Annotated in this window: 116 protein-coding genes (2 of these 116 cut by a window edge); 57 read left to right on the top strand and 59 right to left on the bottom strand. The window is 43.2% G+C overall.

All coding sequences use genetic code 11. The annotated features are described in order from the left end of the window. Positions 1-1,133, bottom strand: the beginning of a protein-coding gene (locus C9J48_RS16360; protein ID WP_006233875.1) for a cation-translocating P-type ATPase. 1,618 nt of this gene lie to the left of the window's left edge; only the first 1,133 of its 2,751 coding nucleotides appear in the window; the start codon lies at positions 1,131-1,133; the stop codon falls past the left edge of the window. A gap of 818 nt (positions 1,134-1,951) precedes the next feature. Between C9J48_RS16360 and C9J48_RS27945 the strand changes: the two genes are divergently transcribed. Beyond that, positions 1,952-2,098: a hypothetical protein gene (locus C9J48_RS27945; protein WP_006233877.1), complete on the top strand. Its 147-nt coding sequence runs from the start codon at positions 1,952-1,954 to the stop codon at positions 2,096-2,098. A gap of 108 nt (positions 2,099-2,206) precedes the next feature. Here C9J48_RS27945 and C9J48_RS16355 read toward each other — a convergent pair whose 3' ends face one another. Together C9J48_RS16355 and rpmE are read right to left on the bottom strand one after the other, a co-directional pair. After that, positions 2,207-3,454 carry a malic enzyme-like NAD(P)-binding protein gene (locus C9J48_RS16355; RefSeq protein WP_006233878.1) on the bottom strand — a complete coding sequence of 416 codons (1,248 nt, stop codon included), beginning with the start codon at positions 3,452-3,454 and terminating at the stop codon, positions 2,207-2,209. A gap of 333 nt (positions 3,455-3,787) precedes the next feature. Beyond that, a complete protein-coding gene (rpmE, locus tag C9J48_RS16350) occupies positions 3,788-4,000 on the bottom strand; it encodes a 50S ribosomal protein L31 (protein ID WP_006233879.1) in 213 nt (70 codons plus the stop codon). Positions 4,001-4,321: 321 nt separating this feature from the next. On the opposite strand from rpmE, the gene priA reads away from it, so the two are divergent. From priA to rraA, 7 genes are all read left to right on the top strand, one after another. Next, positions 4,322-6,523, top strand: a complete 2,202-nt coding sequence (gene priA / locus C9J48_RS16345) for a primosomal protein N' (RefSeq protein ID WP_036804512.1) — start codon at positions 4,322-4,324, stop codon at positions 6,521-6,523. A gap of 171 nt (positions 6,524-6,694) precedes the next feature. Then, positions 6,695-7,699: a DNA-binding transcriptional regulator CytR gene (cytR, locus tag C9J48_RS16340; protein WP_006233881.1), complete on the top strand. Its 1,005-nt coding sequence runs from the start codon at positions 6,695-6,697 to the stop codon at positions 7,697-7,699. 163 nt (positions 7,700-7,862) lie between these two features. Next, the gene (locus C9J48_RS16335; protein WP_006233882.1) at positions 7,863-8,486 is read left to right on the top strand and encodes an SPOR domain-containing protein; all 624 of its coding nucleotides are present in this window, start codon (positions 7,863-7,865) and stop codon (positions 8,484-8,486) included. A gap of 157 nt (positions 8,487-8,643) precedes the next feature. Beyond that, positions 8,644-9,171: an ATP-dependent protease subunit HslV gene (gene hslV, locus C9J48_RS16330; protein WP_006233883.1), complete on the top strand. Its 528-nt coding sequence runs from the start codon at positions 8,644-8,646 to the stop codon at positions 9,169-9,171. A 10-nt stretch (positions 9,172-9,181) separates the two neighbouring features. Next, positions 9,182-10,513 (top strand): ATP-dependent protease ATPase subunit HslU, encoded by a 1,332-nt coding sequence (gene hslU / locus C9J48_RS16325; protein ID WP_006233884.1) that lies wholly within the window; start codon positions 9,182-9,184, stop codon positions 10,511-10,513. 163 nt (positions 10,514-10,676) lie between these two features. Then, the gene (locus tag C9J48_RS16320; protein ID WP_006233885.1) at positions 10,677-11,582 is read left to right on the top strand and encodes a 1,4-dihydroxy-2-naphthoate polyprenyltransferase; all 906 of its coding nucleotides are present in this window, start codon (positions 10,677-10,679) and stop codon (positions 11,580-11,582) included. A 144-nt stretch (positions 11,583-11,726) separates the two neighbouring features. Continuing rightward, positions 11,727-12,212, top strand: a complete 486-nt coding sequence (rraA, locus tag C9J48_RS16315; protein ID WP_006233886.1) for a ribonuclease E activity regulator RraA — start codon at positions 11,727-11,729, stop codon at positions 12,210-12,212. A 61-nt stretch (positions 12,213-12,273) separates the two neighbouring features. On the opposite strand, the gene zapB is transcribed toward rraA, so the two are convergent. Further along, the gene (gene zapB, locus C9J48_RS16310) at positions 12,274-12,516 is read right to left on the bottom strand and encodes a cell division protein ZapB (RefSeq protein ID WP_006233887.1); all 243 of its coding nucleotides are present in this window, start codon (positions 12,514-12,516) and stop codon (positions 12,274-12,276) included. 911 nt (positions 12,517-13,427) lie between these two features. Here zapB and C9J48_RS16305 point away from each other — a divergent pair. The 6 genes from C9J48_RS16305 (at position 13,428) to C9J48_RS16280 (ending at position 19,232) form a co-directional block, all read left to right on the top strand. Next, positions 13,428-14,279 (top strand): MIP/aquaporin family protein, encoded by an 852-nt coding sequence (locus C9J48_RS16305; protein WP_006233888.1) that lies wholly within the window; start codon positions 13,428-13,430, stop codon positions 14,277-14,279. A 41-nt stretch (positions 14,280-14,320) separates the two neighbouring features. Next, entirely contained in the window at positions 14,321-15,841 is a 1,521-nt protein-coding gene (glpK, locus tag C9J48_RS16300) for a glycerol kinase GlpK (RefSeq protein WP_006233889.1), read from the top strand. A 255-nt stretch (positions 15,842-16,096) separates the two neighbouring features. Further along, positions 16,097-17,104, top strand: coding sequence for a class II fructose-bisphosphatase (gene glpX, locus C9J48_RS16295; protein ID WP_006233891.1), 1,008 nt, complete (start codon positions 16,097-16,099; stop codon positions 17,102-17,104). Positions 17,105-17,318: 214 nt separating this feature from the next. Further along, complete coding sequence (locus tag C9J48_RS16290) at positions 17,319-17,939, top strand: helix-turn-helix transcriptional regulator (protein ID WP_006233892.1); 621 nt, start codon at positions 17,319-17,321, stop codon at positions 17,937-17,939. A 17-nt stretch (positions 17,940-17,956) separates the two neighbouring features. Beyond that, positions 17,957-18,715: a ferredoxin--NADP reductase gene (locus C9J48_RS16285; RefSeq protein ID WP_006233893.1), complete on the top strand. Its 759-nt coding sequence runs from the start codon at positions 17,957-17,959 to the stop codon at positions 18,713-18,715. A 190-nt stretch (positions 18,716-18,905) separates the two neighbouring features. Further along, a complete protein-coding gene (locus tag C9J48_RS16280) occupies positions 18,906-19,232 on the top strand; it encodes a DUF3135 domain-containing protein (RefSeq protein ID WP_006233894.1) in 327 nt (108 codons plus the stop codon). Here C9J48_RS16280 and C9J48_RS16275 read toward each other — a convergent pair. After that, on the bottom strand, positions 19,229-19,576 hold the full coding sequence (locus C9J48_RS16275) for a 5-carboxymethyl-2-hydroxymuconate Delta-isomerase (RefSeq protein WP_006233895.1): 348 nt from the start codon (positions 19,574-19,576) through the stop codon (positions 19,229-19,231). The two genes, C9J48_RS16280 and C9J48_RS16275, sit on opposite strands and share 4 nt — an antisense overlap. 350 nt (positions 19,577-19,926) lie before the next feature. Here C9J48_RS16275 and tpiA point away from each other — a divergent pair, with 350 nt between their 5' ends. Beyond that, the gene (gene tpiA / locus C9J48_RS16270) at positions 19,927-20,697 is read left to right on the top strand and encodes a triose-phosphate isomerase (protein WP_006233896.1); all 771 of its coding nucleotides are present in this window, start codon (positions 19,927-19,929) and stop codon (positions 20,695-20,697) included. Positions 20,698-20,884: 187 nt separating this feature from the next. On the opposite strand, the gene pfkA is transcribed toward tpiA, so the two are convergent. Further along, the gene (gene pfkA, locus C9J48_RS16265) at positions 20,885-21,847 is read right to left on the bottom strand and encodes a 6-phosphofructokinase (RefSeq protein WP_006233897.1); all 963 of its coding nucleotides are present in this window, start codon (positions 21,845-21,847) and stop codon (positions 20,885-20,887) included. A 383-nt stretch (positions 21,848-22,230) separates the two neighbouring features. After that, a complete protein-coding gene (locus C9J48_RS16260) occupies positions 22,231-22,713 on the bottom strand; it encodes a CpxP family protein (RefSeq protein WP_107281186.1) in 483 nt (160 codons plus the stop codon). 216 nt (positions 22,714-22,929) lie between these two features. Between C9J48_RS16260 and C9J48_RS16255 the strand changes: the two genes are divergently transcribed. The 3 genes from C9J48_RS16255 (at position 22,930) to trmL (ending at position 25,567) form a co-directional block, all read left to right on the top strand. Further along, entirely contained in the window at positions 22,930-23,625 is a 696-nt protein-coding gene (locus C9J48_RS16255) for a response regulator (protein WP_006233182.1), read from the top strand. Continuing rightward, positions 23,625-24,992: an envelope stress sensor histidine kinase CpxA gene (gene cpxA, locus C9J48_RS16250; RefSeq protein ID WP_006233183.1), complete on the top strand. Its 1,368-nt coding sequence runs from the start codon at positions 23,625-23,627 to the stop codon at positions 24,990-24,992. The genes C9J48_RS16255 and cpxA overlap by 1 nt, the downstream gene beginning before the upstream one ends. 110 nt (positions 24,993-25,102) lie before the next feature. Continuing rightward, the gene (gene trmL / locus C9J48_RS16245) at positions 25,103-25,567 is read left to right on the top strand and encodes a tRNA (uridine(34)/cytosine(34)/5-carboxymethylaminomethyluridine(34)-2'-O)-methyltransferase TrmL (RefSeq protein WP_006233184.1); all 465 of its coding nucleotides are present in this window, start codon (positions 25,103-25,105) and stop codon (positions 25,565-25,567) included. Positions 25,568-25,663: 96 nt separating this feature from the next. Here trmL and cysE read toward each other — a convergent pair whose 3' ends face one another. From cysE to C9J48_RS16225, 4 genes are all read right to left on the bottom strand, one after another. Further along, positions 25,664-26,485 carry a serine O-acetyltransferase gene (cysE, locus tag C9J48_RS16240; RefSeq protein ID WP_006233185.1) on the bottom strand — a complete coding sequence of 274 codons (822 nt, stop codon included), beginning with the start codon at positions 26,483-26,485 and terminating at the stop codon, positions 25,664-25,666. 167 nt (positions 26,486-26,652) lie between these two features. Continuing rightward, positions 26,653-27,669, bottom strand: coding sequence for an NAD(P)H-dependent glycerol-3-phosphate dehydrogenase (gpsA, locus tag C9J48_RS16235; RefSeq protein ID WP_006233186.1), 1,017 nt, complete (start codon positions 27,667-27,669; stop codon positions 26,653-26,655). A gap of 16 nt (positions 27,670-27,685) precedes the next feature. After that, positions 27,686-28,159 (bottom strand): protein-export chaperone SecB, encoded by a 474-nt coding sequence (secB, locus tag C9J48_RS16230; protein WP_006233187.1) that lies wholly within the window; start codon positions 28,157-28,159, stop codon positions 27,686-27,688. A gap of 116 nt (positions 28,160-28,275) precedes the next feature. Continuing rightward, positions 28,276-28,716 (bottom strand): rhodanese-like domain-containing protein, encoded by a 441-nt coding sequence (locus tag C9J48_RS16225; protein ID WP_006233188.1) that lies wholly within the window; start codon positions 28,714-28,716, stop codon positions 28,276-28,278. A 425-nt stretch (positions 28,717-29,141) separates the two neighbouring features. Here C9J48_RS16225 and gpmM point away from each other — a divergent pair, with 425 nt between their 5' ends. From gpmM to C9J48_RS16210, 3 genes are all read left to right on the top strand, one after another. Next, on the top strand, positions 29,142-30,683 hold the full coding sequence (gpmM, locus tag C9J48_RS16220; protein ID WP_006233189.1) for a 2,3-bisphosphoglycerate-independent phosphoglycerate mutase: 1,542 nt from the start codon (positions 29,142-29,144) through the stop codon (positions 30,681-30,683). Between the two features lie 17 nt (positions 30,684-30,700). Beyond that, positions 30,701-31,864, top strand: a complete 1,164-nt coding sequence (locus C9J48_RS16215; RefSeq protein WP_006233190.1) for a peptidoglycan DD-metalloendopeptidase family protein — start codon at positions 30,701-30,703, stop codon at positions 31,862-31,864. Between the two features lie 95 nt (positions 31,865-31,959). After that, the gene (locus tag C9J48_RS16210) at positions 31,960-32,685 is read left to right on the top strand and encodes a divergent polysaccharide deacetylase family protein (protein WP_006233191.1); all 726 of its coding nucleotides are present in this window, start codon (positions 31,960-31,962) and stop codon (positions 32,683-32,685) included. Between the two features lie 76 nt (positions 32,686-32,761). Here C9J48_RS16210 and C9J48_RS16205 read toward each other — a convergent pair whose 3' ends face one another. Next, positions 32,762-33,409: a TetR/AcrR family transcriptional regulator gene (locus tag C9J48_RS16205; protein ID WP_006233192.1), complete on the bottom strand. Its 648-nt coding sequence runs from the start codon at positions 33,407-33,409 to the stop codon at positions 32,762-32,764. Between the two features lie 119 nt (positions 33,410-33,528). On the opposite strand from C9J48_RS16205, the gene rfaD reads away from it, so the two are divergent. The 6 genes from rfaD to C9J48_RS16175 are packed head-to-tail and all read left to right on the top strand — an operon-like array spanning position 33,529 to position 39,237. After that, positions 33,529-34,473, top strand: coding sequence for an ADP-glyceromanno-heptose 6-epimerase (gene rfaD / locus C9J48_RS16200; protein WP_006233193.1), 945 nt, complete (start codon positions 33,529-33,531; stop codon positions 34,471-34,473). A 16-nt stretch (positions 34,474-34,489) separates the two neighbouring features. Further along, a complete protein-coding gene (gene lpxM / locus C9J48_RS16195) occupies positions 34,490-35,443 on the top strand; it encodes a lauroyl-Kdo(2)-lipid IV(A) myristoyltransferase (protein ID WP_006233194.1) in 954 nt (317 codons plus the stop codon). 1 nt (position 35,444) lies between these two features. Beyond that, entirely contained in the window at positions 35,445-36,626 is a 1,182-nt protein-coding gene (locus C9J48_RS16190) for an O-antigen ligase family protein (RefSeq protein ID WP_006233195.1), read from the top strand. A 1-nt stretch (position 36,627) separates the two neighbouring features. Beyond that, the gene (locus C9J48_RS16185; RefSeq protein WP_006233196.1) at positions 36,628-37,377 is read left to right on the top strand and encodes a glycosyltransferase family 25 protein; all 750 of its coding nucleotides are present in this window, start codon (positions 36,628-36,630) and stop codon (positions 37,375-37,377) included. A 4-nt stretch (positions 37,378-37,381) separates the two neighbouring features. After that, complete coding sequence (locus C9J48_RS16180) at positions 37,382-38,464, top strand: glycosyltransferase family 4 protein (protein ID WP_006233197.1); 1,083 nt, start codon at positions 37,382-37,384, stop codon at positions 38,462-38,464. A 29-nt stretch (positions 38,465-38,493) separates the two neighbouring features. Beyond that, complete coding sequence (locus C9J48_RS16175; protein WP_006233198.1) at positions 38,494-39,237, top strand: glycosyltransferase family 25 protein; 744 nt, start codon at positions 38,494-38,496, stop codon at positions 39,235-39,237. Between the two features lie 27 nt (positions 39,238-39,264). On the opposite strand, the gene C9J48_RS16170 is transcribed toward C9J48_RS16175, so the two are convergent. Both C9J48_RS16170 and C9J48_RS16165 read right to left on the bottom strand, forming a co-directional pair. After that, positions 39,265-40,032, bottom strand: a complete 768-nt coding sequence (locus tag C9J48_RS16170; protein ID WP_006233199.1) for a glycosyltransferase family 2 protein — start codon at positions 40,030-40,032, stop codon at positions 39,265-39,267. A 5-nt stretch (positions 40,033-40,037) separates the two neighbouring features. Further along, positions 40,038-41,093 (bottom strand): CDP-glycerol glycerophosphotransferase family protein, encoded by a 1,056-nt coding sequence (locus tag C9J48_RS16165; RefSeq protein ID WP_006233200.1) that lies wholly within the window; start codon positions 41,091-41,093, stop codon positions 40,038-40,040. A 171-nt stretch (positions 41,094-41,264) separates the two neighbouring features. On the opposite strand from C9J48_RS16165, the gene waaA reads away from it, so the two are divergent. After that, positions 41,265-42,560 (top strand): lipid IV(A) 3-deoxy-D-manno-octulosonic acid transferase, encoded by a 1,296-nt coding sequence (waaA, locus tag C9J48_RS16160; RefSeq protein ID WP_006233201.1) that lies wholly within the window; start codon positions 41,265-41,267, stop codon positions 42,558-42,560. Here the strand turns inward: waaA and C9J48_RS16155 are convergent. Then, positions 42,533-43,249 (bottom strand): 3-deoxy-D-manno-octulosonic acid kinase, encoded by a 717-nt coding sequence (locus C9J48_RS16155; protein WP_006233202.1) that lies wholly within the window; start codon positions 43,247-43,249, stop codon positions 42,533-42,535. The two genes, waaA and C9J48_RS16155, sit on opposite strands and share 28 nt — an antisense overlap. A gap of 92 nt (positions 43,250-43,341) precedes the next feature. Between C9J48_RS16155 and C9J48_RS16150 the strand changes: the two genes are divergently transcribed. After that, positions 43,342-44,394 carry a glycosyltransferase family 9 protein gene (locus C9J48_RS16150; RefSeq protein ID WP_006233203.1) on the top strand — a complete coding sequence of 351 codons (1,053 nt, stop codon included), beginning with the start codon at positions 43,342-43,344 and terminating at the stop codon, positions 44,392-44,394. Between the two features lie 26 nt (positions 44,395-44,420). Next, entirely contained in the window at positions 44,421-44,906 is a 486-nt protein-coding gene (gene coaD / locus C9J48_RS16145; RefSeq protein ID WP_006233204.1) for a pantetheine-phosphate adenylyltransferase, read from the top strand. 68 nt (positions 44,907-44,974) lie between these two features. Here the strand turns inward: coaD and C9J48_RS16140 are convergent, their stop codons facing one another. From C9J48_RS16140 to radC, 6 genes are all read right to left on the bottom strand, one after another. After that, positions 44,975-45,979, bottom strand: coding sequence for an NAD-dependent epimerase (locus C9J48_RS16140; protein WP_006233205.1), 1,005 nt, complete (start codon positions 45,977-45,979; stop codon positions 44,975-44,977). A gap of 144 nt (positions 45,980-46,123) precedes the next feature. After that, positions 46,124-46,933, bottom strand: coding sequence for a bifunctional DNA-formamidopyrimidine glycosylase/DNA-(apurinic or apyrimidinic site) lyase (gene mutM, locus C9J48_RS16135; protein ID WP_006233206.1), 810 nt, complete (start codon positions 46,931-46,933; stop codon positions 46,124-46,126). Between the two features lie 61 nt (positions 46,934-46,994). Then, positions 46,995-47,486, bottom strand: a complete 492-nt coding sequence (locus tag C9J48_RS16130; RefSeq protein ID WP_006233207.1) for a hypothetical protein — start codon at positions 47,484-47,486, stop codon at positions 46,995-46,997. Positions 47,487-47,660: 174 nt separating this feature from the next. Next, positions 47,661-47,828, bottom strand: coding sequence for a 50S ribosomal protein L33 (rpmG, locus tag C9J48_RS16125; protein WP_002535344.1), 168 nt, complete (start codon positions 47,826-47,828; stop codon positions 47,661-47,663). A 14-nt stretch (positions 47,829-47,842) separates the two neighbouring features. After that, entirely contained in the window at positions 47,843-48,079 is a 237-nt protein-coding gene (gene rpmB / locus C9J48_RS16120; RefSeq protein WP_045031821.1) for a 50S ribosomal protein L28, read from the bottom strand. A gap of 172 nt (positions 48,080-48,251) precedes the next feature. Further along, complete coding sequence (gene radC, locus C9J48_RS16115) at positions 48,252-48,926, bottom strand: RadC family protein (protein ID WP_107281184.1); 675 nt, start codon at positions 48,924-48,926, stop codon at positions 48,252-48,254. A 267-nt stretch (positions 48,927-49,193) separates the two neighbouring features. On the opposite strand from radC, the gene coaBC reads away from it, so the two are divergent. The 3 genes from coaBC (at position 49,194) to slmA (ending at position 51,674) form a co-directional block, all read left to right on the top strand. Further along, the gene (coaBC, locus tag C9J48_RS16110; protein WP_107281189.1) at positions 49,194-50,417 is read left to right on the top strand and encodes a bifunctional phosphopantothenoylcysteine decarboxylase/phosphopantothenate--cysteine ligase CoaBC; all 1,224 of its coding nucleotides are present in this window, start codon (positions 49,194-49,196) and stop codon (positions 50,415-50,417) included. Next, positions 50,404-50,859 carry a dUTP diphosphatase gene (dut, locus tag C9J48_RS16105; protein ID WP_107281183.1) on the top strand — a complete coding sequence of 152 codons (456 nt, stop codon included), beginning with the start codon at positions 50,404-50,406 and terminating at the stop codon, positions 50,857-50,859. The genes coaBC and dut overlap by 14 nt, the downstream gene beginning before the upstream one ends. A gap of 224 nt (positions 50,860-51,083) precedes the next feature. Further along, complete coding sequence (slmA, locus tag C9J48_RS16100; protein ID WP_107254520.1) at positions 51,084-51,674, top strand: nucleoid occlusion factor SlmA; 591 nt, start codon at positions 51,084-51,086, stop codon at positions 51,672-51,674. Between the two features lie 81 nt (positions 51,675-51,755). Here slmA and pyrE read toward each other — a convergent pair whose 3' ends face one another. Both pyrE and rph read right to left on the bottom strand, forming a co-directional pair. Next, on the bottom strand, positions 51,756-52,397 hold the full coding sequence (pyrE, locus tag C9J48_RS16095) for an orotate phosphoribosyltransferase (RefSeq protein WP_006233314.1): 642 nt from the start codon (positions 52,395-52,397) through the stop codon (positions 51,756-51,758). 126 nt (positions 52,398-52,523) lie between these two features. Then, positions 52,524-53,240, bottom strand: a complete 717-nt coding sequence (gene rph / locus C9J48_RS16090) for a ribonuclease PH (RefSeq protein WP_006233313.1) — start codon at positions 53,238-53,240, stop codon at positions 52,524-52,526. 255 nt (positions 53,241-53,495) lie between these two features. On the opposite strand from rph, the gene C9J48_RS16085 reads away from it, so the two are divergent. The 7 genes from C9J48_RS16085 to C9J48_RS16055 all read left to right on the top strand — a co-directional run bounded on the left by C9J48_RS16085 (position 53,496) and on the right by C9J48_RS16055 (position 62,466). Then, positions 53,496-54,359: a YicC/YloC family endoribonuclease gene (locus C9J48_RS16085; RefSeq protein ID WP_006233312.1), complete on the top strand. Its 864-nt coding sequence runs from the start codon at positions 53,496-53,498 to the stop codon at positions 54,357-54,359. A 270-nt stretch (positions 54,360-54,629) separates the two neighbouring features. After that, positions 54,630-55,256 carry a guanylate kinase gene (gene gmk, locus C9J48_RS16080; RefSeq protein WP_006233311.1) on the top strand — a complete coding sequence of 209 codons (627 nt, stop codon included), beginning with the start codon at positions 54,630-54,632 and terminating at the stop codon, positions 55,254-55,256. Between the two features lie 49 nt (positions 55,257-55,305). Further along, positions 55,306-55,587, top strand: a complete 282-nt coding sequence (rpoZ, locus tag C9J48_RS16075; RefSeq protein WP_006233310.1) for a DNA-directed RNA polymerase subunit omega — start codon at positions 55,306-55,308, stop codon at positions 55,585-55,587. Positions 55,588-55,605: 18 nt separating this feature from the next. Next, on the top strand, positions 55,606-57,717 hold the full coding sequence (spoT, locus tag C9J48_RS16070) for a bifunctional GTP diphosphokinase/guanosine-3',5'-bis pyrophosphate 3'-pyrophosphohydrolase (RefSeq protein WP_006233309.1): 2,112 nt from the start codon (positions 55,606-55,608) through the stop codon (positions 57,715-57,717). Positions 57,718-57,828: 111 nt separating this feature from the next. Beyond that, positions 57,829-58,533, top strand: coding sequence for a tRNA (guanosine(18)-2'-O)-methyltransferase TrmH (trmH, locus tag C9J48_RS16065; protein WP_006233308.1), 705 nt, complete (start codon positions 57,829-57,831; stop codon positions 58,531-58,533). A gap of 24 nt (positions 58,534-58,557) precedes the next feature. Further along, positions 58,558-60,651: an ATP-dependent DNA helicase RecG gene (gene recG / locus C9J48_RS16060; RefSeq protein WP_006233307.1), complete on the top strand. Its 2,094-nt coding sequence runs from the start codon at positions 58,558-58,560 to the stop codon at positions 60,649-60,651. A 435-nt stretch (positions 60,652-61,086) separates the two neighbouring features. Continuing rightward, complete coding sequence (locus tag C9J48_RS16055; RefSeq protein WP_006233306.1) at positions 61,087-62,466, top strand: uracil-xanthine permease family protein; 1,380 nt, start codon at positions 61,087-61,089, stop codon at positions 62,464-62,466. Between the two features lie 75 nt (positions 62,467-62,541). On the opposite strand, the gene envZ is transcribed toward C9J48_RS16055, so the two are convergent. Beyond that, complete coding sequence (gene envZ, locus C9J48_RS16050; RefSeq protein WP_006233305.1) at positions 62,542-63,867, bottom strand: two-component system sensor histidine kinase EnvZ; 1,326 nt, start codon at positions 63,865-63,867, stop codon at positions 62,542-62,544. A gap of 3 nt (positions 63,868-63,870) precedes the next feature. After that, positions 63,871-64,590 carry an osmolarity response regulator transcription factor OmpR gene (gene ompR, locus C9J48_RS16045; RefSeq protein WP_006233304.1) on the bottom strand — a complete coding sequence of 240 codons (720 nt, stop codon included), beginning with the start codon at positions 64,588-64,590 and terminating at the stop codon, positions 63,871-63,873. Positions 64,591-64,886: 296 nt separating this feature from the next. On the opposite strand from ompR, the gene greB reads away from it, so the two are divergent. Then, the gene (greB, locus tag C9J48_RS16040; protein ID WP_006233303.1) at positions 64,887-65,357 is read left to right on the top strand and encodes a transcription elongation factor GreB; all 471 of its coding nucleotides are present in this window, start codon (positions 64,887-64,889) and stop codon (positions 65,355-65,357) included. 137 nt (positions 65,358-65,494) lie between these two features. Here the strand turns inward: greB and C9J48_RS16035 are convergent, their stop codons facing one another. Next, positions 65,495-66,391, bottom strand: a complete 897-nt coding sequence (locus tag C9J48_RS16035) for a LysR family transcriptional regulator (RefSeq protein WP_006233302.1) — start codon at positions 66,389-66,391, stop codon at positions 65,495-65,497. Between the two features lie 167 nt (positions 66,392-66,558). Here C9J48_RS16035 and C9J48_RS16030 point away from each other — a divergent pair, with 167 nt between their 5' ends. The 7 genes from C9J48_RS16030 to C9J48_RS16000 all read left to right on the top strand — a co-directional run bounded on the left by C9J48_RS16030 (position 66,559) and on the right by C9J48_RS16000 (position 76,229). Beyond that, complete coding sequence (locus C9J48_RS16030) at positions 66,559-66,951, top strand: RidA family protein (protein WP_006233301.1); 393 nt, start codon at positions 66,559-66,561, stop codon at positions 66,949-66,951. A gap of 94 nt (positions 66,952-67,045) precedes the next feature. Next, positions 67,046-68,494 carry an aldehyde dehydrogenase family protein gene (locus C9J48_RS16025; RefSeq protein ID WP_006233300.1) on the top strand — a complete coding sequence of 483 codons (1,449 nt, stop codon included), beginning with the start codon at positions 67,046-67,048 and terminating at the stop codon, positions 68,492-68,494. A gap of 9 nt (positions 68,495-68,503) precedes the next feature. Next, positions 68,504-69,493: a membrane dipeptidase gene (locus C9J48_RS16020; RefSeq protein ID WP_006233299.1), complete on the top strand. Its 990-nt coding sequence runs from the start codon at positions 68,504-68,506 to the stop codon at positions 69,491-69,493. 95 nt (positions 69,494-69,588) lie between these two features. Continuing rightward, the gene (locus tag C9J48_RS16015) at positions 69,589-71,151 is read left to right on the top strand and encodes a BCCT family transporter (RefSeq protein ID WP_006233298.1); all 1,563 of its coding nucleotides are present in this window, start codon (positions 69,589-69,591) and stop codon (positions 71,149-71,151) included. A 94-nt stretch (positions 71,152-71,245) separates the two neighbouring features. After that, positions 71,246-72,946, top strand: coding sequence for a hypothetical protein (locus tag C9J48_RS16010; protein ID WP_006233297.1), 1,701 nt, complete (start codon positions 71,246-71,248; stop codon positions 72,944-72,946). After that, positions 72,943-73,677 (top strand): DUF3726 domain-containing protein, encoded by a 735-nt coding sequence (locus C9J48_RS16005; protein WP_006233296.1) that lies wholly within the window; start codon positions 72,943-72,945, stop codon positions 73,675-73,677. The genes C9J48_RS16010 and C9J48_RS16005 overlap by 4 nt, the downstream gene beginning before the upstream one ends. 197 nt (positions 73,678-73,874) lie before the next feature. Beyond that, a complete protein-coding gene (locus C9J48_RS16000) occupies positions 73,875-76,229 on the top strand; it encodes a Tex family protein (RefSeq protein ID WP_006233295.1) in 2,355 nt (784 codons plus the stop codon). A 126-nt stretch (positions 76,230-76,355) separates the two neighbouring features. Here C9J48_RS16000 and C9J48_RS15995 read toward each other — a convergent pair whose 3' ends face one another. The 3 genes from C9J48_RS15995 to bioH form a co-directional block, all read right to left on the bottom strand. Continuing rightward, positions 76,356-76,820: a hypothetical protein gene (locus tag C9J48_RS15995; protein WP_006233294.1), complete on the bottom strand. Its 465-nt coding sequence runs from the start codon at positions 76,818-76,820 to the stop codon at positions 76,356-76,358. Positions 76,821-76,911: 91 nt separating this feature from the next. Beyond that, positions 76,912-77,292 carry a hypothetical protein gene (locus C9J48_RS15990; RefSeq protein WP_006233293.1) on the bottom strand — a complete coding sequence of 127 codons (381 nt, stop codon included), beginning with the start codon at positions 77,290-77,292 and terminating at the stop codon, positions 76,912-76,914. 106 nt (positions 77,293-77,398) lie between these two features. After that, positions 77,399-78,163: a pimeloyl-ACP methyl ester esterase BioH gene (bioH, locus tag C9J48_RS15985; protein ID WP_006233292.1), complete on the bottom strand. Its 765-nt coding sequence runs from the start codon at positions 78,161-78,163 to the stop codon at positions 77,399-77,401. A gap of 59 nt (positions 78,164-78,222) precedes the next feature. Here bioH and C9J48_RS15980 point away from each other — a divergent pair, with 59 nt between their 5' ends. Together C9J48_RS15980 and nfuA are read left to right on the top strand one after the other, a co-directional pair. Continuing rightward, positions 78,223-78,936, top strand: a complete 714-nt coding sequence (locus C9J48_RS15980) for a ComF family protein (RefSeq protein WP_006233291.1) — start codon at positions 78,223-78,225, stop codon at positions 78,934-78,936. A gap of 117 nt (positions 78,937-79,053) precedes the next feature. Further along, positions 79,054-79,638 carry a Fe-S biogenesis protein NfuA gene (gene nfuA, locus C9J48_RS15975; RefSeq protein WP_086004193.1) on the top strand — a complete coding sequence of 195 codons (585 nt, stop codon included), beginning with the start codon at positions 79,054-79,056 and terminating at the stop codon, positions 79,636-79,638. A 143-nt stretch (positions 79,639-79,781) separates the two neighbouring features. Here nfuA and C9J48_RS15970 read toward each other — a convergent pair whose 3' ends face one another. The 6 genes from C9J48_RS15970 to C9J48_RS15945 all read right to left on the bottom strand — a co-directional run bounded on the left by C9J48_RS15970 (position 79,782) and on the right by C9J48_RS15945 (position 85,115). Beyond that, positions 79,782-80,129, bottom strand: coding sequence for a 3D domain-containing protein (locus C9J48_RS15970; RefSeq protein WP_373456045.1), 348 nt, complete (start codon positions 80,127-80,129; stop codon positions 79,782-79,784). Positions 80,130-80,269: 140 nt separating this feature from the next. Continuing rightward, a complete protein-coding gene (dinF, locus tag C9J48_RS15965) occupies positions 80,270-81,619 on the bottom strand; it encodes an MATE family efflux transporter DinF (protein ID WP_006233288.1) in 1,350 nt (449 codons plus the stop codon). A gap of 144 nt (positions 81,620-81,763) precedes the next feature. Further along, positions 81,764-82,714, bottom strand: a complete 951-nt coding sequence (cyoE, locus tag C9J48_RS15960) for a heme o synthase (RefSeq protein ID WP_006233287.1) — start codon at positions 82,712-82,714, stop codon at positions 81,764-81,766. Further along, on the bottom strand, positions 82,707-83,768 hold the full coding sequence (locus tag C9J48_RS15955) for a COX15/CtaA family protein (RefSeq protein WP_006233286.1): 1,062 nt from the start codon (positions 83,766-83,768) through the stop codon (positions 82,707-82,709). Before C9J48_RS15955 ends, cyoE begins: the two co-directional genes overlap by 8 nt. Positions 83,769-83,825: 57 nt before the next feature. Then, positions 83,826-84,389 carry a redox-active disulfide-containing membrane protein gene (locus C9J48_RS15950; RefSeq protein ID WP_006233285.1) on the bottom strand — a complete coding sequence of 188 codons (564 nt, stop codon included), beginning with the start codon at positions 84,387-84,389 and terminating at the stop codon, positions 83,826-83,828. 33 nt (positions 84,390-84,422) lie between these two features. Beyond that, a complete protein-coding gene (locus tag C9J48_RS15945; protein ID WP_036804265.1) occupies positions 84,423-85,115 on the bottom strand; it encodes an SURF1 family protein in 693 nt (230 codons plus the stop codon). Between the two features lie 26 nt (positions 85,116-85,141). Here C9J48_RS15945 and C9J48_RS15940 point away from each other — a divergent pair, with 26 nt between their 5' ends. Continuing rightward, positions 85,142-85,363, top strand: coding sequence for a DUF2909 domain-containing protein (locus C9J48_RS15940; RefSeq protein WP_036804262.1), 222 nt, complete (start codon positions 85,142-85,144; stop codon positions 85,361-85,363). Between the two features lie 26 nt (positions 85,364-85,389). Here C9J48_RS15940 and C9J48_RS15935 read toward each other — a convergent pair whose 3' ends face one another. From C9J48_RS15935 to lexA, 6 genes are all read right to left on the bottom strand, one after another. Continuing rightward, positions 85,390-86,307 (bottom strand): cytochrome c oxidase subunit 3, encoded by a 918-nt coding sequence (locus C9J48_RS15935; protein WP_006233283.1) that lies wholly within the window; start codon positions 86,305-86,307, stop codon positions 85,390-85,392. Between the two features lie 18 nt (positions 86,308-86,325). Then, positions 86,326-86,916 (bottom strand): cytochrome c oxidase assembly protein, encoded by a 591-nt coding sequence (locus tag C9J48_RS15930; RefSeq protein WP_006233282.1) that lies wholly within the window; start codon positions 86,914-86,916, stop codon positions 86,326-86,328. A 55-nt stretch (positions 86,917-86,971) separates the two neighbouring features. Beyond that, positions 86,972-88,636, bottom strand: coding sequence for a cytochrome c oxidase subunit I (ctaD, locus tag C9J48_RS15925; RefSeq protein WP_006233281.1), 1,665 nt, complete (start codon positions 88,634-88,636; stop codon positions 86,972-86,974). A 14-nt stretch (positions 88,637-88,650) separates the two neighbouring features. After that, on the bottom strand, positions 88,651-89,799 hold the full coding sequence (coxB, locus tag C9J48_RS15920; protein ID WP_006233280.1) for a cytochrome c oxidase subunit II: 1,149 nt from the start codon (positions 89,797-89,799) through the stop codon (positions 88,651-88,653). 251 nt (positions 89,800-90,050) lie between these two features. Continuing rightward, positions 90,051-90,848 carry a class I SAM-dependent methyltransferase gene (locus C9J48_RS15915; protein ID WP_006233279.1) on the bottom strand — a complete coding sequence of 266 codons (798 nt, stop codon included), beginning with the start codon at positions 90,846-90,848 and terminating at the stop codon, positions 90,051-90,053. Positions 90,849-90,959: 111 nt separating this feature from the next. Then, positions 90,960-91,577 carry a transcriptional repressor LexA gene (gene lexA / locus C9J48_RS15910; protein ID WP_006233278.1) on the bottom strand — a complete coding sequence of 206 codons (618 nt, stop codon included), beginning with the start codon at positions 91,575-91,577 and terminating at the stop codon, positions 90,960-90,962. Between the two features lie 335 nt (positions 91,578-91,912). Between lexA and plsB the strand changes: the two genes are divergently transcribed. Continuing rightward, positions 91,913-94,342, top strand: a complete 2,430-nt coding sequence (gene plsB, locus C9J48_RS15905) for a glycerol-3-phosphate 1-O-acyltransferase PlsB (protein ID WP_006233277.1) — start codon at positions 91,913-91,915, stop codon at positions 94,340-94,342. A gap of 517 nt (positions 94,343-94,859) precedes the next feature. Here the strand turns inward: plsB and ubiA are convergent. Both ubiA and C9J48_RS15895 read right to left on the bottom strand, forming a co-directional pair. Next, positions 94,860-95,723 (bottom strand): 4-hydroxybenzoate octaprenyltransferase, encoded by an 864-nt coding sequence (gene ubiA, locus C9J48_RS15900; RefSeq protein WP_006233276.1) that lies wholly within the window; start codon positions 95,721-95,723, stop codon positions 94,860-94,862. Next, on the bottom strand, positions 95,717-96,259 hold the full coding sequence (locus C9J48_RS15895) for a chorismate--pyruvate lyase family protein (protein WP_006233275.1): 543 nt from the start codon (positions 96,257-96,259) through the stop codon (positions 95,717-95,719). Before C9J48_RS15895 ends, ubiA begins: the two co-directional genes overlap by 7 nt. 168 nt (positions 96,260-96,427) lie before the next feature. Here C9J48_RS15895 and C9J48_RS15890 point away from each other — a divergent pair, with 168 nt between their 5' ends. Continuing rightward, complete coding sequence (locus tag C9J48_RS15890) at positions 96,428-96,844, top strand: flagellar basal body-associated protein FliL (RefSeq protein WP_036804259.1); 417 nt, start codon at positions 96,428-96,430, stop codon at positions 96,842-96,844. Positions 96,845-96,976: 132 nt separating this feature from the next. On the opposite strand, the gene glpD is transcribed toward C9J48_RS15890, so the two are convergent. From glpD to ftsY, 9 genes are all read right to left on the bottom strand, one after another. Further along, positions 96,977-98,515, bottom strand: coding sequence for a glycerol-3-phosphate dehydrogenase (gene glpD / locus C9J48_RS15885; protein ID WP_006233273.1), 1,539 nt, complete (start codon positions 98,513-98,515; stop codon positions 96,977-96,979). Positions 98,516-98,782: 267 nt separating this feature from the next. Beyond that, entirely contained in the window at positions 98,783-99,562 is a 780-nt protein-coding gene (locus C9J48_RS15880; protein WP_006233272.1) for a DeoR/GlpR family transcriptional regulator, read from the bottom strand. Between the two features lie 97 nt (positions 99,563-99,659). Beyond that, complete coding sequence (glpT, locus tag C9J48_RS15875; protein WP_006233271.1) at positions 99,660-101,030, bottom strand: glycerol-3-phosphate transporter; 1,371 nt, start codon at positions 101,028-101,030, stop codon at positions 99,660-99,662. 342 nt (positions 101,031-101,372) lie between these two features. Beyond that, on the bottom strand, positions 101,373-102,215 hold the full coding sequence (gene glpG, locus C9J48_RS15870) for a rhomboid family intramembrane serine protease GlpG (protein ID WP_006233270.1): 843 nt from the start codon (positions 102,213-102,215) through the stop codon (positions 101,373-101,375). A gap of 41 nt (positions 102,216-102,256) precedes the next feature. Further along, positions 102,257-102,589: a thiosulfate sulfurtransferase GlpE gene (gene glpE / locus C9J48_RS15865; RefSeq protein ID WP_006233269.1), complete on the bottom strand. Its 333-nt coding sequence runs from the start codon at positions 102,587-102,589 to the stop codon at positions 102,257-102,259. 619 nt (positions 102,590-103,208) lie between these two features. After that, positions 103,209-104,069, bottom strand: coding sequence for an RNA polymerase sigma factor RpoH (gene rpoH / locus C9J48_RS15860; RefSeq protein ID WP_006233268.1), 861 nt, complete (start codon positions 104,067-104,069; stop codon positions 103,209-103,211). A gap of 143 nt (positions 104,070-104,212) precedes the next feature. Next, positions 104,213-105,139 (bottom strand): permease-like cell division protein FtsX, encoded by a 927-nt coding sequence (ftsX, locus tag C9J48_RS15855; RefSeq protein WP_006233267.1) that lies wholly within the window; start codon positions 105,137-105,139, stop codon positions 104,213-104,215. Further along, positions 105,129-105,797, bottom strand: coding sequence for a cell division ATP-binding protein FtsE (ftsE, locus tag C9J48_RS15850; RefSeq protein WP_006233266.1), 669 nt, complete (start codon positions 105,795-105,797; stop codon positions 105,129-105,131). Before ftsE ends, ftsX begins: the two co-directional genes overlap by 11 nt. A 3-nt stretch (positions 105,798-105,800) precedes the next feature. After that, the gene (gene ftsY / locus C9J48_RS15845) at positions 105,801-107,117 is read right to left on the bottom strand and encodes a signal recognition particle-docking protein FtsY (RefSeq protein ID WP_006233265.1); all 1,317 of its coding nucleotides are present in this window, start codon (positions 107,115-107,117) and stop codon (positions 105,801-105,803) included. A gap of 84 nt (positions 107,118-107,201) precedes the next feature. Here ftsY and rsmD point away from each other — a divergent pair, with 84 nt between their 5' ends. Together rsmD and C9J48_RS15835 are read left to right on the top strand one after the other, a co-directional pair. Continuing rightward, complete coding sequence (rsmD, locus tag C9J48_RS15840) at positions 107,202-107,807, top strand: 16S rRNA (guanine(966)-N(2))-methyltransferase RsmD (RefSeq protein ID WP_036804256.1); 606 nt, start codon at positions 107,202-107,204, stop codon at positions 107,805-107,807. Continuing rightward, positions 107,804-108,070 (top strand): DUF1145 domain-containing protein, encoded by a 267-nt coding sequence (locus C9J48_RS15835; RefSeq protein ID WP_006233263.1) that lies wholly within the window; start codon positions 107,804-107,806, stop codon positions 108,068-108,070. The genes rsmD and C9J48_RS15835 overlap by 4 nt, the downstream gene beginning before the upstream one ends. 104 nt (positions 108,071-108,174) lie before the next feature. On the opposite strand, the gene C9J48_RS15830 is transcribed toward C9J48_RS15835, so the two are convergent. The 5 genes from C9J48_RS15830 to C9J48_RS15805 form a co-directional block, all read right to left on the bottom strand. Further along, entirely contained in the window at positions 108,175-108,768 is a 594-nt protein-coding gene (locus tag C9J48_RS15830) for a YhgN family NAAT transporter (RefSeq protein ID WP_036804254.1), read from the bottom strand. A 166-nt stretch (positions 108,769-108,934) separates the two neighbouring features. Then, complete coding sequence (locus C9J48_RS15825; protein WP_006233261.1) at positions 108,935-109,177, bottom strand: YecH family metal-binding protein; 243 nt, start codon at positions 109,175-109,177, stop codon at positions 108,935-108,937. Positions 109,178-109,298: 121 nt separating this feature from the next. After that, positions 109,299-109,610, bottom strand: coding sequence for a putative signal transducing protein (locus C9J48_RS15820; RefSeq protein WP_006233260.1), 312 nt, complete (start codon positions 109,608-109,610; stop codon positions 109,299-109,301). A 117-nt stretch (positions 109,611-109,727) separates the two neighbouring features. Next, positions 109,728-110,351 carry a lysoplasmalogenase gene (locus C9J48_RS15815; RefSeq protein ID WP_036804252.1) on the bottom strand — a complete coding sequence of 208 codons (624 nt, stop codon included), beginning with the start codon at positions 110,349-110,351 and terminating at the stop codon, positions 109,728-109,730. Positions 110,352-111,651: 1,300 nt separating this feature from the next. Further along, on the bottom strand, positions 111,652-112,017 hold the full coding sequence (locus tag C9J48_RS15805; protein WP_006233257.1) for a hypothetical protein: 366 nt from the start codon (positions 112,015-112,017) through the stop codon (positions 111,652-111,654). Between the two features lie 355 nt (positions 112,018-112,372). Here C9J48_RS15805 and C9J48_RS15800 point away from each other — a divergent pair, with 355 nt between their 5' ends. Beyond that, complete coding sequence (locus tag C9J48_RS15800) at positions 112,373-112,705, top strand: DUF2500 domain-containing protein (RefSeq protein WP_006233256.1); 333 nt, start codon at positions 112,373-112,375, stop codon at positions 112,703-112,705. A 77-nt stretch (positions 112,706-112,782) separates the two neighbouring features. On the opposite strand, the gene C9J48_RS15795 is transcribed toward C9J48_RS15800, so the two are convergent. Both C9J48_RS15795 and C9J48_RS15790 read right to left on the bottom strand, forming a co-directional pair. Further along, positions 112,783-113,787 carry an acyltransferase gene (locus tag C9J48_RS15795; RefSeq protein WP_006233255.1) on the bottom strand — a complete coding sequence of 335 codons (1,005 nt, stop codon included), beginning with the start codon at positions 113,785-113,787 and terminating at the stop codon, positions 112,783-112,785. A gap of 156 nt (positions 113,788-113,943) precedes the next feature. Beyond that, a complete protein-coding gene (locus C9J48_RS15790; RefSeq protein ID WP_006233254.1) occupies positions 113,944-114,666 on the bottom strand; it encodes an SDR family oxidoreductase in 723 nt (240 codons plus the stop codon). Positions 114,667-115,193: 527 nt separating this feature from the next. On the opposite strand from C9J48_RS15790, the gene C9J48_RS15785 reads away from it, so the two are divergent. Further along, positions 115,194-115,343, top strand: partial view of an AbgT family transporter gene (locus C9J48_RS15785; protein WP_006233253.1) — the 5' portion only. The gene runs 1,449 nt beyond the window's last position; only the first 150 of its 1,599 coding nucleotides appear in the window; it begins with the start codon at positions 115,194-115,196; the stop codon falls past the right edge of the window.

Genomic DNA, 115,343 nt, shown 5'->3' with positions numbered 1-115,343 from the left:
ATTTCTGGGCTATCTGTTACCGCTGTATTATGTTCTTGAGGAATAAACTCTCCTTTTGGATCAAAGCCTTTACCAGTCACTTTCCACTGGCGACCCGATGCATCATACGCTTGCATTACCTGCATTTGGTTTTGTGTCAACGTGCCCGTTTTGTCTGAACAAATAACCGTTGTTGAGCCCAGGGTCTCGATCGCAGACAACTGCTTCGCCAACGCATTACTCTTTACCATTTTGGTCGAGCCCATTGTCAATACAATGGATACTACCGTTGGCAAGCCTTCAGGAATCGCAGCTACCGACAATGAAATACCTGTGCTCAGAATTTCTATCCATGGCATACCGTGGTACAAACCAATCGCACACACCACAGCAACAACTGCCAACGCAGCAATCATTAACGTATGAGCGATAGTATCCATACGCACTTGCATCGGTGTTTTTGTTTCTTCGGTATTCGTCATCAAGTCAGCAATATGGCCAACTTCGGTCTGCATCCCAGTACCGACCACAACACCGTAACCATTACCTGAGGTTACAATCGTTGTCATAAAGCCCATATTTACTTGGTCACCCAAGCCAATATTTTCACCATCTAAAGCTGCAATAGCTTTATCGACAGGCTCTGATTCACCGGTAAGTGCAGCTTCGTCAATAGAGAGCCGATTGGCTTCAATGATGCGAACATCAGCAGCTAAAATGTCGCCGGTATTAATCGTTAAAATGTCACCAGGCACCAATTCTCGTGCTGGAATCGATAACACTTCTCCGTCACGCACGACGTCTGCGTTGGGTGCTGCCATCTCTTTTAGGGCATCCATCCCTTTTTTTGCTTTCATCTCTTGCCAAAACGCAATCAACGCATTGATGACAATAATCACCGAAATAGCGATACCATCAACATAATGACCCGTAAATAAGGACACTAAAGCCCCGACAGCCAGAATAAAGATCAATGGGTTTTTAAATTGGTGTAATAACATTTCAAGAGCAGACTTACCTTCTTGCTCTTGTATTTCATTTGGCCCGTATTCAGCTTGACGCTCTGTCACTGTCTCAGATGAAAGACCACAACGCGTTGTATTCAACTCTGAGAGCGTGTCATCCGCTGTCTTTATAAACCACTTTTTTCGCATGCAATAACTCCCAACAAAATAAAGACGACAAAAAACCAACCAAGGCATGGTCAGCCCTGAACTTAATTAATTAATAATAGCCAAACAGAATGATTGGCCGCATTTAAATTATATTATTCACTTAACTGTTAAAATACTTTTCGGTATTCACAGTTCTTATTTGGAAACTTTATTGACCCCCATCAATATTCGGATTGATATCGACGAAAAATATTAAAAAGAATGTAAACAGGCATAAACAAGACTGAATAATAAGTGACTAAACACATCGATAAAGCCGAGCAATTCACATCAAAATGTAGATTTAACCGTATCGAAAGGCTTTTTTGTGATGTGAATCTTAATATAGGTACTGAATTATGCAAACAAACTGAACGTATAAAAAAGGTCAGCAGTAACTCAATAAATCAAATACAACATTCATTAACTATTAAAAGTAACACTAAAAATTTCACACTGTAACTAATCATTACAAAGTCGATATATATATTTCGTTTTATTTATCCTTGTAATTAAAAATACAAATTGTAATTAATATAGTCGTTAATAATATATTTGTAACTATTCCACCAATTAGATTTCAGCAGTTACACAGCATCACTAAAAAGTAATAAATTGCTATTTTTTGTAAAAACAGAACTTAGCTAGCGTATTTTATATTTATTAATAACCTTGAATGAATGCTGAATATAAAAATGATCATAATCAAATAGTACTCCCCCTAACCTAATACAATAAACGTACTACAGTAATTCAAAGCAATACGGATATTACTCGAGCGTTTATTTTTATTTATTCAGCAATCTATGGGGTGGTATATGTGGAATTCAGTAATTAATATGATAGGCATGTGTCTAATCGGTGGGAAATATATGTTAATGCTTATATTGGCTACCACGATGTTCTTTTCAGGTTCGTTCAGTACAGAAATGATCATGATGCAAGGGGGAGATCCTACTGAATAACATACCGTTCTAATACTCGTGGTACAGTCAAACCGTAAATAGCACAAAGCCAGCGACACAGTGTGCAGCTGGCTCTGAGTGTTCACAACAAAAGTTGAAGGCGTTACATTAACTTTCCATGTAACCCACTGGCATGTCAATTTGCGCCACACCCGAATCAATCGCTGCTTGTGCTACCGCTTTGGCAACACGTGGAAGCAAGCGTGGATCCATTGGCTTTGGAATAATATAGTTAACACCAAACTCAAGCTCATCGACGCCGGCCGCTTTCATGACTTCAGCTGGTACTGGCTCTTTCGTTAATTCACGAATCGCTTTTACCGCTGCTAGCTTCATTTCATCATTAATTTTGCTCGCACGTACATCTAATGCACCACGGAAAATGAATGGAAAACAAATAACGTTGTTTACCTGGTTAGGGTAATCAGAACGGCCAGTGCCCATAATCAGATCATCACGAACGGCATGTGCTAATTCTGGTTTAATTTCAGGATCAGGATTTGAACATGCAAACACAACAGGCTTATCTGCCATTAACTTTAATGCTTCTGGAGCCAATAAGTTTGGACCTGAAACGCCAACAAAAATATCAGCTCCTTCAATAACATCTTCCAGCGTACGCTTATCGGTGTTATTAGCAAATAGTTGCTTATATTCGTTAATGTCATCACGACGAGTGTGAATAACACCTTTACGATCAAGCATATAAATTTTCTCGCGCTGAGCGCCAGACTTAATCAACAGTTCCATACATGCGACAGCAGCCGCACCCGCACCTAAACATACAATGACAGATTCGCTGATTTCTTTGCCTTGAATTTCAAGGGCATTCAACATACCTGCAGCCGTTACGATCGCTGTACCGTGCTGATCATCGTGGAATACAGGAATAGAACAACGCTCAATCAGACGTTTTTCAATTTCAAAACAGTCTGGTGCTTTAATATCTTCAAGGTTAATACCACCAAAGGTATCCGCAATGTTTGCTACTGTATCAACAAACTCATCAATGGTTCGGTGCTTCACTTCGATGTCGATAGAGTCTAAACCAGCAAAGCGTTTAAACAATAAAGATTTACCTTCCATTACAGGCTTCGACGCCAATGGACCAAGATTCCCTAAACCTAGGATAGCAGTACCGTTGGTAATAACCGCAACCATGTTACCTTTGCCGGTATATTTATATACATTTTCAGCATTTTGCGCGATTTCTCGAACGGGTTCAGCAACACCAGGGCTATATGCCAAAGCAAGATCTTGAACAGTATCTGCTGGCTTTGTTAGCGCAATGGCCGTTTTTCCTGGTACAGGGTAAGCATGGTAATGAAGAGCTTGTTGGCGAAAATCTTCCGACATAATGTTCTGGTCCTAGGTAACAGGCGGTCTCGATCCTGAATGAAAATGATGTTCAGTTCGGTATTGGGAGATGGATCATATTATATAGCGCTACAAAATCCTAGCGCGGCACAACTGGTCAAGCCAATTGAATCCTTATATATGATAACTCAATCAGATAAGTGGATATAAAACGTGCTACATGAATAAAATGGGCAAATAAAGAGGTGTGAGCCATCACGCACAGTAATACCTGCATCGTTTTAGCTTAATAAAGAAATAGAGAGAATACCAAATAACAGGCAAAAAAAAGGGATGCATAAGCATCCCCTTTCATCGGAATTCAATGGGCAATTACTTGCTACCAAGAGCACCGAAACGTTTGTTGAACTTATCAACACGACCACCAGAGCTAACTTGACGTTGCTTACCAGTGTAGAATGGGTGACATTTGTCACACACATCAAGGTTTACATCTTTAGTCATAGTAGACTGAAAAATGAATGTGTTGCCGCAAGAACAACGAGCGTTCACTGCACTGTAATCTGGGTGGATACCTTGTTTCATGGGAAAACCTCAAGTATAAGGCCGCGTCGCTCTCCCGATCCAAAGCCGGGCACCACACGTCGTTAAAAATAGTATGCCGCATAAACGACAAATTAGGGCGCGTATGATAATCAATCATTACGCTCAGATCAACAGACACGCTACTATTTTCACCGTTTATCGACTAAGTATAACTAAGTGCACTATCAATGACGGCTAGATGACTAATCAATTTGGGATAAACTGCCGTGCGTTGTACACTTCAAACTCAATCAGTAAACCATCTGTGACGCTTAACAGCATAGTGCTTTAATATAATCACAGCTTCATCTTCGGTTAGTTATGACATCCAATATTGCCAGAGTGGCGCTTCCTGTCCCATTGGACAAAACATTTGATTACCTTATAAAAACAGGCTCTTCCCCTGTGATAGGAGGTCGAGTAAAGGTGCCATTCGGACGCCAACAACTGGTCGGTATTGTTATTGAAATCACTGATAAATCTGATTTCCCAATCGCACAGCTAAAACCCATCTATACCGTCATTGATCAAGCGCCATTATGGACTTCACCATTATTTAGTTTGTTATCTTGGGCTAGTAATTATTACCAATACCCACTAGGCGATACATTAGCTAACTCAATGCCGGGATTGCTGCGTAAAGGACGAGAAGCATCTGCCGCCACGCTCAAATACTGGGCGCTAACAGAAGCTGGTCGCGATCAGCCAATCACCGCACTTAAACGGGCGCCTCGCCAAGTACAAGTGTTGAATATATTAAGAAATGGTAATCGTAGCCATGAAGCCCTGATCGCTGAAGAAGTCAGCTCTGCCACGTTAAAAACACTGGTCGATAAAGGCTGGATAACCGAATTACAAGAAAAGCCCCGCCTAATCGATTGGCACAAGCATTTTGCGATTACTGAAGACAAACCCCGCTTGAATGAAGAACAAGCCTTAACCATTGCGACAATTAATGCCAACCCTGAATTTGGCTGTTACTTATTAGAAGGGGTTACGGGGTCAGGTAAAACAGAAGTGTACCTGAATGCTTTAGAGCCAATATTAGCGGCAGGTAAACAAGCATTAATACTCGTGCCTGAAATCGGTTTAACCCCACAAACCATTAACCGTTTTCGTCGTCGCTTCAATGTGCCACTTGAAACTGTGCATTCTGGTCTCAATGATACAGAACGACTATCTTCATGGTTAGCTGGTCGAGATAATCAAGCAGGGATTATTATTGGTACGCGCTCTGCCTTGTTTACGCCTTTCCATAACCTGGGCATCATCATTGTCGATGAAGAGCATGATGCGTCGTATAAGCAACAAGATAGTTTACGTTACCATGCTCGTGATCTCGCCGTTATGCGAGCGAACAAAGAAAACATTCCAATTGTTTTAGGGTCTGCAACCCCTGCGCTAGAAAGTTTACACAATGCTAAAACAGGTAAATATCATCACCTTCATCTTACTCGCCGAGCCGGTAACGCCCAATCTGCTCGTCATGGGGTATTAGATGTAAAAGGTTTATACCTTGATGCAGGGTTATCAGCCCCATTAATTGCCCAAATGCGTAAACATTTAACTGTTGGCAACCAAGTCATTCTATTCTTAAACCGTCGGGGATTTTCCCCTGCCATGATTTGTCATGAATGTGGCTGGCTAGCAGAATGTGACCGTTGTGATGCGTATTACACCCTGCACCAGCAATCTGGAGAGCTGCGTTGTCACCATTGCGGTACTCAACGACCTATCATGCACCAATGTAATAGTTGTGGCTCAACTCAACTGAATGCCGTCGGGGTAGGAACAGAGCAATTAGAGCAGCAATTAGCGACTTTATTTCCTGAATACAAAACAGTACGTATTGATCGCGATAGCACTCGCCGAAAAGGGTCGCTAGAAGATTACCTTGAAGCCATAAAAAACAATGAGTATCAAATTTTAATTGGTACTCAAATGCTAGCAAAAGGTCACCATTTTCCAAATGTCACCTTGGTATCGCTCATTGATGTCGACAGTGCATTATTCAGTAATGATTTTAGGGCATCAGAACGTCTTGCTCAGTTGTTTATTCAAGTGGCTGGTCGCGCAGGCCGTGCTAGTAAACCAGGGGAAGTATTGCTGCAAACTCATCACCCTGAACATGCTTTATTACAAGCATTGTTACACAAAGGTTATGATAGCTTCGCCGATAACGCACTAATAGAACGAAAAGAAGCTTTATTACCACCTTATACACATTTGGCATTATTCCGTTCAGAAGCCAACAATAGCGACCACGTTTGTCAACTCTTACAACAAATACGAGGCATATTTGAATCTAGCCCTCTATTTAATCAAGACACCTTTATTATGGGGCCCAACCCAGCCCCCTTGGCTCGCCGTGCAGGGCGATACCGATGGCAACTGCTCCTTCAGGCTCCGGATCGTAAAACCTTACAACGCATGCTAGCAATTGCTAAACCCGCAATTCAACTACTGCCCTTAGCGAAAAAAGTACGTTGGTCGATCGATGTTGAACCTCAAGATTTAACTTAAAATGAACAATGCGATGTAAGTCACATGTTGAATGTAATTTATGCTCATAAAGCCATGTTTAATCAACAACAGAGCGCATACAATAAGATGCTTGCTGGTCACGGTATCTGCTCATTTTGGCCAAGGTCCTCCAGCATATTAAGAGAGAAATAATAGAGAGGAACTGCAAATATGGCGACAATGAAGGACGTTGCCCAGCTAGCTGGTGTATCTACGGCCACGGTTTCCCGTGCGTTAATGAACCCAGAAAAGGTCTCGGCATCGACCCGTAAAAAAGTCGAACAAGCCGTTATGGAAGCTGGTTATTCCCCCAATTCACTGGCGAGAAACCTGCGCCGCAATGAATCAAAAACCATCGTTACTATCGTACCCGACATCTGTGACCCCTACTTCACCGAGATTATCCGTGGTATCGAAGAAGCTGCGATGGAACACGGCTACTTAGTCTTGCTCGGTGATAGCGGACAACAGAAAACCCGTGAAAACTCATTTGTTAATTTAGTCTTCACCAAGCAAGCTGATGGTATGCTGCTGCTGGGTACTGACTTACCGTTTGATGTCAGCAAACCCGAACAAAAAAACCTACCACCATTAGTAATGGCATGTGAATATGCGCCAGAACTTGAGCTGCCAACTGTTCATATCGATAACTTAACTGCCGCCTATGAAGCCGTAAACTATTTAACTCAGATGGGTCATAAACGTATTGCGCAAATTTCTGGTCCTGATCAAGCGGCACTGTGTCAATTTCGCGCACAAGGTTATCAGCAAGCACTTCGTCGTGGTGGTATAGAGTTAAACCCAGCTTACACAGTTAAAGGTGACTTTTCGTTTGCCGCTGGTGCACGGGCTGTAACCGCCCTACTTTCGCTACCAGAGCCACCAACGGCACTGTTCTGTCACAGTGATGTGATGGCCATTGGTGCAATGCAACAAGCCAAACGTCTTGGTTTACGCGTGCCTCAAGATCTGTCCATTGTAGGCTTTGATGATATTCAATTTGCAGAATATTGCGATCCACCGTTAACCACCGTTTCTCAGCCGCGTTATGAAATCGGTCGCCAAGCAATGTTGATGCTACTTGAACTATTGAAGGGCAAAGATGTTCGTGCTGGCTCGCGTTTACTTGATGCAAAGTTAGTCATTCGCGAAAGTGCCGCGCCACCATCAATGTAATCACACGCAGAAATAAGTGAGCTTATTACTTTTTTGGACATAAGCTCACACTTTCCCATCGTAAAAAAGCGATTATTCCTCAAGTGATTGATTCAAACACTAGTCAGGTACGGCGCAAGTTTGTACCATAGCCTAATTGTGATTCTTGTAATGTTTTATCATTGTGGCCACTAAAGATTATGTGAAACGCGGACGCTCGCCAAAAAAGCCAGCCCGCCAAAACCGAAAAGCCCCAGCTTCCACTGGATTCCCTATAAAATGGGGACTTATTGCACTGACGTTAGTCGGTGCGCTTGGCTATGGGTTGTATTTCTTATCCAGCTCTCCAGCGCCTGTTACTCAGCCAACACCAAAAGCTGAAGTGGTGAACCCCCAATCCAAGCCGGTTAAAAAAACGACTGAAAAAGTAACCCAACCCGTAGTGCCCCCCCCAAGTAAAGCCAAAGAAACCAGCACACTTCCACCAAAGCCTGAAGAAAAATGGCGTTACATCGAAGAATTGAAAAACAAAGAAATACAAATTGAAGCCAAAAAAGCCGATGACAAGCCAACCAAGCCTTATCTGATGCAATGTGGGGCATATCGCAGCCAAGATCAGGCTGAACAACGTAAAGCAATGATTGCTTTTCAAGGGTTAGATAGCCAAGTAAAAGCGTCGGCTGGTGAAAAAGGAACATGGTACCGAGTTATTATTGGGCCTTACCCCAAAAAGCGCCAAGCTGAAAACGACCGCAACATGCTAAAACGAGCAGGTATCGCACCTTGCGCGATTTGGTTCTGGGAATAACAATTCCTGTTACGCCCCCAAAACAAATTTAAAAAAGGATGCCTCGGCATCCTTTTTTGTTACCTCTGCATGCCTTGAAAAACAAATACCCCACCCCCAGATATACTAATAACATCGATCTCGGCATTAAGCCGAAGAGAATCAAAGGGGTTCAACCGTGACAACAATCGTATCTGTACGTCGAAACGGTAAAGTCGTAATTGCTGGTGATGGTCAAGTCTCTCTTGGCAACACAGTAATGAAAGGCAACGCTCGTAAAGTACGTCGTTTATACAACAACAAAGTACTCGCGGGTTTTGCAGGCGGCACCGCTGATGCCTTCACTCTATTCGAACGTTTTGAGCGGAAGCTTGAGATGCATCAAGGTCACTTGCTGAAATCAGCAGTCGAACTTGCTAAAGACTGGCGCACCGATCGTGCGCTACGTAAATTGGAAGCTATTTTAGCTGTAGCGGATGAAACTGGCTCATTAATTATCACTGGTAACGGTGATGTCGTTCAGCCTGAAAATGATTTAATTGCGATTGGTTCTGGCGGTAATTTCGCTCAAGCAGCAGCAACCGCGTTATTAGAAAATACCGATTTAGGCGCGCGTGAAATTGCTGAAAAATCACTGAATATCGCTGGCGATATCTGTGTATTCACCAATCATAATCACACCATTGAAGAGCTAGAAACTAAGTAAGGAAGTTGCAATGTCTGAGATGACCCCACGCGAAATCGTCCATGAGCTTGACCGTCATATTATCGGTCAAGATAAAGCTAAACGTGCTGTTGCGATTGCATTACGTAACCGCTGGCGTCGCATGCAACTTCCAGAAGAGCTGCGTGTTGAAGTTACACCTAAAAACATCCTGATGATTGGTCCAACAGGTGTTGGTAAAACCGAAATTGCTCGTCGTTTAGCTAAATTGGCGAATGCACCCTTTATCAAGGTTGAAGCCACGAAATTTACCGAAGTCGGCTATGTCGGTAAAGAAGTGGAAACAATCATTCGCGACTTAACTGATGTTGCTGTAAAGATGACGCATCAACAAGCGATGAGCAAAGTACAATTTCGCGCAGAAGAATTAGCTGAAGACCGCATTCTTGATGTACTACTGCCACCCGCTCGTGATCAGTGGGGGCAGAATGAAGAAAACGATACTGATTCTTCAACGCGTCAGTCATTCCGTAAGAAATTACGCGAAGGCAAGCTTGATGATAAAGATATCGAAATGGATATTGCTGCACCGCAAATGGGTGTAGAAATCATGGCTCCTCCAGGAATGGAAGACATGACAAACCAGCTTCAAGGAATGTTCCAAAACTTAGCTGGTAACACAAGCAAAAAACGTAAAATGAAAATCAAAGATGCCATTAAAGCTGCGACAGAAGAAGAAGCGGCTAAATTGGTTAATCAAGAAGAATTAAAAGAACAAGCAATTTTCTCGGTAGAGAACAATGGCATTGTTTTCCTTGATGAAATCGACAAGATTTGTAAACGTGGTGACTCGTCAGGCCCTGATGTATCACGCGAAGGTGTTCAGCGCGATCTACTGCCATTAGTCGAAGGTAGCACCGTATCAACAAAACACGGTATGGTGAAAACGGACCACATCTTATTTGTGGCTTCTGGCGCATTCCAAATGTCGAAACCATCAGATTTAATCCCTGAGCTGCAAGGTCGTCTACCTATTAGAGTTGAGCTTGAAGCACTAACGAGCCATGACTTTAAACGCATCCTGACCGAGCCTAACGCTTCTCTAACAGAACAGTACAAGGCATTGATGGCGACAGAGTCTGTCAATATCGACTTCTCTGAAGACGGAATCAATAAAATTGCTGATGCAGCATGGCAAGTTAACGAGCGTACCGAGAATATCGGGGCTCGTCGCTTACATACTGTTATGGAGCGTTTAATGGAAGAATTGTCTTTCGACGCCACGGATAGATCAGACGAATTGCTGGTCATTGATGAAGCTTATGTTAATGAGCGTCTCGGTGAACTGGTCGAAGATGAAGATCTAAGTCGCTTCATTCTGTAATAGAAAAATAGCAGCAGGTGAAAGATAACCTACTGTAAAAACATTAAACGGTGCCATATGGCGCCGTTTTTTTGTTTTTAAACAAACATTGATCGGATAAATTTGCCCCCCGCTATAATTGCGCCATAATACCCTTTCTACAGTTTTTTAAAGCACTCTGATTATGAAATCATCTTCACTCGCAATTTGGCTCGATGCAGCAAGACCTAAAACCTTGCCATTGGCCATCGCATCAATTGTATGCGGCAGTGCAGTGGCAGGATGGCAAGGAAGTTTCTCTGCTTCAATTGCAGGGCTCGCTCTGCTAACCGCACTTTTACTCCAAATTTTATCTAACCTCGCCAATGATTATGGCGATGCGGTAAAAGGTACCGATAATGATGACCGTATTGGCCCACAACGTGCAATCCAATCAGGATTAGTCACCACGGGAGCAATGCGAAAAGCCATGGCATTGAATATTGTACTCACCATTACTAGCGGTTTAACGCTCATTATTCTCGCCTGTAATAACCTAAAAGACATGTTTGGCTTCATGCTATTAGGTGTAATGGCGATTGCTGCTTCCATCGCTTACACCGTGGGTAATAAACCCTATGGTTACCGTGGCTTGGGAGATTTATCCGTACTCACATTCTTTGGTTGGCTTGGTGTCGCAGGAACCTATTACCTGCAAGCTGGGCAAATTGACTCCATCATTATGTTACCTGCAACGGCCTGTGGTTTACTTGCTGTTGGGGTGCTAAATATTAACAATTTACGTGACATAGATAATGATCGTGCCTGTGGCAAGCTTACACTTGCAGTACGAATGGGACCTGATTGGGGACGTAAATATCATCTTTTTTTACTAACTGGCAGTGTTGTTTGTCTTGCTCTCTTCGCAGGGTTAGAACTTCGCTCACCGTTTGGTTGGTTATTTATTTTAAGTGCGCCTTTGTTATTTCAACATGGGAAGCAGGTTTTTCAATCAACAGATGGAGCCGCGCTTCGTCCTATGATGGCAACCATGGTAAAGTGCGCACTTCTGACTAATTTGTTATTTGCCGCAGGCGTTATACTGGCGTAAATGTTTAGCCTCAGTTGCATCGGTTGACGAGCTGGTTATAATTTCAACAAGCGAATTACTTTCGAACATAGGGCTTATCGATAAGCACCTGAAAGTATTGAAATGACAGCACCCGTTTCTTTTACTACGAGAAGAAGTTAGCGTATGGAATATAACACGTCCGAACTATGTGACATTTATCTTGATCAGGTTGATGTTATTGAACCAATGTTCAATTCTTATGGTGGTCGCAGTTCCTTCGGTGGGCAAATTACTACGGTAAAATGTTTCGAAGATAATGCGTTACTTAGAACAGTATTACAGCAGCCAGGTGTTGGTCGCGTATTGCTTGTTGATGGTGGCGGCTCACTACGTCGAGCACTCATTGATGCTGACATTGCTCAGCTGGCAACGGAGAATGAGTGGGAAGGTTTAATCGTCTACGGTAGTGTGCGTAATGTCGATGACTTAGATGAACTAGAGATTGGCATTCAAGCAATAGCGTCAATCCCCGTCGGTGCGGATCAGCAAGGTGTCGGCGATATTGATATTGCCGTAAACTTTGGTGGTGTGACGTTTTTACCAGAAGATCATATTTACGCTGACAACACAGGGGTTATTCTGTCGCCAGAACCACTCGATATCGAATAATCGAACCGGTGTAATAACCCACAGTGCTAATAAAGAAACAGAGCCATCGGCTCTGTTTTTTTTATTCTACGTGATCCATCTTACCAAGCAGAGTACGAACACGTTCTTGCCATGCTTGATGATCATTTTGTAATTTATCGTTATCTTGCACCAGCGCTTCACGGTTTGAGCGTAAGTCACGAGCTTCAGCCGTTAAACCTTCGTTCGTTTCTTTTAATTCTTCAATTTCCATCTGAAGTAAAGAAATTGTATCAACAGCCATTTGTACTTTGGCTTCTAGCTTTTCTAGCATTTCTAATGACATATTGTTCACCTGATATAAGCTCGTATCTCTCTTAAACCATTAAGGGAGTAACACGAGCATGGTTAAATTCGTTTATAAATCTATTCTAACGAGGCTGCCGCCCTCTGGCATCCACTATTCCACCTGTTAGTGGTAAATGGATAAATTTCACACAATATTGTTGAAATTTTTGCAAATAAAAGGGATGAACCCTTATTTTAAAAGGTTTTGCGCCACTTTAGCCTTTGCAACCCGTACATCTTACAAGACAACTATTTTGCCTGCTACGCAATATAACTCGGTTATAAACCTAATGCTTATTTACGATTACCCAATAAATTGGATTTATGCCTAACAAGCACACTTAACCACGGTATTGTTTGGCAGTGTTAATCGGTAATCTAACTATTAAATCAACAAACTAGAACATAAGTGACGCACCTTCATAGCTTTGAACTCATCGGACCAAAACGAAAGTTGATTGCCATACAAATCAACTAACCTCTTGGTCTTAAAAGAAAACAACGTTAAATTAATGTAAATGCTTAAAAGTGCGATCTAACTCTATTTTCATGCAGCATTCACATGCTAATTTTCATCTTGATCGTATCTCTCTTGGAGTTATCCAAGAATTCGCCTCTCTGGCGCACCCGGCCTCACTTATGGCCGGGTTTTTCTTTTATATCAGCAACTTAATATGTAATTATCTTTTTTTGATCTGAAACTTTATTCATACATTCTTAAAATGTGCGTTCAATCAAAAAAAAGCAAACGCTTGCGTTAATGAGCAATTTTATACAAATTTCATGCTCGAACGCACATTTCCAACTCAAAGATATGTTAATAATATTCGAGTGATGTAACTTAACGCTCGAATAAAAAATATAAAAATACCTCTACGACATATCCATTATCAACAAAAGGACTGAATGATGACTAACTCGAAACAACACACGCTACTTGGCGAGTGTATCGCTGAGTTTATAGGAACAGGATTACTGATTTTTTTTGGTGTGGGCTGTGTAGCTGCACTCGTACTGACTGGTGCTGAATTTGGTCAGTGGGAAGTGAGTATCATGTGGGGCTTAGGTGTGGCGATTGCAATTTATTGTACTGCTGGTGTCTCTGGCGCACACATAAACCCAGCAGTAACAATTGCCTTAGCCTTATTCCACGGTTTTGATAAACGCAAAGTTGCCCCTTATATTGTCGCGCAAATGTTAGGTGCATTTTGTTCAGCGGCATTAATATACGCGCTATATGCCAACCTATTTACTGACTATGAAGCAGCTCAACAAATTGTACGAGGCTCTGAAGCTAGCCTTGCCACTGCAGGTATCTTCTCTACCTACCCTCACCCTGCACTTTCTTTTGGTGGTGCCTTTGCAGTTGAATTTGTCATTACAGCAGTATTAATGTTCGCAATCCTAGCGATTGGCGATGAAAAAAATGGCGCACCACGCGGTGCTATGGGCCCACTGCTAATCGGTATTTTAATTGCAGTTATTGGTGGTTCTTTAGGCCCACTAACAGGCTTCGCAATGAACCCAGCACGTGATTTTGGTCCTAAATTCTTCGCTTTCTTAGCTGGATGGGGCGACATGGCTCTGACTGGTGGTAAAGATATCCCTTACATGATAGTGCCACTTTTAGCACCTATCTGTGGTGCTGCATTTGGCGGATGGCTATACCCTAAAGCTATCGAACTTTACCTACCTGGCAACAAGTGTACGATTCCAAACCAGTGCGAAGGTACTGACGAGCAAGATACGGCAAAAGCTTAATTACTTCTCTACCCTATAATTAGAACTAAAGGACATTCATCATGACTACTGAGCAAAAATATATTGTTGCACTTGATCAAGGTACAACCAGTTCTCGTGCCGTCATACTGGATCACGATGCGAATATCATTTGTTCGTCACAACGCGAGTTTACTCAAATTTACCCGAAAGCGGGCTGGGTAGAGCATGATCCACTAGAAATTTATGCAACTCAAAGTTCAACGTTAGTAGAAGTATTGGCTAAAGCAGGAATTCGCTCCGACGAGATTGCTGGTATTGGTATTACCAACCAACGTGAAACAACCATCGTTTGGGACAAAAACACGGGTAAGCCCGTTTATAATGCGATTGTTTGGCAATGTCGTCGTACTGCTAGCATTTGTGAAACATTAAAAGAACAAGGCTTAGAAGAATACATCCGTGAGAACACCGGCCTTGTGGTTGACCCGTATTTCTCAGGTACCAAGGTTAAGTGGATTCTCGACAACGTTGAAGGTGCTCGTGAAGAAGCTGAAGCTGGCAACCTATTATTCGGTACTGTTGATACATGGCTAATCTGGAAAATGACTCAGGGACGTACATTCGTTACTGATTACACTAACGCATCACGTACCATGCTGTTTAATATTAATACACTGCAGTGGGACGAGAAGTTACTTAAAGCACTGGATATCCCACTATCTATGATGCCAGAAGTAAAAGCTTCATCAGAAGTTTATGGCAAAACCAACATCGGTGGTAAGGGCGGTACACGTATCCCTATTTGTGGCATCGCTGGTGATCAGCAAGCTGCACTCTTCGGCCAGATGTGTGTGGAAGCAGGTCAAGCTAAGAACACCTATGGTACCGGCTGTTTCTTACTGATGAACACAGGTAAAGAAAAAGTTACGTCTCAAAATGGCCTTTTAACAACACTTGCTTGTGGCCCTAAAGGCGAAGTTGCTTATGCACTGGAAGGTGCTGTATTTATGGGTGGTGCATCTATTCAGTGGCTTCGTGATGAAGTGAAATTACTGGGTGACGCAAAAGATTCAGAATACTTTGCAGAAAAAGTGGGCAGCTCAAATGGCGTTTACGTTGTGCCTGCATTTACTGGCCTTGGTGCCCCATATTGGGACCCGTATGCGCGTGGTGCAATCGTTGGTTTAACACGTGGTGTTAATTCTAACCACATCATTCGTGCGACACTTGAAAGTGTGGCTTACCAAACTCGTGATGTTCTTGATGCAATGCAAGCAGATTCAGGTATTAAGCTTGCGACATTGCGCGTTGATGGTGGTGCAGTAGCCAATAACTTCTTAATGCAATTCCAATCAGATGTATTGGATACGCAAGTATTCCGCCCTGTCGTAACAGAAGTAACAGCATTGGGTGCAGCTTACCTTGCCGGTTTAGCTATCGGATTCTGGGACAGCATTGATGAACTTCAAGATAAAGCGAAGCTTGATCGTCAATTCATCCCTTGCGCGAATGATAAGAAACGTGACCGTCGCTACCGCGGCTGGCAGCGCGCCGTAGAATGCGCGAAAGGTTGGGCTATCGATGAAGAAGACGACGAATAATCACGCTGATTAATATTTAAAATGTCTAGTCCTAAAATAAAGGTCTGCAAATTGCAGACCTTTTTATTACCTAATTTTTAACATCCCCCATTTTATTCTTTACATCAATATTCTTTAATCTTGCATTTTGAGCTAAAAATACGATGATTTTGCTGATTTTGAATAAACGCAAACGTTTCACTGCGAGCTATGATAAAATCCGCGCCAGTTAAACACCCATACATTAACTCACTGATTTCTATTTCTGGAGTAACCATGAAACGCGATTTAGCAATGGCATTTTCTCGTGTAACTGAAGGCGCAGCACTTGCTGGCTACAAATGGCTTGGCCGTGGTGACAAAATTGCTGCCGATAATGCAGCTGTAGAGGTAATGCGTACCCTTCTGAATCAAACTGAGATTGAAGGTGAAATTGTTATTGGTGAAGGCGAGATCGATGAAGCACCTATGCTTTTCATCGGTGAAAAAGTCGGTCTAGGTGGCGATGCGGTTGATATTGCCGTTGACCCAATCGAAGGAACACGCATGACAGCAATGGGACAAAACAATGCTCTTGCTGTTCTAGCTGCTGGTGAAAAAGGTTCGTTCCTGAAAGCCCCTGATATGTACATGGAAAAATTGGTTGTTGGCCCGGAAGCGAAAGGGTGCATCAACCTAGATCTACCACTCGCAACAAACCTTGAAAACATCGCAAAAGCACTTGGTAAAACACTGGATAGCCTAGTGGTTACTACCTTGGCAAAACCTCGCCATGATGGTGTTATTGCAGAAATGCAATCTATGGGTGTACGTGTATTTGCATTCCCTGACGGCGATGTAGCGGCATCTATCTTAACTTGTATGCCAGACAGTGAAGTAGACGTAATGTACTGCATCGGTGGCGCACCAGAAGGTGTTGTATCAGCTGCTGCAATTCGTGCTCTTGGCGGTGATATGCACGCTCGTCTTCTACCTCGCCATGAAGTAAAAGAAGATAACGAAGATAACCGTCGCCTAGGTCAAACCGAAATTGATCGCTGTAAAGAAATGGGGATCGAAACTAACGTGTTATTACGCATGGAAGACATGGCGAAAAGCGACAACGTTATTTTTGCTGGTACTGGGATCACGAAAGGTGACCTACTTGAAGGCATTACCCGTAAAGGTAATATCGCGACCACAGAAACACTATTGATTCGTGGTAAGTGCCGCACCATTCGTCGTATTAAGTCAACGCACTACCTTGATCGTAAAGACGATTCAATCAAAAATCATATCGTTTAAGTTCGAACTCGGTTTACTAGTTCCCAATAAAAAGACGTACTTCTGTACGTCTTTTTTTATCCCATCAAACACGTCTGCCCTTTAATGTTTTCATAAAATGTTTCTATCTATCAGCAATTAATGCCGAACTGCTCTATTCTTATTATGTAAAGTCGTTGCTTTATATACTTGGCTAGTTACATAATAGTCATGACTAAGGAAGAAGCAGGCAGTTATGAAAACCATCAATAAAATCCTTTACTACATGAAGCGTGAAGGACCTGTGACAGCAAAAGTATTGTCACAAGAATTTAGCCTCACCACCATGGGAGTACGTCAACACCTGCAGGGTCTTGAAGATGAAGGGTTGGTGAATTTTCATGATGTGAAAGTCAAGGTAGGTAGGCCAACTAGACATTGGAGTTTAACGCCTCAAGGGCATAGCCGCTTTTCCGATCGTCATGGCGATCTCATTATTCAAATGCTTGATTCTGTCGAAGACATTTTTGGCAGTGGTGGTTTAAATCAAATCATCGAGCGACGAGAGAATCAAACCTTTGAACAATACCAACACGCGATGGCAAATAGCTCAACTTTAAAAGAAAAATTGGAAATACTGACTACACTGAGGGAACAAGAAGGCTACATGGCTGAGTTGCAGCAAGATGGTGATGAATTCATATTATTAGAAAATCACTGTCCAATTTGTCACGCTGCAAAACGTTGCCCTTCATTATGTAAGTCTGAACTTTCTGTATTCAGACGTCTATTAGGGGACAATTGCTCCATAGAAAGACACGAACACATTATTGCCGGAGAGAGGCGTTGCGCTTATCGAATACATAATTCTGAATAAAGAATTGGGAGAAAATTATGGCTGACTGGATTCCTGCGGAAGTTGTTACTAATCGTCACTGGAACAATGACCTTTTTAGTTTAACTTTACGCGCTAATATTGAACCATTTAAAGCTGGGCAATTTACCAAACTCGGTTTGGAAATTGATGGCAAAATGATCCAGCGAGCCTACTCCTTCGTTAACCCTCCGAGTGAAACCCTTGTTGAAGTATATGCCACACGCGTGGCTGATGGCTTGCTTTCGCCTCGCCTTCACGCTCTACAAGCAGGCGATACGGTATTTGTATCTGCTCGCGCCAATGGCTATTTCACCCTAAATGAAGTGCCCGAGAGTGAGCATTTGTGGATGCTTGCCACAGGTACGGCGATTGGCCCTTATCTTTCTATCTTATTAAATTCAGATACCAGTGCGAACAGCGTTTGGAAACGCTATCGTAAAGTCGTGCTAATCCATGCCGTGCGCTTTGCGTCTGATCTTAGCTATCAAGCTGAAATAAACACACTAAAAGAAAGGCACCCCGATCAGTTCATCGTCCAACCTTTTGTAAGCCGAGAGCCCGCAATGCTCAGTTTGCCTGGGCGCATACCTCAAGCCATTGCAGATGGGATGTTAGAGCGCCATGTCGGCCTACCTCTTAACCCGGCTACAAGTCAAATCATGTTATGTGGCAACCCTGAAATGGTCAAAGATACGAAAGCGGCTCTTGAAGCCAAAGGATTTGAGAAAAACCTACGCCGTAAACCAGGACAAATTACCATGGAGCATTATTGGTAGTAGTAGTACCTGTCACTTAATGATGATAAATCGTTTTTTTATCTCGCGACTGTCTCACCGAATGTCTCAAAAACAAGTCAGTCTAGAGTCTACTAGGCTGACTACGCTTATCTAAATGACTTCACTCTTCTTATTCCCCTGCAAATTAAAGCAAGGTCATAAAAAGATGACACGGATAGAGGGCGTTGCAATGCAAACATTACCATCATTTGACGAGTTAAAAGCCATGGCAGAGAGCGCACCGCATGAACTTGAAGCCTTGCGACAAAGCATGAGTGAAGAGATTATCGAACAATCTAGCCAAGCAATGCAGCCTCGCTTACGCGCGCAAATGAATCATATTAATCACGTTATCGCACGAGGTAAAAACCCAAACCACATCAACATTCTTTTAATGGCCGAGTTACAACAACAACTAAAGCGCTTTGCCCTCGCGTTAAATGACCCACAAGCTTTAACTGAGCATACTGCAGAAGTAAAAACGTTTACACACCCAGATCATCAATCTGAACATTAAAAACTAACCTTTAGAAAGCTATCGACATCCATATCACGTATATCGACTGTTAGGCTATTAATGGTACTAGCATGTGACTCTAATACACTTAATAGGCTTCGCGATAATTCACGTTTTTTCTCAGGTGTTCTTCCTGACAGTAAACTCAGATTGAGATGAATAAACGTTTTACGATCACCATCTTCGCCAACGAACCAATTATGGCAAGGGTAAGAGCGGGATTTAACCGATTCTGGCTCAAACAAACCACTCTCTAATAAAGCTTGATGGAGATCTTCCAGTAAGTCTCTAATATTCACACGCTCTGCTACTGGGTCAGAATACTCCATTACCAAATTAGGCATAACGACTCCTCCATGATATGACCTTTAGTTTTCAGCTCATAATTTACCCGATCTCATTGCAAGAGGCTAAACTATTGGCTGAAAATTCAACCTAAGATCACTCTCTTTTTAAGTCGCAATCGATTAGGCACATACAAATGTTAATTTCACCAATTCACTAACAATTACGAACCGATCACAAATCGATTTGGATTTATTCGGAAATAATTCCGTTTTAGAGTTCACTTTTCTCCCTGAAAAAGGTACAACGAGCTCATTAATGATTTTAGACAGTAAAAATATCACCTTATACTGTTATATTTTTACTCAATTACTTTAGTTAATTTACATCAATGATTTGGAGAAAAACTATGCGTCATCCTGTAGTTATGGGTAACTGGAAACTAAACGGCAGCAAAGAAATGGTTGTTAATCTACTAAACGGTCTTAACGCTGAACTAGAAGGCGTAACAGGCGTTGACGTAGCAGTTGCTCCACCAGCACTTTTCATCGATCTTGCTGAGCATACGCTTACTGAAGCAGGCAGCGCGATTATCCTAGGTGCTCAAAACTCTGATCTAAACAACAGCGGTGCATTCACTGGCGATATGTCTCCAGCAATGCTTAAAGAGTTCGGCGCATCTCATATCATCATCGGTCACTCTGAGCGTCGTGAATACCACAACGAATCAGACGAATTTGTTGCTAAGAAATTCGCTTTCCTAAAAGAAAACGGCCTAACACCTGTTCTTTGCATCGGTGAGTCTGACGCTCAAAACGAAGCTGGCGAAACAATGGCTGTTTGTGCACGTCAACTTGACGCTGTTATCAACACTCAAGGCGTTGAAGCTCTTGAAGGCGCTATCATCGCTTACGAACCAATCTGGGCTATCGGTACTGGTAAAGCAGCTACTGCTGAAGATGCACAACGCATCCACGCTCAAATCCGTGCTCACATTGCAGAGAAATCTGAAGAAGTTGCTAAGAACGTTGTTATTCAATACGGCGGTTCTGTTAAGCCAGAAAACGCAGCAGCATACTTCGCACAACCAGACATCGATGGTGCTCTAGTTGGCGGTGCAGCACTTGACGCGAAAAGCTTTGCCGCTATCGCTAAAGCAGCAGCTGAAGCAAAAGCGTAATTTCTATTTTTAGAATAATGCGAGAAAAGGTCAACTTCGGTTGGCCTTTTTTATTTCTACATCAATATTGAGTCATTCCACTCAGTACCTTCGTTCTAAACTCTAAATAGCAAATATAAAAAAACCGACACGAAAGTCGGCTTTTATTACAACAACATAATTACTGTAGAAAACAGTACATGTCTGTTTAAAACAATTTGTCTGCTAGTTCGTAAAGATCTTTACGAACAGGGCGCTTCATGTTCTCGATTGCATCAATGATATCGTGGTGAACCATCTTCTCATTCTGAACACCAACACAACGACCGCCTTCACCTTGGATAAGCAGCTCAACCGCGTAAGCACCCATGCGTGATGCAAGAATACGGTCAAATGCCGTCGGCTGACCACCACGTTGAATGTGACCTAACACAGTCGCACGTGTTTCACGGCCAGTTTCATCTTCGATGTATTTGGCTAGTTCATTCGCATCTGTCATTAGCTCAGTAAGCGCGACAATCGCGTGCTTCTTGCCTTTGTAGATGCCTTCTTTAATTTTTGCGATCAGCTCTTCTTTATGAAGACCTGTTTCTGGCGTAATGATGTACTCACAACCACCTGCAATTGCTGACATTAAAGTAAGATCACCACAATGGCGGCCCATTACTTCAACGATAGAAATACGCTGGTGAGAAGAAGACGTATCACGAAGACGGTCAATCGCATCAATAACCGTATTTAAAGCAGTAAGGTAACCAATAGTGTAATCAGTACCAGCTACATCATTATCAATTGTGCCTGGAATACCGATACATGGGTAGCCCATCTCGGTTAGCTTCTTTGCACCCATGTACGAACCGTCACCACCGATAACAACAAGTGCATCGATGCCGTGCATCTTCAAGTTTTGAATCGCCTGAGCTCGAACTTTTTCGTCTTTGAACTCAGGGAAACGTGCAGAACCAAGGAACGTACCGCCCTTGTTAATCACGTCTGATACACTTGTGCGACTTAGCTTTTCGATACGGTTTTGGTGAAGGCCTTGGTAGCCGTCATATATACCGTAAACTTCTAGACCGTCTGATAACGCAGCACGTACAACACCGCGAACCGCTGCATTCATACCAGGTGCGTCACCACCACTGGTCAAAACACCAATCTTCTTAATCATGGTTACCCTCTGACTTTGGGAATTGAAAATTCAAATCCGGAACGAGTTACCGAGGTTCCCCTCTCGGTACCATAAACGGAACTGTCCGACTTATGCTCGTATAAACTGTAACTTTCCTACATATGTAGGAGTATTACAATTTTGATAAAATTTTTTGTTGATTCATATCACGATCGCTTCTGACTTATGCGAGCAGGAATCGTTAATTCGATATCTAATACCCCGCAGTATAGCTGTTTTGTGACGAAAATTAATCACAAAAAATACGAGGCGTGACAATTTACTCTAACAAAACTGCATAATTAGCCAGAATAAAACTCAAATTTCAGGTAACAAAAAGCCGCAACCTAGGTTGCGGCTTCCATGAATAGCAATAAGACCATTTATTTTTGGTGTTCTGCCATGCGAGTTTGGCATTTCTCTGCACGTTCAGCCTGAAGAGTTTGGTATTTCGTCTTCTGCTCTGGCGTTAAGATGTTTAGCATTTCATGACGCTTTTCAAGCATTGCCACACGTCCTTCAACTTGAGCCGCTGACATCTGCTGAGCTAAGTCACGTACTGCATTTTCATCAAAATCACTAGCAAGCACTAATGCTTGCATCTTATCGTGATTCGCTTTCATCTCTGTATGCTTTTCAAGGCGCTTACTTTTCATTTCGTCACGATTCACTTCACGCATTGATTTCATTTGTTCTTTTTGTGCTTCTGTCAGGTCTAACTGACTAAATACTTTACGACCATCTTGCATGCTGCAAGCACCTTTTCCACCATGGTGCTTGCCACCGCCGGATGCAAGTGCCGACGCAGAGCCAAGAGCCATAGGAAGTGCAATTGCGATTACTAATGCTTTCTTAAATGAGGTCATGTTGTTTCTCCAAGTATCCGTTGTTGGTGTATGGAGTAATCTTACCCTGCACAAGGTAAAGCGCTGTCTATTGAACGTAAAGCTGCGTAAAGCATACACATATAAACTTGGCTCTATGAAGTAGATTAGAGATACTTATCTATATCGAACTCACCTTATGCCGCTATGATGCGCATATCGCCGTCATTATAACGGTATCTATTTAAGGCTTTAATTATGGCAAAAATTCTTTTAGTGGATGACGATGTCGAGCTGACCTCTTTATTAACCGATATCTTAGAGATGGAAGGCTTTGATATTGTCGAGGCAAACAATGGTATTGAAGGCTTAGCAAAAATAGATACCAGTATCGACTTAATTTTACTTGATGTCATGATGCCAAAAATGAACGGCACTCAGATGTTACGAAAACTAAGAGAGAGCTTTGCCACGCCAGTATTGATGCTAACAGCCAAGGGTGAAGAAATTGACCGAGTACTCGGGTTAGAACTCGGTGCCGATGACTACTTACCCAAACCATTTAGTGATCGAGAATTACTCGCTCGCATACGCGCCATTTTACGTCGAACTCAGCTAACAGAAAATAACCTGCGCACTAACGAACCGGAATGCCTATCTTATCAAGACATCGATATTTACCCTGGCCGACAAGAAGTATTTTGCCTTGGCGAGTCTATCGAGATGACAGGCACTGAGCTCGCATTATTAAGCTACCTGATTCAACACCCAGGTAAAATCATTGCGAAAAATGAACTCAGTATGGAAGTGTTAGGTAAGCGGCTGGCTCAATTTGATCGTGCGATTGATATGCACGTGTCTAATCTACGAAAAAAATTACCTGAACGTGCAGACGGTAAACCTCGTATAAAAACCCTGCGAGGCAAAGGTTATTTATTGGTTGAGGAGCTTTAATGCGATTCCCACGGTTTTCTAGTTTATATGGCCGAATTTTTGCTATTTTTTGGCTAACGTTGCTCGTAGTGGTCGTCACTCTCGTACTGCTTCCGAACCTTGATCCGCGGGCGCAGCATACGATCCCAGCACAAAATTTAAAACGCCTGCAAGATTCTGCTCAAGATATTTCAGCACGTATCAGCAACGAACGAGGATCATTGAAACAAAAACTTAAACGCTATACCGATCGGGATAATCATAAAGGTATCCAGCTGTACTTTACCACTGAAGACGGTGAAATCATTTCCCCTCACGGACGAAATAAGGCGTTACGCAATTTCATCACGGTTGCCGATGATCCAGAGAATCCAAGACAGAAACTTTATGGCCGCTGGATGATGGCAGGGCCATTAAAAGTCACCGATCAACAGCAAACTACATTGATGTATATCGGGCGAATATGGCGTGAAACGCCTCCTTTCTTCATTAAAATACTCGATAAGCCCTTCCAACTATTACTTGTTACTATGTTAGTCAGTACCCCTTTTCTTTTATGGTTAGCTTGGGTCGTTAGCTTACCGGCTCGTCGACTACAACGCGCAGCAGAGCGGGTAGCGACAGGACATTTTGAAGCAGATCCAAAACTTGAGACGGGTCCTCGCGAATTTAAACAAGCCGGTGCGAGCTTCAATCAAATGGTATTGGCTATCAATCAAATGATTAGCGGCCAGCAACGCTTATTATCAGATATTTCACATGAATTACGCTCTCCCCTCACCCGTTTACGCATGGCAAATGCACTAGCGAAACGCAAGCAAGGTGAGAGTAAAGAGCTAACACGAATAGATACCGAAGCAGAGCGATTAGAAAAAATGATTAGCGAGCTTTTGGAATTATCGCGTATGCAGGTCAATAGTCACGAGCAACTAGAAAACTCTGATGCACACAGTCTTTGGTATGAAATGCTAGAAGATGCCCGTTTTGAAGCCGAGCAGAATAATAAGTCATTAACCTATAATGCGCTAAAAGAGTGGTCAATTAACGGTAACCCTAACTTACTCATCAGCGCATTAGAGAACGTGATCCGTAATGCCATTAAATATGGCAACGATACAATAACGGTGCATTTTTCAGTAAAAGAAAAGCAACTCACCATTATGATTGATGATAACGGTAAAGGCGTACCTGATGATGAGCTCAACGATATCTTTCGTCCTTTTTATCGGGTATCAACAGCGAGAGATCGCAGCAGTGGTGGTACAGGTTTAGGGCTTGCGATTACAGAAAGCGCGATTCGCCAACATAGTGGGAAAATTCATGCGAGCAAGAGCCCCCTTGGCGGCCTTAGAATCACGATTCTAATACCGCTAAGTCAATCCTATTAAGTCAGATAAATTGTTATTTCACTCATGCCTTCAGAAGTAATACCATTTGCTTGTTGAAGGTGTGCTTGTCACAATAACCACCACCATTCTGCAATGTGTTTTCTAAACTTATGTTTGATATTGCCCTTTACGAACCTGAAATCGCCCCTAACACGGGCAATATAATCCGTTTATGTGCCAACTGCGGCGCCAATCTGCACCTTATAGAGCCACTAGGGTTTGATTTAGAAGAGAAGAAACTGCGTCGTGCAGGGTTGGATTATCACGATTTAGCTCACGTACACCGTCATAAAGACTTTGCCGCATTTAAAGAGGCAATGGTTGGACGTCGTTTATTTGCCTGTACAACGAAGACAACGAATTACCACACGAATGCACAATTCGCGGAAGGTGACGTGCTCATTTTTGGTCCTGAAACCCGAGGATTGCCGGCTGAATTTATTGAAAGCTTACCGTTAGAGCAACGCTTACGTATACCGATGCACCCAGATAGCCGCAGCCTGAATTTATCAAATGCTGCTGCTATTATTGGTTACGAAGCATGGCGTCAACTCGGCTTTAAAGGATCAATCTAGCCTCATTATCTCACCAGACAATAAGGTTAAACATCAAAACGAGAAGCAAATAATCGCTTCTCGTTGTTATAACACTACGGCAGATTCGTGTTGGCGTTAGATACCATCACCCGCAATAAAGGTTTGCGTAGTGCCGTTAAATTGCTGATCCATGTCCATAGCGGGCATATCGCTACTAGGACGCCCCACGACTTTAGCGGGCACACCAGCAACGGTAGTATGAGGAGGAACGGGGTTTAATACCACGGAGCAAGAGCCAATCTTAGCCCCTACACCTACTTCAATATTACCCAATACTTTCGCTCCTGCCCCAATCATCACACCTTCTCGAATTTTAGGATGACGATCGCCGCCAGCCTTACCAGTACCACCCAAGGTAACATCTTGTAAAATCGACACATCATTTTCAATCACGGCCGTTTCACCAATAACGATACCTGTCGCATGGTCAAACATAATACCTTGCCCAATAACCGCAGCAGGATGGACATCGACTTGGCATGTTACGGAAATTTGATTCTGCAGGTATACCGCTAATGCAAAGCGTTTCTGCTTCCATAGCCAGTTCGCAACGCGATAGCCTTGTAAAGCATGATAACCTTTTAGATATAACAGAGGGATAGAATACATTTCTACCGCAGGATCGCGCTCAACAACCGCTTTAATATCACAAGCAGCAGACTCGGTGATCATACAATCGGCCGCAAAGGCTTCTTCAACCACTTCGCGTACAGCCATTGCAGGCATCGATGGTGTCGCCAATTTATTAGCCAAAATATAACTCAGCGCGGCGGCTAAGTTGTCATGCTTAATAATCGTCGCATGATAAAAACTGGCTAACATAGGCTCTTGTTCTGACTGCGCTCTCGCTTCTAGCTTGATTGCTTGCCAGACCTCGTTCTGTTGGCATTCCCTCACATCACCCTCGGTTTATCTATGTTAGTAATGGCTATTGTCTTATAACTTTAACTTGCTCAGAAAAAAAAACAACGTGCGCTTTTCAGCTTACGTTGTTTTTAATAGAACGATTTCGACTATGTTAGTTACCACCCTAGTGAAAATGCGGCTAACAACACCATAATCGACTATTCATATTTTTTGTCTCGTGCTAATAAGTCTTTCGCGGCTTCTCTTGCATCTTTACCCTGATATAACACCTGATAAATTTGCTCTGAAATAGGCATTTCAACACCATAGCGCTGAGCAAGAGCCCAGACTTCTTTGGTATTACGGTAACCTTCGACAACCTGACCGATATCTATCTGCGCCTGATCAACCGATTTACCCTGACCTAACGCTAAACCAAAACGACGGTTACGTGATTGGTTATCTGTACATGTTAGTACTAAATCACCTAAGCCAGCCATGCCCATAAATGTTTCTTTTTGAGCACCTAATGCAGCGCCAAGGCGACACATTTCAGCAAGACCACGGGTAATCAATGCCGTTCGTGCATTAGCACCAAAACCGATACCATCAGACATACCAGCACCAATCGCAATCACATTTTTCACTGCACCACCCAATTGCATACCAATAAAATCACTATTGCTGTACACACGGAATGTTTTACTACAATGAATTTTCTCTTGAAGGTCTTCAACAAACGCATCATCAGGAGAAGAAACAGCAATGGCTGTAGGCATACCCGCCGCGAGCTCTTTCGCAAATGTTGGGCCAGATAAAACAGCTAAAGGCACTTCGGTGCCCACAGCTTCAACGGCCACTTCTTTTAATAAGCGGCCTGTTTCAGGCTCTAAACCTTTCGTAGCCCAACAAATACGAGAGTCTTCACGTAAAAATGGCTTCACATCGCTTAAGACCAAACCAAAGACATGACTCGGTACTACCACCAATAAATCACGGCTTGCCTGTACGGCCATTTCTAAATCTGCAGAAAGAATCAGCGACTCAGGAAAAGTAACGCCAGGTAAAAAGGCTTCATTGGCACGGTCAATTTCAAGCTGAGCAATATGCTCTGCGTCATGCCCCCAAAGGATAATATTGGCACCATTACGCGCTAACGAAATTGCCAGTGAGGTACCATAAGAGCCGGCACCTAACACTGTCATTGTGATCGCATTATTTACGTTTTGATTCATAGTAACTTATCGCTTATTACGCTTCTTCAGTGCTTTCTGTGTTTGCTTCAGCTTGGTTCTGTAAGTAATTCATGAACAAAGCATCAAAGTTAACAGGAGCAAGGTTAAGCTGTGGGAAAGTACCTTTAACCACTAGGCTTGAAATAGTTTCACGCGCATATGGGAATAGGATGTTCGGGCTAAATGCGCCTAGGCAATGTGCAAGCTGTGGTGCTTCCATGCCAGAAACCGTGAAGATACCACCTTGCTGAACTTCACAAAGGAAAGCTGTTTCTTCTGCATTTTTAACAGTAACTGTTAGGCGTAAGATAACTTCGTAAACACCTTCACCCAGCTCACGGCTTTGAGTATCAAGATCCAGCTTCACATCTGGGTTCCATTCTTTCTGGAACATGTCAGGTGAGTTAGGCGCTTCAAAAGAAACGTCTTTTAGGAATACACGCTGGATCTGGAAATTTTGTTGTGCTTCGTTATTTGCTACTTCAGCCATCTTTTTAGTCCTTTTATTCTTTCTATCCCATCACATGAGATAATTCATACATTCGCAATTGTGATGATAATCATCACACGTTACATAAATTCTCGCTGCTCATGAAATGGCGACAATTACTTCTTATTTTTACTGCGTACAAGAGGTAACTTTGCTTCATTCCAAGAAATCAGACCATCTTTCAAGACATTGACGTTTTCAAAACCCGCTTTCTTCAATAAGTTTGCGCTATCTTGTGCTGTCTGGCCTGTCTTACATACCACAATGATTGGGGTAGTTTTGTACTTTTCAAGCTCAGTAACGTTTTGTTCTTTAATTTGGCTTGGTAAAGTGTGAAGTGCGCCAGAAATATGTCCCTGACGGTATTCGTCACGAGAACGAATATCAAGAAACACACCGTTTTCACGATTCACTAATGCTGTCGCTTCATTGGGATTCACTACCGTGTAGCCCGCAGTCTTTTGCTTTACCATCGACGCAATAATTGCGACAACCAAACCAACCCAAACAAGGGCTAAAATAGGATTACCCGTAACAAACTCTATATATTGCTGCATGACTTCCGCTCTATTTACCGAATTGGCACAATGTACCTAATATTAAGACTAATCACGCCTTAAAAAGGAATCTGAGTATAACCCCGTCAACTGCCTTGTACAGTAACAGTCAACAATTCCGCGCACTGGCTCACTCGTTCTGAAATGAGCACAGCATGCACAGTATAAGAGGTAAACAAGCTCTCACCAATCAATGAAATAGAAAAAAACTGTGACCAAGGGCTTACACTCAGGGCAATAAATGCATATATTTTGTTAGTAACATAACAATCCATTGACAGCATACTTTGATCTCAACCTACCGTTAATCAGGTAAACTGTAGTAAAATTACAATCAATCTATACCTATTACCTTAAACATCTATTTTCATTTCAGATGCTTAAGGCAATATTTATAAGAATTCATCAATTATGAGGGACAGTTAATGTCTGCTAAAAAGCCACTTGCTTTAGTGATCCTAGATGGTTGGGGTTACCGCGAAGATAATTCAAATAACGCAATCGCTAACGCGAATACCCCCGTTATGGACAACTTGATTGCTAATGAAGCAAACACACTCATTTCTGCATCAGGCCTTGATGTGGGTTTACCTGATGGTCAAATGGGTAACTCTGAAGTTGGCCATACCAACATTGGTGCGGGTCGTGTTGTTTATCAAGATCTGACTCGTATTACTAAATCTATCGCAGACGGTGACTTCTTCGAAAATGAAGCGCTAACAACTGCAATGGATAAAGCAATCAACGCAGGTAAAGCCGTTCACATCATGGGGTTAATGTCTCCTGGTGGCGTTCACAGCCATGAAGATCACATCGCAGCAGCGATTGAAATGGCAGCAAAACGTGGTGCAGAGAAAATTTACCTACACTGTTTCCTTGATGGTCGTGATACTCCGCCACGTAGTGCACAAAACTCGTTAGAGCGTTTCGATGCATTATTTGCACAATTAGGCAAAGGCCGTACAGCATCTTTGGTTGGTCGTTACTACGCGATGGATCGTGATAACAACTGGGATCGCGTAGAAGTAGCCTATAATCTACTTTCTGCCGCTAAAGCAGAATTCACTGTTGATTCAGCAGTTGCAGGTCTAACAGATGCCTACTCTCGAGATGAAAACGATGAGTTCGTAAAAGCCACTGAAATTCGTTCTGAAGGTCAAGAGTCAGCTGCAATGGTTGACGGCGATACCGTTATCTTCATGAACTACCGTGCTGACCGAGCGCGTGAAATTACGCGTGCATTTGAAGCTGACTTCACTAGCTTTGCTCGTACACAAACGCCGGCTTTAGCTGAGTTTGTGATGCTTACACGATACGCAGCAAACATTAAGTTACCTGCAGCCTTCCCACCAGCAAGCCTAGAAAACACACTTGGCGAATGGTTATCGAAGAAAGGTAAAAAGCAGTTACGTATTTCTGAAACAGAAAAATACGCACACGTAACCTTCTTCTTTAACGGTGGCGTAGAAGACGAATTTGACGGCGAAACACGTTCATTAGTGGCATCTCCAAAAGTAGCTACGTATGACTTACAGCCTGAAATGAGCGCACCAGAACTAACAGAAAAGTTAGTTGCAGCCATTAAAAGTGGTGAATTCGATACGATTATCTGTAACTACCCTAACGGCGACATGGTTGGTCACACTGGTGTTTACGATGCCGCTGTACAAGCATGTGAAGCGTTAGACGGTTGTATTGGTCAAGTTGTTGAAGCAATCAAATCTGTCGATGGTCAACTATTGATCACAGCAGACCACGGTAATGCTGAGATGATGATCAACCCAGAAACAGGTGGCGTACATACTGCACACACAAACTTACCTGTTCCTCTGATTTACGTTGGTGATAAATCACTGACTCTAAAAGATGGCGGTAAGCTTTCTGACCTAGCACCAACCATGCTTTCATTGTCAGATATCGAAATCCCTGCAGAGATGACTGGTCAGGTACTGTTTGATCTGAAATAATCAATCCCATGCGGGATATGATCAAACACCTCAACCAAACTATCCACGCCAGTGCATTATGCACTGGCGTTTTCTTATGCCTGTCATTTTCAGCATCGAGCGTAGCCTCAGGGCAAAACCAACTCGATGGTGTTAAACAGGAAATCTCACGCCAACAAAATCAATTGGATAACCGTCAAAATAAATTCAATTCGCTACAGAAAGAACTTAAGCAACAAGAGCTTGGTATTTCACAAACAGCCAAAAAAATTCATCAGGCTGATAATAAGCTGTCGACGCTAAAAACCTCCATCACCCAGCTTGAACGCGAGCAACAGAAGCTTGAACAATTACAGCTGGGGCAGCAAGAAATGCTGAAGGAGTTACTCAATGCGCAATATCGACAAGGTGAAAATAGTCAGCTGTCAAACTTATTAAGCGGCGAGCAAAGTAATGAACTAGATCGCATGACGATCTATGCAGAGCGCTTAAGTCAAGCGCGCAGCCAAGCACTCAGTCAATTAGCAGCAACCGATACAGAATTACAGCTAAAATACCATCAACTAAAACAACAGCGAGAACAACAGCAAATTGTATTGGCGCAGTTAAAAACAGAAAAAAGTACACTTGAATCAAAGCAAACCACACGCAAGAAAACCCTAAAAAACATTAGAGGGCAGATCAGCTCAAGCAACCAATATATCAATGAACTGCAGAGCAATGAAAAGCGTCTTGTTACCGAGATAGCAAAAGCGAAGGCAGCGGCCGAAGCAGCAGCTAAAGCGGCAGCAAACAAAGCACCGATGGATGGTTTAGCGAGACACAAAAGAAAATTACCTTGGCCCGTCAAAGGCTCTGTCTTACATTCATATGGTACGACTCAGCAAGGCGAACTGCGCTGGAAAGGGATGGTTATCGCACAATCATCAGGCAGTCAGGTAAAGTCAATTTATTCTGGCAAAGTGGTTTTTGCCGATTGGTTGCGTGGTTACGGACTTATGATGGTAATTGATCACGGTAAAGGTGACATGAGCTTCTATGGCTACAATCAAACACTGCTGAAAAAAGTCGGCGACAATGTCCGCGCTAGTGAGCCAATTGCACTTGTTGGCGACAGTGGCGGTCAAGAACGCTCTGCTTTGTACTTTGAAATCCGCCGTAAAGGGGCGCCTACCAATCCTAAGTCGTGGCTAAAAAAATAATGTAAAACATACTACTTATCGGGCTAGACTCAAAGAGTCAGCCCGACATGATTTCGATATTCACTTCAAGGAAGAAGGCTATCAGACAATCTACAATGCAAAGGAACGTAGTCAAAACAGCATCACTGATTCTACTTCTGTTAACGTCAACCTGTATTCACGCCGCTCAATTAGCGATTATTATCGATGATTTAGGCTATCAGGCAATGCCTGAATTACTATCAAAGCTCCCCCCAGAAGTCACCATCTCCATTTTACCAAATACGCCATATGATTTGACTGTCGCAGCACAAGCAAAAAAACAACACAGAGAGACATTGCTTCATATGCCCATGGAGCCGGAACATTTAGCCCCACTAGAAGTTAACACCCTAACCTCGACGATGTCACAACAGACCTTACAACACACCTTACGCCAAGCACTAACCCGAGTCCCAGATGCGATTGCTATCAATAATCATATGGGAAGCGCCCTCAGCCAAAATATACAAGCGATGGGCTGGATAATGGCAGAACTCAAACAACATAATCTTTATTACCTCGACAGTCGTACTACAGCTAAATCTATCGCACAACAACAGGCCACTAGTCATAGCGTATTGTCATTGCGCCGCCATGTTTTTCTCGACCATTATCAAACTAAAGAATTTGTCACAAAGCAGTTAACGAGTGCAATAAAACGAGCAAAGACATACGGCTATGCAATTGCGATCGGCCACCCTCACCCTATCACCCTATCGACTCTGAATGAATTACTGCCAAACTTAACGGAAGAAGAGATTACCTTGGTACGGCTATCGACTCTTTTTGCGGAAATGTGATCTGTTTTAACGCAAAATCAAAACGGAATACAACCATGCATCCCGTATTCATTACTCTTGTCGCCAGAATAAAGAGCTAAGTTAGATCGTGTTGTACTTGCTCACTGTAATGTAATTCAAGTTGCTTAACCCTTTCTCTACCTTTCACTGTCGTTAGCGGACGAACAATGCTCAAAACCTGAAGCACGCCTTGATAAATCACAGTTTTGGTGATTTTAGCGCCGGGTACCTGGGTGGTTTGATAAAAAATCCAACTGGAAGCAACCAATTTTAAAGTGTTCGCGAGACTGAGTAATTCACTGTCATCAAGATCAAGCAATTCACTTAATTTAAAGCTGTTCATCAACAATACTATATTGGTATGAAGTTGCTCTTGCGCTTGCAAATACTTACATTGAAGTGCTTGATCACGGCTCAAAATATCGGGTAAGTTGGCGTAAAAGAAGCGATAACGCCACATCAACATAAACACAGCATCAAGATAAACCAGTAAACTTTCAGCCGTAGCATCAAATTCAGCTTGGGGCTGAAAGCGAGTACTTATATCTCGGGCATACTCATCAAAAATACAATGTATAATCTCTTCCTTATTGCGGAAGTGATAATAAAGATTGCCAGGGCTGATACTCAAATGAGCAGCAATGTGGTTCGTTGTTATATTGGGCTCACCACTCTCGTTAAAGAGTTCAAGGGCGGCCTGAATAATTCTATCGCGGGTCTTCATTCGATCTCACTTCTTTCGCCCATTAGCAATCACATGATATTATCATAAGTCATGACACATATTTACAACAGTGACTATATGCCGCTGTTTCACCAACGCATTCACTTTCAGGATAGACCATGATTATTGTAACTGGTGGCGCCGGTATGATCGGCAGTAACATCGTCAAAACCTTAAATGAGCAAGGTCATAACGACATTTTAGTCGTTGACCACTTAAAAGACGGTACCAAATTTGCCAATCTTGTTGATTTAGATATTGCCGATTACATGGATAGAGATGATTTCATCACCCAAATCATGGCAGGTGATGACTTTGGACCCATCGAAGCCATTTTCCACGAAGGCGCTTGTTCCGCGACAACTGAGTGGGATGGAAAATACATGATGCTAAACAACTATGAGTATTCGAAAGAATTACTGCATTTTTGCTTAGAACGTCAGATCCCTTTCTTATATGCTTCTTCAGCAGCCACATATGGGGGTCGTGACCATGATTTCATAGAAGAGAAGCAATATGAAGGCGCACTCAACGTTTACGGTTATTCAAAGCAGCAATTCGACAACTATGTCCGCCGTATTTGGTTAGACGCCGAAGAACGTGGCGAGAAACTGTCTCAGATCACAGGTTTTCGTTACTTCAACGTGTATGGTCCTCGTGAACAGCACAAAGGCAGCATGGCCTCTGTGGCATTCCACTTACATACTCAAATTACTGAAGGCAACAACCCCAAGTTATTTGAAGGTTCAAATATTTTCAAACGAGATTTTGTCTATGTAGGCGACGTTTGTAAAATAAACCTATGGTTCTTAGAACATAGCATTTCGGGGATTTTTAACTGCGGAACTGGTAATGCGGAATCATTCCAAGCCGTTGCTGATGCAGTCATCAAGCACCACGAAAAAGGCGAAGTAGAAATAGTGCCTTTCCCTTCACACTTAGAAGGTCGCTACCAAAAATATACACAAGCAGATCTTACAAAAGTACGTGCTGCTGGCTATGATGCGCCATTTAAATCAGTTGCCGAAGGTGTCGCTGAGTACATGGCTATATTGAATAAATAGATCGCGAAGAAGCTCAATGAAAGATCACTACGATAAACAAGCTTATAACCCTGAATTCAAATGGTTTTTTTTACACCCCAAATATTGGGGTACTTGGCTAGCTGTAATGCTAGCGTCACTACTTTGCCTACTGCCACACGCTTTCAGACGTGTTATTGCCACTTTGTTTGCCAACCAATCCATTAAGCTAAAAAATAAATCAAACCGCCGTGCCCGCGTCAACCTTGCAATGTGTTTTCCAGAAAAAACACATGAAGATCGCGAAGAAATGTTGCGACAAAGCACTATTACAGCGGGCACCTTTTTGATGGGGTTTGCCTCGCTATCTGTTCGTAATAAACAATGGCTAGAAAATAATACGGTGGTTCGTGGTGAAGAACATTTAACATCACTGACAGATCAAAACCAAAGTGTCATTTTATTAGTTCCTCACACTTGGGCTATTGATATTCCCGCCGTACTGCTTGCATCTCGTGGGCTCCCCGTTTCAGCAATGGCCAAGAAACAAAAAAACCAGGTCTCTGATTGGTTAATGCACAAACAGCGAGTGCAATACGGTGGTCGAATCTATGAACGCGATGGAGGCATCAAGCCTTTCATTAAATCCATTCGCGAAGGCTACCTAGGTTATTACCTGCCCGACGAAGATTTAGGCCCCGAGCACAGTGTATTTGTTGATTTCTTTGACACAACTAAAGCCACAATGGCTGGTTTAGGCCGTTTGTCAAAACTGAGTCGCGCCAAGATTGTTCCTCTGTTTTCGATGTACAACAGTGAGACCGGAAAATACGAACTCGATTTTTACCCTGCACTACCCTTCCCTACAGGTAGTGAAGAGAGTGATGCTCGAATGATGAATCAATGCATCGAACAATACGTTACGGAACGTCCAGAACAATATATGTGGATTTTACGTTTATTAAAGACTCGCCCAGAAGGCGGGAAGAATCCATATCAGAGCAACGATTAAGATGAATAAAGAAAATATTTTTAAGTTTCTGATGTTATTGCCCTACATCTGGCTTTTTACCGGATTGTTGGTGCTGCGTAATAGCGACAAAACTATGATCGTCATGATGATCATTGCCATCGCCGCCACCCTGTTTCATCGAGGATTGGTTCCGATTAAAGAAAACCTAAAAAATGACAAAACCTTATGGCTACTGCTGGTAATTACTGGGTATGCATTATTTTCTTACTTTTATCACGGTGGTAGCTCACGAGAAATTCGCGCCTTGATTGGTGCATCCTTGTTTTTAATTTGTTTTCCAAGAGAGCTATTAACCCAAAGAGTCTTATTAGGGTTAACACTTTTAGCCTCATCTTTATGCCTAGCCTATGCTTGTTACTATAGTTTATATATTAATATTAATCGCGCTGAGTGGCCGATCAATGCAATTCCCTTCGCAACCATGTGTGCTGTATTTGGTATACTCGCTATTGCGCAATTATCAAGAACGGTATCATTGAATGTAAAATTACAAGCAGCCTTAGCACTTATATTTAGCCTCACGGCAATCATATTCACAGATACACGTGGTATTTGGCTGGGTTTTACCATAGCTGCAATCATTATTCTTTTGCTCAAAATCAAGAATAAAGGTATCAACTGGAAATATACCACTATTGGGCTTGCCGCGCTGCTAAGTATTGGTTTCATAGTTAAACCACAAATAGAACAACGTATCGTACAAACACAAGCCGAAATAAATGCAATCACATCGGGCAACTTAGACACCTCAATTGGCTTTCGTTTTCAAATGTGGAAACTAGCACCTGACATGCTTAAGGATAATTACATCTTAGGTTTGGGGGATAAACATGCACTACGATTTGATAAACTTTACAACCAAGGTCTTGTTTCTGAAAGGTTATTTAATTTCAAGCCTGCACATTACCATAACCAATATTTAGACAACTTTATTAAAACTGGGGGGATTGGTTTATTATTGTTTTTAGCATTGCTTATTGTTCCGATAACACAAGTAAAATACGTTTCCACGGATAGAAAATACAAAATAATTGGTACCGTTGGCTTGTTTGCTATCGCTGCATTGACTGATGTGCCATTCAACCATGGACAAACGCTATCAACGTACTTATTACTCATTTGTGGTTTGATAAACTACAGCAACCCAAAGAAGGGTTTGTAGAATGACCTGCAACATTTATATAATAAACTTGGCATCGTCATTAGATCGAAAAGTCAATATTACTAAACAATTAGATAATATGTCATTGCCATACACGATATTCTCCGCTATTGATGGTCGTAAAGATCCCCACCCTCTATTTGATATGTATGATGACAAATTAAGTCAGCAATATAGAGGAAAATCACTCAGTAAAGGTCAACTAGGTTGTTATGCTAGTCACTTCTTATTGTGGGGGGAATGCGTGAGAATAAATGCCCCTATTATCATAATTGAAGATGACGCATTAATTGATCCTGTTCCATTCTTAGATTTCATTAAACACAACACTAAAATAGCAGCTAAATATAAGTGCGTTAGGCTTTTTGATAATAAAAGGAAAAACTTTTGCTTCTCCCCTAAAGAGCAATTTGACTCTTTAAATATTTGTAAATTTAACAAAGGTCATATGAGCACAACTGGGTACCTTTTAACTCCAGAAGCAGCACGTAAACTCATTATGCACTCTCAACGTTGGTACATGGCTGTCGATATTTATATGGATCGTTTTTGGGTAAACGAAGTAGAATGTTTTGGCACCTCACCAGCCTGTCTGACCAATGATCCTATTTTCGATTCTGAAATCGGCTATGGTAAAAAATCTCCTCGAAGTTTCTTCTCTCGAGTGAAGCGAGAATGGTTCAGCATTAAAGAACTATTTCGTCGTGAAACCCATAACTTCAAATATAAAATGAATCATAAAGTGAAGTAATTCGATGAAAATACTTATTGCCAGCTCTTACAAACACGCTTGGAACAGTGTTCGTCCCGAGGCCGAGATGTTCATTGAAATGGTCAAGCAAGGGCATCAAGTCACTGTTGTGACCCAAGGTGACGCTGATTATGTTGCACGCTTTCGTGATAATGGTGTAAAAGTCATTGATTGCTATCCTACAAAGAAAATTTGCCCTACTACAATCAAAACGATCCATCGTGAATTAAAAGACGGGGATTATGATATTTGCTATGGCTTCAATTCTAAAACCATCCCGAATGCAGCTTTTGCCTGCATAGGTACCAAAGCAAAAATGGTGACCTACCGCGGCACAACGGGAGGGCTATACCGTCATGATCCAAGCGCTTATTTAACCCACCTTCACCCGAAAGTCAGTGGTATCGTCTGTGTATCTAACGCTGTTCGTGATGATGTTCGACAACGTGTATGGCAACGTAAAGAAAACATAACCACGATATATAAGGGACACCAACTTGATTGGTACAAAGTCGAACCGACTAAACGTGAAGACTTCGGTTTAAGTGAAGATAGTATTGTTGCAGTATGTGCCGCTCATGTTCGTCCAAGCAAAGGCATATCAGTTCTGATCGAAGCCACCCATCACATTAATAACCCGAGTTTTCATTTGCTATTAGTTGGTAGTGGTTTTGAACCACACTTAGATGAAATAAAGCAAAGCCCGATGTCTGCGCATATCCATGTAGTTGGTCACCGCCAAGACGTTCCTTCCATCATGGCTATGGCAGATTTCCAGGTACAACCATCGATCAGTGGAGAAGGCTTGCCCCGCACAATCATCGAGGCAATGGCAAATGGCACAACATCAGTGGTTACTACAACAGGGGGATCCCCTGAACTGGTCGATGATGGCATCTCCGGTTACGTAGTTCCAACTGGGAATGCGGTAGCCTTTGCCGAAGCAATGAATAAACTGATCAACGATAAAGATAAAATTCACACATTCAGCCTTGCGGCAAAGGAAAAACTCAATAAAGAATTCAATGCAACACAAACTATTGCAAAACACATTGCTTTCTTTTCAACCTTGTTAGCTAACGATTAGCTTAATGAATTAATTTTCAAGGGATTAGCATGAGAATTTTTGTATTAAGCCTAGTGGATAGCACCGAACGACGAAAAAATGTTTCGTCGTTACTGAATGAATATCAGTTAGATTTTGAATTTATAGATGGTATTGATGGTCGAAAAAAAGACCCTACCCTACTTGCTCAGTATGATGAACAGGCCTTCATTTATAACTACGGAAGAAAAGCAGCAATGGGTGAGCTCGGCTGCTACGCCAGCCATATGCTAGCATGGAAAAAGTGTGTCGAGCTTGATGAACCTATCATCATTTTCGAGGATGATTTTAGACTAAAACAGGGAATACACCAGGCGATCGATGAATGCAAAGAAGTGATTAGTGACTTTCATTTCATCCGCTTAGAAGACGGAAATATAAAGCCACAGTATAAAGTTAAAGCACAAAATGACATGACGGTTTTTAATTACCTAAAAGTGCCACAATGTGCAACTTGTTATGCAATATCACCCGTTGCAGCGAGAAAATTGCTTGCTAAAAGTAATAATATCGCTTTTCCTGTTGATGTCTTTATTCGCAATGTCTGGGTTCACCGACAGCCAATATTTAGCTTAGAGCCTTTTTTTGTCACGACTGGTACTGATATTTCCATTATTGGTGATCGTAAAAGAAACCAAAAAAAGAGCCTTTTCACACGCCTGATGTGCATTGGATATAAAATACGCAACGTCACCTTTAATTTAGGGACACAAGCTCTATTTTTTGTGCAAAATAAATATCAGGCGCGGCGATAATATCCGTTCAGACGACCGCCACGTTGCTTAACTTCGCCCTTTTTCCAACAACCACAAACCCACATACTTGTTGAAGTTCACTTGAGCGTAGGTCATCGCCATGATGAAGCCTACGCTGCCATCCATAAAACCACGGCGTAAAATGTAAATATGGAAAAAAGTCCAAATGGCCCTTAGCAAAGCTAATCCCAACCCGTGCGAACGCTTACCTTTACGGTGATATTTTTGCGCCCCTAGCCAAGCATATTGCGAAGATTTATCTAAACCATGCCCATAATCACGATGCGTATAATGCAATAAAAAACCTGGTAATGTTGCAGTCTCCCCTTCAACTGGGATAACCGTTTCATGCACTTCATCCAAGGTATAACGCGCACCTTCACGTTTAAACAAACGCAATACCGAGCGCGCACTACGCCCATACTTCAAGGTCTTTCCATAAAGGGTGACACCCCATGGTAATTTATACGCTGTGGGCTGAATAACATCTTGTTCTAATAGTTGGATCAATGCTTGTTGCATTTTAGTATCTAACGCTTCATCGGCATCAATAGATAACACCCAATCGCATGTGGCTTTATCCAACGCGCGCTGTTTTTGCTTACCAAATCCAGGCCAGTCGGTGATCGATATATTATCGGTATATTCTTGGCAGATTGTGACGGTTTCATCTGTAGAGCCGCTATCCAACACGATAATTTCATCGGCAATGGGGGCTATGGAACGCAAGCAAGCCGTAACACGGTCAGCTTCATTCTTGGTAATCAAGATGATGGATAAAGTGTGCTTTCTCATTGTGTCTACCACTTCCAGTAATGCATTTTTTTGCGCATTTTTAAATTACGAAACAGGTTTGCTGGTTTTTTATTTTGCCAATTTGCAACTAACATCTCAGTCACCGCCGCTAAAACACGTTGCGAAGATTGCCCATCTAAATAAGGCGTAATATTAGGCCCATATTGTTTAATCGCAGATAGTAATTCATCACTAGGCGCTAATGCTTGCTCTATAGCATCAGCTAATGTATCCGGTGTTGTTATATTGATAAAACAGGCTTGTGGTTCACGGTTATTCACTGTCACTACTGGCTTATTGAGCAATAAGAACTCTTGAAAAATTGAAGAGTTATCACACACCATTACATCCGCACGATGTAATAATTCAATCACTTTATCGTTATCAAAAAAAGTGAGATTATCACTCTCTAACTGGCGATATTTTTCCGCTGTTTGCGGGTCAATTTTGGGATGTAAAGTCACAAGCCAATGCCAGCGTTTATCTTGACTGAGTGCTTTAATTTCATCATAGACAGAAGCTGCACACGACAAGCTTGGTGTAAATGTTGAAGCAAACAGAATCTGAGGACGCGAGAATGACTGGGATTGCTTAAAATTAAACAAATTATCGAGTTTTATCCATCCCGTTTCTTTCACCTGAAAATAACCACGTTCTTCGGCGAGAGGTTGCAGCATCTTGGTACGCCCATGGCCTTCAGTACAAAACAGATCAAACATGCCGCGCTCTGGGTATTCATTACCCCGCTTACTTTCATTTAACCCATGAAAGACTTCAACTTTTAATCCGGGAATAAAAGAAGGTACACGATCACCAGGTACAAATACCGCATGTGGTTGGTAATCAACCGCCGCTTTCACTGATGCACAGCGTGTTTCATTCGGAGCCAAAAAAGATGCCGATACATCATCACCCACCAATAACCATTGCACTTGATGACCAGCAGCGATAGCAGCAGCTTGAAGAGGACGAAGGATAGCAAAAGAGTAATTTTGCTCGACATAAAGCAGAAATCGATATATTCCGCCGTCAACCGAACCAACTGCTGTGGATGATTGCATTCCTTAAAAACCCTAACAAAAAAAAATTTCAGTACACAATTTTAGCGCATTACTAGCCAGTTATCAGAAAAAACCTTATCAAGGTGATCACACCTTCAACAATAGACTATCAGTAATTTAAGGTTCTCGTTTACAATCATCTATTCCTACTCATCACGCTTAGGTAATCGTGTGTTCATTCGTTGCTTATATACCTTATTACTTACCTTGGCTTCGCCATTTCTCCTTTTGGGTTTATACAAAAAAAAAGAAGGAAAGCCTTCATTTGGCTCTCGCTGGAAAGAACACTTTGGCTTTACCCCACCATTAACAACCCAAACGGTTCAACCACCAATTTGGATTCATGCGGTCTCCGTAGGAGAATCAATTGCTGTCGTACCTGTGATTAAAGCATTGAAAAAACAATATCCAGAGACAACGATCGTAGTCACCACGACCACCAGCACAGGTGCAGAACAAGTTTCAAAATTAGGGGACTTGGTAGAACACCGTTACATGCCGTTAGATTTCGCATGGTGTGTACGAGGCTTTCTAAAAAACATTCAACCCTCAGCCCTGTTAATCATGGAAACTGAGCTGTGGCCCAACACCCTCGCGACAGTACATAATAACAAGATACCAGTAATGGTAATGAACGCCCGCTTATCAGCCCGCTCAGCTGCTCGTTATCAACAATTCCAATCTGTGTTTAACTTGCTAGCTAAAAACCTCGACCATGTACTATGTCTTCACTCCGATGATGCAGATCGCTTCAAACAATTAGGGCTGCCAGCCAAACGCATCTCCGTGACGGGCTCGATAAAGTACGATATTGAGATCGCTGATACCATCGTGCAACAAGCAAATACTTTACGAGAAACGATTGGTATTCAGCGACCAGTATGGGTTGCTGCCAGCACCCACAAAGGGGAAGATAAACACGTTTTAGCGGCCTTTCAATCAGTACTCAATACCAAACCAGATAGCCTACTGATCTTGGTACCTCGCCATCCCGAACGTTTTAACGACGTGGAACAGCTGTGTATCCAAGCCGGCTTTGAGTGTATTCGTCGTACACAAACTCAACCTATCACCGCAGGCACACAGGTGTATTTGGCTGATACGATGGGAGAGATGCTCATTATGTTGGGGGCTGCCGACATTACATTTATGGGCGGAAGCTTGATCGGCAACGCTGTCGGAGGTCACAATTTGTTGGAGCCAGCGGCGTTAAGTAAACCCGCCATTACCGGGCCAAGTTATTACAATTTTACCGACATAACGGAGCAACTTCGCCAAGCGGAAGCGGTGTGGGTATGTGATGATAGCCAAATGCTAGCGCAACAGCTTATTCAGTTATTCGCTCATCCCGAGCAAAAAGCGGCAATGGGGAAAGCAGCCTTGACCGTAGTCAAACAAAACCAAGGCGCTGTAAATAAAACAGTATCAGCTATAGTGGATCAGTTATCAGGTCCACACGTCTCATAACCCTGGCACAGCACTTGCCAGCTTGCGGCAGAGAAATGAATGTTACGCTTGCCTTGCTCTTTGATAAAAGAGCGATATAAGCGTGACAAATTCTTCGCCTTCCACGCTTCGCCCTCTTGCGTATAGCATTTATCAAAGTCAATCAACCACACCAATTCACGGCTATCCATCAAAATATTGTGCGCGTTAAGATCGGTATGGCACACCTGTAAATCATGCATCTTACGAACCGTGCGCCCAATAGCACACCACACATGATCAGGTAGCATTGCTTGTTGCAGCAAATCCACTAAATCCTTAGCACTATCAATCTTTTCGACCAGTAAATCTGCGCGATATACCAGACCATGACGCATTGCTCGTGCAGCTACCGGACGAGGTACATTCACCCCACCAGCGGCAAGTGTCGACAGTAACGCTACCTCTTCAGCACAACGGGTTTTTTCCCATCCCGTGAACACATAGGCATCTTCGATCAATTTACCGAACAACCCACCACGACGATAATGCCGCAATGCCATTGGTAACGTCTCACCTTGAACAAACCACGTTGTACCGCGCCCTTGCGCTGACCCAATCACTTTTCCTTGCTGCTGCCAAAAAGACGCATCAAAACATGCTTTCGGGTCTTCTTGTAATAAGTTCGGATCAAACCAAATGCGCTGGTTATCAAAACACAATTCTTCCACGGTGAAACTCCTGATAGATTAGGCGCCATCATTTTACAATCCCCTGAATGAACTGCATAATTACTTCTTCAATTTATTCTTGAGTATCAGCCATGGCACTATTTTCTTCTCCTCCAAAATCGCTATGTATTCTACGACTATCTGCGATCGGAGATGTTTGCCATGCTATTGCTGTTGTGCAAGCCATCCAACAGCACTGGCCAGAGACGGACATCACATGGGTCACAGGAAAAATAGAAACTCAACTTATTGGTAATTTACCCGGTATCAAGGTTGTGACCTTCGATAAAAAAGCAGGGCTAAAAGGCATGCTGGCGGTGTGGAGTGCATTAAAAGGGCAAAAGTTCGATGCATTACTGCATATGCAAGCCGCGATACGCGCTAGTGCATTATCTTTAGGCATAAAAGCGAAGTACCGTGTCGGTTTTAGCCGTAATCGTACAAAAGAAGGTCAATGGCTTTTCACCAATAAGCATCTTCCTAATACTGACTCGTTTCATGTTTTAGATAACTTTGCCGATTTTGCACGTTATATTGGTGTGCCATTTACAGCACCAAATTGGAATATCCCCCTTACAGATGAAGATATTCAATTTGCTAAACATTATACGGCAGATAAAAAGACCTTACTCATTTCGCCTGCCGCAAGTAAAGATGAGCGCAATTGGCTTACAGAACGCTACGCCGAAATCGCAGACCATGCCAATCAACAAGGGATGCAAGTGCTACTGTGCGGCTCTCCTGCTCCTAGAGAAATAAATCTAGGTAAAAGCATTGAGCAACATTGCCAATACCCCGTCGTAAACCTAATTGGCCAAACAAACCTAAAACAATTAACGGCGCTATTAGGTCAGGCTGACGTTGTTTTGGCACCGGATACAGGCCCTGCACACCTTGCTACGACACAGGGTACGCCAGTGATCGGTTTATATGCTCACAGCAACCCTAAAAGAACGGGGCCGTATAATAGTCTTGATATTGTCGCGAGCGTTTACGAACAACATGTTGAAGAACAGCAAGGTAAACCTATTCATGACTTACCTTGGGGTACTCGCGTAAAGGGAACGGATTTAATGCAAGACATTAGTGTCGAGCACGTTAAGAATATCCTAGCTGGCATACTGTCTACTGCAAACCAACGTTAACACACTTTATTAACTGGAAGATGAAAATGACAACACGTGTAATTTACCCTGGTACCTTTGATCCAATCACTAATGGTCACCTCGATTTGATTGAGCGTGCTGCTGCAATGTTTGACCATGTTGTTGTTGGTATTGCTGCAAGTCCCAGTAAGAAGCCCTTATTTGATTTGCCAGAACGTGTTGCGCTAACGCAGGCCATCACCAAACACTTACCGAATGTCGAAATTGTTGGCTTCTCGGGTCTACTTGTTGATTTTGCGAAAGAATCGAATGCCAACATCTTGGTGCGAGGGCTACGTGCTGTATCTGACTTCGAATATGAATTCCAGCTCGCCAATATGAACCGCCGTTTAATGCCAGAGCTAGAAACCGTCTTTTTAACGCCTTCAGAAGAAAACTCTTTTATCTCTTCAACCATAGTTAAAGAAGTCGCGTTACATAAAGGTGATGTCAGCCAGTTTGTTGACTTGCGAATTACCGGTGCGCTTAATGCTAAGTTACATACTAAGTAATTCAAAATGATACCGATTAAAAAAGGAGCCTTAGGCTCCTTTTTTATATCTGCATATAATCTAGCTAATTAGCATTTGTAGAATACGCGATACCAATCAACGAACGCTTTCACGCCCTCTTTCACTTTCACTGCTGGCTGATAATTAATCGCCTTAAATAGGTCTTCAGTATCAGCATATGTCGCGTATACATCCCCAGGCTGCATTGGCATGAAGTTTTTCTTCGCTTCAATACCTAGTGCATCTTCAAGCGCTTCAATATAATCCATTAGCTTTACAGGGCTACCATGACCAATATTATACACTTTATAAGGTGCAGAACTTGTTGCAGGCGAACCAGCTTCAACGGTCCAGTCAGGGTTCTTCTGTGGGATCACATCTTGAATACGCATAACACCTTCAACGATATCATCGATATAGGTGAAATCACGGCGCATATCACCGTTGTTGTACACATCTATTTGCTCACCATCTACAATCGCTTTAGTGAACTTAAACAGCGCCATATCTGGACGCCCCCACGGACCATAGACGGTAAAGAAACGTAGCCCAGTGGTTGGAACATCGTATAAATGTGAATACGTGTGTGCCATCAGTTCATTCGATTTTTTTGTCGCAGCATAGAGAGAAATCGGATGATCGACGCTATCACTAGTATTGAATGGCATTTTTTGGTTCAAACCATAAACCGAACTTGATGAAGCATACACCAAGTGCTTTACCTTGTTATGACGGCAGCCTTCAAGAATCGCGAGGTGCCCAACAAGGTTACTATCAGCATAAGCCATTGGGTTATCAATTGAATAACGCACGCCCGCTTGCGCTGCTAAATGAATAACACGGTCAAATTGCTGTTCAGCAAATAACGCGGCCATACCATCCCGATCGGCTAGATCTAATTCTACGAATGTAAATTTGTCATGCTCCGCACGATCAAGACGTGCGTGTTTTAATGAGACATCGTAGTAATCATTCAGATTATCAATACCAATGACTTCATGACCTTGGGCGCAAAGGCGCTCAGAGACAGCACTACCGATAAAACCAGCCGCACCAGTTACTAAATATTTCATATAAACGCTTCTTACCCAAACAGAAATCTAACTGTTACAAATTCAACAATAAGTGGATCATAGCACTGCACGTACTGGTACGGTATGGCATCTTCCGATAAATACCATCAATAATGTTGAGGCCCAGGTTAAACCTAATTGATCCTACTTCTGGCACTCACTGCAAAACACACTGGCTCGCTGACCAATCTTCATTTCACTCAACGGATTATCACAGCGTGGGCAGGGCTTTCCGCCTTTACCGTAGACTTGCAGCTCTTGAGCAAAGTAACCTGGTTTGCCGTCTGCATTTTTGAAGTCTTTCAACGTCGTTCCGCCTTGCTCGATCGCAAACGCGAGTACCGATTTGATTTCATCGACAAACAACGCGATTTTTTCGGCCGATATTTCACCCGCAGCGCGTTTCGGGTGAATACCTGCACTAAATAGCGACTCATTCGCGTAAATATTCCCTACACCCACCACTACTTTATTGTCCATGATGAACTGTTTTATTGCCGTGCGTTTACCTTTCGCCCTATCTTGTAAGTATTTAGCGGTAAAATCATCGCTAAGCGGCTCAGGGCCGAGTTGACTCAATACTTTATGGTCTAGGTCAGGCAATTCCCATAACCACGCCCCAAAGCGACGAGGATCGTTATAACGCAGCACCTCACCACTCGATAGCACTAAATCAACATGGTCATGCTTTTCTGGCGGAATAGAGACAGGTAAAACCCGTAAGCTCCCCGACATACCAAGGTGCACAATGGCATACCCCACATCAGTATGTAACAGTAAATATTTGGCTCGACGAGTCACCTTTCGAATCACCTGCCCTTCTATTTGCTGAATTTCCTCAGGGATGGGCCAGCGTAATTTAGGATTCCGGACAATAATTTTAGTCACGATTTGACCAACCACATGCGGAGTGATCCCCATTCGGCTTACTTCAACTTCCGGTAATTCAGGCATTATGTCTCTCGTCTATTGTGAGCAATGGTGAGGACTCTTCGTGAGCATTGGCTGCTTCGTTTTAAAGAGGGAAAAGGTAAGCTTCCTCTACAGATATAGCGATCCAACTACCTTGCCAGCTTTTTAACAACCAGAACTGCGGCTGTTGATATACCGTCACCCGTATCGGCTCTTCTGCTGCTTGCAACCAGATTTCAACTGTACGGGGTGATGTGAGCTGACTTTTTAACTGCACCATCATGTCATCATTCACCGGCGTACCAGCAATAGATTGCCAATGTTCAATCCATACTTGAGGATCTGTATTGATACTCGGCTCTGATACCCAAATACCCTCTTTCTTCATAATTTGGTGATGAGGGAAGACTAACTGAGAAATAGTCGCTTTAGCGGGTAATAAAGAATGCAAAATGGGCGATGCTACTTCAGCAGGAGAGCCGTCATCAGACGACGCTAGGCGGGCTTTAATTAGATCGGGCAGTTGAATCATAGCGATGAAGATAACAACCGCGATGATGATGACATTATTCCAGCCACGTCGTGACAATCTCATTGGGCTTTTTCCTTGCGTATGTCTTGCCGTAATAACGACTTGAATTATTACACTAAAGGAATAAGGTCAATCTCGCGAGGAAATAAATAATATTGGTAGGTAATATTGGCGGCAAATTTTAGGTATAAAAAAACCCAGTCTAAACTGGGCTTTTATCAAAGTACTACAAATCAATTACTTGATTTTAGCTTCTTTGTACATAACGTGCTGGCGAACTACTGGATCAAATTTCTTGATCTCAAATTTGCCTGGCATGTTACGCTTGTTCTTATCTGTAGTGTAGAAGTGGCCTGTACCAGCTGATGATACTAGACGGATCTTCTCACGAATGCCTTTAGCCATTGTTCAAATTCCTCTTAAACGTTCTCGCCGCGGACACGCATCTCTGCAAGAACGATATCAATACCTTTCTTGTCGATGATACGCATACCTTTAGCGGTAAGACGTAGTTTAACGAAGCGTTTTTCGCTTTCTACCCAGAAACGATGAGTTTGCAGGTTCGGCAGAAAACGACGCTTGGTGGCATTACGTGCGTGTGAACGGTTGTTACCCGTTACAGGACGCTTGCCAGTTACTTGGCATACTCGGGACATTACTGTCTTCTCCAAATCGTTTCAGCTCGATATCTACTATGATTAATTCAATGCGAAAAAGCTTTTCGCATATAATCATAGCTATCAAAGGTCGCGCATTATACTAAGTCAAAACCAGTTGCTCAAGTCCCGAGCGACCCTTTCTCATCTTTTTTATCAAAATTAGCTTATTTTATAGCCAACCTTGCTCGGAAAAAGAGACAATATCTCCATCACCTACAATAAAATGATCTAGTACACGAATATCGACTAAAGCCAGCGCATCGCTGATTGTTCGTGTAATTCGGAGGTCTGACTGACTAGGTTCAGCTACGCCTGACGGGTGATTATGCGCTAAAATAAGAGCGGCTGCATTAAATTCCAACGATCTTTTTACAATTTCTCTTGGATAAACCGCGGCAGAATTTATTGTTCCCTCAAATAAAACTTCTCCAGCAATCACGCGATGTTGATTATCTAGAAATAAAACATAAAAAACTTCACGTTGCCGATCGCGTAATAATTGACTCAAATAATGCCGAGTATGCTGGGGACTCGTCAGCACATCTCCTTCCTTTAGTGTCTCTTCCAAATGTCGCTGGCTCATTTCTATTATTGCTTGCAGTTGAGCATACTTGGCAGGCCCTAAGCCTTTGTGCAAACAAAAGAGTGTTTGATCTGCGGCAAATAACGCTCTAAGCGAGCCAAACTCTGCCAATAAATGGGTGGCAAGCTCAACCGCATTCATCCCTTTAATGCCAGTTCGTAAAAAGATTGCTAATAATTCCGCATCGGATAATGCTTGTGCACCACGTGTTAGCAGCTTTTCCCGTGGACGAGATTCTTCAGGTAATAGCTTTAATGACATGCATCCCCCTTAATATGGTTGCCCTTTTAAATGAGGGGGTTTTCTCTGCCTGTTCAATTTATCTTGTTGGTTATGGGAATGCCTTCGCACTTTCTTTCGAGGCTTACATAATGGGCAAGTACCTTTCCCCGCGCCTTCACACTTATGACCAGAAGTGTGTTCCCGATGAATCCATCGCCCTTTAATGATATCGTATTTAGTATATGAGCAAGGTTTTTTAGGTTTTGGTCGCGTTGATTTAGACGCAATATGGATTTGGGTAAAACAATGCAAACACTGGCAGGAAAGAAAATACTTCTTGGTATTAGCGGCGGTATTGCCGCTTATAAATGTGCAGATTTGACTCGTCGCTTAATCGAGCGCGGTGCCGAAGTACAGATAGTAATGACCAAAGCGGCAAAAGAATTCATTACACCACTAACAATGCAGGCCGTGTCTGGTAGACCCGTATCAGACAGCTTATTGGATCCTGCTGCTGAAATGTCGATGGGGCATATCGAGCTCGCAAAATGGGCTGACTTGATTTTATTAGCCCCAGCCACCGCTGACCTTATCGCCCGAATCAGTGCGGGTATGGGGAATGACCTGCTCAGTACATTATGCTTGGCAACAGACTCCCCCATTGCCGTATCACCCGCAATGAATCAACAGATGTATCTTAATGTCGCTACACAAGAAAACATTGCGACACTGCAACGCCGTGGCTTCCATATTTGGGGCCCAGCCAGTGGTGAGCAAGCGTGTGGCGATGTAGGGCCTGGTCGTATGCTAGAGCCAATGCAACTAGTACATCTAACGGAAGATTTCTTTCAACCAGCCGATCTAACCAACCTCAATGTTGTCATTACTGCTGGCCCAACCCAAGAAGCCATTGATCCTGTTCGCTATCTTACCAATCGTAGTTCTGGAAAAATGGGTTTCGCAATCGCAGAAGCCGCAGCTAAACGCGGTGCAAACGTCACGCTCATTAGTGGACCGGTGAGCCTTACGACACCTGTTGGGGTGAATCGCATCGATGTAGCAAGTGCTGAACAGATGCATCAGGCAGCAATCGCACAAGCGACTGAACACGACATTTTTATTGCCTGCGCTGCGGTGGCTGATTTCCGTCCAGCTGCCGTTGCAGAGCACAAGATGAAGAAAAAATCAGATGAAGATGAGATGGTACTGAGGCTGGTGAAAAACCCAGATATCGTCGCAAACGTTGCCGCTCTGTCAGTGCAACGTCCCTTTACTGTTGGGTTTGCCGCAGAAACACAAGACGTAGAGCAATATGCCCGCAGCAAACTGGCTCGCAAGCATTTAGATTTAATCTGCGCCAATGATGTATCTCAGTCAGGGCAAGGATTTAACAGTGACCATAATGCACTGCATTTATTCTGGTCAAACGGCAATAAAGCCCTGCCGTTATCATCAAAAAATGCACTGGGACAACAGCTAATCACAGAAATTGTCGCACTTTATAAAGAGAATAAGCATGAAGAAAGTTGATCTTAAAATTCTCGACGCACGTGTAGGTCGCGAATTTCCACTACCCACTTATGCCACGAGCGGTTCTGCAGGGTTAGATTTGCGTGCTTGTTTAGATAACGCATTAATTGTCGAACCCGGTCAAACCCATTTAGTCCCAACAGGTTTGGCTATTCATATTGCAGATAACAGCCTTGCAGCCACGATTCTACCGCGTTCAGGGCTCGGGCATAAGCATGGTATCGTGTTAGGGAACTTAGTGGGTCTGATTGACTCTGACTACCAAGGCCAGCTGATGGTGTCGGTATGGAACCGTGGACAAACAACATTCACTATTGAGCCGGGCGATCGTATCGCACAACTGGTATTTGTACCTGTAGTACAAGCCGAATTTAATATTGTGACTGATTTTGATGCGACGGAACGCGGTGACGGTGGTTTTGGTCATTCTGGTCAGCGTTAAGAGAAATCAACAGATTCAAAGTGGTATTGCCAACACCTTAATCTGACTAGCAATTAAACGAAATTGATCAAATATAAAGCGTAAGCCTTAAGCTTACGCTTTTTTTGTCGATAAATAGATCAGTATCGACAGCTTGCGCTTTTCACAACGCAACGGCATCGCTAAGATAGACGGGTTTCAAACTGCAGCTATATGCAGTCATTTTTGAAAAGGAACGGTTATTCATGGCTGGCAACAAAAAAAACAATCGCCGCGAAGAGATCCTTCAAGCATTAGCACAAATGCTTGAATCAACTCAGGGCAGCCAACGTATTACAACAGCAAAACTGGCGGCACAGGTCGGTGTTTCAGAGGCGGCACTGTACCGTCACTTCCCGAGTAAAGCCCGTATGTTTGAAGGCTTGATTGAGTTTATTGAAGATTCAATTTCTACTCGTATCAACCGTATCCTTGATGATGAAAAAGATACCATGAACCGTCTACGCATGGTGCTTCAGCTTATTCTGGTCTTTGCAGAACGTAACCCAGGCTTAACACGCATCATGACAGGTCATGCTCTGATGTTTGAACAAGACCGTCTACAATCGCGTATTAATCAGCTCTTTGAACGCATTGAAACCCAGATTCGTCAGGTATTACGTGAACGAAAATTACGGGAAGGGAAAGGCTTTCCGGTTGATGAAAGCGTACTTGCGGCACAATTGCTTGGTCAGGTTGAAGGCAGTTTGAACCGCTATGTGCGTTCTAACTTCAAATATAAACCTACCGAGAACTTTGATAACTACTGGCAACTATTAAGTGCTCAGCTAGGTTAAATCATTACGTAACGTGAGATAAAAAGAAGGCTTGCACACTGGCAAGCCTTTTGTATTTCTAGCGTTTAGATAAGTGGAAACTTATACACCATACTCAGCACGGTACGACTTCACAGCTGCTAAGTGTGCATCCATGCCATCTTGTTCAGACAAATACGTCACAACATCACCCAGTGATACAATTGAAATAACTGCGCAATCAAAATCACGCTCAACTTCTTGAATAGCAGATAGCTCGCCTTTGCCTTTCTCTTGACGATCAATAGCCACTAACACGCCAGCAAGATCAGCACCATTCGCTTTAATAATTTCCATTGATTCGCGAATTGCAGTGCCAGCCGTAATCACATCATCAACCAACATGATACGACCTTCAAGATCGCTACCAACTAAGCTACCACCTTCGCCGTGTGTTTTTGCTTCTTTACGATTAAAGCAATATGGCGTATCGATATCGTGGTGATCAGCCAGTGCAACCGCTGTTGTGGTCGCAATTGGAATACCTTTATACGCAGGGCCAAATAGCACATCGTAATCGATACCCGCATCAACCAAAGCTTCAGCGTAAAAACGGCCTAGGCGCGCTAAATCACGACCTGTATTAAACAAACCAGCATTAAAAAAATACGGGCTAATACGGCCAGATTTCAGAGTGAACTCACCAAACTTCAACACACCTTTTTCTAGGGCAAATTCGATGAACTGACGCTGATATGCTTTCATTGTAATTCCTTAATATTGATAAATAGGTGATACGTATTACGCGCTACATCTATCGAATGTAGTCAAAAGGACACCATTCAACAAAATGCAGACAAAAAAAAGCGACTCAATCGAGTCGCCTAATAATTAACTTTCCAATGCCTGTTTCTGCATTGTGACGATGTCGGCAATGCCGTCTTTCGCCAGAGCCAGCATGGCCAGTAATTCTTCGTGGCTAAACGCCTCGCCTTCTGCTGTCCCTTGAATCTCGATCATCTTACCTTCTTCGGTCATGACCACGTTCATATCGGTTTCAGCCGCTGAATCTTCAAGATACTCAAGATCGCAAATGGCTTCGCCTTTATAGATACCCACCGACACAGCAGCAACCATGCCTTTAATTGGGCTCTTTTTCAGAGTGCCTTTCTCAATCATTGAGTTGACTGCATCAACCAAAGCAACCATTGCACCGGTAATAGAAGCTGTACGTGTGCCACCATCTGCTTGGATTACATCACAATCAACGGTGATCATTTGTTCACCCAACGCTTCTAAATCAACCGCAGCACGAAGGCTACGTGCAATTAAGCGTTGAATTTCCATTGTACGACCGCCTTGCTTGCCGCTTGATGCTTCACGGCGGTTACGCGTATGAGTCGCGCGAGGCAGCATGCCATATTCTGCAGTAACCCAACCTTGTCCTTTGCCTTTTAACCAGCGAGGTACATTTTCTTCTACACTTGCTGTACAGATTACTTTTGTATCGCCGAACTCGACTAATACTGAACCTTCAGCGTGTGCTGTGAAATTACGAGTGATCGTAATAGGACGTACTTGACTAGTGCTTCTTCCGCTTGGACGCATCGGGGGTTTACCTTTCGCTGGGCTACATTAACCGGCGATTATAGCCAGTTCTCACTCGCAGTGCACGTTAAACCCGACCGCGAACCGAACCCATAATATCAAGTGCACGTTCCGCTTCATTTCTTTTATAAGTAATGGTGAGTATAATCACCGCATCTTGTAACTACGCGCCTATTCTTTCTATTACGCTTCCTGCTCGATAGCAGTAAACTTAATAAGTAGTTACATTCCATCTATATAAAGGGCCATCAGCCAATGATTCATAGCATGACCGCTTATGCTCGTCGCGAAGTTAAAGGCGATTGGGGCACTGCCGTTTGGGAAATCCGTTCAGTTAACCAACGTTATCTAGAAACGTACCTTCGCATGCCAGAGCAATTCCGTAGTTTAGAGCCAGTACTACGTGAGCGTTTTCGTAAGCGCCTAGCTCGCGGTAAAGTTGAATGTAACCTGCGTTTTGAAGCGAACCAAGCAGCAAGCAGTGAACTCACTATCAATGAAGAATTAGCGAAGCAAGTCATTAAAGCCGCTAAGTGGGTAAAAGAAACCGCTGGTGAAGGCAATATTGGTCCTTTTCAGGTGTTGAACTGGCCTGGTGTCATGGAAGCTCCTGAGCAAGATTTGGATGCGATCAATAAAGATTTGTTGATTGGTTTTGATGAAGCGATTGCTGATTTTATTGCCGCACGTGCAAGCGAAGGCGAAAACATGAAGGAATTGATTGTTCAACGCCTTGATGCCATTACTACTGAAGCAACCAACGTACGCGCACAAATGCCTGAAATTATTAAATGGCAACGTGAACGTCTAACCAGCCGCTTTGAAGATGCAAAAGTGGAACTGGATGCTGGTCGTATTGAGCAAGAACTGATCATGATGGCACAAAAAAGTGATGTCGCTGAAGAGCTAGATCGCCTAGATTCGCACGTTAAAGAAACACAAAAAATCATGAAGAAAGGTGGCGCATGTGGTCGCCGTCTTGATTTCATGATGCAAGAATTTAACCGCGAATCAAATACGCTCGCATCAAAATCAATCACCACAGAAATCACAGCATCTGCTGTTGAATTAAAAGTATTGATTGAGCAAATGCGCGAACAGATCCAAAACATCGAATAATCATCAGAATGTGTGGGTGAGTGACTTTATGTCATCCCTATAAAGGCAGTAGTAATACTGCCTTTATAGGTTCATCATCACACTTTTTAGCGTTGAAATTTAAAATATGAATAGTCTGAAATTAGCCCTAAATCCATCTAGGCTTAAGCTGACGGCTTATAAAGTCGCATTAACCGTATAAAAGATGAAATTTCCAGCAATCAGATAATTTCAATTTTGCGCAGTTCGTGATAATCTGCGCGCCCTTCTAGCACTGAGTGAAAATAGGCAATGAGCAAAGGTACTCTATACATCGTGTCGGCACCAAGTGGCGCTGGTAAATCAAGTTTGATTAATGCGTTACTTGAAACTAACCCGACCTATGACATGAAAGTATCCGTTTCCCACACGACTCGCGGTATGCGACCTGGTGAAGAAAATGGTGTTCATTACAATTTTATTAGTGTTGAAGAGTTCACAGAACTAACCGAACAAGAGTCATTCCTTGAACATGCTGAAGTATTTGGTAATTATTACGGTACATCACGCCCTTGGATTGAAGACCAGCTGAACAAAGGTATTGATGTCTTTTTAGATATTGATTGGCAGGGTGCGCGTCAAATCCGCATACAAATGCCAGCGGCGAAAAGCCTCTTCATTTTACCACCTTCAAAAGAAGAATTAGAGCGTCGTTTAAATGCTCGTGGTCAAGACAGTGAAGCCATAATTGCACGTCGTATGCAAGAAGCTCGTTCTGAAATTTCTCATTACAACGAATATGACTATGTTATCGTTAATGATGATTTCGATGCTGCGTTAATGGACTTTAAAGCCATTATTCGTGCAGAACGATTGAAGCAAGACAAGCAAACTGCTAAATATAACAGTATGCTAAATGCTCTACTGGCAGAACAGTAAGTATTTATATACAATTTTCTTTCTCATTATATAACCACTGGAGTCCTCCATGGCACGCGTAACCGTTCAAGACGCTGTTGATAAAATTGGCAACCGTTTCGACCTGATCCAAATTGCTTCACGCCGTGCGCGTCAATTGCAAACGGGCGGCAAGGATCCATTGGTACCAGAAGAAAACGACAAATACACAGTGATCGCACTTCGTGAAATCGAAGAAGGCCTAATCACTAAAGATATCCTAGATGCTCGCGAGCGTCAGGAACTGCAAGAGCAAGAAGCGGCAGAACTAGCTGCTGTTAGTGCAATTGCAGGCGACCACCACCACCGTTAATTCAGGGAACCGGGCGAATTGTATCTATTTGATAGCCTGAAAGAAGTCGCAATCGAATACCTGCCAGAGTCTCAAATTGAGGCTCTTCGGCAGGCGTATCTCGTTGCGCGTGATGCCCATGAAGGGCAAACCCGCTCAAGCGGTGAACCTTATATTATCCACCCTATTGCTGTTGCCCGTATTCTTGCGGAAATGCGCCTCGATCAAGAGACGCTCATGGCAGCCTTACTCCACGACGTTATTGAAGATACCGAAGTCACAAAAGAAGACCTTGCAAGTCGCTTTGGTGATACCGTAGCCGAACTCGTCGATGGTGTTTCAAAGCTGGATAAACTTAAGTTTCGTGACCGCAAAGAAGCTCAGGCTGAGAATTTCCGTAAAATGATCATGGCTATGGCTCATGACATTCGCGTTATTCTCATCAAGCTCGCTGACCGTACGCATAACATGCGCACGTTGGGTGCTTTACGCCCAGATAAGCGTCGCCGAATTGCCCGCGAAACCTTAGAAATATTTTCTCCCCTCGCTCACCGTTTAGGTATCCATAACATCAAAACAGAACTCGAAGAGTTAGGCTTTGAAGCGTTATACCCAAACCGTTATCGCGTACTTAAAGGGGTTGTTGCTGCTGCACGTGGTAATAGAAAAGAAATGATCAATAAGATTCACGCTGAAATCGAGGGACGTCTCGAGGATGCGGGGATCGAAGGCAAAGTCTTAGGCCGCGAAAAGAATCTTTACTCCATCTATAACAAGATGAAAAATAAAGAACAGCGATTCCATTCCATTATGGATATTTACGCTTTCCGTGTTTTAGTTAAAGATTTAGATACTTGTTATCGAGTATTAGGGCAAGTACATAATTTGTACAAGCCGCGCCCAAGCCGCATGAAAGACTACATTGCCATCCCTAAAGGCAATGGTTACCAGTCATTACATACTTCATTAGTTGGCCCTCACGGTGTACCTGTCGAAGTACAAATTCGTACTGACGATATGGACCAGATGGCTGACAAAGGTGTTGCTGCTCATTGGTCTTACAAGAAAAATGGCGAAAGCTCTGGCACAACCGCTCAAGTTAAAGCACAGCGCTGGATGCAAAGTTTACTTGAGCTTCAACAAAGTGCCGGTAGTTCATTCGAGTTCATTGAGAACGTTAAATCTGATCTGTTCCCAGATGAAATTTACGTCTTCACGCCAAAAGGCAGAATCGTTGAATTGCCTGTCGGTGCAACGGCCGTTGACTTCGCATATGCAGTACACACTGACGTAGGTAATGCCTGTGTCGGTTCGCGCGTCAATCGTCAACCTTATCCATTAAGCAAGCCACTGAAAAACGGTCAGACCGTTGATATTATCAGTGCGCCCGGGGCTCGCCCTAATGCAGCATGGCTTAACTATGTAGTGACAGCCCGTGCACGTACGAAGATCCGTCAGGTTCTTAAAACCATGCGTCGTGAAGAGTCCATTACATTGGGTAAACGCCTAATCAACCATGCACTTGGTGAACTGAATATCGACCAAGTTGATCCAACCCGCCTACAACAACTACTGACCGACCAGCGTCTAGAAACATCAGATGATTTACTGGTTGAAATTGGTTTAGGTGAGTTAATGAGCATTGTTGTAGCACGCCGCTTACTTGGTAATACTGAAGACAACCACTCTACAGATGCTAATACCGGTCGTCGGATGCCGATTCGTGGCGCCGATGGTATTTTAATGACCTTTGCCAATTGTTGTCACCCACTGCCGGGCGATGCAATTATGGCACATGTTAGCCCTGGTAAAGGCTTGGTTATCCACCGCGAAGAATGTTCTAACATTCGTGGCTACCAGCGTGAACCTGATAAGTATATGCCTGTTGAATGGAGTGAAGACTTCGAACATGAATTTGTAACCACCCTAAAAGTGGATATGCAGAACCACCAAGGTGCATTGGCTGATTTAACCAATACCATTGCAGCAACGGGTTCTAATATTCAAGGTTTGGCAACAGAAGAAAAAGATGGCCGTTTATACACCATCACTGTTCGTCTCACGACTAAGAACCGTATTCATTTGGCCAAGATTATGCGACATATTCGTGTGATGCCAAATGTTGTACGTGTGGCACGACAAAAGAACTAATCAGTAGACATGAAATCATGAGAGTGCCATACACTCATATTTCATCTCTCTAAGATAAAACAGACGCCCGTTTACGGGCGTTTTCTTTATGGTTTAGATAAAAAAGATATTATGACTCCTGATCGTTACCAACGTATTCATTCAGTACTCGCCACTCGCCAACCAGATTTAACGGTTTGCATGGAAGAAGTACACAAACCAAATAATGTTTCTGCCATTATCCGCACCGCTGATGCTGTGGGTGTCCATAAAGTGCATGCTGTTTGGCCAAAAGAAAATATGCGCGTACTCAGCCATACGTCAGCCGGCGCGCGTAACTGGGTTGAACTCGATACCCACGACAATATGGTCGATGCCATCACGCACCTAAAAGCGCAAGGGATGCAGGTATTAGCAACCAACTTGTCAGATACGGCAATTGATTTTCGTGATGTAGACTACACCAAGCCGACGGCAATTATCTTTGGCGGTGAGAAAAATGGGATCACTGCTGAAGCATTGGCGATGGCCGATCAAGATATCATCATCCCTATGGTTGGCATGGTACAGTCTTTGAATGTCTCGGTGGCAAGTGCATTAATCTTGTATGAAGCACAGCGCCAGCGTCAAAATGCCGGAATGTACGAACGCGAAAAAACCTTATTGCCAAACGAGGTGGTTCATCGCATTCTATTTGAACGCGGTCATCCTGTGTTAGCAAAAGTTGCTCGCCGAAAAGGGCTACCTTATCCACCACTTGATGATAAAGGTCAGATTGTGGCTGATGACAACTGGTGGGCGACCATGCAGGCTATCGAGCCTAAAAAGAACAAATAAAAGAATAAAGGATCAACATAAGCAATGAGCGGACAATTATTAGAAACCATCGCCCTGACAGAGCTGTCTGGTGTTGGGGCTAAAATGGCAGAGAAGCTCGAAAAAGTCGGTCTAACATCGGTTCAAGATCTGCTTTTTCACCTGCCCCTCCGCTATGAAGATCGTACTCGTATCTGGCCAATTGCTCAGGCGATGCCCGGTCAACACATTGCTGTTCAAGGCGAAGTGCTCAATAGCAGCATTACGTTTGGTAAACGTCGTATGCTAACGGTCCGCATTGCCGACAATAGTGGTTCTGCAACATTACGCTTCTTCAATTTCAATGCAGCAATGCAAAATAACTTGGCTGAAGGTAAGCAAGTTAAAGCGTTTGGCGAAATTAAACGCGGTAAATTTGGGTTGGAAATCATTCACCCTGATTACTCGGTGTTTGCAGAATCGGCGTCACTCACTGGTGAAGAAAACCTCACGCCGGTTTACCCAACCACAGAGGGGCTACGCCAGCTCACACTGCGAAACCTGACCGACCAAGCATTGAATTTACTCGACAAATCAGCCGTCACAGAATTACTGCCTGAAGGTTTATACGACCGACAGATGACCATGACACAGGCGCTTCACGTAATGCACCGCCCCACACCTGATGTTTCGCTCGATCAACTCGAAGCTGGCAAACACCCAGCACAACATCGGTTAATCCTCGAAGAGTTGTTAGCCCAAAACTTATCGATGTTGGCCGTTCGCAGTAAAAGCCAACAACATAGTGCGTGGCCATTATCTGCATGTAATAACCCAGCAGATAACCTGAAAGAAAAGTTATTGGCAAGTTTACCGTTCAGCCCAACCAACGCCCAACAACGCGTAATGGCAGACATTGAAGCTGACCTCATAAAACCATTACCCATGATGCGTTTAGTACAAGGTGATGTAGGTTCAGGTAAAACATTGGTTGCCGCACTCGCCGCCTTACATGCGATTCAACATGGTTTTCAAGTCGCCCTAATGGCACCAACAGAACTGTTGGCTGAACAGCACGTCCAAAACTTTGCTCAATGGTTCAATCCAATGGACATTCAAGTCGGCTGGATGGCAGGAAAACTCAAAGGTAAAGCCCGCGAAACAGAATTAGCACGCATTGAAAGTGGCGAAGCAAAAATGGTGGTCGGCACACACGCCTTATTTCAAGATCATGTCACCTTCAAAAATTTAGCGTTAGTCATTATTGATGAACAACACCGCTTTGGGGTGCATCAACGTTTAGAGCTACGAGAAAAAGGGGCAAATGAAGGGCGTTACCCGCATCAGCTCATCATGACCGCAACCCCGATTCCACGCACACTCGCGATGACGGCTTATGCCGATCTTGAAACCTCGGTCATTGATGAATTACCACCAGGCCGTACACCCATTCAAACCGTCGCACTACCCGATACTCGCCGCGCTGCCATCGTAGAGCGTATTCGTTCAGCTTGTCAAAATGAAGGGCGTCAAGCCTATTGGGTATGCACCCTTATCGATGAGTCTGAAGTATTAGAAGCCCAAGCGGCATCTGATACCGCCGATGAGCTGACCGCCCAACTGCCCGAATTAAACGTGGGATTAGTGCACGGTCGGATGAAAGCAGCCGAAAAACAAGAGATTATGCGCCGCTTTAAAGCCGGAGAGTTACAGCTATTGGTCGCAACAACGGTGATTGAAGTCGGGGTAGATGTACCGAACGCTAGCTTAATGGTGATTGAAAACCCTGAACGCTTAGGGTTAGCACAGCTCCACCAGCTACGTGGTCGGGTTGGTCGTGGTAAAGTGGCGAGCCACTGTGTTTTGCTGTACCACGCACCATTATCCAAAACCGCGCAGAAACGGCTGGGCGTATTGCGCGATAGTAGTGATGGCTTTGTTATCGCTCAGCGCGACCTCGAAATCCGAGGGCCAGGAGAGTTGCTTGGCACCAAACAAACCGGTATTGCTGACTTTAAAATTGCCGATCTGGTACGAGACCAACACTTGATCCCACAGGTACAGAAACTGGCACGCTACATTCACGAACAATATCCCAACAATGCCAAAGCCATTGTACAGCGCTGGTTAGGACAACGAGAAAATTACTCAAACGCCTAATGCACTCAAGTCATTTCTCTCACTCATACAAGGCAGCGTTCTAATCAATTAACGCAGCCTTGTTGAAAAATCATCACGAAAGCATGTAAACATTATGTTATTCCGCTGGCTTTATGCCTCTTACTGCCTTTCTATTTCTCACTGTGATCTCGGCACACCTGTAAAAATCTCGCCTCTAGCCCATTAGCTACTTTTTTAGCTTACTGATGCTGTTTTATCGAGAAAGAAAAATAAATCATCAACAAACAAAGCAAACGTTTGCTATTTGCGGCAAGATAATTACAATAGCGCACAAATTTCACCCACTTTCACTTCTCCTTGTGTTCGTTTGGATCTGAGTAACAGCAATCACAGATATATCCAGCATTCACGTATCAATGCCCATTCAGCGCATTCGATCGGGATTAAGAAGTAAGCTTAAGGAATAAAACGGCCATGACCCGCCAGCATAGTGACATTGAAATACCAAGAAATTCAGATCTCATTTACCGTTTAGAAGATCGACCACCGCTACCACAAACACTGTTTGCGGCCACTCAACACTTACTGGCTATGTTTGTCGCAGTGATCACACCGTCGTTGATTATCTGTCAGGCTCTGGGTTTACCTGCAAGCGATACCAACACCATTGTTAGTATGTCTTTATTCGCCTCTGGTATTGCTTCATTTATCCAAATACGTACATTTGGCCCTATTGGCTCAGGTTTACTGTCCATTCAAGGTACCAGTTTCAATTTCTTAGGCCCTATCATTGGTGCCGGTTTAGCATTAAAAGCCGGTGGCGCTGATGTTCCAACGATGATGGCTGCTATCTTCGGTACCATTCTGGTGGCTTCATTGACTGAAGTATTCATCTCACGCGTACTGCAACATGCACAGCGTATTATCACACCACTGGTATCAGGTATCGTTGTCACCCTAATAGGCCTAACTCTTATCCAGATAGGTCTAACATCGGTGGGTGGTGGTTATGCCGCGATTAACGACGGTAGCTTTGGTAGCCTTGAAAACTTGATGCTTGCGGGCACAGTATTAGGCCTAATAGTGTTACTAAACCGCGTCAAAAACCCTTACTTACGCGTCTCTTCGATTGTAATCGCAATGGCAGCAGGTACGGTATTAGCTTGGTTCACAGGTATGCTAAATGCCCCTCAAGAAACGCAAAGTGCTTTCATTGCGATTCCAATGCCGATGCAATATGGGCTGAGCTTTGATTGGGGACTGCTTATTCCGCTAGTGATCGTTTTTGCGATTACATCACTTGAAGCAATTGGCGATATTACCGCGACATCAGAAACCTCGGAACAACCTGTTGCTGGCCCGATTTATCTGAAACGTATTAAAGGTGGCGTATTAGCCGATGGGATTAATTCTGCCATCGCATCAGTATTGAATAGCTTCCCTAATTCAACCTTTAGCCAAAATAACGGCATCATTCAGTTAACGGGTGTGGCGAGTCGTTATATCGGATATTTCGTTGCAGGTATGTTGGTGTTGCTCGGTTTATTCCCTGGGGTTGCAAACCTTGTTCAGTTAATTCCAGAGCCAGTATTGGGCGGTGCAACGATTGTGATGTTCGGTACAATCGCTGCTTCGGGTATTCGTATTATCTCGCGTTGTGAGCTAGACCGCCGTGCCATTCTTATTATGGCGTTATCTTTCTCTATGGGGCTGGGTATTGCTCAGAAACCTGAAATTTTGCAATTTATGCCTGATTGGGTGAAAGGTATTTTATCGTCAGGCATGGCTGCTGGTGGTATCACTGCAATTATCCTAAACCTTGTACTTCCCGAAGAGAAGAAAAACGCAGACTAAGTCTTATAGACTGGTAAACGACACATAAAAAAACGCGCATAATGCGCGTTTTTTTATGTCGATTACCTTTTGATTTTACCTAACCAAAGGCAAGGTGATCTGAACTTTCAAACCACCGTCACTGCGATTTGTCACGGTAATCACCCCATCGTGTTGGTCGATAATCCGTTTCACGATGGCTAAACCTAACCCAGTACCTTCAGCATCACTACCGCGAGCAGAGTCACCACGGGTTAAAGGCTGGAACATACGAGAGACCTGATCTTCTTGAATCCCAGGGCCATTATCTTCCACACAGTACCATGCTGATTTTCGATCTGCAGATGTACCACTTGAAATTTTAACCCAGCCATTGCCATAGCGAAGTGCATTCACTACTAAATTAGCAACACAGCGTTTCATCGCAACTGCATTCGCCTCAATACGCCCCGGGATATCATTCAATCCAAGTTCAACTTCGTTCTCGTACCCGCCTTCACTTTCTGCTACTTCTTGCAGCAAGAAGTTCAAGTCGATATCTTCCATCGCCGGCTTTTTAGTTGATTTCAAATAATCCATAAACTGACTGATGATCTCGTTACACTCTTCAGTGTCTTTGGTCATGCCATCAGCTAAATAACTGTCTTCTGGTGACATCATTTCAGTGGCTAAACGAATACGGGTTAACGGTGTGCGTAAATCATGGCTTACCCCTGCCAATAATAAAGCACGATCATCCTCAAGCTGTTTAATTCCCTCAGCCATCTGATTAAAGGCTTTAGTTACCGCTCGGATCTCTGATGCCCCTTGTTCAGGTAAAACGGGAGGGATCTCGCCACGAGCAACCAATAATGCAGCCCGTTCTAACTCAACCAATGGTCTGTTTTGTATTCGAATAAATAACCAGCCCCCCGCAATCACCATAAAGGCAATGATCAGACTATAGGGAAACAGCGGTGAGAAATCGTCTTCTTGCAGTTCCGATAATGGGATCCGCATAAGATAACCAGGCATCGCATCACATTTCATCCACAGCACATAACTTTCAGCCCCCAACACCAAACGAACTTCCGTTTTAACATCAAGTTCATCCGTCATTTCGTCACTGAGATACTCGATTTCTGTGGCACTGTTATATTCTTTAAGGTCTGGGTCATCGACTGAATGCAATGTCACGCCAAGTTGAGCAAGCAACTGGCGACGCACTGGCTGTTCTAAGTGAAAAGTTTCACCATCATCGAGATCCAGATCCTCTTTCAACATCAAGCGCACTTCATACGCAATAATGCGATTAAATTGCTGTAAACTGGGAAGGAGGGCGTAATTAAGCACGGTCAAATACGAGAAAACCTGACTTGCTATAAGCAAGCCAGATAATAGAACAAGCGTACGGGTAAATGTACTGCGGGGAGAGATTCGCATAGTTTACTTCTCGTTGCCATCGGGAACGAAAACGTAACCTAAACCCCATACTGTTTGAATGTAACGAGGACGACTTGGGTCTTCTTCAACCATTCGGCGTAAACGAGAAATCTGCACATCGATAGAACGTTCCATCGCAGAATACTCACGACCACGCGCCATATTCATTAATTTATCACGCGACATAGGTTCACGTGAATTGGTCACTAACGCTTTTAATACCGCAAATTCGCCAGAGGTTAGCGGCATCGGCTCTTCACCACGGAACATCTCGCGCGTGCCTAAATTCAAACGGAATTCACCAAACTCAACGATTTTGCTATCAATACTTGGGGCACCAGGTGCTTCAATGGTCTGGCGGCGTAACACGGCACGAATACGAGCCAGCAATTCACGCGGATTAAACGGTTTTGGCAAATAGTCATCGGCGCCAACTTCTAACCCCACAATACGATCAACTTCATCGCCTTTTGCGGTCAGCATCAGAATCGGTAGCACACTATTAGCATTACGTAAGCGACGACAAATAGATAAGCCATCTTCACCTGGTAGCATTAAATCTAGCACCATTAAGTGAAATGTTTCACGGGATAACAAGCGGTCCATTTGCTCGCCGTTTGCGACACTACGTACTTGGAAACCTTGTTCCGACAAGTAACGTTCTAATAATGCGCGTAAACGCATGTCGTCATCAACAACCAGAATTTTATAATTTTCCTGCATATCTCACCTTACCTGCATCGATCGTGTTATCGAGTTGTGCGCGTATCTTACTCGAGTCAACCTGACAGAAGCTTAATTTCGCCGCTAAATGTAACCGTAAATTGTAACTAGGTATTTCTGTTTATTATACATCGGGGATTTTTTCATACATTTAACATATGTAACCACAAATGAAACAGTACCTAAGTTACCTTAAATGATAGAAATTTTCTAAATCACTACCCATACTATGAACCAGAATGTAAAAATTATCTAAATCAATCTGCGAAATACTCGCTGACGGTATAGGGCGAACAATGAAAACCAATTTAATTACCCGTGAAGGTTATGACAAACTCAAAAAAGAGCTCGATTTCCTTTGGCGAGAAGAACGTCCTGAGATAACCAAGAAAGTCACTTGGGCTGCAAGCTTAGGTGATCGTAGTGAAAACGCTGACTATCAATATAATAAAAAGCGCCTGCGTGAAATCGACCGCCGAGTGCGTTATTTGCGCAAGCGTCTCGAAGTAGTCAAAGTCGTCGATTACTCCCCTCAGCAAGATGGCAAAGTGTTCTTTGGCGCATTTGTTGAAATTGAAAATGAAGAAGCCGAACAGAAAACATTCCGTATCGTTGGTCCGGATGAAATCTATGGCAGAAATGACTACATTTCGATTGATTCACCAATGGCACGTGCGTTATTAAAGAAAGAGGTTGATGAAGAGTTTGAAGTAGTGACACCTCAAGGCAAAAAGCTCTGGTTTGTAAATACAATTCGCTACGCGTAAATAGAGCCAATCACAATCTGATAAGCCTCACAAAAACCAACATTCTTAAAGCCAGCTGCACAACTTAATCAATGTAATTATTGAGCAGACTGATAGTTAGAACAGTACGAGGCTTTTCTTAGTGTCATATCACGGCACTATACTGCCCTTGACGCTTGCTGACACATTAGCTCTTGCTGGCATAAAATAAAAAAGGCATGTGCTTGTGGTGAAATATGGCGATCGAGCAATCGAAAAATACCAATTTCCCGTTCCACGACAGGATCGTTCAATGGAATCCACACCAATTCTTTTTCATTGGTTGGAAAAGCCAACTTAGGCAATGTAGTGATACCAATGCCCAGCTCTAATACTGAAAATAGCGAGGTAATATTTTCAACCGAATACAAAGCACTCTCTGCTAGCACCCGTGCAGGGGTCGGTGCCAATAATGTGCAGGTACCGTTGTTTATAAAGGGATAGGCTTCAAGTTGCTGCCACTTTAGTCCACTTTTAAATGCTGCTAACGGATGATCGGATAAACACACCACGCCTAATGGGTCTGAAATTAAGGGCGTGAAATCAATACGACTATCATTAATATGCAAGCAATTCCCCAATGCAAGATCAACCTCACCAGCGAGTAGCCGTAACTCAACACCTGCCGCATTATCATCAATTAATGACACTTCCACCTGCGGATGACACGCCGTAAAAGCCGCCAATACTTTCGGGATTAGCTTGGCTGCAACAGAAGGGATACTGCCAATACGCACTTGCCCTAACTGCCCAGCAGCAGCTGCACTTAGATCACACGTTAAACTCTGATAATGATTTAAGAACTGCCGGATCTTAGGTAAACATATTGCGCCAAACGGGGTGAGCTTCACTTTATGCCCCGTTTCAAACAATGTTTGTCCCAGAATTTTCTCGAGTTCTTTCACTGCCGTTGATAGGGCAGCTTGAGAACGGTTTGCCTTGCTAGAAGCTGCACGAAATCCGCCTTCATCCACTACCAGTACAAAATATTTTAACTGCTGCAGCTTAATATCCATTTCTCAACGCATCCTTTTTTTACTCGTTTGTAAGCAACCGAACTTCAACCCTCCCCTATTGATAAATAAAACTTATCAATTGTCAAAAATAAAGCGTTAGATTTATCACTATTTTTTGTGCATGATTTAACCACTTCGAAACATTCGCGCAACATAGTGAGTTAAACATGCCAGCCCAATCAGCAAAAAAACCAGTAAAAACAGAGCTTTTCGCATCTAAAGCACCTTTAGAGTGGGCTGTCGTGAATAACGGTACATTGTATACAGCACAAATCCCAATTGATCAGCAAGGCGTCGTTGTTGAAGGTGGTATTGAAGTGCAAACACGTCAAACCATGAATAATTTAGTTCATACCCTTGAATGCGCAGGCGTTTCTACCGATGCGGTATTACAAGTGCTGATTTATGTTACCGACCGCAGCTACCTTGCTACCGTCAACCAAGTTTACGCAGAATACTTCAACGCCCCTTTCCCTAACCGTGCAGCCGTTGTTGTAGCAGGTTTAGCGCGTGAAGAAATGCTGGTTGAGCTTGTGGTTTACGCTGCTGTCGAATCATAAACAGCGTTCACGGCATTAGCATCGAAGCATTAAAAAATTACGCAAACCGTAAAAGTAGCCCTAATTACATTACGTAACATAACAAGGATTTATCATGACATTTGAAGCAGAAAAAGCCCTCTACATTGCTGGTGAATGGCAAGCAGGCATCTCTACTGTAGCCAATATCAACCCTTCAGATATCTCTCAGCAATTAGGCAACTTTGCACAAGCAAGCCAACAGCAAGTGCAACAAGCAATTGATGCGGCTAAAACAGCGCAGCCTGAATGGGAAAAAACCCCGTTAGAGCACAAGCAAAAAGTACTGCAAGCAATCGGTGATGAGCTTATTGCCCGTTGTGATGAATTAGGCACCTTGCTCTCAAGCGAAGAGGGCAAACCGTTTGCCGAAGGCCGTGGTGAAATATTCCGTGCAGGTCAATTCTTTCAATACTATGCGGCAGAAGTTCTGCGCCAAATGGGAGATCTCGCCCAATCAACTCGCCCTGGGGTATCGGTAGAAGTGAGCCGCGAAGCCGTTGGTGTTGTCGCGATCATCTCTCCGTGGAATTTCCCAACCGCAACGGCAGCATGGAAAATTGCCCCTGCGCTGGCCTTTGGTAACAGTGTTATCTGGAAACCTGCCAACCTTACTCCAGCAAGTGCTGCTGCATTAACTGAGATTATTCATCGCCAAGGTTTACCTGCAGGTACATTCAATTTGGTACTTGGCAGCGGTTCTGAAGTCGGTAATACCCTGATTAATTCAGACCAGATCAATGCCGTAAGCTTCACTGGTTCAGTCGATACAGGCCGAAAAGTCGCCACCGCAACAGCCCCTAACTTTGTTCGTTGTCAGTTAGAAATGGGCAGTAAAAATGCCTTGGTCATCGCTGAGGATGCCGATATTCATACTGCTGTTGAAGCCACGATTATGGGTTCATTTTCGGGTGCAGGTCAGAAATGTACCGCATCTTCTCGCTTAGTCGTACTCGATAGCATTCACGATGCATACGTTGATGCCTTAATCAAACGCATGAGCACATTAAAAATTGGTCACGCCCTGCAAGATGGTGTGTTCATGGGGCCAGTGGTTGATGACAAACAACTCGCATCAAACATGTCATGGATAGATAAAGCTCGAAGTCACGGGGCTGAATTAGCCTTTGGTGGCGAGCAACTTAATCTTGAACATGAAGGCTACTACATGTCACCGACCCTGTTTTTGAATACAAAAAACGATTGGGATGTGAACCAAGAAGAAGTCTTCGCACCGATGGCGAGTGTCATTCGTGTCAACGACCTTGAGGAAGCAATTGCAACAGCCAACGATACACGTTTTGGCTTAACAGGCGGCATCATCACACAAAGCTTACGTACCAGTGCACTGTTCAAGCAACAAGCGCAAACAGGCTGTGTCATGGTTAATCTACCAACAGCAGGTACTGATTATCATGTGCCATTTGGTGGTCGTAAACAATCAAGCTTTGGTCCTCGAGAGCAAGGCCAGTACGCAAAAGAATTCTACACCATTGTAAAAACCACTTACCAGCGCCCTTACTAAGGAACGTCTATGTATCAGGATCGTATCATTATTGATGGTTTGCAGTATTGCAATTGGGATCGTGCGTATTTTGAAACACTAAAAGCAAGCGGCATTACCGCTGTTCATGCCACGGTGGTTTATCACGAAACAGCACGCGAAACCTTAACGCGTTTTGCAGAATGGAATCTTCGCTTTGAGCAAAACAGTGATCTCATTATGCCGATTATGAGCATGGTAGATGTCACCACAGCCAAAGAAACTGGCCGTGTAGGTATTTTCCTTGGTGCGCAAAACTGCTCACCGATTGATGATGAGATCGGCCTGATCAGTGTGATGCGCCAACAAGGGTTGCTGATCATGCAACTGACTTATAACAACCAAAGCCTACTGGCGACAGGATGTTATGAACAGGAAGACTCAGGTGTAACACGTTTTGGTAAACAAGCCATTGCCGAGATGAATCGAGTGGGCATGATTGTGGATATGTCTCACAGCGCTGAACGCTCAACGCTAGAAGCTATCGATATATCTTCTCGCCCGATTTGTATCAGCCATGCCAATCCGAATTTTGCGCACCCAGCATTACGAAATAAATCGAATGAAGTCATTCAATCATTAGCCAGCCGCGGTGGTTTAATTGGGTTCAGTTTGTATCCATTCCATTTACCCAATAGCAGCCAATGTACTTTAGAAAAATTCTGCCAAATGGTCGCAGATAGCGCCGAATTAATTGGCGTCGATCATCTCGCTATCGGCAGTGACTTATGCCTGAACCAACCACAAGAAGTGTTGGAGTGGATGCGAAATGGTCGTTGGTCGAAAGCCATGGACTATGGTGAGGGTTCATCAAGCAATTCAGGCTGGCCAGATGCACTTCCGTGGTTTTGTGACAACAAGGGGATGGAAAACATTTACCACGGCTTGATAAAACAAGGCTTCAGCGAAGCTGAAAGCAGCCAAGTCATGGGAGAAAACTGGTTCAGCTTCTTACAGGATGGCTTAACGCCAGTCAGCTAAACTCAATCATGGCCTGCGCATAATAATTACCTTAAGCAGGCCTATAGCAAACATTTTGTCCAAGCAATACCAATAACGACGCCTGGAGATACACAATGTCCGACTTCACCAATGCAGTAAAAGCAGAACATATTCCAACACCACAATCGACAGCCGAAAAGCTCGGGCTCGATAACCCCGCCTTATGGATAAGCGGTGGTTTTATAGCCATTTTTGTCATGCTTGCGTTATACGACAATGCTCTACTCTCAGAGTTAGTCAATACTGGCTTTTCTTGGTCGGTGAAAATTTTTGGTCCTTATTGGCAAGTATTATTATTACTTACTTTTTTGATCAGTATCGTTTTAGCCGTAGGCCGTACCGGACACGTTCGCTTAGGTGCGCTTGATAAGCCTGAAATAGACGGTTTCCGTTGGATGGCAATCATCCTATGTACTCTGCTTGCAGGAGGTGGCGTATTTTGGGCCGCAGCCGAGCCTATCGCCCACTATATGAGCCCACCGCCATTGTATGGGCCACAAGAAAATCCTCAACAAGGTGCGATTAATGCTTTATCACAATCGTTCATGCACTGGGGGTTCCTCGCATGGGCCATTCTTGGCAGCTTAACCTCTATTGTATTAATGCACCTGCACTACGATAAAGGTTTACCTCTACAGCCACGTACTTTGCTCTACCCTGTTCTAGGTAAGCGAGCATTAACCGGTTTAACCGGTGCAATGATTGATGCTTGCTGCATTATTGCTGTCGCCGCAGGAACAATCGGTCCTATCGGGTTCCTAGGGTTACAAATCAGTTTTGCCTTAAATGCACTATTTGATATTCCTGATGGCTTTACCACCCAATTTATCGTGATCCTTTGTGCCATTGCGATTTATACCTTATCAGCCTTAAGCGGTCTGAACCGCGGGATTCAAATACTTAGCCGCTATAACATCATTCTAGCTGTTGGTTTAATGGCCTACATCATGATTTTTGGCCCTACTAGCTTCATTGTAAATAGCTATATTCAAGGCGTCGGCAGCATGATAGACAACTTTATCCCTATGGCAACCTACCGTGGTGATGAAGGCTGGCTAAGCTGGTGGACAGTATTCTTCTGGGGCTGGTTCTTAGGCTATGGTCCTATGATGGCGATCTTTATTGCCCGTATTTCACGTGGTCGTACTATCCGTCAATTAGTGATGGCGGTAAGTATCGCTGCACCGATTATTACGTGCTTCTGGTTTACTGTCGTCGGAGGTTCAGGCGTCGCCTTTGAAATGGCCGATCCAGGTTCCGTTAGTAAAGCTTTTGAAGGTTTCAATCTTCCTGGTGCCCTACTTGCCATTACCCAACAGTTACCTTTCCCATTAATTGTCTCGATTCTGTTTCTTATCCTGACAACGATCTTCATTGTCACAACTGGCGACTCAATGACTTACACCATCAGTGTGGTAGTCAGTGGCGACACCGAACCTAATGCAGTTATTCGTATATTTTGGGGCGTGATGATGGGGGTAACAGCACTCATCCTAATCTCCTTAGGCTCAGGTGGTGTCTCGGCGTTGCAGTCTTTTATCGTCATCACTGCAGTCCCCGTTTCTCTTATCTTGCTGCCATCGCTTTGGAATGCTCCAAAAATGGCAATGAGAATGGCAAAGGAACAAGGTTTATAACACGCAACTTATCTACCAGGTCGGGCAGTGAACTTTGCTGCCTTTATCAATAATGAGTGACTAAAGCTCAAATAATAGAATCATGGTGAGCAATATGGATGCACATCGTTGTGCTGGAACCCAATCACAGTTACGCCACCCAGATACGGTAATGGCGCCAGAACGATTGGGAGCAATGCATCAGAGTCGTATCAGTTTTGTACGTAGTTTGATCCGTCGTATGGCTAATCAGAAATGGGCAGTATCTCAAGTTCAATGGGATATTTCCGAACAAGGGTTTGGGGTAGCGGTATACCGCTTAGACACACCAAACCATCACTACCATTTAGTAGTATTTTCTGATGCTATTGCCGATGAAGACCGTAACGATCGCGTGATCGCTGAAAAGTGGGATGTAACGTTTGCACTTGTACAAGGTGATATTGATAAAGCATTTTTAAACCAGTTACAAAACAATGTGCCACTCCAAGAAGCAGGCCGTAACTCAAGCCAAGTATTGGTGCTTGCTCGCGCCAATAAAAGTGTGCGGGTCTTTGATCATTTAGTCTCCTCACTGGCTAAAGGGCAACAACCAGATTCGCAAGTTCTGGCTAATGTTGGTTACATCCTACGCACGACAGCTGTTTATGGTAACGGTAAATTTGGTATTGCAGATTTTGAAATTTTAGATGATAACCCAGATTTCAATCTCTCTTTCAGTGCTCAAATGTGCGCAGTCTATATGTTGCGCCAATTCAGTCTTGATTGGGTGCACTTCTTAGCCAAACAACAAGGTGGCTCTAAAGCCGCTCTGCTGGCTCGTCCATTACAGCGTTATTTAGGCGTAGGAAATGCCACAGGACTAGGGATGGCACCCTACCTAATTCGTCATCCACGTATTGTTGATCAATGGTTGTCAGAACGCGAAAAAGCCCTTGCAGCAGTATCAGCATGCACCATTACGCCTGTTGCCAATAATGCTATTGAACCATTATTACACCGTGCCATCGCACACCTTACGCAAGTTGTCACCATTAACGAACATCAACAAAAATTGAACGCAGAAGCGATCAATGACATTCACAACATCATGGCTAACATTACTACTGCTCAACAAAAACAGTGGCAATGGAAACAGTTAATTGAAGATAACCAGCAATACTGTAACGAAGCTCAAGAAATCACTATTTCGTGCATCATGGAGCTGTATCCAGAATTAGTTGATAGTCACGAAAACAGCATGAATGCCGATGAAACATTAGCATTGGCACCCGGAATCACAGTTCAAAAACTGACGGAAGTACTGAAAGAACGCTACCGTTGGGCACTCGATATCGACTTTTCTTCTGCCGAAAACAGCTATTGGTTTTGGTACCGCTCTGAAGACAAAGAAGAACCAAGAATGGGGGTTCGTGGTGAAGAGCCCGGTGATGATCGTGAGTTAGCCCTCGATATCGCGCGTCAGGTTTATCGTTTACATGCAGCATTGGCTGCCGTAGAACCGTCGCAAACCTTGGCTGAGTTTCTGCTACATCAACCACAATATCGTTCTATTGCACGTAGGGCATGGACACTAGGGCATTGCCCTATGGGTGATATTCAAATGAATGTCTTAGACCAACATGCTTTACCTATGCACCTATTACGTTGCAAATTAGCGATGTTTGGCGCCACGAAGTTTGACCCTCGCTCAGATCGTTGGGTGCGAGTCACTTTCTTCCAAGGGGCGCCTTTAACTGACGAAATCCACGACCAAGAGTGGTTATTTCCACTACTACCCACAAACACTGAATCAACACCGGAGGCACAGGCATGATGCAAGTATCACACAACGAATTGGTCGTACTCAGTGCCAAAGCCTTCGATGGATTGCACCGACACTGTGGTGAATCAGACATGATCGCGAATATGGTGGCTGATTTAGAAATGGCAGGGTTAAATGGTGTCCAACATTTTGTGAATGCCCTCGCCTTCATGAAAAATGAAAACGATGGCCCTGTACAGGTCGATGCCTTTACAGGCTCGCAGCTAACGGCGAATCTACACGGTTGCAGTATCTTATGTCACTTACCGACCTTGTTGGATTACACCATTGAAAAGTTAGTCGACCAACCCACAATTACCTTACACATTGAGCAATGCCATAATCGCTGGCTAGCCTTTGGTGAACTGGTCAAACTGGCAGGTAAAGGCCTATCGGTAAAAGCACAATGGTATAACGGCAGTGATCCTAAACATGTCGTGTATGTACTGAATGCGGGGTACATCTTGCCTGATATTTACCTCTCCACGGCTGAACCAACAATGAATAAGCACTCTTTGACGATAGAGATCAGCAAAACACCTATTCCACAACCGGCAGTAACAGAACACCATCAGCACATTTCATCTACCAGCCTCGCCGCTGCAAAACAGCATGCTTGGCAACATGGTGTAACGGTCAATAAATCTGACTGGCTCAAGATCAAGCAAACGGCGGGGGGAATATTAGTTGAATCCAGTGATGCGTCACGTTTAGGTGCTGGTGAATCTCAGCCCTACGTATAACGCCGCACTACTGTCGATTTAAAAGCCTAACGAGTACAAACAAACCAGCCTTCCAGCAAGCAAGAGTAATCGTTTGCTGGTTTTTTCTTACCGAGAAGCTGGGCACTGACACACTCTTAACATGCCATACCTTGTCACCACGGGAATCCTCCGTAGAATACAGTGCATAGTTTATGGCAACCAAGAGATACCAACGGATGAGCAACTCTATCAATCAGATGATTGCCAGCGAACTGAATGTTCGCCTTGAGCAAGTTACAGCCGCAGTCACTCTGTTAGATGACGGTAATACGGTTCCTTTTATTTCGCGTTACCGTAAAGAAGTCACCAACGGGCTGGATGATACTCAGCTACGTAATCTGGAATCCCGCCTAGGGTACTTGCGTGAAATGGATGATCGTCGAAAAACCATCCTTAAGGCAATTACCGAGCAAGGAAAACTAACCCCACAATTGGAAGCTGAAATTAATTCAGCTGACAGCAAAACACGCTTAGAAGATCTGTACCTGCCTTATAAACAAAAACGTCGTACCAAAGGACAGATCGCGATAGAAGCCGGTTTAGAGCCGCTTGCCGATATATTGTGGCAGCAACCCACTAACGATCCAGAAGCAACAGCAGCTCAATATATCAATGCAGACAAAAGCATAGCTGACACCAAAGCTGCACTCGATGGCGCTCGCGCGATCTTGATGGAACGCTTTGCCGAAGATGCAGCACTACTGCATAAAATCCGCCGTCAACTTCAAACCAATGCCGAATTTACCTCTTGCGTGGTGGCAGGTAAAGAACAAGAAGGCGCGAAGTTTAAAGATTATTTCGAGCATAATGAACGCCTCAAAAATGTACCGTCACACCGTGCACTCGCCATGTTTCGTGGCCGTAATGAAGGCTTCCTGCAACTATCATTGAATGCAGATCCGAATCAAGAAGAAGGCGTACGCGGCTCTTACTGTGAAATCATTATTGCTGATCATTATGGCGTCAAAATCGGTACACAACCTGCCGATGCATGGCGTAAGCAAGTCATTAGCTGGGCATGGCGCATTAAAATATCAATGCACATGGAAACCGAACTAATGAGTGCATTGCGTGAAAAAGCCGAAGACGGTGCTATGCAAGTATTTGCTGACAACCTGAGTGATTTGCTGATGGCGGCACCAGCAGGCCCGCGTACCACATTGGCACTCGATCCTGGTTTACGTACTGGCTGTAAAGTTGCGGTGATCGATACCACAGGTAAATTAGTCGATATTGCCACCATTTACCCACACCAGCCACAGCGTCAAGTTGCACAATCTGAAGCAACAGTTTTAGCCTTATTAAACAAACACCAAGTCAACTTAATTGCTATCGGTAACGGAACTGCTTCACGTGAAACAGATGCCTTTGTTGCCAAGATCTTAAAAGACAACAACCTCAAAATTCAAAGTGTCATGGTCAGCGAAGCAGGTGCATCGGTTTACTCAGCTTCAGAACTTGCAGCCAATGAATTTCCTGATTTAGATGTGACGATCCGTGGCGCCGTCTCTATTGGTCGCCGCCTACAAGATCCATTAGCAGAGCTGGTGAAAATTGATCCTAAAGCCATTGGTGTTGGTCAATATCAACATGATGTAAGCCAAAGCATGTTGGCTAAACGTCTTGATGCTGTCGTGGAAGACTGTGTAAACGGCGTGGGTGTTGATGTAAATACGGCATCAGCAGCCCTACTCTCTCGAGTGGCAGGCTTAACCAAAACCATGGCGCAGAATGTGGTTGATTATCGAGATGAGCATGGCCGTTTCGAAAGCCGTACTACCTTGAAAAAAGTCGCACGCTTGGGGCCAAAAGCTTTTGAACAATGTGCGGGTTTCTTACGAATCATGAACGGTAAAAACCCTCTCGATAGCTCGGCAGTTCACCCCGAATCGTATGCTGTAGTAAAAACCATTGCCGCGAATAACAGCAAAGCGATGGATGCCATCATTGGTAACACAGAGTTTTTACGTAGCCTAAATGCTGCTGACTATACCGATGAAAAATTTGGCCTACCAACGGTTACCGATATTATCAGCGAACTTGATAAGCCCGGTCGCGATCCCCGTCCTGAATTCAAAACAGCCACGTTTGCTGAAGGTGTTAACGAAGTCAAAGACTTAATACCAGGCATGATTCTAGAAGGTGTTATTACCAACGTAACTAACTTTGGTGCCTTCGTTGATGTCGGTGTTCACCAAGATGGTCTGGTACATATTTCAGCGCTATCAGATAAATTCATCTCTGACCCACGTGAAGTCGTTAAAGCCGGTGATGTGGTCAAAGTCAAAGTGATGGAAGTGGACTTGCAACGTAAACGTATTGCAATGTCGATGCGCATGGGCGATGAGCCGGGACAAGAAAAACCCGCTCGTAAGCCACAGCAAAACCAAGCACGCAGTACTGCAAACCATAATGCACAGAGTAATAACCGCGGTAACAGTAATAGTCCAAAGGGTAACCAAGGAAATCACTCAGCAGGCGGAGCTATGGGTGGTGCATTTGCCGCCGCATTTGCCAAAGCGAAAAAGTAAATCGGTTTAAATTAAGCTTTAGCGCAGCTAATCATAATAAAAGAGTCAGTATGAAAATACTGGCTTTTTTATTGGGTAATCAAGATGCAGCAAAGAGATTGTTCAAAAGGCTATGAAGAGAATGGCTTACAGCACCACTAAATATTCAGTAGGCGGATTAGGTACCGTTGCCTGTGCATAACGGTGAGCAACAACCCCTTTAGTTCGTTCGTTATTGCTGATTTTCTCAAGCTGCTCCAGTATTTCCCGAGGCAGTTTAATGTGCATCGAGTAACCGAGTTCGGTCACTGGCGCCATGTAACTATCGGCAGATAAGGCTTTTACTAACAGCTCAAATTCATCTTGATAGCCATACTGCTTTTCAATGGTCTCAGGCAGTTCACTGTAATTTGGGTGCTCACTCGGATCCCATGATGGCTTCTTAAACTGTTTTTCTTCGCTGCTTAACGGCTTTTCACGGGGAGATTCAGCCGTTTGCGTAGGAGGAACAATTTTCTCACGCACACGGTTATCCCGCGCAGCCTGTTCGGTTGGCGGATTAACAGAGGGAGCAACAATCGGTGCTCCAGCATTGGCTGGCGAAAAAATCATACAGTGGTATTACCATATCCTTGTAAAACACGATCGCTATATATCAAGATTTCATACATTGAGATCATGAGTATATACCTAAGCAAACGGTTTAGGCGATGGCAAGTAATACCGTTGCTACGGTTCCTATCGCCGAAAGTACTTGTCCCGCAGTATAAAAATCATCGGTGTTAGTTTCTACTGTATCAGGATGATCCATCCCCAATGCACCGTAAGCAAAAGATTCAGCGATACTGCTGTCTTCTTCTACCATGCCATCTGCATTCTTTTTAACTTGTGCTTGTGTATCCGCTTCAGCGGCCAACTTACGTTTTGCATCATCAGAGATACTCACTGTTGTACCCGTAGCTTTACTCACACTGGCATTATCAGCCTGTGATTTTTCGGCATCCGTTTTTACAATCCCCGCAGTTGAGGCTTGTAATGTTGCCGGAGAATACGTTGAACTATTCCCCACACTTCCTATTGTCATATGGCCTCTCGTAAATAGAGTAATTCCATTAAAATCTCTATCGGCAAAACAATCAAAAAGTTTAACTTTTAATCACCAATTCCCTGTGCACATGACAACATCAGCTCTATTTAATGAAATCTCTCAACGTTTGCACAAATTCCTCTGGATGAGAAATGAAAGGTGCATGCGACGCGGCGGCAAAGATCTGCCGATGAGACTGAGGGGCTAATTGGTCCATATCTTTCGCTACTTTAGCGGGAACCAAACCATCTAACCGTCCATATAAGCGTAACCATGGTTGGGTTATACCACCTAACTGTGCGCGTAAATCAACATCAGCCAATAATCTTAGCCCTATCGATAAGGCTTCAGGATTAGGCTGTGGTCGTGATAACACCGCTTGCTTTAGCAATTTGATGTCTTGCCTTGCAGTAGGGCTTCCCATCGCTTGTAGTGCGAGAAAGCGCTCAACGGTTAATTGAAAGTCATCACCGAGTTGACGTCGAAAATCATCCAAGACCTGAGGCTGAATGCCTCGCCATGTGCCTTCAGCTGCAAAACGTGGTGAACTTGCTACTGTAACTAAACGAGTAACACGCTCTGGTGCCAGTAAAGCCGCTTGTGTTGCCACTAAACCGCCCAAGGACCAACCTAACCACGTTGCAGACATTGGTGATTTATCAAGCAACAGTTGTGCCATCTCTTCAATACTATCGGCAGAGATATCATGACTATGACCGTAACCCGGCATATCAACCCAGTGCACGCGATAAAAAGGAGTCAGTAATGGCAATAATTGCTGCCACACCGCACCATTCATTCCCCAACCATGAATGAGAACCAGATCCGAACCTTGCCCTTCAGTTTGCCAATGTAGCGCCGTTGTCATTTACACTTCCTTTTTAAAATCACATTGTCGAAAACATTCACCTTATAAGGATGGCAAGGATGTTATCCCTTTCATCGCTAAAATCAATGATTCTACAACTCAATCAACGTCGATGGACCAACTCACAATGTCAGCTATGCCAATTACCACTGCCGGATAATGAGTCGATATGGTGTCGGCATTGCATCGCCCATTTCCCTCAACCACCTCACTGTACAAGGTGTGGCACCACTACCGTCAACCCAGTTGAACAATGTGGACAATGTTTACGTTCACCTCCGCCATGGCACCGTCTCTATCGATTAGGCGAGTACGATTTCCCACTCAAACAGATTATCCATCAACTTAAATTCAACGGTAAATTTTGGCTTGCTAAACCATTGGCTGATCAGTTCGTATTATCTCTCGACCAGCCGGCTCCTTTGATTTTACCCGTGCCATTACATGCAACACGACGCTTTAACCGTGGTTTCAATCAAAGTGCACATTTAGCATGGGCTATCGCCAAGGCAACAAATAGTCAATGTATCGCGAATGGCTTCAAACGCCAGCGCTATACCAAGGTGCAAAAACAACTGACTAAAAACGAACGGAAGAAAAATGTTCATCAAGCCTTTATACTTAAGATAAAGTCGTTACCCAAGCATGTCGCGATTGTCGATGATGTAGTGACAACGGGTAGCACTGTTGCCGAACTCACCCGTTTGCTACTAAATAACGGTGTTGAACGGGTGGATGTCTACTGTATTTGCTATACGCCCTCAATCGAATGATCGTGAAAATCATCGAAATTAGTGACGAAATCATGGTTGCGAAGATTAAGGGGTGATAGAAAGTACGTCTAAGAGTAGAATAGATTAAATCTTACTAAATAGGTCAGGTATTACGTCGTGTCTATGATCACTATTACTGAAAGCGCTCAGCAGCACTTCGGCAAGCTTCTTGCCCAGCAGCCTGAGGGTACAAACATTCGTGTCTTCGTGGTAAATCCAGGTACTCAAAATGCTGAGTGTGGTGTGTCTTATTGTCCACCAGAAGCGGTTGAAGCGAGCGATACTAAAATCGAGTTAGAGCTATTTGATGCTTACCTTGATGAACTAAGTCTTCCTTTCTTGGATGATGCTGAAATCGATTTTGTTACCGACAAAATGGGCTCACAGCTAACCCTTAAAGCGCCTAACGCTAAAGTACGTAAAGTGTCTGACGACGCAACGCTAATGGAGCGCGTTGATTACGCAATCCAGACTCAGGTGAACCCGCAATTAGCGGGTCACGGCGGTAATGTATCTCTAGCTGAAATCACTGAAGACGGCGTCGCAATCCTCCAGTTTGGTGGTGGTTGTAACGGTTGCTCAATGGTTGATGTGACGTTGAAAGAAGGTATCGAAAAAGAACTTCTTGCTCAGTTCGCAGGTGAACTGACAGGTGTTCGTGATATCACTGAACACGCACGTGGCGAGCACTCGTACTACTAAGTTAAGCTTCCTTCAAGGTAGTCGCGAGGGAATAACGACAAAAAGTCCTTATTTCTGCTACAAAAAAGCCGCATTTAGCGGCTTTTTTTATTCTTCAGCGGTCAGTAAAGTCAGTCGACTATACTGCAACCCAAAATCATTATTTAGATTAAGGTAATGGTGACACTACGGCGTCCCCAATTCTTAGCTGCTTGAATATCTTTACCCATATAGATATCAATTTTACGCGTCCAGCGCTTATTCATTTTATCCATAACGGTATATTCACCCGGCAAACCTGAAATCTTCACTTTAGCGCCGTGAGTCAGCCCCATACCTAGAAGATCACGCGAGACTGCAATCACCTTCATCCCTGGTTTTAATCTATCGCCCCAAGCCGCAATGGATGGATTAGCGTTGGTTTGTGCTCTTACTGAGTTATATGCTGTCGCTGTTACTTTAAGGTTCTTTACACTGCTAGCCAGTGCATTTGTTCCCCAGCCTAATGACATTACTACCAGTAAAAACACCCAAATCGTTCGTTTCATTGATATCACCTGTTTAACAATTGTGCACATTTTAAACAGATCAATAACCAAATGAATAGCATTTTTTGTCGTAAAAAGAATCAATATCAGTTGAATATTTCTAACTAATTGTTTGCACTCGTCGGAGACAGAAAAATATTTTTATTCCATTGGTAAGAAAATATTACAGCCAACCCAATTCCACGCATTGCCATAAACCCTAACATAGCTGCCCACAGGGCATGATTACCATAACTATTGAGCACCCACCAAATAGCAAAGAAAAAGCACATCGCAATAAACATACTGTTGCGCATTTCTTTGCCGCGCGTTGCCCCTATAAAAATACCATCCAGTAAAAAACACCACATCGCGACTAAAGGGAATGCTGCTAACCAAGGTAAAAAGCGCATCGCTTCTTGCTGAACTGTCGGAATATTAGAAATAAGACCGATAATTTCTCGGCCAAAAACACTGAATGTGACAGTTAGCACCAGGGAAATGATTACACTCCAAAATGTTGTTCCCACTAAATAGCGGCTAAGTTCATCACGATTTTTTGCCCCAATTGCTTTACCGACCAGTGCTTCCATCGCATAGGCAAACCCATCCATTGCGTAAGAGACCAACATCAAAAAACTCATTAATACGGCATTTGCCGCCACCACGTTGTCGCCTAACGTAGCCCCTTGAAAAGTCATAAACACAAAGGTCAGCTGTAAACATAAACTGCGTAAAAAGATATCGCGGTTTAGTTTTAATAAACGCCCCATCCCATGACGAACACTGCCTAATTTTTCACGTATGGCTGGTAGTGAATGAGCAATCCACTGACGAGAAACAAACCATAAGCCCAGGAACATGCCACTGTAATCGGCAATAACAGAAGCGACAGCAGCTCCTTGCACTTTCCAACCAAAACCAAGAACAAACAAAACATCTAGGCCGATATTGACTAAGTTCGTCACTATCAATAACCACATGGGTGATTTGGCGTTTTGAGTCCCGAGCAACCACCCCATTATCACAAAGTTAGCCAAAGCAGCTGGCGCCCCCCAAATACGGATTGAAAAATACTGCTCTGCGTACATTTTCACTTCTGCACTGGCTGTGCTGAAATGGAAAATCAAGGTGGCAACCGGCTGATGAAACACAATAAGTAACAATGCCAACAGCCAAGCTAGCGCCATCCCCTGCACAAATGTACCCGCTTGTGCTTCTTTATCATTGGCACCGTACGCTTGCGCACAAATACCCGTTGTTGCCATCCGCAAAAAGCCAAGCAACCAAAACGTCACGTTAATCATGGTGCCGCCCACAGCAACACCCCCTAAATACCAAGCATGATCGAGGTGACCAATCACAGCTGCATCAACCAGCCCAAGCAAAGGCACGGTAATGTTGGACAGCACCATAGGAACGGCTAACGCAAAAACTTGGAAATGGAGTGACTTGTCTCTTAATGCTGCTAACACTGTGAACCTCAAACGGATAACGGTAGGGATTTGCTTAAAATAGCAGCACAGTGTAGCGAGTTGCTGCCGATGACAACAGCCATCAACAGCAGATAAATCAGAAATGTATCAATAGAAGCGGAGATTAAAATAATCTAGGGATAATCAGAACATCAAAGACGTTATCCAATGATCGCCCAGTAAAACCACGAACAGGGCTAACAAATGCCAAATTGAATACTTAAAGGTGGCCCAGGCATGCCCCTTTGAATCCACAAATTTTAGCTTCAACGCATAGCCGATAAATCCCAGATTCAATAAACTGCTACCCACTAAATAAACGCCACCACTCATTCCCGTAAGCCAAGGAAGTAGACCAACGACAAACAACATGACGGTATATAACAGCACCATCGTTTTCGTAAATTCAATGCCATGGGTAACAGGTAACATAGGAATACCTGCTTTGGCATAGTCATCACGACGATGAATCGCAAGCGCCCAAAAATGAGGTGGCGTCCATGTAAAGACCAACATAACCAACAACAATGCATGAGGATCTAACTGCCCAGTTACCGCAGTCCAACCGAGCAATGGTGGCGCAGCACCAGCAATACCGCCGATGACAATATTTTGCGGTGTCGCATGCTTTAGCCACACGGTATAAACCACCGCATACCCCACTAAACTGGCCATGGTTAACCAAGCTGTTAGTGCATTCAGTTCAAGCAAGATAACAAAACCTGCGACCATTAACGTAGAAGCAAACACAACGGCTTTCCACGTTTCAATACGCCCTTTCGCTAATGGCCTATTATAGGTTCGCGCCATCTGAGTATCAAAGCGGCGATCTAAAACGTGATTAAAAGCGGCGGCGGCCGCCGATTGAAAACCAATACCGATCAAACCTAAGATAACCGCTTTTGCAGGGGGAATACCCGGCACCGCTAAACACATACCAACCAGTGCAGTCAGCAATAACATAGCCACCACTTTGGGCTTCGTCATCGTGAGATAATCGCGCCATACACTTGGTTTGGAAGCGCTTCTTGTTTTCGTCGTTTCGGCTACCGTTGATGTTCGCGGTGCATTATCCAATACTTGTGATTTAGCCATGATTTCTACCCTCCCGTGCAAATAGATGCGATCCTTGCAGAATTTGTTGCCCGCAATAGATACGATAATTGGTTGCAACAATACTTAATAATAAAACGACACCCATTACGTTATGCCCTACAGCCACCAGCAAAGGTAAGCTCGCCACAATATTCGTAATCCCTAAACTCACTTGCACAATTAATGCAGCAGTGAGGATAAACCCATATTTTCGTAACCCAGCGGTACGTAGCAAAAAACCAATCAATAATATTAATATTGCCGTGGTCACCATCGCTCCTATTCGATGAGCAACATGAATCGATACACGTTGATGATAGTTAAGCACCCCATATTGATAACTATCATGAACAGGCTGAATCGGTTCAAATGCCGTTGGGTCAAAATTACCTTGCCAATCACCTTCGCACACAGGTAGTTGAGTACACGCGACTGCGGCATAGTTAGATGCTGTCCACCCGCCTAACGCAATTTGCACCACCACCACAAATAACGCACCTAGGGCGAATACTTTCAAATAACTTGAAGATGACCGCGGTGAATGCAACATTGAAGAAAAAATAGCGGTAGATTTACGCTCTTGTTGCCGGACTCTCAATACCAAGAGCAATAATAAAGAAGCAGTGGTAAAGCCACCTAATAAATGCCCCATCACCACAATAGGCATCAGTGCCAGGGTGACCGTCCACATACCAAGCAAGGCCTGAAAAATAACAGTGACTAATAATAAAGCAGGCAATAATTTGGGGGCGTATTTACGTCGCCAAGCCAGCGCATTAATCAGTAAAATTAATATGCCTAAACTACCTGCAAAGTAACGGTGCACCATTTCATTCCATGCTTTTTCAACTTCTAGCGGCTTAGAGGGGAAAATTTGTTGTGCGACTAATTGCTGCTCAGTGCTTTGGGGCACCGAAATAAAACCGTAACAACCAGGCCAATCTGGACAGCCTAAGCCCGCTTCAGTCAAACGGGTATAAGCGCCTAAGGCGATAACACAAAGAGAAAGAAGAAAAGTAAAATAGATAAGAGATTTAAAACTAAATAATCGCATCGGCTCCATTCCTTGTGCCTATCAAATCGACCTATTTTGGCATCTATATACTGGGATTTAACCGATTCTCGAGAGCTTTAATAGCCGTTTAAGATCACGTAACACGTCTTTTCCCTGCGCTAAAATCTCAGCCTGCCCTGTTACTAAAGGATACGCCATCATGACATTACCCAATGGATCAGCGATATAAATCGCATTCATACCAAATTCCAGTGTTTTTATTTGTGAAACAACCTGCTGAGAAATGGCGATGAGTTCCAACCCATTCATTTGTTCTTCATTAATTATTTTTTCATCAACAACTTTACCATTACGTTGCAAACCATCAGTAATCAACACCACACTGTTTACGCGCTCTTTATAGGCCCCTATCGCTTGTGGTACTTGGCGTAAATTAAACAATGCACCCTCACATTTTTCATCACACGATTCGGGTAACAAATACACTAGTTGCCACGTCTCTGGCTCACTTAACCATTCTGCGCTAAATGGCGATGCTAATAGCTGCCCGCGATTCGTCACACCACCTTGATACCAATTTAAGTCTAGTACGGTTTTTGCCAATACAAACGGCAAAACAAAGGCACCGAGTAATAACAGCAACATCCTATTTTTTTTCATTTAACATCCTTTTATAGCGGTATCTCGAAAATGTCATTCCTGACGGTGACCCGTGCTTGGTGGTTTTAACCACCAGAACGCTAAACCTGACACAGCGATAGCTAACAAAAACCATTGCAATGCATAGGCGTAATGTTTTTGCGGCCCCATTACCACAGGGGTCCACGTTTGCTGTAAAGCGACAGGGCTGCCAGGCTCAATTTGTAATATCCACGGCTGGAGGGGCAGATTCATAACTGTTGATAATTCATCCATGTGCAGATTTTGAACCCTTAACGGCCAATCAAAATCCAGTGACTCAGCTGACAGCTCAATAAGTTGTGACGGCTTTGCAATAATGCCTGTAATTTTAAGCTCACCATGATGCTCAGGCAGTACTGGTAATTGCTCACGATATTGCGGTGCTGCAATCCAACCGAGATTGACTAAAAACCATCCATCATCCACCGCAAAAGGATAGAGTAAGTGATAACCAGGGCGACCTCGATACAGTTGATTATCAAGTAACACAGCTTTGCTATGTTCAAACTTGCCATGAAGGGTTAATCCATACCAACGGGGATCAGAAGGTAAGCTAGCAAGGCTGTAGTAAACCTGTTCGCTGCGGCGTTCTAAGGCAATATTCAATGCTTCTTTTTCTTGCGCACGCGACATTTGCCACAGACCCAACTTGACCAATGTCGTCATTACCGCCAAAGTAAAAAGTATGAAACCAATCCTTCGCATACTTACCTTTCACCCTTGGAGACGCCATGCTCATTAAAGCCACCATCGTCTGCCTATTAATATTTATTGTGCTGAACCTATTTCGAGCATTGCCAATGATGCTTAAGAGCAAGACTGATCCGTTATCATCCAATAAGCCGATGTCACACTTTCTTGGCCGCCGTCTTCTTCTGTCCGTTTTTATCTTTGCCCTATTATTACTGGCAATAACCACGGGGATCATTGAACCAAACCCTCGCCCTTATTAGCGAACAAGCCTGTAAAGACGAATCTCTTATAAAATATAGACGAAAATAAATAGGCACAGCCAAACCACATCGACAAAGTGCCAATACCAAGCGCCGGCTTGAAAAGCAAAATGCTGATGCGGCGTAAAGTGTCCTTTTAAAATACGGCACCACACCACGAATAGCATGATCGTACCTAAGGTGACATGCAGCCCGTGAAAACCGGTGAGCAAGAAAAATGTATTACCATACACCCCAGCATCGAGTGTTAAGTCCATATCTTGATAAGCATGGATATACTCCACGCCTTGCAAGTAAACAAATAAACTACCAAGTAGAACGGTTAACAACAGAAATAAGGTCAGCCGTTTACGATTGTTTGTCTCTAATGCCGTATGTGCAATATGTACAGTGACAGATGAAACCAATAAAATCATGGTGTTGTATAACGGTAAGCCGATAGGTCCCATAGCTTGAGTTTCACTGCCATCGGGGGTTTTAATTAGAGGCCATTGCGCGACAAATTCTGGCCATAGCACCAAATTCGTCATCTCATTATTGCCAGCGCCACCCAACCAAGGAACTGAAATCATACGGGCGTAAAATAACGCCCCAAAAAAGGCAAAGAAAAACATCACTTCAGAGAAAATAAACCAACTCATACCTTGGCGAAATGAACGATCCATCTGTGAGCTATACAAGCCCCCCATCGATTCTTGAATCACATCTCGAAACCAACCCGTTAGCATAAAAAGAATTAAACCAACACCGGTCAGTAGAATCCACGGCCCCTGTCCATTGAACAAATCACCGACCGTTGCACCTGCCCCTAACGCGATCAGAAATAAAGCAATAGCCCCGACAATCGGCCATATGCTGGCATCAGGTACATAATAATGTTCATGGGGTTTATTCGCTGATTGCTCAGGAAGAGACGATTCATGTTCACTGTAAGGATTAGACATCTTTACAACCTCTTTTTTTCATTGCGTTAGCGCTGTGCCCGCAGGCTGCGCGTCATATAAGGTATAAGCCAAAGTTAATGTGTTTATATCTTCAGGTAGATCGGGATCGATATAGAACACTAAGGGTAACTCTGCCGACTCTCCCGCCTCTAAAGGCTGATGGTTAAAGCAAAAGCATTCGATCTTATTAAAGTAACGAGCCGCTAAACCTGGAGAAACCGACGGCACAGCCTGACCGATTGATGCCGTCGCAGTCAGATTACGGGCAGCATATTTAATGGTTTTCGTTTCCCCCGGATTAACCACAATACGGGTAATTTGCGGTTCAAAAGTCCACTGCATCCCCGGATTGATATAAGCCACAAACTCCACCGTCACCTCACGATCACTAACAATACGCTGGCTCTGTTCCGTTGGCGTATTTGCCGTTTTACCGTTAATTCCCGTGAGATCACAAAACACGTCATAGAGCGGCACTAAGGCAAAAGCGAAGCCAAACATGGCGACAGACATCAATATTAAAGACCAAAAAGACCGCTTCTTGCCTTGTTGTTTTGTATCTCCATCTGTACTGGATTTCTGCTCTGCTTTCTTTTCTGAGCTGCTCATAATGTACCCCTGCGAAGGTCACCGACAAATTAAATCAATGAAGCGAATAATAGGGCTAATCAATTTTTGGTGGTGTTGAAAATGTATGATGAGGTGCAGGTGAAGCAACCGTCCATTCCAACCCTTCAGCCCCTTCCCATGGTTTTGCTGCTGCTGGCTCACCACCGCGAATACACTTAACCACGACAGCCAAGAAAATCAGTTGAGATAAACCAAACATAAAGCCGCCAATACTAACTACCGCATTCACATCGGCGAATTGCAGGGCATAATCAGGGATTCGACGTGGCATACCCGCAAGCCCAAGAAAATGCATGGGGAAGAATAGAATGTTCACCGATACGACAGAGCACCAAAAGTGCCATTTAGCCAGCCGTTCATCGAACATATACCCAGTCCATTTAGGCATCCAATAATATGCCGCAGCCATGATGGAGAAGATGGCACCCGACACCAGAACGTAATGAAAATGAGCAACCACAAAGTAAGTATCGTGATATTGAAAATCAGCGGGGGTAATGGCTAACATCAGCCCAGAGAATCCGCCTATGGTAAACAAGACAATAAAGGCGATAGCAAATAACATCGGCACTTCAAAGGTCAACGAGCCTCGCCACATTGTCGCAACCCAGTTAAAGACTTTCACCCCAGTGGGCACCGAGATCAACATGGTGCAATACATAAAAAACAGCTCAGCTGCCACGGGCATACCAGTGGTAAACATGTGGTGTGCCCACACGAGAAAACTGAGCCCGGCAATCGATGCGGTTGCATACACCATAGAACTATAGCCAAAGAGTTTTTTACGCGAAAAGGCAGGAATAATGGCCGAAATAATACCGAAACTCGGCAAAATCATGATGTAGACTTCGGGATGACCAAAGAACCAGAAGATATGCTGGAACATCACCGGATCGCCGCCCCCCGCGGCATTAAAGAAACTCGTCCCGAAATATTTATCCGTAAGTACCATGGTTACGGCACCTGCCAATACGGGCATTACGGCAATTAATAAGAAAGCAGTGATCAGCCACGTCCATACAAACAAAGGCATTTTCATGTAAGTCATACCCGGTGCGCGTAAGTTAACAATGGTCACAATCACATTGATCGCCCCCATGATTGAACTAATCCCCATGATATGAATAGAAAAAACAAATAACCCCGTACTAGCAGGACTATACATAGTCGACAGTGGTGCGTAGAACGTCCAACCAAAATTAGGACCGCCGCCTTCCATAAACAACGACGATAGCAACAACGTAAACGCAAACGGTAGAATCCAGAAGCTCCAGTTATTCATTCTTGGTAACGCCATATCTGGCGCACCAATCATCATTGGAATCATCCAGTTAGCCAGCCCAGTAAAAGCCGGCATTACAGCACCAAAGACCATAATCAAGCCATGGACAGTGGTCATTTGATTAAAGAAATTGGGTTCAACTAACTGTAATCCAGGCTGAAATAGTTCAGCTCGAATTACCATAGCCATCGCTCCGCCAGTTAAAAACATGGCAAAACTGAATATTAAATATAACGAACCAATATCTTTATGATTGGTCGTAAACAGCCAGCGTTTAAAACCAGTAGGTTGATGATGATGTTGTGAATGTTGATCATCTGAAAAACCGTTCTTTAACGAGCCGTCTTCTAAGATACTGCTGTTTGAGTCGCTGTCTTCAACGTCAGTTTTAACTTCTTCACGTAACATATCCGTCATTGTCTGTTGCTCCCTTAAAGCTCTTTGCCGTTGAGCACAGCCTGCACTTCTGCAGCTTGTATGGTTTCACCCGTATCGTTACCCCATGCATTTCGCTCATAGGTAATAACAGCGGCTAATTCTTTCAGGCTTAACTGAGGCCCGAATGCCTGCATTGCTGTCCCTTTTTTGCCATGAACAACGATACTGATATGCTCTAATTTCTTAGCCGGATCAATCGCAACACCTTGCCCAGCTAACGCTGGGAATGCCCCTGGAATACCAGTTCCCGTTGGTTGATGACACACAGAACAGCGCGCGAGATAGGTTTTTTCACCCAACGCCATAAGCTCTTCCATCGGCATTTGCATTGACAATAAACGTTGCTCTTCTTCATATGCTGCTTGCTGAGTGGCCTTGGTTTTTTTAAGCCAAGAATCATAATCACCTTGAGATTTGGCAATCACCACAATGGGCATAAATCCGTGATCCTTTCCACACAGCTCGGCACACTGCCCACGATAAATGCCGGGCTCATCTATACGTGTCCAAGCTTCATTAATGAAACCAGGGTTGGCATCTTTTTTCACTGCAAATGCAGGTACCCACCAAGAATGGATTACATCCTGTGAGGTAATAAGAAATCGGATTTTTTTACCAATAGGCAAAACCAGAGGACGATCTACTTCAAGTAAATAGTTTTCACGCTTATCGCGTTCATTCTCGATTTCCGCAGAAGAGGTGGCCAACAGTGAATAAAAACCGACATCTTCGTTAAAATAGTTGTAATGCCATTTCCATTGGGAGCCGGTAACTTGAATGGTAATATCCGACTCTGACGTGTCTTCCATTGCTAGCAAAGTGGTTGTCGCAGGAATCGCCATGGCAATAAGGATAACGAAGGGAATGATGGTCCAGAGTATTTCGACTTTGGTACTTTCATGAAACGAGGCAGCGACCGCGCCACGCGATTTCCGATGATGGACAATGGCCCAAAACATGATGCCAAAAACAATAATGCCAATAACCACACAAATATAGAAAATGGTCATGTGCAGGTCGTATACCTGCTGGCTAACCCGAGTAACCCCTTGGGTCATATTTAACGGCATGCTTTTCGTTTCAGCAGCCACAGGCAACGCCAAAAAACTTAATAATAATACGCTGATCAGTCGACGAATCATCTTCCTGACCTCTCCTTTTGTCATCCTGACATTCATCAAGAACTGTTCAATGAAAACACTAGGTTATAGCAGAAACCAGTCCGTCTACGCGTAGCGCTCAGACACTGATTAACACTTTGTTTACATTTAACTTAGGACAAAACAGAAGAAATGAGCAAAGAATTACTAATAAAAAATTAATCCGGCATGAAGGTAGAATAACCAGATGCGAAGTCAGTAACAAAAGGAAATATGACGCTAAAAGTCACGATCTAGAAGCGTATGTGCACCAATACGGGGGTAACTCGGTATTTCAAACTTGGCATTCTTGCGATCCAACGCTGCCAAGATCGCCAACGCGGGCAATCATGATCGAGCGGACTATAGCGACTGATTAACTCTGCCCATGGCAACCAATTCAATACTTGTTGAGCAGGGTCTTTAAACCCGTGACGATACTGTTCAGCCCCCATCTTTTTAGCTAATGCAGAATCACAACGATCGCCAGCCAAGACCAAACAGGCTTCTATATGACTAAAGTGACAGCCAATACGCTGAATAAAAGTGGCTAATTTTTGGCTTTCACATTTCAATAGTGCTTGATCGCACAATAATAAAACGGGGGTATTTTTCCAAGCAGGCAATGAGGCTAACCATGATAAATCAGTGACGGAACCACGTTGCATGGTATACCGATCACTGCGATGAAAAAGCCGTTCACGCCATAAAAGGTTCTCATCTGTATCTAATTCAAACCAACGACAACGGCCATTATCTAAACGATAAAAACGGGTATCAAGCCCCGCCCCAACATTGATAATAAAACCATTGGGATGACGGCGAAGAAATTTTAAGACTTGTTTATCACACTGTAAGGTAAGCGTGGCATGCAGTAATTGACGTTCAGAAACATTGCCAGCTAGACAATCAGGAACAAGATGGCACTGACTACACGCAGCAGCGGCGATGGGATCATAAATAAGTCCATCATCAGCCAAACTTTCTCGGCTTCTAAGCCATAATGGCTGCAGCAATTCAGAAGGTATGCGGTATCGAGAGGAATTAACCATTATCATCTCCATGTGATATGGATTAGATGATAATGACTATCATTAAGTTTTGCAAAGTATTCTCGATACTAATGCAAAACATAATGATTTATTAACATTTACAAGGAGCGATTACATCCAGTCAGCAGTACGAATAACACCAACAGCAATGCCTTCAATCGTCAATTGCTGATGAGTAAGATCAACAACAATCGGAGCAAAATCTTCATTTTCAGCATGCAACAAAACTTGCGAACCTTGTTTATCAAGACGCTTTACTGTTACATCATCATCAACACGAGCAACAACCACTTGCCCGTTATGAACATCTTGGGTTTTATGCACAGCAAGTAAATCGCCATCCATAATACCGATGTCTTTCATGCTCATGCCATTTACACGCAATAAAAAATCAGCGCGCGGCTTGAATAATGTTGGATCAACTTCATAATGCATTTCAACATGCTCTTGAGCCAAAATAGGTTCACCAGCAGCAACACGACCAATTAATGGTAAGCCTTTTTCTTCAGCTTCATCATGGAGTAACACACGAATACCTCGTGATGCACCCGGCACAATTTCAATGACTTCTTTACGTGCCAACGCTTTTAAATGTTCTTCAGCAGCATTCGCTGAACGGAACCCCAATTCACGAGCGATCTCAGCACGCGTTGGCGGCATCCCACTATCTTCGATTTTTGCTTTGATCAAATCAAAGACTTCTTGTTGGCGCGGCGTTAACGGCTTCATGATTCACCCTGTTTGTTTATACAGTCTACTGTGAGTATATCCAGTGTTTACAGGCTTGAAAAGTTAATTGTTCACGAAAAGACCAATCCGTATAGAAAGCACAACGATTAAATACAGTAAAAGCGTTCAGATTAACCCAAGTATTTGATTAATTACTGTGATTAGATCGTGAAAATTAGCCGTGATCAAACAAAGATGATTGCTGGAATAATAAATGGAATAAAAGATTATTCAAAATCATAATTTGATATCAATATCTCGCATTTTCGCTGCATGAAAGCAGCCATTTTCTGCTATCCTTGCCACGCATTAAGAATTCGAGGCTAGTAAAAGATATGTCAAGTTGGCAGAAAATCTATCAAAAATTATTGAATTTGCCGCTTTCCGTGTTGGTTAAGACCAATTCAATTCCATCCGATCCCGTTAAAGATTTAGAATTAGATATCGAACGACCAATCGTTTATATCTTACCTTTCCGTTCAAATACGGATCTAATGACACTACGTAGCAGTACTCTGGAACTAGGTCTACCCGACCCACTGACGCCACTTGAAATTGGTGATCAAAAATTCTCGCGGTATGTTTTCGTAGCAAACGGTCCAAGTATTTTTGGTACCGATCGAGAATTACCGAAAGAATCACTTCAGTTATTCACCAGTTTACTTGAGCAGCATAAGCAAGATTCTGATCTCGATATTCAGCTCATTCCTGCCTCCATTTTATGGGGACGTAAGCCAGGTAAAGAAAGCCATAGAGGGCCGGTACTGCGCCCACTCAATGGTCCTGAAAAGTTTACTGCGATTTTAGGCCATGGCCGCGATTGTTTAGTGCGTTTAAGCACGCCTGTATCATTACGTTATATGGCAGACAATCACGGTACTGATGACGCAATCGCGCAAAAATTAGCGCGTGTGGCAAAGATTCATTTCTCTCGCCAACAAATTGCAGCTTCAGGCCCACGTTTACCCGACCGCCAAGCCTTATTCAAGCGCTTACTGGCATCTAAAGCTATTGAAAAAGTGGTTCGTGAAGAAGCTGAAAGCCGTGATGTACCAGTAGAAAAAGTCCGTAAAGAAGCCATCGACATGATGGAAGAAATTGCGGCTAATTTCTCTTATTCACTGATTAAAAATGCTGAACGTTTTCTCGGTTGGTTGTGGAACAAGCTCTATCAAGGGTTGAATATTCACAACGCTCAGCGAGTACGTAAGTTGGCACAAGATGGTCACGAAATCGTGTATGTTCCGTGTCACCGTAGCCATATGGATTATCTACTTTTATCTTATGTTTTGTATAAAGAAGGCTTAGTTCCGCCGCACATTGCTGCGGGTATAAATCTGAACTTCTTCCCTGCGGGACCGATTTTCCGCCGTGGTGGTGGCTTCTTTATACGTCGTAGTTTTAAAGGTAACCGCCTATATTCAACGGTTTTTCGTGAATACCTGGCCGAGCTTTTTGCGAAAGGCTATTCCGTCGAATACTTCAGTGAAGGTGGCCGTTCACGTACCGGACGTTTACTACCAGCGAAAACAGGTATGCTTTCAATGACAATTCAAGCGATGTTACGAGGCTTAAATCGCCCTGTTACATTGGTACCAGTCTATATTGGTTATGAGCACGTTATGGAAGTGGCCACTTACGCAAAAGAACTACAAGGTAAGCGTAAGGAAAAAGAAAATCTGGGTCAAATTTTGCGGACATTACGTAAATTACGTAATTTTGGGCAAGGTTATGTGAATTTCGGCGAGCCAATTCCGCTGAATCAATACCTCAATGATAACGTGCCAACGTGGCATGATGACATTGACCCAATCGAACCACAGAAACCAAGCTGGCTAAATCCTGTAGTGAACGATCTTGCCGTTAAAATGATGACACACATTAATGATGCCGCTGCGACCAATGCTCTCACATTGTGTGCGTTAGCATTATTATCATCTCGTCAGCGTGCCCTGAGCCGTGAAGAGCTCGAACAGCAGATTGATAGTTACCTACAAATTCTGCGTAACGCATCATATTCATCACAATGTACGATGCCAGACGAAGATGCAAAAACCTTGGTCGAACACGCACTAGAAATGGATAAGTTCATTGTAGAGCGTGATGGTTTAGGTGAGGTTATTTCGCTTGATCGTCAACAATCTATTTTGATGACTTACTACCGTAATAACATTATTCACTTGTTTGCATTGCCGTCTTTAATTGCACACATCATCGTTCAGCATCAGAGCTTATCCAAAGATAAGATTTATGAACAAGTGCAGTTACTGTATCCATTCTTAAAAGCTGAGTTATTCTTACGCTTTGAGAAAGGTGAACTAAATGCTGTCATTGACTCCATCATTAGTGAACTGGTTCGTCAGCGTTTACTGTTAAGTAATGGCGACACTATCTCGATGAATAATGCCCGTATTGGACCACTACAGTTGTTAGCCCGTACGATCACTGAAACGTTGCAACGCTATACCATCACCTTAACTCTACTGCATGCCGATCCTCAAATGATGAAGAGTGATTTAGAGCAGCAAAGTCAAATGATGGCACAACGTTTAAGTCGCTTACACGGGATTAATGCACCAGAGTTTTTCGACAAAGGTGTGTTCGCGATATTAGTGAAAACGCTACGCAGCGAAGGCTACCTCAATGATGAGTGTCATGCGGTGTCTCGCCAAGTAGAAAACCTTGCCGATCAATTAACAGCATTGGTTTCACCTGAAGTGAAATTAACCATTCAAGCGGTAATGAATCGCGATGAAAAAGCGTAATTCAATTCACCGCTGAGATACACCTTTAAACGAAAAGCTGGCATGGCCAGCTTTTTTATTGCCTGCTATCGACCTCAATCACTTTATAAGCTTTTAGGTTATGGGGTTCCCAAACGTCCTAAACATGTACATTAGTCCTGATAACGTACTAGCGCCTAGCTGGCAACCGCCGGATTCATTACGATACGTCTAAAAACGCAAGCTTTTAGGTTACTGGTATATAAAACCTCTAAAGCTGTACAGTTTCAGAGGTCTCACTAAAAACTAACCTACACCCCAGAACTGATAGGCTTCAGCTAAGTTAATGATTAATTAATGCAATGCCCGTTTAATAACAAGAAATAGACGTTTCTTAGTTTGATGGTGTTTTTTAATTAAAAAGCTGTACAGCGGTTATAACAAGAAAGATTGACACAAATCTCAAACAATAAAAAAGCACCCTATAGGTGCTTTTTTATGATGTATACCTAAGTAACGTCAAAAAGCTTTGCGCATGCAGGCCGCTCAATATCGTTATTTATTGCATCATCACACTAATAGCGATACCTAAAAAGATCAGCATGCCAACATAGTTATTGTTTAAAAATGCTTTAAAACACGGTTCACGTTCACGCCTTCCAATCAGTCGTTGTTGGTACACAAACAAGCCAGATGCCATTAATAAAAACCAATAATAAACTTGATGTAAATCGAGGCTATGTCCAATCAAAATCATGATTACTAACGTGCTTAACTGCAATACACCAATAATAATCTTATCAAAGCGACCAAATAAAATGGCGGCGGACTTGATGCCCACTTTTAAGTCATCATCGCGATCGACCATGGCATACTGAGTATCGTAAGCAATGGTCCACAATATATTGGCGGTAAATAATAACCATGCAACAACAGGTAACTCACCCGCCTGTGCGGCATATGCCATTGGAATTGACCAGCCAAATGCCATACCAAGTACCAGCTGCGGTAAATGGGTATAACGCTTCATAAATGGATAAGCGGCAGCCAATGCCAGCCCAACCACAGAGAGCATAATCGTTAAGGTGTTCATGGTCAGTACTAATAAAAACGACACTAATACCAATAGACCGAATAATCCGAGCGCTTCACGTTCCGATACCTTGCCCGATGGCATTGGCCGTTCAGCTGTGCGTTTTACATGACCATCAAAATTACGGTCAGCAAAATCATTAATCACACAGCCAGCCGCACGCATAAAAATAACGCCAAGCACAAAAACCACCAGCACATGTATATTGGGTAAACCATCTGCGGCTAAAAACAGTGCCCACAACGTTGGCCATAATAAAAGTAAACTACCAATAGGGCGATCAAATCGTGCCAGCTGACAAAATGCTTTCGCCTTAGTCATTGCTAACATTGTCTCTCCTTTGAATAAACTGGGGCTTGTGCCAAAAATAATTCAGCAACCAGCAACGGTTTATTATTTATCCATAAACGTGAACGGCGAGCCCATAGTGGCTGTTCTTGTGTTCCTGTATTCGCAACTTCCAATGCATCACGACGCGCACTACTATCAGTAAATACCCGAAAGCCCAGTGGCATCTCACCCAGTTGTTCAAGGTCGCTCTCTTGTCCTGTAAGGGTGGATAGCGGGATTAAAGTACGAGCAAATACCCACGGTTGCCCGTCTCCCATCAAAACTACTTTACGTAATAGACAATCAACATCACCGATCAACTCACGCTCATCAGCCGATAGCATCGTACTATCAATTTTCTTCTGCTCAATGAGCGACACGGTAAATTCATCACAATGACGTTGAAGTCGACGTGATAATGAATCAGGCTCAAGCAACCAATGCCCAAACTCTGTGCCTTCTATCGCGAGTGAGAGGGGTGTTTCCCACTGCACATTATCCAATAATGGTTTATACAACTGCTTGAATTTCGACATCTTTCCAATTCGAACGCTACAAGCTTATGATTAAAATAGCTTGGTAGAATGCGGTTAATTTATTACCATGATGATCTGCTATTGTAGCAAGCCGTAACGAGTAGGAATATCGTTACGGTCGAAAGATAGCAATTCATTGCGACAAATTCAGATAAACCCATGAGTGTAATGATGAAATCGACAATCTTTGGCTTCACCCTTTTTTTGGCTAGTATTCTAGCTACCCAGTATGTTGCAGCAGCAGATGCACCCCTGTCGCAACCAGAATATTCTTATTACACCCTAACCCCCGACATAACGACTAACTATGTTACGCAGGGTAAAAAATTAGGCTATTTGCGCTTACAGATCGATTTAATGGTATCTGATCCCAGCTTAATCAAGCAGGTGGAGCATCATACGCCATTAATTCGTGATGCCATTATCAACATCATTGGTCAACAGCCAGAAGCAAAAGTGAAATCATTGGCGGGGCGTGAAGAAATTCGACAAGCCTGCCTTGCCAAAGTGAATGAACTGCTGATCACAGAGACCAGACAAAAACTGGTAACAGAGTTATTGTTTACCAAGTATCTGTACCAATAATGGCTGATAGTCGTTATAAGATTTATGACTGGCAATAAAAAAAGGCGCTCAATGAGCGCCTTTTACATATCTATTTTTTTATTAAGCAGTGCTAAAGCACATAACCTTAGCCCGCTTTAACCCATCTATCGCTTATGCCGCGACATTCGCTTGCGACTTTTTAGCTGCAATAGATTGTGCTTTATCGGTAATGTACTGTGCCACCGCTGCGATCTGCTCATCATTTAGATACAAACCTAATTTACTACGGCGCCACAATGCATCGATTTCATTTTGCGCAAATTCTTGCTCAATCATGTAATCGAGTTCACGAGCATAAAGGCCTTCGCCAAAGTGCAGCCCCATATCAACTTCACCATTGACGCCTTCTAACAATTTCACCGCTCGGTTACCGTAGTTCGTTGCCATACGCTCACACGTAAAGGCAGATAACCATGCATGCTGCTGTTGCAGTTTCTTGGCTAGCAGTGGAATGCTAAAGTTCGCTTCACCACCCGGCAAATACGAATCAACAGTCCAGCTTGGGCCCATATTGGAGAAGAAAGGCGATAGCTTGGTCATTGCCGCTTCAGCAAGCTTACGGTATGTGGTGAGCTTCCCCCCGAAAATCGATAGTAAAGGAGCTTGGTTCGCTTTTTGTTCAAGCTCTAAGGTGTAATCACGGGTAATTGCTTGTGGTGAATCTGATTCGTCATCACATAGTGGACGAACACCACTGTAGGTCCATACCACATCAGTACGATCCAGCTTTTTCACAAAATTGGTGTTGTAAGCTTTTAACAAGTAATCGATCTCGTTGTCATCAATGGCCACATTACGCGGATCACCATTGTATTCAACATCCGTCGTACCAATAATCGAAAAACGATCTAAGTAAGGAATAACAAAAACAATTCGATTATCTTCATTTTGCAAAATATACGCTTGCGGTTCGTCGTGTGCACGTGGCACAACAATGTGTGAACCTTTAATTAAGCGAATATTACGCGGAGATACTTCTTCCATACTGTCATCGAAGAACGCTTTCACCCAAGGGCCAGCTGCATTCACCAGCGCACGAGATTTACGTACAAAGACTTCATTCGTTTGGACATCACGAATGGTTACGAGCCAAAATTTACCGTCACGTATCGCTTTTTCAACTCGGCAACGATTACGTACATCACCGCCTTTTTCTGCCACTTCCATTGCATTCAAAAGTACCAAGCGCGCATCATCAACCCAGCAATCTGAGTATTCGAACCCTTTGGTTATTTCTGGAATTAATACTGAATCTTGACCAAATTTAAGGCCATGGCTCGCAGGTAATGTTGTGCGTTTACCCAAGTTATCATACATAAATAAGCCAGCACGGATCATCCAAGCCGGACGAAGATGTGGGCGGTGAGGCAAGCGAAAACGCATAGGGCGTGCAATATGAGGGATTTTTTTCAATAGCACTTCACGCTCTGCCAGTGCTTCGCCAACTAAACGAAATTCATAGTGCTCAAGATAACGAAGACCACCATGGATAAGCTTCGAACTCGCAGAAGAAGTAGCAGAAGCAAAATCATCAGCTTCATATAAACCGACAGTCAAACCTCGTCCAGCAGCATCAGCGGCAATACCAGCGCCATTAATACCACCACCTACTACAATTAGATCCAAAATCTGCGTGTTTTCTGCCGTCATGCCATCCACCTATCCCGTAATATGCTTGATTTTGATAATTCGAAACCAATGCGAACATTAAAATGTTCGTTTTAACTCGATATCGAGCATCATAGCTGACAATTAACTCAAGATCACCATTATTATTTGCGATTTGTTATAAAAATATGACCAATTCGTCAAATAACACGCATAAAAAACGGACAGCCATTACTGACGGTCCGTTTAGGAAAGCTGCTCGACACGTTTTCGTATCGATTATCTCTTTTCGTTACCGATTTTTATCGGTCAATCTAGCGTATTGTCTTGACCAACGACTTCCATATGGATTTCATGCTCAGTAATCAGCTTCAATAACGCTTCCGGGGGGTGTTCATCGGTAAACAACATATCAATCTGACTAATATCACCCAGATTCACCATCGCATTACGACCAAATTTAGTATGATCGGCACCCAGCATAACGCAGCGGCTATTTTCGATAATCGCCTGTTTCACGCGTACTTCATGGTAATCAAAATCAAGCAATGAGCCATCAAGATCAATACCACTGATCCCCATGATGCCGAAATCTAACCGGAACTGGGAAATGAAATCGAGGGTTGCTTCGCCCACAATACCACCGTCGCGGTTACGTACTTCACCACCCGCTAAGATAACGCGAAAATCATCTTTTCCTGTTAATACGCTGGCGACATTCAAGTTATTCGTTACGATGCGTAAATCATTATGATTTAGTAATGCACGGGCAACAGCTTCAGGCGTTGTACCAATATCAATAAACAGCGTGGCCCCATCGGGAATATGCTCGGCCATAGCTTCTGCAATACGGTCTTTTTCAACCAGCTGCATCACTTTACGCGTATTGTAAGATGTATTAACGGAACTGGATGGAATGGTTGCTCCGCCGTGATGACGACGAATTTTATTTTCAGCGGCGAGTTCATTCAGATCTCGTCGGATAGTTTGAGGGCTTACGTTAAAACGTTCAACCAGGTCGTCAGTGCTGACATAGCCCTGGGTTTTAACGATGTCGATAATCTCTTGATGTCGTTTGCTTTGCTTCACTGCTGACGCTGCTCCTGATTACAACAAGGCCCCGCGAATGCGGAGCCTTATCATATTACCTACAGCGATAGAAAGATGCCAATGATGGCGATCTCAATCACGCATTTTGTTGTGCGCGCTCAAGAGCACGTTTTTCATGGATCTTATTTTCACCCATTAGTGCTAACACAAGGAAGAAGATTGACAAGCCACAGGCTGAAGTCAGTACCATGAAGCCACCATCCCAACCAAAGTGGTCAACGGTGTAGCCTAGTACGATGTTTGCCACAACCGCACCGCCAAGGTAGCCAAACAAACCAGTAAGGCCAGCAGCCGTACCCGCCGCTTTCTTCGGTGCTAATTCTAACGCATACAGACCAATAAGCATTACCGGGCCATAAATAAGGAAGCCGATAGCAACCAGTGCTGTCATATCAACAATTGGATTGCCCGGAGGGTTAAACCAGTAAACCAATACCGCAATCGTTACAAGTGACATAAATAAGATGCCAGCAGGTGCACGGCGACCTTTAAAGAATTTATCTGACATCCAACCACACAGTAATGTGCCTGGAATACCTGCCCACTCATAAAGGAAATATGCCCAAGATGACTTATCTACTGAGAAGTCTTTTACTTCACTTAAATACACAGGAGCCCAATCAAGTACACCATAACGAATCAAGTAAACAAATGCGTTCGCAATTGCGATAAACCACAATAATTTGTTGTTAAATACATATTTGAAGAAGATTTCCTTACCGGTCATCTCTTTTTCATGTGATTCATCGTAGTTATCAGGGTAGTCGTTTTTATATTCTTCAATGGCAGGTAAACCACAAGATTGCGGTGTATCACGCATGGTGATTAATGTGAAAGCAGCAACCAATAACGCGAAGAATGCAGGTACATAAAATGCTGTACGCCAGTCATCGTTAAAAGCCCATAAACCCAATAAGAACATCGGACCAATTAAACCGCCACCCACATTATGCGCGACGTTCCAAACCGACACTAATTCGCCACGTTCTTTACGTGACCACCAATGCACCATCGTCCGACCACAAGCTGGCCACCCCATGCCCTGGAACCAACCATTCAAGAACAATAAGATAAACATGGCGGTAATACTGCTTGTTGCCCAAGGCATAAAGCCAAAGCACAGCATCACCAACGCCGACATGGTCAAGCCTGCCGCCATAAAATAGCGCGGATTAGAGCGGTCTGACACGCTACCCATTAAGAACTTTGATAAACCATAGGCAATAGAAACAGCAGCCAGAGCAACACCTAAGTCCCCACGGCTGTAGCCATACTCTTCAATCAAGAAAGGCATAGCCAAACTGAAGTTTTTACGGACTAGATAATACCCGGCATAGCCAAAGAAGATACCCATAAAGAGTTGCCAACGTAGACGTTTATAGACAGGATCTATTTGTCCACCAGACAATTGCGCAGTATGAACTGCGGGTTTAAAGATGCCAAACATAAGGTGTTCCTTTAAAAGTTATTGTTATTTTAGCAAGGACGATTTTTAAACAGCGTACTGTTGTTACGATATTGCTTTTAACAAATTGTTGTTTCAGCGATGGATTTTTGCGCGAACGCAAGCTACAAACGAGCAAAACAATCGATTCCGCTCAATTGGCGCGAATTATTACGCGAATGAAAAGATAAAGATGTGAAAACAATCATAAACGAAGATTTATTTTTCAAAAATGAGACATCTTGCCCTAAAAAGCAGACAAATATATAGAAGTGCTTTTGAAATCAGAGACTAATGCCATTCGAAATAGGGAATAGAATGACATTAATCTTTAAGGAAGAGAGATTATTGGTGGTTCGACTTTCCAAATTTCGCATCAACCAGTGCGATTAAGCACCCACTGATCAAGCCAAATAAATGTGCCATGTTCGCTATCGACACTCCCATCGGCTCAGCAAATCCAATCACCAGCCATGCCAGCATAAAACCGACATACGCTTTTGGCATGGTAAGGCCTCGTTTAGGTGCTAACCAGCCCATCCACCAGATGTAGCCCATGAGGGCGTAAACAACCCCAGATAAACCACCAAAATTAGGACCATGAAACCAAAATTGAGCAAACCCTGATATCAACGCTGATATCAAAAAGACTTGAACCAGTTTTGCACTGCCGCTATGTCGCTCTAATTGCCCGCCGAGGATCCACCACCATAGGCAGTTAAAAATAATATGTAAGGCAGAAAAGTGAATCAAAGCGTGTGAGAAAAATCGCCACACTTGCCACTGATCGCCATCCATAAACGGGAAATGGAATAAATCAAAAAGAGGCTGCTGTAAACCAAAGAACCACAATATATAAATCGCGATAACCACAACCATAACCGATAAGCTAAACGGCCCTGCCTGTGATTTAACCATCCCAATTAAACTCGGGCTACGATAATTGAATTTTGCCGTACGGCTTTCAGCTACATCCCAAGATGCAGCTTGATACTTAGGTTCATTCGGGTTATTCAAAAAAGTATTAAGTTCAGACTCTGCTTCAACTTGATGCTCGATATCAACTAACCAGATGGCAAAAACGCCTTCAGGCTCAGATGCTAAAGACAAGGTAATACCACGCGACGCCATATAATCGATAAACGCTTGCGCCTGACGAGGATTATGGAATCCAGCTAATCGATGCATCTTTCACTCCGACAAAGTATCAGATCGGCAATTGGTTACCATTAATCGATCTGTTGAATAATTGGTAAAGCCTGACGACGCCAAGCTTCAAAGCCACCATCCAAACTATACACCGCTTCAAACCCTTGGTTAATCAAATATTGTGCGGCACCTTGACTGCTAATGCCGTGATAACACATCACAATCACAGGTTGTTCAAAATCAACCTGATTCATTAATTCAACCATAGTGTCATTCGTCAGGTGATAAGCATTTTCAGGATGTGCTAGCCCAAATGATTGAGGGTCGCGAATATCCACTAACACTGCCAGTGAATCTTCTTGTTGCAATAAGCTATATGCTTGATCAACTGAAATATGTTCGAACTGTTCCATTGCCTGCCTCTTGGTTTTGATAGTCGGTATTGATCTTCCCCATTATCAAAGTGTGACGATCCTCCGTTTTAGGATCCCACCGATAACATGGATAAGGAAATATCATTGTTACGTATTGTACCTTACTCAGTTACTCACAACCTTGCACAGAATGTAGGGGTTTATCCACACTATAAAATTTCCCCCTATGGTAGGTGTCACGGGGCTTTAAAAAACAGAAGTGTCACCTTGCAACCAAGAAGAACAAAAAATAACCAGCTGTGGAAAAGCCTGTGGATTGCGTTGATAATGTGTTTTAAAATAATAGGATCTACTACATGTAGTGAGGATCCGATCATAAGCTGTGTATAACCTAGCATATAGCCCACAAATATATTCACAAACGTGAGTTACATCGCAAAAACATCCCCAAAGATATCCCAACAGGAAAAACACCGTTTATCAGCATAATTTGATGATACTTCAAGATGAAAGCGCCAACAGATCGGTAAATTCAATGCGTTAGAAAAAGTTACGCACCGAATTTTAGCCACAAAAAAACCGACTATGATAAGTCGGTTTTTATTTTACGGCTTGTGGATAGCTTATAACGATCTAGATCATTGCTATCACGTCGATCCTAGTAAAAATCGCCTACTGCTTCTTTCAGCTTTTTCATGGCGTTTTTCTCAAGCTGGCGAACCCTTTCGGCAGATATACCGTAGTGATTAGCTAAATCTTGTAAGGTCGTCTTTTCATCATCTAACCAACGAGATCGCACAATGTGCTGACTGCGCTCATCCAATCCTGCTAATGCATTAGATAGACGGTTGTTAGTATGGTTTTCCCAGTTATTTTCTTCATAACTTAAAGCAACATCAGACGCTTTATCTTCAAGGAAATAGACAGGAGCAGTGTAGCCTGCATCACGATCATCATCTTCATTTGGTAGTTCAAATGCAGGATCTTGGGCTGCTAAACGTGATTCCATCTCGCGCACTTCAGATGGATTAACACCCAGTTGTTCTGCAACCATTTCAACTTCTGCATTGTTAAACCAACCCAGACGTTTTTTTGACTTACGTAGATTAAAGAACAGTTTACGCTGAGCTTTGGTTGTCGCAACTTTCACGATGCGCCAATTTCGTAAAACATATTCATGTATTTCAGCTTTAATCCAATGGACAGCGAAAGACACCAAGCGAACCCCTACTTCAGGGTTAAAGCGTTTTACCGCTTTCATCAAGCCGATGTTACCTTCCTGTATTAAGTCTGCCATTGGTAAACCATAGCCAGAATAGCCACGAGCAACATGCACAACAAAGCGCATATGTGACATTACTAAGCCTTTCGCAGCTTCAATATCGCCATCATAATGCAGACGTTCAGCTAACTCTTTTTCTTGCTCTACTGTAAGCATCGGGTGTCGATTGACCGTCTGGATATAACTATCCAAGCTACCAGTAGAAACTAGAGCCATTGAAGACATCTCTTTTGCCATTCAAAAAAACCTCGTGTGTTTTTTATACCAATATAACGTTATCTGAACACCTATAACGTTATCTGAACCTGTAATAGTGCCAAGAAAATGGGTCGCTTTGCAAGTGAGCCGCGTAATTTACACCATTTTCAGGCAAAAAAATGTCAGATAGGTTCAATTTCTTTCAAATGACGCCCCGCAGAGAAGCGGGCAGCAAGTAATCCAAGGAAGGCTGCTGTCATCATTAAAATAAGGCTTTCATCCCAACTTAAACCCACTAAACGGAAGTTACTGTCATATAACATAGCTAGTTTTTCAACCGCACCGTCAAGAAGTATAGTCACTATTATCGTGAGTACCCACGCAATAACAGCTCCAATTAAGCCGTACCACACCCCTACATATAAATAAGGACGTAGAATAAAACTGTCTGTCGCCCCCACCATCTTCATCACTTGAATTCTATCTTTCTGATTCAACACTTGAAGACGCAGGGTGTTACCCACAATTAAAAAGACCGCAAACAGCATTAACCCAGACATCAGTAACGCCAAGGTAACAGATAGATCCTGAATCGCAGCTAACCGCTGTAACCAGTCACTGTCTAATCGCACTTCATCAACTGTAGGCTCAGTGCGAATTTTAGTAGCAAGTTGTGCTGCTTGTTCATTATTTTGCCAATCAGGTGCTGGGCGAACAATAATGACAGCAGGTAATGGATTCTCATCCAGTAAACTGAGTGCTTGCTCAAAACCTGCATGCTCTCTGAAATCTTCAAGGCCTTTATCGGGTGAAATATACGTGACCGCTTCGATTTCAGGCCATGATTGTAGCTGTTCAGAAAAATCAGCGCCGGCTTGCTCTGAAGCATTATTATCTAAATACAACGTAAGTTGTGTCGGGTTTTGCCAAGCCTGTGCCACCAAGGTGACATTTTTCGCTAATAAATAAAACGTTGAAGGTAACGTTAAGGCAAATGCTAACACCGCGAGCGTTAAGATATTACCTAACGGACGCTTAAAAAGATCATTCAGTGCTTCAAAGCACTGCTGCTTATGAATAGCAAAAAAGCCGGTTTGTTTACGCGCCACGGGCAAGCTCCCTTAAATGTCCTTGGTGCAAATCTAAACGACGGTAGTTATGTGTCGATAATAGCGACGTATCGTGTGTCGCCATTAATACACAAACTCCAACCCGATTAAATTCTTCAAATAAACGCATCACCTGCTGTGATAATTCAGCATCTAGATTACCGGTAGGTTCATCAGCTAATAGCAACATGGGCTTGTTAACCACAGCCCGAGCAATACCGACTCGTTGCTGTTCACCACCGGATAATTGAATCGGTAAACAACGCGCTTTATCAAGCAGCCCCACTTTATCGAGGGCTGCTGATACACGACGTTTAACATCATTTTCAGACACTTGCTCTACCCGCAAAGGTAAAGCAACGTTATCGTAGACACTGCTGTCCATTAATAATTTGTGATCTTGAAAAATGATACCAATATTACGGCGTAAAAACGGTATCTGCTTATTGTCGATACGTGTTGTTTCATGACCATTAAAAAAGATATGACCATCACTTGGTCGCTCTATGGCACAAATCAATTTCAGCAGGGTACTTTTACCTGCTCCAGAATGACCAGTTAAAAAAGCCATATCTGCTGACCGCAGATGAAAATCTACTTTTTGTAGCGCTTGGCTACCGCCACGATAGGCTTTACTTACCTGCTGAAATCGAATCACACGTTATTCCTCGTCACTAAATAGTGCTTCAATAAACTCATCTGCTACAAAAGGACGCAGATCATCAATACCCTCACCAATGCCGATGTAGCGAATAGGAATACTGAATTGATCGGCAATGGCAAAGATCACACCACCTTTTGCCGTTCCATCAAGCTTAGAGATCGTAATACCTGATACTGGTGCCACTTCACTAAACAATTTAGCCTGACTGATCGCATTTTGACCAGTTCCAGCATCAACGGTAAGCATAATTTCATGCGGTGCAGCAGGATCAACCTTCTTCATTACGCGTACAATTTTGCGTAATTCTTCCATAAGGTGACCTTTGTTCTGCAATCGACCCGCAGTATCAGCAATAACCACATCAACATTACGTGCTTTAGCTGATTCTATCGCATCAAAAATCACAGATGCACTATCAGCACCAGTATGCTGAGCCACAACAGGAACACCATTGCGCTCACCCCAGACTTGAAGCTGCTCAACGGCTGCAGCACGGAATGTATCGCCTGCCGCCAACATGACAGATTTACCTTCACTCTGGAATTGCTTCGCTAGCTTACCAATTGTTGTGGTTTTACCTACACCATTAACACCCACCATTAAAATAACAAATGGCTTTTGGCTGGTATCAACAATCAGCGGCTGCTCAACCGTTGACAACATGTCGGCTAATTCTTCTTTGAGTAAACCATAGAGTGCCTCACCGTCTTTAAGTTCCTTACGGTTAGCTTTGTCTGTCAGGTTCTCGATGATTTTTAATGTAGTATCCATCCCCACATCGGCAATAAGAAGTTGCTCTTCTAGCTCTTCAAATAATTCATCATCGATTTTTTTACCGCTGAAAAGACCAAAAAAACCTGAACCAAAATTGGTTTTCGTTTTCTTTAGGCCACGCATTAAGCGAGCAAAAAATCCGTCAGATTGAGGTTTTTCTTGCTCGTGAATGATCACTTCAGCCGCTTTTGCTGCTTGAGCTTCAGCTTCTGCCTTAGCAGCCGCCTCTGCTTCTTCCGCTTTTATCACCGCTAAAGCTTCTGCTTCTTCTGCCGCTTTCGCTACAGCAAGTGCTTCTACCTCTTCTTCGGCCTTGGCAATTGCGAGTGCCTCGGCTTCTTCATCGGCTTTCACTTGTGCAAGCGCATCAGCTTCTTGCTGAGCTAAAGCCTCTTTATTCTCCTTATCGTCTGTTGATTGCAGTGAATCAACATCCACCTCATTTGTTTGATTTTCTATCGTTTGTTCGGTTTGCTCGGTCTTCTCTTCAGATCCAAAACCCAGCCACGAAAATAATCCGCGTTTCTTTTTCTCTGCCATTGGCAAATCCTAGCCCTTGATTGGTACAATTTGCAGTCTAAAAACAGGTGTATACTATCATTTTCTAAACGGTCAAAAAAATCTATGACGAGACACAAGCAGCAAACAGGCCGAAATATGCCAAATAATCGCCGAGATGGGTTCGTTAGAATCATCAGTGGGCAATGGCGCGGACGTAAATTACCGGTCCACGATGTTGAAGGTTTAAGGCCCACCACTGATCGCGTAAAGGAAACTGTTTTCAACTGGTTAGCTCAAGACATTTATCAAGCTAAATGCCTTGATCTGTTTACTGGTAGTGGTGGTTTAAGCTTTGAAGCTTTGTCTCGTGGTGCCGAAAGCATCACTATGCTTGAATTAGACAAAAAAGCCGCAAATCAACTACAACAGAATTTAACGACTATTGGTGCCACCAATGCCAACGTTCTAAACACTGATAGTCTAAAATATTTAGCGCAAACAGGCACGCCCCATGACGTGGTGTTTATCGATCCACCGTTTCGTAAAGATTTGATACAAAATGTTATCGATCTATTAGAGGCCAACAACTGGCTCACTCCCCATGCAATGATTTATATTGAAGCGGAGAAAGAACTGGGTGAGATCGTAACGCCTTCACATTGGCGTTTACATCGTGAAAAGATAGCAGGCCAAGTCTGTTATCGTCTATTTGAAAGAGAGAAAGTATGAAAGCACTCATTGCATTAGCTAAAGCCGCTATCGGTTTTGTTTGGCTAATACTGATTATTAATATTTTCTCCCCGTTTCCGGGTGTTGCAGCGATGGCACTCTACATCATGACAGGGTTCCTCTTCATGATGCATGGCTTACAAATGCTCATTTTTATCGGCGCATTTGGCGATAAAATTAATATGTCAAAATGGGAAATGTGGTCGATTTTAATTTTCGGGATTTTTGCACTGCTCGATATCCGTCGTAAACATATGATGTGAAAAAATGGGCAAGTATCGAATACCGATACTTGCCCATTTCACAATAATTTGATTTTACAGCTTCTAACTCAATACGAACCCGCTATCGCTACAGCCCGCCATAACTACAAACCAATAGATAAATAGGCACGTATACCATCTAAGAACATCTGCACTGAAATCATCACCAGTAATAATCCCATTAGCCTTTCAACGGCTTTTAAGCCCTTCTCGCCCAATAAGCGATTAAAGACTTCGTGGAACATCAAGATTACAAACGATCCCCCCCAAGCCAATAAGACAGCTAACACCCAATCCCACATCCGAGTTGGATCTTGATTCGACAACAACAATAAAGAAGCCAAAACAGAAGGTCCTGCAATCATCGGGATTGCCATCGGCACTAAAAATGGTTCTTCACCTGCCGCTAACCCTGTTACACCACCAGGTTGTGGAAAGATCATTTTTATCGCAATCAAAAACAGTATGATGCCACCAGAGATGCTGACGGTTTCTGTCGAGACATGTAAAAATGCCAACATCTGTTTACCGCCAAATAAAAACAGCAACAGAATGATAAGTGCAAAGCACAATTCACGTACCATAATAATACGGCGACGTTTCGGCTCGATATGTCGCAGGATCGACAACATTACCGGCAAATTACCCAGCGGATCCATGATTAAAAATAACATGACCGCTGCAGACATTATTTCCACAGGGTGAACCTCAATCAGAGATAAATCGTAAGATTATTTCGAAGTAGATACATAATCAGCTGAACAGCTGAATTAAGAAAGGCGGAGTATAACAAATGAACAAAAAGGTGACGATAAAAACCATCACCTTATTTACAATATAATCGTTATATTTTTCGAGCTAGCATTAATGGCTACACATGCGCTCACGGTTTGCTGTAATCATGTCACCCTGAAGTACAACTTTCTGACGATCAAGCAAGAATGACAACAACGCATCAAATGTTAAGTCTTGCTGGCTACAAGTATAAAAGCGTACACCTTCACCATACTCAGCTTCAACAGCATGCTTAAGTGAAGCAAGGGTGTATTCTGCATCTTCTACAAGCAACAAATTAAGTACCGTATGGGCGTGAATAGATTGGTTCATGGTTACACTCTTTACGTTATGGGTATTGAACCTATTAAACCATGCTGATTTTTTTTTGATTTGATGCAAAACAAAAAATAGCATTTAAAGTGCATGTTATGATTTAGATCTATCTATACTATTACGGCTTTTCACATCCACACTGCCAACATAATTCAAACTGGCCTTCATTTGTCTCATTACACTGCATACAGATCCAATCGAAGTATTCAGCCTGTTCATAATCTTGCAGTAGGCGATCCGCCTTAGCAGTGCACTCTGGTTCAACCCATAAGCCGACCTCAACGGCATTCGTAGGTAACTCCCCCACAGCTGAACCTAAACTCTCGCCAGTAAGCCTAACAACAATGCATGCACTCTCTAGCATTCCTTTTAAGCTGTGCGCTTCTAAGTTGTTGGCCGCACTGTACACTTGAATCCATTGCTTTGACATTGACTACCTCTTTTTATATCAAGTTACTTCAATAGACCGAGCATTGAGTATTCTTCTTTCTTTTATTTTAGATATAAAAAAACCGCTGATAACAGCGGTTTAATAAAACGAGATCATTTACAGCAGTAATGAAGCAACAAACAATGATTGTGCCAAAAAGTATGTACCCATTATGGCACTGACAGAATGCTTAAAAGAGCCACGGAAGTGCTCTATTGCCAATAAAATATCAGATACCACAAAAATCAGCGCACCAACAAGTGCCAATAGCCCAACGGTCGATTGAGCCGTTAACCAAAATTCACCCGCCGCCCACGCCATTTGAGTGATCATCGCAATATAAACCGCAACAGGTAAGATTAAACGCCCTAAAGACGGCAGCAATAACAGAAAGACAATAATCCCCCCGGCAAATAACATGGCGGGTAACCACCACACAATACTACCTGACAGCTGGCTCCAGAAAGCCACTGAATAAACGATATGAGCCAATAAGAAGCTGATAAGCCCCTGAACAAAGCGCTTTTGGGGTTGCATTAGCAGCACATCCCCAACGAGAGACAATAACAAACCACCAAAAATAGCTTGTTGATAGAAGCTGCCTAGCCCCGTTTGCCAAGCAACAATCAGTAGCAACACCATGGTAAATGGCTTGAATAAATAAAACTGCCATTTGGGCCCATGATAAGACGCATTAATATGTAATAAACCCGATAGAGAGATGGCTAACCAAACCCACATAGCATCACCGATATAGTTATAAGCCGAGACAGTGTAGAAACCCAACCGTAATTGTCTAGCGTAATACCTTCATAACTAGACCTCGCTAGAAAAACCATCATGAATTTTAGCTATATCTACCTTTACCTGCATATTTAAACCTCTGACATTATGTAGACACGACATACTCATCGAACAAGTAAACTATGCCATTAATCAGCCTAATATTTGGATAACACACCAAAACAAGCCTTGGTGTTCTTCTCACCTGACATTCTCCATCATTTGATATACCTTTCGATGAAAAACCAGCATTAAATCGCTTTACATAAATGATAATGAAAAAACAATAAGCACTTCAAATCAAACACTTAACAGCACAACTGGCAACATAATCACCCAAAACCAAGCCAAGCTTACCAAACATACCCCATCGTTTTATACCATGGCATTAAATTCAACAACTTGAAATAAAACAGTGGTTTATTGCATGTTTTATATAATACAAATCTAATTATGCCACCTTTAAAAAATACCGACCCACCTAAAAGATACCTAGCCACCTTCAACCCAATAATGATCCAATAAATAAATAGTTAATTTTATCATGACGAACAGTTACATTAATGAACACCACATTATGATTTAAAATCAATGAATTACAATTAACAGCAACAACCAAAAAACAAATCGCTCAAATTAAGAACACACTAAAAAACACAGTTTACAGGAGCAAAAACGGATAATTAACCCAAGTTAAAACCATCATTTCATACAAAAAGTCAACTTAAGCTTGCCTAAGCACCAAAAAAGATGCTATTCTCTTTATCAAGATGAATACAGCAGCTAACCAAGGAGACTTACTATGTTCACTTCTTCTCAAAAACAAGGACTTGTGATGATCGCAATAGTAATGGGCCTGATGACACTGCCTGTAATCTATTAAGTTCAAAAAAATTCCATAAAAATGGCGCCTTTGGGCGCCATTTTTGTTTCTATCGCTCATCCAGATCACATTCCAATCATTCCTCTTCTGAATGATGCTATTTAAGCCGCTACAAAGGGAAATTAATTCTTAAAATCGATACCTCTTTGTTTTTGATGCAGGACAACGATATTGTTAAATCAATGTCTTGATTGCAAATCCATAAATCCTCACTGACACTCGCATCTTGACGTAATACTCTTCTGAATAAATCCGTAATTAGCATTTTTTGGTAAGAAAAATGAATAATATGGTGGGAATAATCTTGAATATAACGATAAAAAAGCCCTGTTAAATAACAGGGCCTTCAGAATGAGATCGTGATATCGGGGCACCCTAAAGTGCTAGCTTAATGTGATGCCAATGGACTGAATAAAACCATATCGCGAGGGCTGTAAAACCGAGTACGAGAAATACTGCTACTCCCCATATAAAACGCCCACTTCGCGGGGTAAGCTCTTTTTCACATAACTTGCACGCAGCTAAAAAACCTTTTTTGTCATTAAGTTGATAACCGTCTTCATGTACCGTTTTATTACGGACCGACGCAATAAAGCGTAACTTAGGCACAATTTCATGCGGTAAACGTTCTTCACTACTGCTAATTAACTGATGCAGTCCTTTTCCTTCAGCGTGATAATGCTGACGTAATAAATGTTCAATACGTCGAGTTCGCGTTACCACCATTTCAATATTAGCCATAAGCAGCCTCTCTTCCTGTTCTCTCTACCTTACAGCGACTTAAATTCCATTCAAAGCATCGTGACACTGATTTACATTAGATTTTAGCTTAGCCTTCAAAAAATTAATTTCACTAGGTAGAAAGTCATCTGATTATTCAATATTTTCCATTACGGGTCAGCTTGATAAAAGCTCACCGTGAAACAGAGCGCATTAAATATATATCTGGATCCAATTTTATGATGTTCATACATGAAAAAGTGCTTTCAGATCACTATTTCCTCGTCTTCTGATATTTACTGTTGTTCTACTCAACAATAATGGTGGCTCTATCACCTGTATCCACACATTTATTTGACTATCAAGGAGGTGAGTTATGCCTATATGGATTGTTTTCGTCATTATCACACTACTGGTTTTTTCAGTTCTTTATTATGTTCGCTTTTATCGCCGTCATGTCATCGGTGAAAATGCCGTTGAACAAACCCTTAATGTGACGATTCTCGAGAAACAAAGCACTCCAATCATTGGTGCAAGAGTCGGAGAAGATAACGAAGAATATTGGATTTATGTTCAACCAACCGCTGGCGGGCCTAAACGAGAGTTCATGGTAGGAATTCATTACTACCATGCACTCAACTCTGGCGATCAAGGCACGATGACGTATAAAGGCAGAGACTTTTTACATTTCGCCTTACAACGAGACTAACCCGTCATCTATCGACTAATACAATGATGATAACGCAGTGCAAATCACCCTCGCGTTAGCATCATTTTGCTTTGTGACTACGGGACCAACCATGCCGTTTTAGGGCTTTTGGCCAACAACCAGCTAGATATTAAGGCCAAACTGCCACAAATAAACGTCCAAAATGGAATCATAATTATTGGGTGAGCAAAATATAGATCAAACGCCCGAACAGGCCATAAAAAAATAGGATGCAGCAAATATACCCCTAGGCTGTATTTACTGATAAACGCAAATTTCGACTGCCAGAAATTCCCCATATTCTCGCCATAACGCTGACATACCGCAAAAATCATAGCGGCAATGATCACGGTATTTAGTGTTTTATACGACATCCACCGGCCCACAGTGTATTCATCCAGAGCCAAACTCTTACTCACGACCATGTAATCTGTGAGTAATAATGCTGCAATACCTAAGGGGAATAACCATTTCAATGGTGGCCAGCGATACTGAAACAAACAATAGCCCATCAATAGATAACCACTGTAGAGCACTAACTCCTGACTCCATGGGCCATCAATTTTCAATAGGAATAACGTGGTCAATGCTAGCCAAAGACACGTCATACCAACCACTGTACTTTGTTCATACTTACGAACAAATATTTGAAAGAGAGGAATAATAAAATAGAGCGGAATAAAGTAGTAGAAAAAGCCGAGGTGATAATAGGTTTCGTGAACAGGTAAGGCTTTCAATGTATCAAGTGCCACAGTGCCATCAAACCCAGCAAGGGTGAAACCCGATAACCCAGCATAAAAGATAGACCATACAATAAACGGTAAGAGCACTTTACCTAAACGCCGTTTTACATAGTATTTAGCATCAAATTCACGCTTATCACTCAGCATTAATGCCCCTGTGATCATGATGAAAATAGGCACGGCCCAGCGGCTAAAGCTATTAAAAGTTGTCGCTGTAATCCACTCGCTGTTAGGAATGATACCTAACTGATCGCGATACGGCCCCAGCACATGAATAACCACAACAGCTACTGCGGCCAAGCACCGCAATATATCGAAATACCAAACTTTTTGCCTCACCCTTACCTGCTCCTGTATTCAGCGATAAAGTCGAAACACTCAAAATAAAAGCGGCGTGTTTCGACTTTCTTGTTTGAATATAGCAGCCAGTAAGAGTAAGTACCTGAACTTACTCTTACTATTTGGTACAGCTAACACAAAATTAACAAAGGAAAATTACGGCTGTTGGCGGGTTGCTGCTAGAACAATTTCACGGATACATAGGTTTTGTGGCTGTTGGTACGCATAGCTGATTGCATTGGCAATATCTGAAGGGGCAATGACACCACCCATACCTTCTTTCCATTCTTCATAGCCATCTTTAATGTCATTACTTGTCGTATGACTAAGAAGCTCAGTTTCTACCGCACCAGGAGCAATCGTGATGAAACGTACATTGTCATCAGCCACTTCTTCACGAATATTTTCAGTGATCGCATGAACCGCAAACTTAGTACCACAATATGCCGCATGGCTTGGGAATGTTTTACGACCAGCAACAGAGCTAATGTTGATCACTGTACCATGTTGACGCGCTTTCATATCTGCTAAGACAACATGAATACCGTTAAGTAGACCCATTACGTTCACATCGAACATAGTTTTCCATTCTGCGGGATCTTGGTCATGTGCTAAACCCAGTAACATCATGCCTGCATTGTTAACTAAACAATCAACAGGGCCAAACTGTGCTTCAGCTTCTTTTACCGCAGCAGCAAAAGCTTCTGCATCTGTCACATCAACTTTACGGCACATTGCATTCGGTAGATTCAAGGCTTCAAGGCGCTCAACTCGACGTGCTAACAGTAATAAAGGATGACCTTCTGCTGATAATTTACGAGCGGTTGCTTCACCAATACCAGAACTTGCACCAGTAATAACAATTAGAGACTTAGACATAGATAAACCCTTTCATAAACATAAGAAGATATTTCATCACTATCACTGTTTGGTGATGTTGATGGAGGTAAATATAGATGCTTTATCTCTAACTGAAAAATATCCATTTCTTCTGATTACCATAAAAAAAAACTATGGATAGAACCTTCAATACACATCCACAGCTCGGTGATGCTATCGAAAAGGCCATTTGAAACATTGTTTTAATGACTAACATCGCATTTTGTTACATCAAATACCCACACAAAAAATAAGACATACTGTATTCAGAGCCATCCGTTATAGGACAAAGAGTTAACTGGCGCAGGAGGGGCATTCAAACGCATATCCCTACCGAATAATTTACTGCGGAATGATATCAATACCGCGATATTTGACTATAAATTTAACCTTGCACAGACAAAAAACAAACAATTGAAACATTTAGAAACAAATCTACCTTTGTTTATATCGTTAACAATGGCGTAACCTTTCGCCTCAGAAAAGAAGTACCCATTGATGGGATTAAAACGATAACGGAGGGAGTGATGCACTCATCAGCTTCACAACAAACACCACAACAACAGAAGAAAACGGTCTTTACCCGATTTCTTGATACCGTAGAATTTCTCGGTAACCTTTTACCTCACCCAATCACTCTTTTTGCACTTTTTTGTGTGGCGATTTTAGTCGCTTCT

This window comes from Photobacterium profundum (genome assembly GCF_003026285.1).
Lineage (GTDB): Bacteria > Pseudomonadota > Gammaproteobacteria > Enterobacterales > Vibrionaceae > Photobacterium > Photobacterium profundum.
This window is presented reverse-complemented; position numbering and strand designations above follow the sequence as displayed.

What these genes read in the sequence shown, in the direction of transcription:
- C9J48_RS16260 (WP_107281186.1), bottom strand. Translation starts at nt 22,713, where the DNA reads ATGACCTCATTTAAGAAAGCATTAGTAATCGCAATTGCACTTCCTATG.
- slmA (WP_107254520.1), top strand. Translation starts at nt 51,084, where the DNA reads ATGGCTGGCAACAAAAAAAACAATCGCCGCGAAGAGATCCTTCAAGCA.
- C9J48_RS15895 (WP_006233275.1), bottom strand. Translation starts at nt 96,259, where the DNA reads ATGTCGAAATTCAAGCAGTTGTATAAACCATTATTGGATAATGTGCAG.
- ftsY (WP_006233265.1), bottom strand. Translation starts at nt 107,117, where the DNA reads ATGGCAGAGAAAAAGAAACGCGGATTATTTTCGTGGCTGGGTTTTGGA.
- C9J48_RS16130 (WP_006233207.1), bottom strand. Translation starts at nt 47,486, where the DNA reads ATGAGATTGTCACGACGTGGCTGGAATAATGTCATCATCATCGCGGTT.
- C9J48_RS15805 (WP_006233257.1), bottom strand. Translation starts at nt 112,017, where the DNA reads ATGGCTAATATTGAAATGGTGGTAACGCGAACTCGACGTATTGAACAT.
- C9J48_RS15945 (WP_036804265.1), bottom strand. Translation starts at nt 85,115, where the DNA reads ATGCGAAGGATTGGTTTCATACTTTTTACTTTGGCGGTAATGACGACA.
- C9J48_RS16020 (WP_006233299.1), top strand. Translation starts at nt 68,504, where the DNA reads ATGTATCAGGATCGTATCATTATTGATGGTTTGCAGTATTGCAATTGG.
- coaBC (WP_107281189.1), top strand. Translation starts at nt 49,194, where the DNA reads ATGCAAACACTGGCAGGAAAGAAAATACTTCTTGGTATTAGCGGCGGT.
- C9J48_RS16290 (WP_006233892.1), top strand. Translation starts at nt 17,319, where the DNA reads ATGAAAACCATCAATAAAATCCTTTACTACATGAAGCGTGAAGGACCT.
- rraA (WP_006233886.1), top strand. Translation starts at nt 11,727, where the DNA reads ATGGAATATAACACGTCCGAACTATGTGACATTTATCTTGATCAGGTT.
- radC (WP_107281184.1), bottom strand. Translation starts at nt 48,926, where the DNA reads ATGTCATTAAAGCTATTACCTGAAGAATCTCGTCCACGGGAAAAGCTG.
- C9J48_RS15890 (WP_036804259.1), top strand. Translation starts at nt 96,428, where the DNA reads ATGATGAAATCGACAATCTTTGGCTTCACCCTTTTTTTGGCTAGTATT.
- C9J48_RS16225 (WP_006233188.1), bottom strand. Translation starts at nt 28,716, where the DNA reads ATGCAGCAATATATAGAGTTTGTTACGGGTAATCCTATTTTAGCCCTT.
- C9J48_RS16190 (WP_006233195.1), top strand. Translation starts at nt 35,445, where the DNA reads ATGAATAAAGAAAATATTTTTAAGTTTCTGATGTTATTGCCCTACATC.
- C9J48_RS16205 (WP_006233192.1), bottom strand. Translation starts at nt 33,409, where the DNA reads ATGAAGACCCGCGATAGAATTATTCAGGCCGCCCTTGAACTCTTTAAC.
- C9J48_RS16000 (WP_006233295.1), top strand. Translation starts at nt 73,875, where the DNA reads ATGAGCAACTCTATCAATCAGATGATTGCCAGCGAACTGAATGTTCGC.
- rpmB (WP_045031821.1), bottom strand. Translation starts at nt 48,079, where the DNA reads ATGTCCCGAGTATGCCAAGTAACTGGCAAGCGTCCTGTAACGGGTAAC.
- glpK (WP_006233889.1), top strand. Translation starts at nt 14,321, where the DNA reads ATGACTACTGAGCAAAAATATATTGTTGCACTTGATCAAGGTACAACC.
- tpiA (WP_006233896.1), top strand. Translation starts at nt 19,927, where the DNA reads ATGCGTCATCCTGTAGTTATGGGTAACTGGAAACTAAACGGCAGCAAA.
- C9J48_RS16320 (WP_006233885.1), top strand. Translation starts at nt 10,677, where the DNA reads ATGAAATCATCTTCACTCGCAATTTGGCTCGATGCAGCAAGACCTAAA.
- glpT (WP_006233271.1), bottom strand. Translation starts at nt 101,030, where the DNA reads ATGTTTGGCATCTTTAAACCCGCAGTTCATACTGCGCAATTGTCTGGT.
- priA (WP_036804512.1), top strand. Translation starts at nt 4,322, where the DNA reads ATGACATCCAATATTGCCAGAGTGGCGCTTCCTGTCCCATTGGACAAA.
- ompR (WP_006233304.1), bottom strand. Translation starts at nt 64,590, where the DNA reads ATGCAGGAAAATTATAAAATTCTGGTTGTTGATGACGACATGCGTTTA.
- C9J48_RS15995 (WP_006233294.1), bottom strand. Translation starts at nt 76,820, where the DNA reads ATGATTTTTTCGCCAGCCAATGCTGGAGCACCGATTGTTGCTCCCTCT.
- rpmE (WP_006233879.1), bottom strand. Translation starts at nt 4,000, where the DNA reads ATGAAACAAGGTATCCACCCAGATTACAGTGCAGTGAACGCTCGTTGT.
- C9J48_RS16180 (WP_006233197.1), top strand. Translation starts at nt 37,382, where the DNA reads ATGAAAATACTTATTGCCAGCTCTTACAAACACGCTTGGAACAGTGTT.
- gpmM (WP_006233189.1), top strand. Translation starts at nt 29,142, where the DNA reads ATGTCTGCTAAAAAGCCACTTGCTTTAGTGATCCTAGATGGTTGGGGT.
- secB (WP_006233187.1), bottom strand. Translation starts at nt 28,159, where the DNA reads ATGGCTGAAGTAGCAAATAACGAAGCACAACAAAATTTCCAGATCCAG.
- rpoZ (WP_006233310.1), top strand. Translation starts at nt 55,306, where the DNA reads ATGGCACGCGTAACCGTTCAAGACGCTGTTGATAAAATTGGCAACCGT.
- glpE (WP_006233269.1), bottom strand. Translation starts at nt 102,589, where the DNA reads ATGGAACAGTTCGAACATATTTCAGTTGATCAAGCATATAGCTTATTG.
- lpxM (WP_006233194.1), top strand. Translation starts at nt 34,490, where the DNA reads ATGAAAGATCACTACGATAAACAAGCTTATAACCCTGAATTCAAATGG.
- C9J48_RS16255 (WP_006233182.1), top strand. Translation starts at nt 22,930, where the DNA reads ATGGCAAAAATTCTTTTAGTGGATGACGATGTCGAGCTGACCTCTTTA.
- C9J48_RS16025 (WP_006233300.1), top strand. Translation starts at nt 67,046, where the DNA reads ATGACATTTGAAGCAGAAAAAGCCCTCTACATTGCTGGTGAATGGCAA.
- dut (WP_107281183.1), top strand. Translation starts at nt 50,404, where the DNA reads ATGAAGAAAGTTGATCTTAAAATTCTCGACGCACGTGTAGGTCGCGAA.
- rfaD (WP_006233193.1), top strand. Translation starts at nt 33,529, where the DNA reads ATGATTATTGTAACTGGTGGCGCCGGTATGATCGGCAGTAACATCGTC.
- C9J48_RS15915 (WP_006233279.1), bottom strand. Translation starts at nt 90,848, where the DNA reads ATGGTTAATTCCTCTCGATACCGCATACCTTCTGAATTGCTGCAGCCA.
- coxB (WP_006233280.1), bottom strand. Translation starts at nt 89,799, where the DNA reads ATGATTCGTCGACTGATCAGCGTATTATTATTAAGTTTTTTGGCGTTG.
- C9J48_RS16085 (WP_006233312.1), top strand. Translation starts at nt 53,496, where the DNA reads ATGATTCATAGCATGACCGCTTATGCTCGTCGCGAAGTTAAAGGCGAT.
- rph (WP_006233313.1), bottom strand. Translation starts at nt 53,240, where the DNA reads ATGCGTCCAAGCGGAAGAAGCACTAGTCAAGTACGTCCTATTACGATC.
- C9J48_RS15950 (WP_006233285.1), bottom strand. Translation starts at nt 84,389, where the DNA reads ATGAAAAAAAATAGGATGTTGCTGTTATTACTCGGTGCCTTTGTTTTG.
- C9J48_RS15835 (WP_006233263.1), top strand. Translation starts at nt 107,804, where the DNA reads ATGAAAGCACTCATTGCATTAGCTAAAGCCGCTATCGGTTTTGTTTGG.
- C9J48_RS15980 (WP_006233291.1), top strand. Translation starts at nt 78,223, where the DNA reads ATGTTATCCCTTTCATCGCTAAAATCAATGATTCTACAACTCAATCAA.
- lexA (WP_006233278.1), bottom strand. Translation starts at nt 91,577, where the DNA reads ATGAAGCCGTTAACGCCGCGCCAACAAGAAGTCTTTGATTTGATCAAA.
- pfkA (WP_006233897.1), bottom strand. Translation starts at nt 21,847, where the DNA reads ATGATTAAGAAGATTGGTGTTTTGACCAGTGGTGGTGACGCACCTGGT.
- C9J48_RS16055 (WP_006233306.1), top strand. Translation starts at nt 61,087, where the DNA reads ATGACCCGCCAGCATAGTGACATTGAAATACCAAGAAATTCAGATCTC.
- gpsA (WP_006233186.1), bottom strand. Translation starts at nt 27,669, where the DNA reads ATGAATCAAAACGTAAATAATGCGATCACAATGACAGTGTTAGGTGCC.
- rsmD (WP_036804256.1), top strand. Translation starts at nt 107,202, where the DNA reads ATGACGAGACACAAGCAGCAAACAGGCCGAAATATGCCAAATAATCGC.
- C9J48_RS15820 (WP_006233260.1), bottom strand. Translation starts at nt 109,610, where the DNA reads ATGTCAAAGCAATGGATTCAAGTGTACAGTGCGGCCAACAACTTAGAA.
- C9J48_RS15930 (WP_006233282.1), bottom strand. Translation starts at nt 86,916, where the DNA reads ATGAGCAGCTCAGAAAAGAAAGCAGAGCAGAAATCCAGTACAGATGGA.
- pyrE (WP_006233314.1), bottom strand. Translation starts at nt 52,397, where the DNA reads ATGAAAGCATATCAGCGTCAGTTCATCGAATTTGCCCTAGAAAAAGGT.
- C9J48_RS16275 (WP_006233895.1), bottom strand. Translation starts at nt 19,576, where the DNA reads ATGCCTAATTTGGTAATGGAGTATTCTGACCCAGTAGCAGAGCGTGTG.
- C9J48_RS16305 (WP_006233888.1), top strand. Translation starts at nt 13,428, where the DNA reads ATGACTAACTCGAAACAACACACGCTACTTGGCGAGTGTATCGCTGAG.
- glpX (WP_006233891.1), top strand. Translation starts at nt 16,097, where the DNA reads ATGAAACGCGATTTAGCAATGGCATTTTCTCGTGTAACTGAAGGCGCA.
- C9J48_RS16185 (WP_006233196.1), top strand. Translation starts at nt 36,628, where the DNA reads ATGACCTGCAACATTTATATAATAAACTTGGCATCGTCATTAGATCGA.
- rpmG (WP_002535344.1), bottom strand. Translation starts at nt 47,828, where the DNA reads ATGGCTAAAGGCATTCGTGAGAAGATCCGTCTAGTATCATCAGCTGGT.
- glpD (WP_006233273.1), bottom strand. Translation starts at nt 98,515, where the DNA reads ATGACGGCAGAAAACACGCAGATTTTGGATCTAATTGTAGTAGGTGGT.
- hslU (WP_006233884.1), top strand. Translation starts at nt 9,182, where the DNA reads ATGTCTGAGATGACCCCACGCGAAATCGTCCATGAGCTTGACCGTCAT.
- plsB (WP_006233277.1), top strand. Translation starts at nt 91,913, where the DNA reads ATGTCAAGTTGGCAGAAAATCTATCAAAAATTATTGAATTTGCCGCTT.
- C9J48_RS16035 (WP_006233302.1), bottom strand. Translation starts at nt 66,391, where the DNA reads ATGGATATTAAGCTGCAGCAGTTAAAATATTTTGTACTGGTAGTGGAT.
- cpxA (WP_006233183.1), top strand. Translation starts at nt 23,625, where the DNA reads ATGCGATTCCCACGGTTTTCTAGTTTATATGGCCGAATTTTTGCTATT.
- C9J48_RS15815 (WP_036804252.1), bottom strand. Translation starts at nt 110,351, where the DNA reads ATGTGGGTTTGGTTAGCCATCTCTCTATCGGGTTTATTACATATTAAT.
- recG (WP_006233307.1), top strand. Translation starts at nt 58,558, where the DNA reads ATGAGCGGACAATTATTAGAAACCATCGCCCTGACAGAGCTGTCTGGT.
- rpoH (WP_006233268.1), bottom strand. Translation starts at nt 104,069, where the DNA reads ATGGCAAAAGAGATGTCTTCAATGGCTCTAGTTTCTACTGGTAGCTTG.
- C9J48_RS16005 (WP_006233296.1), top strand. Translation starts at nt 72,943, where the DNA reads ATGATGCAAGTATCACACAACGAATTGGTCGTACTCAGTGCCAAAGCC.
- cytR (WP_006233881.1), top strand. Translation starts at nt 6,695, where the DNA reads ATGGCGACAATGAAGGACGTTGCCCAGCTAGCTGGTGTATCTACGGCC.
- C9J48_RS15825 (WP_006233261.1), bottom strand. Translation starts at nt 109,177, where the DNA reads ATGAACCAATCTATTCACGCCCATACGGTACTTAATTTGTTGCTTGTA.
- C9J48_RS27945 (WP_006233877.1), top strand. Translation starts at nt 1,952, where the DNA reads ATGTGGAATTCAGTAATTAATATGATAGGCATGTGTCTAATCGGTGGG.
- C9J48_RS16010 (WP_006233297.1), top strand. Translation starts at nt 71,246, where the DNA reads ATGGATGCACATCGTTGTGCTGGAACCCAATCACAGTTACGCCACCCA.
- C9J48_RS16165 (WP_006233200.1), bottom strand. Translation starts at nt 41,093, where the DNA reads ATGCAATCATCCACAGCAGTTGGTTCGGTTGACGGCGGAATATATCGA.
- trmH (WP_006233308.1), top strand. Translation starts at nt 57,829, where the DNA reads ATGACTCCTGATCGTTACCAACGTATTCATTCAGTACTCGCCACTCGC.
- C9J48_RS15940 (WP_036804262.1), top strand. Translation starts at nt 85,142, where the DNA reads ATGCTCATTAAAGCCACCATCGTCTGCCTATTAATATTTATTGTGCTG.
- cyoE (WP_006233287.1), bottom strand. Translation starts at nt 82,714, where the DNA reads ATGGCTAAATCACAAGTATTGGATAATGCACCGCGAACATCAACGGTA.
- C9J48_RS16210 (WP_006233191.1), top strand. Translation starts at nt 31,960, where the DNA reads ATGCAAAGGAACGTAGTCAAAACAGCATCACTGATTCTACTTCTGTTA.
- glpG (WP_006233270.1), bottom strand. Translation starts at nt 102,215, where the DNA reads ATGCATCGATTAGCTGGATTCCATAATCCTCGTCAGGCGCAAGCGTTT.
- ctaD (WP_006233281.1), bottom strand. Translation starts at nt 88,636, where the DNA reads ATGACGGATATGTTACGTGAAGAAGTTAAAACTGACGTTGAAGACAGC.
- C9J48_RS15955 (WP_006233286.1), bottom strand. Translation starts at nt 83,768, where the DNA reads ATGCGATTATTTAGTTTTAAATCTCTTATCTATTTTACTTTTCTTCTT.
- coaD (WP_006233204.1), top strand. Translation starts at nt 44,421, where the DNA reads ATGACAACACGTGTAATTTACCCTGGTACCTTTGATCCAATCACTAAT.
- C9J48_RS16015 (WP_006233298.1), top strand. Translation starts at nt 69,589, where the DNA reads ATGTCCGACTTCACCAATGCAGTAAAAGCAGAACATATTCCAACACCA.
- C9J48_RS15970 (WP_373456045.1), bottom strand. Translation starts at nt 80,129, where the DNA reads ATGTCATTAGGCTGGGGAACAAATGCACTGGCTAGCAGTGTAAAGAAC.
- envZ (WP_006233305.1), bottom strand. Translation starts at nt 63,867, where the DNA reads ATGCGAATCTCTCCCCGCAGTACATTTACCCGTACGCTTGTTCTATTA.
- C9J48_RS15800 (WP_006233256.1), top strand. Translation starts at nt 112,373, where the DNA reads ATGCCTATATGGATTGTTTTCGTCATTATCACACTACTGGTTTTTTCA.
- C9J48_RS15935 (WP_006233283.1), bottom strand. Translation starts at nt 86,307, where the DNA reads ATGTCTAATCCTTACAGTGAACATGAATCGTCTCTTCCTGAGCAATCA.
- C9J48_RS16215 (WP_006233190.1), top strand. Translation starts at nt 30,701, where the DNA reads ATGATCAAACACCTCAACCAAACTATCCACGCCAGTGCATTATGCACT.
- greB (WP_006233303.1), top strand. Translation starts at nt 64,887, where the DNA reads ATGAAAACCAATTTAATTACCCGTGAAGGTTATGACAAACTCAAAAAA.
- trmL (WP_006233184.1), top strand. Translation starts at nt 25,103, where the DNA reads ATGTTTGATATTGCCCTTTACGAACCTGAAATCGCCCCTAACACGGGC.
- gmk (WP_006233311.1), top strand. Translation starts at nt 54,630, where the DNA reads ATGAGCAAAGGTACTCTATACATCGTGTCGGCACCAAGTGGCGCTGGT.
- C9J48_RS16280 (WP_006233894.1), top strand. Translation starts at nt 18,906, where the DNA reads ATGCAAACATTACCATCATTTGACGAGTTAAAAGCCATGGCAGAGAGC.
- C9J48_RS16140 (WP_006233205.1), bottom strand. Translation starts at nt 45,979, where the DNA reads ATGAAATATTTAGTAACTGGTGCGGCTGGTTTTATCGGTAGTGCTGTC.
- mutM (WP_006233206.1), bottom strand. Translation starts at nt 46,933, where the DNA reads ATGCCTGAATTACCGGAAGTTGAAGTAAGCCGAATGGGGATCACTCCG.
- C9J48_RS16030 (WP_006233301.1), top strand. Translation starts at nt 66,559, where the DNA reads ATGCCAGCCCAATCAGCAAAAAAACCAGTAAAAACAGAGCTTTTCGCA.
- bioH (WP_006233292.1), bottom strand. Translation starts at nt 78,163, where the DNA reads ATGACAACGGCGCTACATTGGCAAACTGAAGGGCAAGGTTCGGATCTG.
- C9J48_RS16150 (WP_006233203.1), top strand. Translation starts at nt 43,342, where the DNA reads ATGGCACTATTTTCTTCTCCTCCAAAATCGCTATGTATTCTACGACTA.
- zapB (WP_006233887.1), bottom strand. Translation starts at nt 12,516, where the DNA reads ATGTCATTAGAAATGCTAGAAAAGCTAGAAGCCAAAGTACAAATGGCT.
- C9J48_RS16175 (WP_006233198.1), top strand. Translation starts at nt 38,494, where the DNA reads ATGAGAATTTTTGTATTAAGCCTAGTGGATAGCACCGAACGACGAAAA.
- ubiA (WP_006233276.1), bottom strand. Translation starts at nt 95,723, where the DNA reads ATGTTAGCAATGACTAAGGCGAAAGCATTTTGTCAGCTGGCACGATTT.
- C9J48_RS16285 (WP_006233893.1), top strand. Translation starts at nt 17,957, where the DNA reads ATGGCTGACTGGATTCCTGCGGAAGTTGTTACTAATCGTCACTGGAAC.
- C9J48_RS16355 (WP_006233878.1), bottom strand. Translation starts at nt 3,454, where the DNA reads ATGTCGGAAGATTTTCGCCAACAAGCTCTTCATTACCATGCTTACCCT.
- C9J48_RS16170 (WP_006233199.1), bottom strand. Translation starts at nt 40,032, where the DNA reads ATGAGAAAGCACACTTTATCCATCATCTTGATTACCAAGAATGAAGCT.
- C9J48_RS15990 (WP_006233293.1), bottom strand. Translation starts at nt 77,292, where the DNA reads ATGACAATAGGAAGTGTGGGGAATAGTTCAACGTATTCTCCGGCAACA.
- C9J48_RS15790 (WP_006233254.1), bottom strand. Translation starts at nt 114,666, where the DNA reads ATGTCTAAGTCTCTAATTGTTATTACTGGTGCAAGTTCTGGTATTGGT.